This is a genomic window from Prosthecodimorpha staleyi (genome assembly GCF_018729455.1).
GTDB lineage: Bacteria > Pseudomonadota > Alphaproteobacteria > Rhizobiales > Ancalomicrobiaceae > Prosthecodimorpha > Prosthecodimorpha staleyi.
In genome coordinates this window covers 284,825-391,481 of sequence record NZ_JAHHZF010000002.1, presented here as the reverse complement: position 1 = coordinate 391,481, position 106,657 = coordinate 284,825, and the positions used below count along the sequence as shown (strand labels likewise).

Here is a 106,657-nt window from a genome sequence, read left to right as displayed (position 1 = left end):
CGCGGGGGCCGGCCCCCCGGCCCCCCCCCCCCCCCGGCGTCGCTGCTGGCGGCCGGGCCCCTGGGGCCGACCGCCAGGGACGATGCCGGCCGATCCCGTCACTGGCGGTTGGCATTTTCCGGCAGATGCGGGCTCCAGGGCTTCGGGGCGATGGGCGCGCTGCGGAAGACGATGTCGAACTGCCCCCTGGCATTGACCTCGCCGATCAGCACCGGCTTGGTCACGTGATGGTTGGCGTTCATGGTGACGGTGTTGCCCCCGGGCGAGACGACGCTTTCGCCGACGATCGCCTTGCTGACGGCCGCAACCTCCGTCGAGCCGGACTTTTTCACCGCCTGGGCCCAGAGGTTGAACAGGATATAGGCCGATTCGACCGGATCGTTGGTGACCTGCTTCGGATCCTTCTTGTAGGCTCGCCACCGGGCGATGAAATCCTTGTTCTGCGACGTGTCGATCGACTGGAAGTAGCTCCAGGCGGCCAGGTGGCCGACCAGCTGCGACGTGTCCAGGCCTTTCAGTTCCTCCTCGCCGACCGAGAAGGCGATGACCGGAATGTCGGTGGCCTTGACGCCCTGGTTGGACAGTTCCTTGTAGAACGGCACGTTGGCATCGCCGTTGACGGTCGAGATGACTGCGGTCTTCTTGCCAGAGGAGCCGAACTTGCGGATGGCGGCAACCTCCGTCTGCCAGTCGGAGAAACCGAACGGCGTATAATTCTCGCGGATGTCCTCGTCAGCGACGCCCTTGGACTTGAGGAAGGCGCGGATGATCTTGTTGGACGTGCGCGGATAGACGTAGTCGGTGCCTTCCAGAATGAAGCGGGTATGGCTGCCGCCGTCCTTGGACATGAGGTACTCGACCGCCGGGATCGCCTTGTTGTCCGGCACGGACGAGCCGTAGAAGATGTTCTTCGACGTTTCCTCGCCCTCATACTCGAGCGGATAGAAGAGCAGCCCGTTCAGCTCTTCGAACACCGGCAGTACGGACTTGCGGCTGACCGAAGTCCAGCATCCGAAGACGGCGACCACCTTCTGCCGTTCGATCAGATCGCGGGCCTTTTCGGCGAAGAGAGGCCAGTTCGAGGCCGGGTCGACCACGATCGGTTCGATCTTCTTGCCGAGCAGGCCGCCCTTGGCGTTGAGCTCGTCGACCTGCCAGAGGATCAGGTCCTTCAGGATCGTCTCCGAGATCGCCATCGTGCCGGAGAGCGAATGGAGGACGCCAATCTTGATCGTCTCCTCGGCGAGGGCTGGACCGGACAGCGTTGTCGCAAGCGTCAGCGCGGCAAGGCTCTTGCCGAAAGTGCGGCGTGTCAGGGTCATGTGTCACTCCTTCTGACCATTACCGAGACCGCGGCCATCCATGACGGCCGCCCGGCTCCCGGTTGCCTGAAGGATGGGAGGGAAGCGCCCGGCGCATCAGAGCCGACCGCGGAGGATCACAGGCGTCCAGATCCGGCCCGGCGTCGCGTGCCCGGGGACATCGTCCTTGCGCAAGCCTTGGTCATATCGCGCGCCGACAGCCCCGATTTGACGCGCCAAGCGGCAGCCGCGCCGGGACAGGGCCGGTCATGGTGCCAGTCGTCGACAAAGCTTGGGTGCCAACGGTTCGCCCCCCTGGACCGGCTGCGGGCAAACTGGTCCCATGGCGGCCTTCACGCAACGGATCATGGCCATGGATCTGCGTCCCATTTCCGCGCCGTCCGCCGCCGAGGGCCTGCGGGGATATGCCGCCCAGGTGACGATCCTGCTCGATCGCACCGGCGCGGAAACGCTCACCGTGCAGATCGTCGCGCAGATCAGAACCGGCATCCAGGATGGCCGCATCGCCGTCGGCTCGCGTCTGCCCTCGTCCCGGCGGCTCGCCGATCAGTTGCAGGTCGCCCGCAATACGGTGGTCCGTGCCTACGAGCAGCTTCACGATGAAGGCCTGGTGAGCATCCGGCCGGCCGCCGGGATCTTCGTTCTCGCCCCCCAGGCAAGACCCGCCCTGTCGCCGGCCCTTCCGGCGATGCGGATCGAAACGCCCATGACGGGGCGCGCGCGGCCGCGCGTGCCGCCGAGGGTGCAGCGGCTGAACGACGCCCAGAGCAGCCGGCTCAGCTTCGACTTCTATCCCGGCCGGCCGGCCGAGGCGCTTTTCCCGGTCAAGACCTGGCGGCGGCTGATGCAGAGTGCCGTTTCCGGCGGGCTCCGGCGGGGAATGACCCACTATGGCGATCCGGCGGGACTGTCCGCCTTGCGTGCGGCGATCGCCAACCATCTCGGCGCCTGGCGCGGCATCGCGACCGATCCCGGCCTGGTGGTGATCGTCTCCGGCGCCCAGGAGGGGCTCTCCATCGCGGCCCGGCTCTTCATCGAGCCCGGCACGCCGGTCGTGGTGGAGAATCCCTGCTACCAGGGGGCCACCTTCGCGTTCGAGGCGGCGGGTGCGGCGGTTCATCGCGTTCCTGTCGACGAGGACGGGCTGATCACGGCCCGCCTGCCGGAGGTCGGGGCCACGCTCGCCTATGTCACACCGGGCCACCAGTTTCCGACCGGCGCCACGCTCTCCATGGCCCGCCGGGAGGGCCTCATCGCCTGGGCGCGTCGGCAAGGCACCTATATTGTCGAGGACGACTACGATAGCGACTTCCAGTATGACGGGTCGCCGCTGCCGCCGATCGCCGCGATGGCGCCGGATTGCACCATCCATGTCGGCACCTTCTCGAAATCGCTCGGTCCGGGTCTGCGGCTCGGCTACCTGGTGGTGCCGCCGGCCTTGGCGGATGCGGCCGTGGCCGTGAAGGCGCTCCTCGACAACGGCAACGGCTGGTTGGACCAGCACGTCCTGGCAGAGCTCGTCCGCTCGGGCAGTTTCGTCTCCCATCTGCTTCGTGCCCGCGGGCACTATCGCGAGGCGCGCGACACGGCCATCACGGCGTTGCGGCGCCATTTCGGCGATGTCGACCTGGCCGGAACCGGCGCCGGCCTGCATATGTGCTGGCAATTGCCGCCCGGCGTGCCCCCTGCCGCGACCCTCGAAGCCATGGCGCGCAAGGCGCGGCTCGGCGTTTATTCGCTGGCATCCGCCGGCGCCTATGACGGGCTCGATACCGCGCTGGCCCGCCGGGGGATCGTCTTCGGCTATGCGGCGATGGCGCCCCGGCAGATCGAGCAGGGCATCGCCCGCCTGTCCGACCTGGTCGACGACAAGCTCGACGGCAGCCCGGGCTTTCTGTCGGAACTCCTGGTCTCCGAGCCTCTGTCGCAGGTTCCCCGCAGCGAACCGGCTCCCCGCAATCGCTACAAGCCGGCCCTACGCGCCGCCCCGCCGGCTCGGGCAGTGTCGGCCCCGAACGCGCTGTCCGAGGATCCCATGCAGATCGTCCGCGGTATTTATCGCTATCCCATCAAGGGCATGAGCGCCCAGCCGGTGAACGGCATCACGCTCGAGGCGGGCAAGCCCTTTCCGTTCGACCGCATCTTCGCGCTCGCCCGGCCGAATGTCCCGATCGACCGATACGATCCGAAATGGGCCAAGAAGGGCCTGTTCGTCATGTTGATGATCGACGAGGCCCTGGCCGAGGTGCGCACCGAGTTGGACCCGGACAGTCTGGTGTTTCGCGCGTCGTCGGAGCGCGAGGAGGTCTTCCGCGCCGATCTGCGGATCGACGAGGGACGCCGCGCCCTCGAGCGCTTCGTCCAGGATCTGGTGCCAACGCTGGGCAACGCGCCGCATCTGGTCCAGAGCCGGCAGGGCCATTTCATGGACAAGCCCGACAGCGTGATCTCCCTGATCAATCTGGCGACGCTGCGCGCGTTGGAGGAGCTTTGGGGCCGCCCGCTCGACCCCTTGCGCTTCCGCGCCAATTTCTACGTGGACGGCCTGCGCCCCTGGCAGGAGTTCGACCTGGTCGGCAGCGACATCCGCCTCGGCGATGCGGTGTTCCGCGTCGACCGGCGCAACGGGCGGTGCGGCGCCACCAATGTCAACCCACGGACGGGCAAGCGCGACATGGACATTCCCGGCGCCCTGCGCGCCCGGTTCGGCCACAAGGATCTCGGTGTCTATCTGGTGACCCAGAAGAGCGGCAAGGTGGTGGTCGGCGATCCGCTCGCGGTGCCCGGCCTCGGTGGCAGCGCCGCTCCGGCCGAAGCCGCCGCCGTTCTCCCGCCCACGCCCTCGCCCGGGGGACGCTTCATATGCCGCGGCTGCTACTACATCTACGACGAGATTGCCGGCGCCGGCGTCCCCTTTGCCGAACTCGACGCCTCCTGGCTCTGCCCGGATTGCGGCAGTGAAAAGAGCGCGTTCCGGCCGTATGTCCCCGCCGGCTTCGAGCCTAGCCGAACGGGCTCCAGCCGCCGCCGCGATTGAGTGAGGGGGCCGCATTCCGCGGACCGTGTGGCGGCATTGCCGAGCTTGGTTCTTGTCTCCGTCCCGCCGCCAGTCTGATGGTGCCGAAGCCCCGGTGAATCGCCTCCGGCGCCGGCCTGCCATGCCGGGTGCGGTCCGGGACGGCGGTCAGCGCGACATGCAGGGATTGGCCGCCCGATACTCGATCACGCGCGTCAGGAGGCGGTCACTCTGCGCGGCGCGGATGCCCATCATGGTGATCTTCATCTCTTCGAAGAAGCGATGGAATGGTAGGATTGCTTGTTCGAGACGGCGTTGCGGCAAACCGTTGCAACCCGTGACCATGGCGGTGACCAGCACCGTAGCCGGCTCGCAACTGGTCTTTACGAGCGCCGCATAGCGCTGATCGAGGCACTGCACATATGCATCCATTGCGGCCTCGGCCTCGTCCGCACGGACAGAGACAGCGCCGACCGACAGCAACAAGGCCGCGGTGGCGAGGCACCGGGCTGTTGGCCGCCAAGACCCCATGGGATCGGTCGGTCGATCATTGGGCACGGAGCCATCGGACACGGAGCCATCCAACACGGAGCGACGCATCTCGGGCCTCCGCTCGGCGGGCCGCGCTTGCGTCAGCGCGGCATGTTCTTCGGATAGAGAGTCTTGTGAAGCATGCGCGTGATGTTGTCGATTTCGGATGTCCGGCGCACCACGCGCGGCGTGATCATCACCAGCATCTCGACGCGGCCGACGGTGTCGGACGTCTGCTTGAACAGCTCGCCCAAATAAGGAACGTTTTTCAAAACCGGGACACCGGACTCGGTCTTGTCGTGCCGTTCCTGGATCAGGCCACCGAGCAGCGCAGTATGACCGGATTGGACCAGGATGTCCGACTTCATCTGGCGGTTCGAGATGACCGGGGTGACGTTGCCGTTGAGGGTCGTATCCTGCGGTTTCGAAACCGATTGATTGATCGCCAACAGCACGCCGTTGTTGGAGCGGACCTTCGGGGTCACCTCCAGGATGATGCCGGTATCCTTGACCTCGATCTGCTGGGTGACCGTGACGTTGCCGACATTGTTCGACTGCTGCGTCCGCGTCGCAAACGGGATCTGGTCGCCGATCTGCAGCCGGGCCGAAGAACCGTCGACGACCGTCAGGTAGGGCGAGGACAGAACCTTGACGTTGGTCACGCCCTGCAGGGCGGTCATCACCACGCCGATATCGGATTGCCCGATGGTCGCCGTCGCGGTCGCGACGCCGCCGGAGCCGCCCGGATCGCGGGCGGTCGGGTCCGCGGAGGCGCGGATGTTGATGCCCGCCGCCTGCAGGAACCACTGAACGCCGTATTGCAGCTGGTCGTTGATGGTCACTTCCAGAACGGTCGCCTCGATCACCACCTGGGCCTGCGGCACGTCGAGGGCACGGACGACCTCCTTGACGCGTTTGAACATGGTGTAGTTCGAGTTGATCAGAAGCGTGTTGTTGCGCGTGTCGGCCGCGATGCGGATGGCTTCCGTGCCGCCGACGACCACGCTGCCCTGACCGGTCCCAGGCCGGCCGGCGGCATTGCCGCCACCGCCGTTGCCGCCGTTGGAATCGGGCTGGTCGAAGCCGTTGCCGCGTCGGCTGCCGCCGCCCCCGCCACCCCCGCCCATGGCGAAGCCGGGTGCCGTGACGTTGTTGCCGTCTTCGTCGAATTCCGGCGTCGACTGCTGGACGCGCGGCGCCATGGCGGCCGCAGCGGACCCCTGGCCCTGCCCACCGCCGCCGCGGTTCGAACCGTCCTGAACCTTGGAGCCCTGCCGATTGCCGCCCTGGCCGCTGCCGGCCAGGATGGCGATCAGCTGCTGCGCCACCTGATCGGCGGAGAGATATTCGAGCGGGATGATGCGAAGACTGACTTCGTCCGAAAGGTCGCGATCGAGTTCGGCGATCAGACGGCGCACACCTTCCATCAGGCGGGCATCGCGGGTGCCGACCAGCAGCGACTGCTGGTTCTCCAGCGGCACGATCGTGACCTGATCGACCTGGCTGGTGGTGCGGGTGCGATAGAATTCGATCAGCTTGGCGGCCACCACCTCGGGGGCGGACTGGCGCAACTGGATGATGGCGACCCGGTCGTCGCCGAGGCCGTTGGCGCCGAGCGTGCCGATCAACTCCTCCAGCTTCTGCAGATCCTGGGACGGACCGCGCAGCAACAGGGAATCGGGCGAACTGGTCGCCTCGATCTGCACGTAGTCGGGCAGCAGCGGGCGGATAAACTGGACATATTCCGGCGCCGAGCCGCGACGCAGCCGGACGACGCGGGTGGTCGTATCGCCGATCCGGCTGGCTGCGGTAGAGGCTTCGAAAGCCGCCATCTGGTCGCCGCGGCCGATCTGGAACACGCCGTTGGAGAGACGCATGACGAAGCCGTCGCGGGCCAGGATGTCGCGCACGATCTGCAGCACCTGCGCCTTGGGCACGGGCTGCTCGGTCCTGAAGGTGACGCTGCCGCCGAGGCCTTGCGGCGCCACATAGTTGACACCGAGCGCGCCGCCCAGCATCTGCTTCAGGAAGAAGTCGAGCGTCGCATTCTCGAAGGACACCGTTACGCGGTCGTCCGGATTCTGCAGGTTGGAGCCGGCCTTGCGCAGATCGAGCAGGTCGTTCTGGATACCGGCATCCGATTGGGCTGCCGCCAGTTCGACCCGGACGCTGCCCATATAGCCGACGATCGGGCGATACTTGTCGCTGCGCCGGGCATTGACCACGCTGGTGTCGACGATCGGTCCGCGCCGGGCGGCTTCGCCCGTATAGAGTTTCGGGTTGTCGTCGCCGCCGAAGAGCGTCGTGCGCTGATTGAGGGCGGACAGGAAGCCGCCGTTGCAGGCGCCGTCGTCGACCCGTTCGACGCCCTCGGTATGCCCGACCGCGCACGCATCGCCGCGAATGCTGGAACAGCCGGGCAGCGCCAGCGCGACGACGGCGAGAAGGCCCCAGGACGCCGCCGAAGGCCGGCCCGCAGCGCGGCTCCATCCGCCCGTCAATCCGGCAAGCCGCGACAACAGGGATCGAAGGCGGCCTCCCGCAGGCCGGTTGGCTGCAGGAGACGCAACAGATCGGCCGGATTCCTCCCGCTCGGGAGCGAATGCCGTATCGGTCCGAGCCGTGCCGTCCCCGACCCCCTCGGTCGGGACCCGAATCGGTCCGGCGCGCCTCAATTCCACACCCCATCCCGACATTCGGTCCAGGCCTCACCCCGATTCACATATTCGATACTAACAGATCGCACCTGCCCTTCTACGGCAGGCTACGGATTGCATACTAGATTTCGGGCAGCCATTGCCCGAACGACACACGGTCGCGCAATCGGCGGCAGCACGGCAGGGCCAGGAGCACGTCAAACCTCCGGGGGTGGTCCATCAAGACATTGAATTGGCGAAAGAAACCATCAGCCGAAGGCGCTGCGCAGATCGAGCAGGCGGCGCAGCCATTGGTCGAGTGTCGGAAGGTCGAGGTGGCGCTGATCGAGGTTGACGGCCACCACGAAGCTGCCGTCGGGGGCCATCCCGGTATGAAGATACCGTCCGGTCGCCGGATCGTGCGATGCGGCTGCCAGCAACTGCCGGGGGCCGGAGGCGTCGCGGCGCTCGGGCATCCAGGCAAGGCTCATGACCACCCGGTCGTCCGAGGCGGGCGTGATCGACAAGGTGCCGGATCGGGCGAAACGAAAGGCGTAGCTGCCGTCGGGGGAGGCCCGCGCCGGCAAGCCCATGGCGCCCGCGAAGGTTTCGACCGTGACGAGGGCTGCGCTGGAAAGGCTGGCCATCAGTTGCTGCGCTCCTGGTCACGCTTGCGCTTGTCGCGGACATCCTTGTCCCGATCCTTCTCTTCCATCTCCTCCTCGTAGGCGGCTTCCTCTTCCGCGACGAGATTGTTGAGAAGGGTCCCCAAGGTGCTGACCTGCTGAAGCCGTGCCTGCATCGACGGCATGAGGTCGTCCGGCAACTGGGCGTGCAGGAGCTTCAGCCCGTTGGCGAAAACGACCTGCGTCTGCGGGCCGGCCTTTTCGTAGCTGCCGAGCAACCCCCGCGCGTCGGTCAGGCTGGTCGCCATCTTCGCCGCGAAATTCAGAAGCTTGCTGGTGGTTTCCTCGGGCGAGCCGATGCCGCGGCCTGCGGCCGGCAACATGCGTTCGGTCTTGTCGACCAGTTCTCGACTCGACTCGAACACCGTCTGCAGCTTCTTGAGCTTGGAGATTTCGGTCAGCAGGCCGTGCAGGAAGGTCGGATCCGAGGACGGGCCGGTCATGTTCATGTCGCGGCCCGCAATCTCCCGGAAGACCTCGCAAATCTCGGCAAACTTCTTCGAGATGTCGAACTTGGCGATCTGGTCGAACAACTGGCCCATATTGCCGGATTCGCGCAGCATCTGGCGGTAGGTGTCGCGCACCTTGCCGGGATCCGTCTCCAGCGTCGCCGCCTCGCGTTCGGCGATTTCGGCGGCCGCGAAGCCGGCGCGCACGTCTCGGCCGAGATCGCCGCGCTCGAAATCGCCGCGCGCCTCCTCCAGGAGTGCCATGAAGGATTCGCCGACATCGGTGGTGCCGAAATATTCCAGCGCCATGTCGAGGGCGGCGTACTGGTGCGTCACGTCGCCGTCGAACTTCTGCAGCGCGGCGAGGATGTCCTCTTTGGAAACCGACCCTCCGCCTCCGCCGCCGGCCTCGCCCAGGAGATCCTCGAAGGTCTGCAACTGGTCGATCAGGGCCTTGAGCGCGTCCTCGCGCGGCATGTTGGGCAGTTTGTCGTAATAGTCGGCGATGCGCGCGAGGGCCTCCAGATTGGCGCCGCGCCCCTGCCGGACTTCGCGCTGGCCGAGCGACTTCTTGTCGGCGCGATGGGCCACCGACATGCCGATCTCCTCGGCGGCGTCGGAAAGCTTGGAGGCCTCGTCGGTGGTCGCGACCCGTTCGCCGCGATACTCTCCGCGCACCTCGCGCATGACTTCGACGCCGACCGGCGAGATCACGTTCTCGGTGGCGATCGTCTGTCTGATGGATTCGAGGGGACCGGCCACCAGAACCTTCTCCGCTGTCTCGGACGGGTGTTCGGGTCAAAATAGCCAGATCAGGCAAGTGCAGTGTGACGCACGTCACAGTGCCGGATCGCCGGCTGTCAGCCCACCGATAGGTTCCCGCACAGAACAAGGCCCGCCGGCACTGCCGACGGGCCTGACATTCTCATGACAGTCGACGCAATCACTTGAGAACCGGCATGATGTGCCGGTCGAGTGACGGCCCCGGCAACAGCGTCACGCGACGTTGCGGGCGATCGACTTCAGCGTATCGGAGACGCTCTTGAGCACATTGGTGCGCAGGTTCGAGATCGCCGACCAGGTGTTCATGGCCATCTGCATGGAGAACATCTTCTCGGTGTCCGAGAGGTTCGCGTTCTGCTCGATGGCGCGAATGTCGTCCTCGATCTTGGTCATCTGTTCGGACAGATAGCGCTGGCGCCAGACCAGGTCGAAGCCGTCGCGGTTCACATAGTCGCTGATCCACTGCGCGCCGTTGTTGCCGCCGTTGGTGAGCGTGTCGACCCAGAGGGCCGAGCCTGTGGTCTGCGTCATGAGGTTCCCCTCCCCGAGAGGTCAAGTTGAAGGAAAAGCTAACACGATCTCTTTTGCCGCCGCAAGCGCACGGGAAAGAGACGTGGCACGGGTGTAGTCGGCGGGAGGAAGTCCCGCCGACAGATCTTCCTCGACCGCCATCGCCGCGCGGTCGAGCAGTTCCAGGAGTTCCTCTCGGAACGCCGAGGCTTCCGGGCCGCGCAACCGTTCCTCGATCTCCGTCATGCCGAACGGGAGATCGGGGAGAACGGCCTGTGCGGGCTGGTGGGTCGGGCTCATTCGTCCTCCTGCAGGGCAAGCAGTTCCAGCTTGTTGCGATCGACGATGATGATGGAACGGTTCTGGGTGACGATCCAGCCGGACCGCTCCCAGCTCTTCAACGCGCGATTGACGTTGCCGCGGGCACCGCGCGCCATCAGGCCGAGATCGGTCTGGTTGACGACTGAGCCGATGCAGGCGCAGTCCCGACCCTTGTAGGGCATTCGCGTGCCCAGCCCGTCGGCGAGCCGCAGCACCGCCTGGGCGAGCCGCGCCGACAGGCTGCGCAGGCTGAGATTGCGGGTCAGTTCGATATAGGAGCGGTAGCGACGCGCCACGAGGCGCGCGAGGGCCTGATCGAGCTCCGGATGGCGCTGGCCGAGGCTGCGAAATGTGCGTGCCGAAACGCTCGCCACCGTCGCACTGCCGACCGCGGTCGCCATGTCGCAGTGCAGGCCGCGTTCGAAGACGCCCAATTCGCCGAAGGCTTCCCCCGGCGGCAGGATGGCGAACAGGATCGCAGAGCCGTCTTCCAGGAGCTGCGACAGGCGGACATGGCCGGCGCGTACGAAGTACAGCTGCTCGGCGTCGTCTTCCTGCAAATATATGAATTCGTTGTTGCCGTAGTTGCGCAACGTCAGAGCCGACTGCAAGGCCGCCTTCGCTTCGTTGCCGATCGATGCGAACTCGGTATCCGCTCGAGACATCCATGCCCTCCGGCGGCCCGTCGGCGACCTGCCCCCTCACGTCGCATAGCCACCCCGGGCGGCTGCAGCCTCCCGGAGCGGTCTCGGCATTGTATACGACGCTTGCATGCATCAGCGCAATCTCATGCAGCACAAAGCCGTTCGGGTGATACCGATGGGCAACGGAGCGGGGTGCCGGCAACGCCCGGCGTTTCGGTCCGGCGTCACCGCGTGGGATGACCCGGTCGGTCAGCGCGGGGGCTGACGGATCGGACGTTAGCCGATCCCGGTCGGACGATTGTGCCGAACGGCACATCTGTCATTGGAAATGCCGATAAGTGTTGCGTACAATTGGACCGGTCGCCCTTTGCGGCGCGGGGCCGGGGCTGTAGTCTCGCCCGCGCTGCGCAGCCAACCGATCGGGACGGCGACTTTGTGACCTGAGCGCCGCCCCGGCGGGGCGGCGACGGCGCGGCGGATTGGCACGGCGGAGCGTCATGGCGGACGGTACGGAGTCGGAACGGACGATCCTCAAGATCCTTAACGGGCAGCAATCCGGCGCCGAGGTATCGCTGACGCCGGGGGATTATGCGCTCGGATCCGGTCCGGACGACGATATCCAGCTGGTCGATGTCAGTCTCAGACCGGGGCACCTGAAGCTTCGCGTCGCGGTCGGCAAGATCCAGATCGCCGGTGGCGCCGGCTCGTTCCGGACCGCCAACGGCCTGATCGTCGCGGCCGGGAACCAGGACTGGCAGGAGGTCGAGCCGCTCGACGTGATCACCGCCGGCACGACCCGATTCGCGCTCGGGCCGCCGACGGCCAAGTGGTCGACGATCGCCGAGGATGATTCCGAAAAGGGCATGGACCCGCTCGCCCGCGCCAAGGCGGCCGGCCAGGCGCGGCCGCGCAACGAGGGCGGCGGCCGCTCGGCCCTGCCGTGGGTCGCGGTCATCGCGGCCCTCGGTTTCGGCGGTTGGTATGTCTGGGAGCACTACGGCAAGGTCGGCAAGCAGGTGGCGGTCGACCAGCGCTCGGATGTCGAGATTCTGCGCGATGCGCTGAATCAATTCCCCTTCGGCCGCCCGATCGAAATCCGGCGGGAAGTCGACGGCACCATCTACGTCAACGGCTATGTCGAGACCCAGGTCGAACGCCGGGCCCTGGCCAACGCCATCGAGAAGACCAACGTTGCGGCCTATCCGCGCATCTGGGTGCTCGCCTCGCTGCGCAACGAGATCGACAATCTGATCAAGTCGCGCCAGCTTGCGCTGACCAGTTCGGTCACCGGCAACGGCGAGGTCGCCATCGAGGGCGTGGTGCTCGACGCCGAGACGGCGGACAAGTTCGTGGCGCTGCTGCGCGACAACGTGCTCGGCATTCGCGCCCTCGACAACCGCATCCGCACGGCGCGGATTCTGCTACGCGACGTGGAGCGGCTCGGACGCCAGAACCAGATCGATCCGTTCGTGTTGTTCCGTCTCGACAAGGATCTGATCGAGGCGAGCGGCATCGTTCCGACCACCCGGCTCGACGCCTGGCTGGCCTTCATGCAGTCCTATTCGGCGCGCTTCGCCAAGGATATCGGCCTGCGCTCGCTGGTCCAGGTGCAGGCCGAGAACGGCGAACGCGGTCCGGTGGTGCCGTTCGTGATCGGCGGCAAGGCCGGTGAGGGTGAACTGCTGATCGATCCGGAGCAGATCAAGTCCGGCCGCTACGATTTCAACACGCTCTACGGCAATGGCGGACTGGCGCGCCCCGGCGGTCAGGCCGGTGGACCCGGTCGGCCTGGCGACGGCCGGCCCGGCACCGGTCCGCGCGTCGGCGGGGCCGGCGGCCTCGGCAGCCTGGGCGGCGGGACGGCGCCGGTTCCGGAGGCGATTACCGCGGCGGCGGCCCTCGACGGCGCACGCCTGCGCGATCAGGCGCGCACGCTGATCGAGCGTTGGCGCGAAGGCGGCACCTTGCCGGAACGCAATGGCTTCAGCCCCGGCACGCTCGCCGCGGCGCTCAATGCGCTGTCCAAGGTCGGCTGGGCCGGCCCGGGCGGCACCACGGCGCCGACCGAAGGCGGCCGGGTCTCCGCCGTCTATCTGGCGGCCCTACGCGAGCAGCGGGCCGGGCCGGAGCAGCTCTGCTGGCCGGGAGCGCGCGTGACCACCGCGAGCCTGACGGCTTCGCTGTTTTGGCTCGATCTCCTCAGCGTCTCGACCGATCTGTCGCTGGCGAGCTTCGATCAGGCCGAACAGCGCGTGCTGATCGATACCGCGATGAATCCGCGCGGTGTCGCGGCCTGTGCGGCGTTCGGCAAGGCGCCGGCGGCGGCGACCACCGCTGCACCGGCGTCGAACGGCGGCAGCGGCGCGTCCGGCAATGGCCCGTCGGGCAATGGGGCGTCCGGAAACGGCGCCTCGGGCAACGGCGCGGCAAGCGCGAAGCCGGTTGCCGGCAAGACGGCGGGCGACAAGCCGGCCTCGGTGATCGACAATTCGCTCTACATGGACGAGGTCCGGCGCAATCCGGAATTCGTGCGCTTCGTGGTGCGCGATCTGGCGGCCTTCCCGCTCGACATCACCGGTGTCAGCATCGGGCCGGAGCGCTACGTGCAGACCCGCGACGGGCGCAAACTGCCGGAGGGCACCTCGCTCGACACGGCCTCCCGCATCGCCTCGGTCTCGGAACTCGGTGCGCTGGTCCAGATCAAGGACGGCAATGCCGTGGTGGTGTTCGATCCGGCCATCAACTGGGTCGCTTCGAGCCGGTTCTGAGCGCCGGTTCCGACCGTCGAGGACGCGTCCCCGGCGGTTCACGCCGCGACCGCCTCCCGATGAGGCGCGCCGCGCCGCCGGGCCGGTCCGCCGGCGCTTCGGTCCCCATCGGAACCGTGACCGGCGTCACATCCGGTGTGCGACGCCTTCGGTGACGCGGTGGTCGCCGGCTTCCATGTCGATGACGCCGTGGGGCAAAGGCCCCTTGTAGAGCGTCTCCTTGTTGCGCTCGACCCAGGCCAGCACCTCGGCGATGGCGTCGAACAGTTCGTCCGGCACGAACTCGCCCGGATCGCAATCGGCAAACAGCGCGCGCGCCAGCGGCACGTTGCGGAAGATCGGCACGCCGGCCTGCTCGGCCTCGGTGCGCAGATAGTGGGCCTGCAGGTTGCGGCCCTTGGCGACGATCATCGGCAGCGGCAGGTCGTCCGGCCGATAGGCGATGCAGACCGCGAAATGGGTCGGGTTGATCACGACGGCGCTCGACTTGCGCGCCTGGTGGCCGCCGTCGCCCATGATCAGTTCCATGGCGAGCTGCTTGCGGTGGCCCTTGATGTGGGGATCGCCTTCGCTTTCCTTGTATTCGCGCTTCACCTCGTCCTTCGACATCATCAGGCTTTTTGTATAGGTGTGGCGCTGATAGGCGAAGTCGATCAGGGCGACCACGATCAGGGCGAAGGCCGTGTAGGCCAACAGTTTGCCCATGTAGAGACTGGCGACGGAAGCGAGGCAGGTCAGGCCGCAGGGCAGGGCGGTCAGGTAGGCGCCGATCGAATCGCGCACGACGAAATAGAGCAGGATCGAGAGGAAGATGATCTTGGCGACCGACTTCAGGTTCTCGATCAGGTTCTTCATCGAGAAGATTTTCTTGAATCCCTGGGCGGGACTGATCTTGTCCAGCTTGGGCGTCAGGTTCTCGAGCGCGAAGATGCTGCCGAACTGCATGTAGTTGGCTGCGATTGCGGAGAAGATGGCGACGCCGAGCACCGGCATCATGATGCCGACGCTTTCCGAGAAGGCGATCGAAATGCCGTTATAGGCGTTGGTGCGGAAGTCGCCCGTGGACAGCTGCGCGATGTCGTTCATCAAGGCGATCAGGCGCATGTTGGTTGACTGCGAGGTCGCCCACAGATAGGCGATCACCGACAGCAGCGAGATGGTCGTGACCACCTCCTGGCTGCGGGCGACCTGACCCTTGGCGCGCGCGTCGCGCACCTTTTTGGGTGTCGGCAGTTCGGTTTTTTCGCCGCCTTCGCTCATGGCCGTACCGTGCCTCCCGGAGGCTGCAGCTGGCGGATCTTCTCGCCAACCTTCAGCATATTGTAGAACGTATCGGCCATTCCCGGAATGGTCAGCATCTGCTTGGCCGAATAAGGCATCAAGATGCTGAAGTAGAAGATCAGGACGAAGATCGCCAGGGCACTCTTGATCGGCATGGCCAGGATGAAGACCTGGATCTGCGGTGCGAAGCGACTGACCATGGCGAGCGCGAATTCGGCCATGAACATGATCGCGATGATCGGCGCCGCCAGCACGAACATCAGCCGGAAGGCGTGATCGAACATCAGCAGCAGCATCTTCGGGAACTGGTCGGAGATCAGCGGGACCGCGCGGTCGGCCGGCCAGGCGCCGTAGGAGGCATAGAGCAGTCCGAAGATCGGCAGCACGGCTCCGGTGATGAATAGATAGGTCAGGAAGACCTGGCTGAACATGTTACCGATCGGGCTGGTCTCGTGCCCGTGCAGCGGGTCCACGCTGGAGGCGATGGCGGCGCCGCGCTGGTTGTCGATGAAGGCGCCGGCCGACTGGACCACCCAGAAGATCCAGCCGACCAGATAGCCGAGCAGGAAGCCGATGACGTATTCCTTGGCAAAATGCATCGCAAAGACCGGCGGTGTTCGCTCGATGGTCAGCGCGTAGTCGAAATTCACCGGCAGGACCGGCAGGGCAAGCACGAAGACGGTCGCGGTGCGCGACAGGCGCGGCACCGAGGTGGCGGTGAAGATCTGCGACGTCGCCAGGAAGCCGTGGATGCGCGGCCAGGTCAGCAGGAGCGCGATGATCTCCTGATCGTAGATCGACCAGAGCGAGCGGAGCACATCCATCGGGGCGTCAGGTCAGGTTCGGGAAGTCGTTGAAGAGCTTCAGCGTGAAGTTCAGGATCTCGGCGCCAAGAAAACCGGACATGCCCGCAATGGTGATTGCGACCGCGATCAGCTTGATGGCGAAGGAGAGGGTCTGTTCCTGGATCTGGGTGAGGGCCTGGATCAGGCTGACCAGGATGCCGACGAAGGAGGCGACCGCGATCGGCGGCATCGAGAGGAGCATGACCAGCATCATGGCCTCGGTGACTTCATGCAGGGCCGTGGCAGGGGTCATGGTCCGTCCCTCAGATGTAGGTCTTCACGAGGCCGAGGATCAGCCGCGACCAGCCGTCCACCATCACAAACAGGAACAGCTTGAAGGGCAGCGAGATGGTCAGCGGCGACACCATCATCATGCCCATGGCGAGCAGGATGTTGGAGACGATCAGGTCGATGGCGATGAAGGGTAGGTAGAGCAGAAAGCCGATTTCGAAGGCTTCGCGCAACTGGCTGACCGTGAAGGCCGGCAGCACGATAACCAGCGAATCCTGATCGATCCGGTCGACCAGCTTCTGCGGCCAGAGCGACTTGGCCGCCTCCATGAAGAACAGCTTCTCGCGCTCGGCCGCATGCTTCTTGAGGAAGCCGACCAGCGGACCCTTGCCGTCTTCGTAGGCGCGGCGCATGCCTTCGGCCGAATTGACCGAATACTGGCCGGCCGAAAGGATGTCGTAGGTCTCGACGATGACCGGCGTCATGATATAGCCGGCCAGGATAATCGCCAGCGCATTCATCGCCATGTTGGGCGGGATCGACTGCACGCCGAGCGCGTTGCGCACGAGCAGGAACACGACCGAAAGCTTGATGAACGCGGTCGCCACCACGGCCAGGAAAGGCACCAGCGCGGCCAGCGCCAGCACGATGATCAGATTCAGCGGATCCGTCACGAACGGCCTCGTCGCGGGTGGTCTCGGGAGCGGAGTGCCGTCCGAGGGACCGCACGGCGCTTAAAGGGGTGTCGGATGCGCGGCCGGTCCGGCCTATCGGGAGAGATTGAGCCGGGTCAGGCGAACGGCGACGCGGTCGTCGAGACGGACCAGATCGCCCGTGCCGATCACCTCGCCGTTGGCCCGGACGGTGATCTCCAGCCCCTCCTTGGGGGCCGGCAGATCGAGGGCGACGATGGCGCCGGGCTGCCAGGATTCCAGATCGGCGATCGGAACCGTGGTGCGGCCGAGGTCGAAATCGAGCGCGACGGTCAATCCGCCGGCGGAGGGGTTGTCGGACATGCGCGAGGCTCCGGAACGGGTTTCGGCGCGCCAGCGGCGCTCGGTGCGACGAGCGGTCACCGTCCAGCGGCCGTTCTCGGCCTTGAGGTCGATGGCCAGATCGCCGGCATGCAGGACGGCGGTGCGGCCGACGGATTCGGCCAGCACGACGAAATCGCCGGGACGCAGGGCCCGGGCCTCGGCGACCGGCAGGTCGATGGCGCCGAGAGCCAGCGAGACCTCGGCTGTCAGTCGCGTCTTCAGATCGGACCAGACCGGACGCGCTGCGAAGGTGCCGGAACCAAGGGCGCGGCCCAGAACGACCGGATCGACCCCGAAATCGAAGGTGATCGGCTCGGGCGCGAGGCCGCGCAGGCTGACGGCGAACCAGCGCAGCCGCTTCATCTCCGGTCGGTCGGACAGGCCGCCGACGGATCCGGTCCCGGCCAGCCGCAGGGCTCCGGCGCGATGCGCCGGCAGGGCGCCGGCGATCATCGCCACGATGCCTTCGAGGATGGCGCCGCGCAGCCCGTCGGGCAGGTCGAACAGTTCGGCCGGCTGCAGGTCGGAATTGAACAGCGCCTTGAACGGGAAGCTGGTCAGCGAGATCAGCGCCTTGGCGCCTTCGGCCCCCTCGACGATCAGCGCCGCGCCGGCCGGTGCCGGGCGTTCGGCCAGTTCGAAGGTCAGCGCCGCATTGGCCGTGCCGAGGCGGATCGGCTCGCCGGCATAGCTCAGGATGGCGGTCCAGAGCTTGGCCTCGTCGAGCTTCATGCCGAGTTCGGGTGGCAGGAAGGCCTGGGTCATGCGCGCGCGCTCCCGCCGGCGAAAAGGCTCGAGAAGGCGGAGAGGCCGCTGCCGTCCGCCACGGCGTCGTCCCGGTCGGCGACGACGCTTTCTCGGATGGTCACCCGGCGGCCCTCGAAGCGGCGGGCCAGCGCGGCGGCCAGTTCGGCCGCGGCCGGGGCGAGGTCGATCTCGTGGCCGGCGCGGACGAGCAGGATGTCGAGGCTCGACGGCGTGATCGATACCTGCAGTTCGCGCAGGCCCGCCGGCGCCACGGCGGCCCAGCCGGCATCGGCCATCTGCAGCCGCAGCGCGATCGGATCGCCCGGCCGGCGCCCCAGATCGGCGGCGAGCGCCGATTCGATGCGTGCCGACACGGTCTCCGCCATGGCGCCGGCCTCGGCGGCGCGGCGACCGGCCTGGGACTGGAATTCGGGCATCGCCTGCGCCAGCGGATCGGGCGGCGGACCGGCCAGGCCGCCGGACCATTGTGCCGTCGCCAGCACGCGCGCGGCGTCGTCGGTCTTCTGCGCCGGATCGCGCGTCTCGGCCTCCGCATCGCCGGGCCGCCGGGTTGCGGCCATGCGGGCGCCGAAGGCCTTGGCGCGATCGGCCATGGCGAGGCGGTCCGACAGGCGGCGATCGCCGCCCGTGTTCATGCGCGCATTGGCGTCCGCGCCGGCGCGGGTGCGGGAGTCGAGACCCTGCTGCAGGCCTTCGCGGGCCTGGTCGAAGGGACCCCGTCCGGAATTGGCGATCTCGCTCATGCCGGTTGCTCCCTCTTGCGGGAGAACAGATCCTCGATCTCGTTCTCCTCGGCCAGTCCCAGTTCCGCCGCGATGGTTGCGCCGACCTCGGTCGTCAGGATCTGGTACTTGTCACGGTCCTTGACGCATTTGTTGTAGATGTAGGTCGCTTCCTGCAATTCCTTCTCGATCCGCAGCATGACGTGGCGGGCGCGCTCGACGTCGTCGACCAGGATCTGGTGGTCGGCCTCGAGCCGCAGAACCTTGCCTTTGGTCTCCTCGATGCCGTCGACATTGGTGCGGGTGCCGATGATCTCCTGATAGATGGCGTCTTCGCGGGCGCGCAGGGTGCGCCGGCTTTCCTCCATCACGCCGCGGCGCTCGTCGACGGCGGTCTGCGCGTCGCGCAGGTCCTGGCGCTTCTTCTGCATCGTGCGCAGCGCCTGGTCCTCCTTGAGCTGCTTGACGCGCAGGAGCGTCTTGAGCTGGCCGATCATCGGGTCAGAGCCTTCAGCTTGTCGAGCGTGGTCTGGAAGGCGTCGAACTCGTCGGTGCGCTGCTGCAGGAATTGGTTGATCGGCTTGTACTTGGCGATCGCCATGTCGGAATCGGGGTCGCTGCCCTTCTTGTATTCGCCGACCTTCACGAGCAGTTCCACGTCCGCATATGTGGCGAGCCAGGACAGCACCTTGCGGGCCATCAGCACGTGCTCCTTAGGCACCACCTTGTCCATCACGCGGCTCTTCGAGGTCAGCACGTCGATGGCCGGATAGTGGCCGCCGGCAGCGAGCTTGCGCGACAGGATGATGTGGCCATCCAGGATCGAGCGCGTCTCGTCGGCGACCGGCTCGTTCATGTCGTCGCCCTCGACCAGCACCGTGTACATGGCGGTGATCGAGCCCTTGTCGTTCATGCCGACCCGCTCCATCAGCTTGGGCAGGTTGGCGAAGACCGACGGCGGGAAGCCGCGCCGGGTCGGCGGCTCGCCCGCGGCCAAGCCGATCTCGCGCAGCGCACGGGCGAAGCGGGTCACCGAGTCCATCAGGAACAGGACGCGCTGGTTCTTGTCGCGGAAATATTCGGCGATCGCTGTGGCGATGAAGGCCGCCTTGGCGCGCTCCATCGAACTCTTGTCGGAGGTCGCCACCACGATGATCGACTTGGCCATGCCTTCCGGGCCGAGATCGTGCTCGATGAACTCGCGCACCTCGCGGCCGCGTTCGCCGATCAGCGCCATCACGGTTACGTCGACGGCGGCGCCCTTGACCAGCATGGAGAGGAGCGTCGACTTGCCGCCGCCAGCCGCCGCGAAGATGCCGAGGCGCTGGCCTTCGCCGACCGTCAGCATGGCGTCGATCGCGCGCACGCCCATCGAGATCGGCTCGTCGATCACCCGTCGCTTCATCGGGTCCGGCGGGTTCTGGTAGACCGGATAGTGGGTCTCGGGTTCGAAGGGGCGGTCGAGCCCGTCGACGAAATTGCCGAGCCCGTCGATGACGCGGCCCATCAGGCCGGGCCCGACCGCGACCGACTGGACGCGGCCGGTCAGGCGCACCTCGGTCTTGGGCGACACGCCCTGGGTCTCGCCGATCGGCGACAGCAGGGCCTGGTCGTCGAGGAAGCCGACGCATTCGGCCATTAGCCGGCCGCCGGTCTGGCGGGTATAGAGCTCGACGATCTCGCCGACCTGGATCTCCGGCACCGAGGCATGGATGATCGTGCCGACCACCTTGCGTACCCGGCCGGTCAGGCCGAACGGGCGGAACTCGCCGACGCGCTCGTCCAGCACGGCCGGCATGCGCTTCAGCGCCGCGCGGATGCGGTTCTTGCGCTCGCGCTCGGGGCCGCGACCGGGGGGGCGGGGCAGGTCGTTCATCGCGGCATCCCCTCCGCGGCATCCTCCTCGGCGATCACGACTGCGCTGCGGCGCAGGATCGCCTCGAGTTCGTCGAGCCGCTGGGCGAAATGACCGTCGACGCGGCCGACCGGCGATTCCACGATGATGCGCGGCGGATCGAGCGAGGGATCCTCGACCACATCGACCAGGTCGATCTCCGGGAAGCTCGCCTTGATGTCGCCGATCGAGCGGCGAAAATGCTCGATCTGGCTGGGGGCAACCGAGAGCTGGATGCGCTTCTCGCGCCGCATCTGCTTCAGCGCCGCCCGCACCATGGCCTCCGCCTTGTCCTGGTCGGAGAAGCCGTCGACCAGCTTGCGCACCGCATGGATGACGAGATTGGTCAGATCGCGGTCGATGTCGCGCAGCGCGTCGTCAAGGACGCGGCTTTCCTCCACGATGCGGCCGACCGCCTGCATGCGGGCCTGTTCGAGGCCTTCCTCGAAGCCGCGGATCTTTTCCGCCGCATAGGCGTCGCGCGCCTCCTGGCGGATGCGCTCGGCTTCCTGCTCGGCGGCCTTCAGGAGTGCGGTGGCGGCATCAAGCGGCTCGACATCGCCGCCGCGCAGCACATGGGCGCCGGCGGAGAGACGAAAGCCGAGTTCTTTCAGCCGATAATAGCCGACCATGACGGCAGCCTCCGGCGCATGAGTTTCACGATGTGGTCGACATGACCGGGCTGCAGCGCGGCAACGGCGTCGCGCCGGCCGGCCGGTGCGGCGTCGGCATGCAGCCGGGCCAGCACGAAGGGCAGGATCTCGGGCTCGACGGCCTCGACATAGTTCAGCGCCACATGCAGGCCGAAGCGGTTGACCGCATCGATCCGCCCCTGTGCGGCATCCGGCGCCGTGGTCAGAATGTCGGACTCCGCCGGCAGCCGGTCGAGTTCGGCGAGACTCGCATGCATGAACGGCGCCTCGTGAACCGCGACCGCGAAGGCGTCGCTGCCGAGCGCCTTCTGGGCCGCGATCCGGTCGCTTTTCAGGAGCATGCCGGCGATCCGCTTGTGCAGCACGGTCGCTGCCAAGATCAGGGACGCCCTGTCGACCTCGATCGCGCGCTCGGTGGCAAAGAGCAGGGCGAGCCGGCTCTTCGGCTGGGTCAGAAGGCGATCGACGGTCGCCCGTGAGACCGGATTGTCGGTCAGCCGCAAGCGCTGGCGGATCGCCCGGTTGATCGGCGCGGCGAAGGCCGGATGAGATGACAGGGCGCGGATGTCCGAGCCGGGCAACGGGGCGATCGCCAACGCGTCGACGTCCATGCGGCCGATCGGGCGCAGAATCGCATCGGCGAACCGGATCGCCGGGCCGAGCGCCTTGATGTCGGTTGCGGCGGCCGTCACCGGTCGGTCCTCGGTTCGGCCGGGCGATGCCCGCCTGCCGGGCTCGGTTGCCGCCACGCATCGCTGCCGCCCTGCCTGCCGCGCCGGACTTTGGAGCGGCCGTTCGGCCGGCCGCTCATGACGGTTCGACCAGCGCGTTGGACCCGTCGCGGCGCGACCGGCCCTTGCGTGCATAGGCGACGAGGCTGGCGATCAGGGCGACCAAGAGGGCCGCGATAAGGGCTCCGGTGCCGGACACGATCTGCCAGAAGCGGGTCGCGTCTGCCGTCTTGATCGAAACGCCGGGCACGACCTCGGTGAACTGCGCCGCCTCCGGGCCGGGCGTGGCGACCTTGGTCGGCTGCGCGTCGGCGAGCACCACGGTCACGGCCGAATATTCGAGGCCTTCGATCGCGCTCGAAACCAGGCGTCGGATCTGGGGCACGAAGAAGTCGAGGTCGACGCCGGGCTGATGCTTGATGAACACCGCCGCCGAGGACGGCTTGACCGGCTGGCCGAGCTGCGGCGCGTCGGGCAGCACGATATGGACCCGCGCCGTCACCACGCCGTCGATATTGGACAGCGTCTGCGCCACGTCCTCGCCGAGCGCATAGATGTAGCGGACCCGCTCCTCGAACGGCGACGACATGATGCCGGATTTCTGGAACACCTTGCCGATCGATTCGCGCGAACTGCGCGGATAGCCGGTATCCTTCAGCAGCGCGATGGCGCGCAGCATGTCCTTGGATTCGACCGTGATCTTGAAGCCTTCCTTGCCGACGGAAACCTTCTCGGCCTGAACGCCGTTGGACATCAGGACGGCCAGGATCTGGTTGGCTTCCGGTTCCGTCAGGTTCGAATAGAGGTCGTTCTGGCAGCCGGCGAGAGCCAGCGCACCGATGAGGACACAGACGCGCAAGAGCAACTTGGACAGCAAGGCGGCACCACTTCGTCGGTCGGAACTGTCGGAGCCGGGCCGATCACTGGCCCTTCATCAGAGTATCGAAGGCTTGTGTCGATTTGCCCGTCAGCTTGGACGTGACCTCGACCAGGAGCGAAAAACGCACCAGTTCCATCTGCATGGCCATCATGGTGTTGACGTCCATGTGGCTGTGCGACATCAGCTTGCCGAGCTGCGCCTCGCGGGCGTCGAACACGCCGCGCAGCTTCTGCATGCCCTCGATGATCGCGTCGCCGCTGCCCTCGGCCGGCACCGTGGTCTTGGCCGCCGGAGCGTCGAGTTCGAGGGCGCGCCGGGCGCGCTCGCGATCCGTCGTTGCGGCGGTTCCCGATGTCGGCGTCGGGGTGGTCTGCGAAATCGCCGTCTGACCGTTGACCGTCTGGCCGGCAACCGGGCGGGCACCCGTGGTCGCCTGACCGTTCAGGGCCGGTGCGGCGCCGGGCTGGCCGGTGACCGGCCTTGCGCCGCCCGGTCCACCGAAAAGCTGGCTCAGCCGCATGCCGCCGGTGGCGGTCGATACGGAATCGGTCGCGACTGCGCCGGCGACGGGCTTCGGCGCATCGACGGCCGCAACCTTTGTGGTCTGGCTGCCGCTCACCGCTCGGTCGAGGGCCGCGTCGAAGAGGCCGGTGCTCTTCTTGTCGGGCGAGGCCGCCGTCGTCAGTACTTCGTAGCCGGAATGTTCGGAATGGCCGGCAGACGCTGCCAACTGGCCGCCCAGCGAGAAACCGATCGTGGTCATGTCAGCCGTCCCTCATGCCGTCCCGCTTCGTGCACCGCAAACCGCCGACGGCTCGCCAGTTCGAACCGCCCGAGGGGCGCTTCTCGCACGCATACAATTGGATACGAATTGCACCGCTACGGCAAGCGTTGCATACGTACGATTCATTAACCCGGAGCGAAATCACCGGGTGTGATGAACGTCACAGGCTGGTGCTCGGCCGCGAAATTGCGGCGGGCAGGGCCGATCCGGCAGCCGTCACAACGCACGGCCGGTCGGCCCGGCAACGGATGCCGGGATGCCGTCGAGAGCTGCACCTGCCGGTACTGCGCCGGCCAAGGCTCGGCCGGTGGTCCGATCAGATCGGGGTATTCTTGCCGGGGTCGTAGTAGACGCCGTTCTTGCTCAGTTCGGCGACCGGGTCGAACTTGCTCGATTCCTTGTTCTTTTCGAGGTTGAGAACGCTCTTGTCGTTCAGATAGTCCTCGAAGGAATCGGTCTTGGCGTCGTTCGACGGCTGCAGACGCTTGTCGTTCGACTTGTCGATCTGCAGCTTCGAATCGACCGGCAGCGGATCGCGGGTGGTCCGATCGCTCACCGGCTCCGGGATCGGGACGGTACTGGAGCGCTGGATGCTGTCGATACCCATGACGTGATCTCCTCCTGTTGGGCGGCCCGCTGCGACCGGAATGCCGAGCGGGCGGCACGATTGGGCTTTCCGAGTGGGTTTGCGGTTGTGTTTCCCCAGGTCGGATGGTCAGGTCTGCCGCCGAGCGGGGCGACGGGTTTCGGCGTAGATGACCAGGGCGAAACTCGCCGTCACGGCGAGAAGCGCCAGGATCATGCGTCCATACCGGCCGAGCCGTTCGGACAGAGTTTCCCCCTGAACCGGGCTGCCGTCCAGACCGCCGCCGCTCTGGCCTCCCGGCACCGGCCGGTCGGCGCGTTCGCCGCCCGATCCGGCGATGATTTCGGCGAGGCCGGCGCGGAAACGGCCGGGGTCCGCGGCGCGGGCGACGAGGGCCTCGAAGGCCGGCGCCCAGGCTGCACCGTTGGTCTGCCCGCCGACGCGCAGCGCGGCCGGGACCGACAATTCCCGCCAGGACCGGCCGTCGCGGACGAGGCGGGCCGTCACGGCGCCGTACCAGGCGGCATCGAAGACGTAGAGGCGGACGGCCCCCGGCTCGGCCAGCGTGGTCGCGGCCGCGATGCGGGCCGCGGCGGCGGCATGGTCGGTGCCGGCGAAGGCGAGCACGGCGCGGGTCCGACGGCCCGGCAGGCCAATCTCGATGCGCTCGGCGTGCAGGTCGACGGTCAATCCGGGAGCCGCGGGACCGCGCAGGCGCAGCAACTCGACCAGGCCTGCCGGCGCCTCCGGGCGGTGCGTCCGGGTGTCGAGATCGCGGCTGGCCTCGATCGGCGCCGGCCGGGTCGCCGGTTCCGGCGTGCCCGAACGGGCGAGCAGCACGATCAGGATCAGCAGGAAGGCGGCAAAGACGTTGGCCGACAGGTCGGCCGCCACGGTCATGCCGACGCGGTCGCCGATCATGGCCGGCCCTCCCGATCGCCGATCCGGCGGGTCCGACAGGCGGCGGCGAGATCGGGCCGCTCGGCGAAGCTGCAGGCGCGATCGAGCCGCACCTGTCGGATCTCCTGCGGACCGCGCGCGGCCAGCACCGGTTCCAGCGCGAAGGCTGTATCCTCGCCGCCCGGTTCGATCAGGAGCAGGACGGACCGCCCCTCCCGACGGGCACGGGCGAGCCGGTCGGCGAGACCGGCATGGTCGGCGATGGCATCCGCACCGATCCGCTCGACGGTCTCCGCGCCGCTCCCGGCCGGCGCAGGGTCGACCAGCGCGAGCCCGTCCGGGCCGGCCAGGATCGCGTCGGCGGCGGCACCGTCGACCCGGTATTCGGCGAGCGCCAGCACCTCGGCGAGCGATTTCAGCCGCGCGCGCTCCTGCACGGCTGCGACGCCGACGCTCGGCAGGATCATCAGCACGGCGAGCAGGCAGATCGCCCCCATGCCGAAGAACAGGTCGGTCAGCGGGTCGAAGCCGTCGCGCTCGGTCTCGTCGTCGGCGATCCGGTCAGCCATGGCGGACGGCCTCCGCGGCGACGAGCGCGCCGACCACCCGGCGCGCCTCGGCGGCGAGTTCGGTCTCCCGGCGTTCCATGACGGCGATCAGCAGCGAGGCGACGATCGAGCCGATCAGGCCGAGGAGCGTGGTTTCGAACTTGATGGCGAGGCCGGCGAGGCTCGCCGCGATGTCGGCGCCACCGCCGCCCGCGCCGAGGCCCTGCGGCAGTTCCGCCATGGCGGCGGCGAGGCCGACCACGGTGCCGAGAAAGCCGAGCAGCGGCAGGAAGGGGACCAGGCCGCGGGCGAATTGGCGGGCGGCGCGGTGGAAGCCGTCCTGGGCGGCGGCGGGCGACAGGGGACCCGCGTCGGAGTCCGGGCGGCCGCTGCGGACGACCCAGTCGGCGACCAGGCGCAGCAGTCGGCTCGACGGCCGCACGGCGATCTCGTCGGCCACCAGGTCGTTCAGATCGTTCGAGCCGCCGGCGCGCGTACGGCCGCGCCGGCGCAGGCTTGCCAGTGCGGCGGCATCGGCGAGATGCAGCCGCAGCGCATCGGCCAGATGCGCGAGAATGACGAAGAACAGCACGATGATCGCGCTATGCAGCGCCGTGCTGCCGGCCAGCGCGGTGACCAGGATGCCGGACGGCCCGGCGGGTGCGAGCGCCTTGAGCCAGGGCAGGGCGAGATGGAAGACGAGGCCGAGCGCGGCACCGAGGAACAGCGCGGCGAGGCTCGACTGCACGCCGACCGGCCCGGTCGTGCCGAGCGGATCGGCCCAGAAGGCCGCAAAGCGGGCTTCGGTCTCCGCAGCGAGCACGCGGCTGGCGAAGAACGCGACCAGGATCTGCGGCCAGAGCACCGCCTCCGATCCGGCAATCCCCGCGCCGCCACCCGACGACCCACCACCAAGCGGGCTACCACCAAGCGGGCCACCACCGGCCGGGGCGCCCGGGTCGAACAGCAGCGGCATCGCCAGGGCGAGGCCGCCGATCAGCAGCACGGAGGCGCGCAGGAGGTCTGGATGGCGTAGTGCCAGGGGCGGGAACTGGGCGAGCACGAGGCCAGCCACGCCGAGGGCCGCGATGCTCAGGACCGGGCCCGGCCAGCCCGCGCCATGGATCGCCAGATGCAGCGCGAAGGCACCCGCGAGACCGACGGCATAGATCGTGACCTTCTGGCGATCCACGAACCGGTCCCCCGCGCCGCCTCAACCCGATGCGATCTGGCTGACGAGCTTGACCCGCTCCAGCGGCTGCACATTCGCGTAGGGCGCGAGCTCCTGATAGGAGAGCACGGCCAGATCGGGGAAGTCGCGCTCGACGATCTTGCGCATGAAGCGCCGGATATCCATCGGCGCCAGGATCACCGGCGGCAGGGCGTGATGGCTGACATTGCCGATCACATTCTTCATCGAGGTGATCAACTGGCGGTGGATGTCGGGCGACAGGGCCAGATACGACGCGCCCGAGGTCTGGCGAACCGCACCGCGCACGGCATCCTCGATCTCCTTGGAGATCAGATAGGCCGGGATGAGGTTCTGGCCGCCGGAGAACTTATGCGTGATGTAGCGTGACAGCGCGCTGCGCACATGCTCGGCGAGGACGATCGGGTCCTTCTCGCGCTGACCCCACTCGACCAGCGCCTCCAGAACGGTGCGCATGTCGCGGATCGAGATCTCCTCGCCGACCAGCCGCTGCAGCACGTCGTTGATGGTGATCACCGGCAGGGTGCGGGTCACCTCCTTGACCAGTTCGCCGAAGTTCTTCTGCATCTGGTTGAGCAGATACATGGTCTCCTGGATGCCGATGAACTCGGAGGCGTTGCTCTTCAGCACATGCGCCAGATGGTAGGTCAGCATGCTGGACAGCGTCATGACCTGGACGCCGGCCTTCTCGACCAGTGCCAGATGCTTGTTGGAGACCCAGTAGCTCGGCGTATGCGGGAGGAAATCATCGCCGCGCTCGAACGGAATGTCGAACATCTTCAGGTTCGCTTCCGTCTCGCGGACGATGAAATAGCCCGGCCGCGCCGCGCCGGCGGCAACCGGGATCTCGTTGACCATGATCCGGTATTCGCCGTCCTTCAGATTGTCGTTGAGGCGAAGGTGGATGCCCGGGAACGGCACGCCGAGGTCGAAATAGAGCGCCCGGCGGACGCGGGCGACCTCGCGGTCGAGCTTCTCGGGACGGATCGAGTTGCGTACCGAGGAGGCGATGTCGACGATCAGCGGCACGGTCAGCGCGAAGGTGACGGCCTCGACCGGCTCCAGATCCTCGATGTCGTCGTCCTTCTTGGGGAAGGACGGCACCATGCCCTTCGGCGCGATGGCCGGCGCCAGCGCGGGCATCTCGGAGGAGCGCTGCTGGCTGGAGGAGCGCCGGCGCTTCCTCTGGGTCATCCAGCCGAGCGTCGCGAAGGCGATCGCCAGCGACGCGAAGACGACCGCCGGGAAGCCGGGCACCACGGCGAAGATGGCCAGGATCACCGAAGTGATGAGCAGAGCCTTCGGCTCGTTCATCAACTGCATGGCGATGTCGCTGCCGAGATCCTGGTTCTCGTCCGAGGACACGCGGGTGACGATGAAGCCGGCCGTGATCGAGATGAACAGCGCCGGGATCTGCTGGACGAGACCGTCGCCGATGGTCAGCAGCGCGTAACGGTTGAGTGCATCGCCGACCTCCAGGCCGCGCTGCAGGGTGCCGATCGTGATGCCGCCGATCAGGTTGACGGCGATGATGATCAGGCCCGCGATGGCGTCGCCCTTGACGAACTTCATGGCGCCGTCCATGGCGCCGTAGAGCTGACTTTCCTTCTCCAGCTTGGACCGCCGCCGCTTCGCCTCGTCGAGCTCGATCAGGCCGGCGCGCATGTCGGAATCGATCGACATCTGCTTGCCCGGCATGGAATCGAGCGAGAAGCGCGCGGACACTTCGGCGACGCGTTCCGAGCCCTTGGTGATGACCATGAAGTTGACGATGGTCAGGATCAGGAACACCACCATGCCGACGATCAGGTTGCCGCCGACGACGAAGTTGCCGAAGGTCTCGACGATATGGCCGGCATCGGCCTGGATCAGGATCAGGCGCGTGGTGGAAATGGCGAGCGCCAGCCGGAACAGCGTCGTGAGCAGCAGCAGGGACGGGAAGGCCGAAAGCTGGACCACGTCCTTCAGATACATCGCCGCCATGAGAAGTACGGCGGAGATCGACAGGTTCAGCGCGATGAGCGTGTCCACCAGCCAGATGGGCAGCGGCAGGATCATCATGAAGACGATGCAGATCAGCAGGAAGGCCAGGAACAGGTCGTTCCGCTTGGACAGCATCTGCAGGAATTTCATCATGGAGCCGTCGCCCTCGCCGTCGCTTGCCCTCGATCCGAGCGTTCCGCCCGGACCCGCCTCCCACGCAAAGTCAATCGCGTGTCGGGCAGACTACCGTGCGCGGCGCCCCTGCGGAAAGGGCGGCCGCGCTACGATTTCGAACTGATTGCATGCAGCATCGGCGCCACCGGACCCGGCATGACGGTCGGTTCGAGACCATCCGGCGACCGCCCCGGGACCTTGCGATCCCCCGTCAGACCGAGAGCCGCATCCGCGACCCGTTGGTCGTCGCCTCCTGGAACAGGTTCGTCTTCGGCGGCGGCTCCAGGGCGGCGAGCGTCTTCAGGACCGAGGTCAGCGCCTCGACCAGAGCCACCGCCTTCGCGCCGATTTCGGCTGCGAGCGACTTGGACCCGGCCGTCTGGCCGATCGGATTGGCATTGGCGCCGTTCGTCGTACCCGACGGAGGCAGCGTCCCGCCCGTCTGCTGCGGGAGGAGGTTGGTATCGCCGTCCTGGCCGAGCACCTTGCGCAGGATGTCGGTCTCCGTGTCCGTGTCCTGGTCGTTGAGCTTCTGCAGCTTCTCGAACGCCTTCACGTCGGCGAAGCGCGAATCGAAGGCGATCGCGGCGGCGACCAGTTCGTCGACCGGCAGATCGACGCCGGAGGTCGGCGTGGCCTTGGCGAGCAGGCGTTCGATCGCGGCCAGGGTCTGCGAGAGCTGGCTGGCGAGCGTGGTGATCTGCTGCTCGAGCGAGGCGATCGTGTTCTCGTTGGCCGTCTTCTCGGTCTGGGCGTCGTTGATCTTCTTGTCGGCCGCGGCGATCTTCGTGTCCACGGTGCCGATCTGCGCATTGACGGCATTGCGCTGCGTGACCAGGCCGTCGCGCTGCGCCACCAGTTGCGCCTTCGTGGTCGGATTGCTGGTGTTGGCGATCTGGTCGTTCAGGGTATTGATCTGGTTGGTCAGGCTCGTCTGCTGCGACACCAGATCGGAGCGCTGGCCCTGCAGGTCCGTCTTCTCCGCCTCACCGTCGGCGATGATCTGATCGAGTTCCGCGTTGCGCGCGGTCAGCGTGTCGATGCTACTCTTCAGCGACAGGATATCGGCCAGCGCGCCGCGCCGGATCGAGTTCTCGCCCTTGATCCGCTCCTTGTCGTTGTCCTCGAACAGCTTGTCGAGAGCCATGGCGACCTGGTCGAGCAGGACGCTGACATCCTGGAAGGTCGAACTCGGCGACAGACCGAGATTCTCCAGCGTCAGCCGCGCGAAGGGCAGGCTCAGATACTGAGAGTCCGCATCCGAGGTCGAGTAGGTCGCGCCGGTCGGGACGGCCGGCACCGACGATGTGCCGCCGGTCGGAGAGGACTGCGGAATCGTGGTCGTCGTGAATTGCGGGTCGGTGATCGACGTGCCGCTGGTGACTCCGATCGCCATGGGGTGGTCCCTCTCGATTTCGAATTGCTGCCCCATCCTAGTGCGGACGCGGCGCGGCACTGTGCTCAACGTCACTCTGGCGCGGGATTCGGCGCCTCCGGCCGTCGCATTCCTGGGCGGCCGGCGGCTTACATCGGCGGCGGCACGGACGTCGCCCGCCGGACGGGCGGCTACAATTGCAGCCGGCGCCGGCGGCCGCGGGGCAGCATGTCGGTGCCGGGATCCGGCTCGGGCGGTTCCTCCTGCTCCTCGCGCATGCGCTTCAGTTCCTCCTTCAGGCTCGCCATGATGCTTTTCAGCGCCTTCAGGATCCGTGCGAGGAAGAGCAGGAAGTTGCGCCGCCGGTTCTCGTCGACCAGCAGGGTGCGGATGCGTGCCAACATCGCCTCGCCGACGCCGAGGGCCGCCAGATAGGACAGGAGCAGGGCCTCGCCGACCAGGCTCGGTTCCTCGGCGCCGTCGGCGGCCGGACCGGCTGCGGCCCTGCGGCTGCGCACCGCCTCGTCTTCCGGCAGGGCACCGGTGAGCGGGCGCGGGCGCGGCCAGCCGGGGATCATCGCCGCGTTGAGAATCATGCTGTCGATGATGGTTCCGGCGCGACCGTCCGCGGCGGCGGCCGCAAGCGTCGCCGGGTCGGCCAGCGGCAGCCCCGCGGCGGCGAGGCCGGCGGTCCGGCCTTCGGTCGATGGCGCGCCACGGGCGCTGCGCTCCGTGCCCTGGGCGGTTACCCCCTCCGTATCGGTCGACGCTGCCGCCGCCCTGACGGCGGTTGCCGACCCGTCGGTGCCGCCGAGCCGCCGGGTCTGGGCCGCCGCCGCGGCGGTGCGGTCGGCGAGCGTCTCGCGGTCGCCTCCGATCAGGTTGAGGGTTTCTTCGAGTGCCCGATCGATCAGTTCGCGCGTCGTCAGCCCGCGCGCCGCATCCGCCGTGCGGGCGGCCTCGCCGGCTTCCGACACCATGCCGTCGTCGGGCCGCAGGGCACGCGCCGCCAGGCTGGTGGCCAGGATCGAGGCGGAAATCGGACCCGTCGCCGTCTGACCCGGCACGCTCGCGAATGTCGCCGGTGCGGGCGCGTCGCCGGCCTCGGCCGTATCGACTCCGGCCCATGGGGCCAAGGCCGCCGGACCCGAATCGGCGTTGGCTGCGGGCGACGTGGCCGTCGGGCTGGAGAGGCCGGCGAGGGTCAGGGCCGGGGATAGGGCCGGCCGGGCCCGGTAGGGATCGGCGGCTTCGGGCGGAAGCGCCTCCGGAGCATCGAATGTCTGCGCCGGCGGGGGAATCAGCTTCAGTTCGTTCTCGGTCACCAGATTCTTGGCGACCGTGATGGCTGTCGTCGTTTGCCCGATCTGCTCGACCATGCTGAGGATGCGCTCGAGCGTGATCATGGCGGTCAGCCTCGCGCGATTCGTTCGGTTCGCAGAGCGAGGGCGCTGCGGAAGCGTGCCACCTCGACCTTGAGTTCGCCCGGGAGCCGGTCTTCGCCGAGGGCGTCCAGGCGCTCGAGCGCGAGGCGGGCGCCGTTCCAGTCGCCGCGGCGGATCGCCAGTTCCGCCTGATGGACCGGCGGGATCGGCCATTGCGGCGCGAGGCTTGCCGCCGTCGCGAAGGCAAGGTCGGCCTGATCCAGGCGATCGGCGATGCGCAGACAGATGCCCCAGCCGACCCAGTTGTCCGGCTTGCCGCCTTCGATCAGGCACAGCGTGCGGAACAGGCTCTCGGCGCGGTCCGGCCGGCCGCCGGCGAACCATTGATGGGCGCGGGCATAGAGCAGGCGCGGCACCCCGGCCGGTACGGCAATGGCCTCGCCGAGCGAGGCGCCGCGCTTCAGCTTCTCGAAGATCGGTCCCGCCTCGATGCCGGACTTGCCAAGCACCTCGACGAAGATCTCGCCGAGCAGATCCACCTCCTCCGGTGCGAAGCCGAGCGCACGGCCGAGCGCGGTCTCGTCGCCCTGGGCGGGTGCAGCCATGCTGGGTCTCCGGTTGGCGGTGCTTCGGCGTCGGCCCCGGATCGGGGCGCCGCCGCGGCGTTCAGGGTGCGTTAGCTCCAGTCCGGATGCAACGGCCAGGATGCGGCCGGACGCACCGAAATGGTCGCGGCCGGGCTCCGGGCGCGGAACCGGCCGCCATCGGGGTCAGGACGGCTTGGCTTCGGCCGTCTTGAGCAGGCGCTCGGCCTCCGTCGCGACGAGGGTGTCGCCGCTTTCCTTGGCCAGCCGCAGCGCGTCGGCAAGATCTTCGCGGGCTTCGGCGAGCTCGCCGGCAGCCAGGCAGGCCCGCCCGGACAGGAAATAGCCGCGCGGATTGCGCGGCTCGAGCGCGATCACGGCCGAGGCGGCCTGCAGCGCCATGTAGTGCTCCTCAAGCTGCAGGGCGCAGTTGGCGAGGCCGATCTGGTAATCGGCGACCGTCGGGAAGCACAGCACCAGCGCGCAATAGATGCGCATCGCGCGGACCGGCTGCCCGCGCTCCAGGAGGCTTTTGGCGATATCCAGGCCGACGGCGAGATCGTCGGCGGCGAGGCCGAGATTCTTGCCGATCTCGGCTTCGACCAGAAGCCGGCCGAAGGCGTCGACGGCCGAGCCGGTCTGGGCAGAGTCGGTCTGCGCGGTCATGGTTTCCATTCCGGGTTCTCCATCCCAGACGGCGCCGCGCCGGGCGGCGGCCGTTGTCTCAATCTCACGGTGCCGATCCGGTCGGGGACTTGCCGTTTCGCGGCAGGGCATCCGATTCGGTGCGGTCGGCAGTCAGTCGGTTGACGGGCCGGACACCGGCGAGGCCGATGCGAGGTCGTGCGCCAGAGGGCACTGCATGGCCGGGCTTCGGTCGATCGGGGATCCCACCCCGTCGATGGCCCGGTTCGGCGCGTCCGGCCTCTGCGGCCGGGCTTGTGATCGGGCGGTCGTCGCTACGGCCTGAAGATCATGGCCTCCTCCAGGCCGCCCGTCCCGCCGCGATGGTCCGGCTCCCGCCGGGACCGCGTGGACAGTTCAGGCGACAGAATTTCGACCGCCTGGATGACATTCTCGATCACGCCGATCAACCGGTCGCCGCGGCCGTCGGCATAATCGAACCGCGCTTCGGCGAGCATGGTCGCCCCGGCCGGATCGTCGGGATCGACACCGACCCAACTGCAGTTGGAGGCCATCAGCCCGAGTCCGATCTGCAGAAGCCGTCGGGTCTGCCCGTCGCGTTCGCCGGGATCGGCGGAGAGCCGGCCGAGCCGCCCGGAGACGGTCAGGCCGCGACCGTCGGCGGTTTCCGCCAGCTTGAGATCGGTGCCGTCGATCGAGAGCGTCACTTCCGGCTTGTCGCGAAAGGTCGGCGCCGGGAGCCTGAGCCCCGACCACAGCCGTCTGATGGTGGTCTCGAAATTCGCGCTCATGACGCCCCGCCCGCTCCGAGCCAATCCGTCGCCGTCACATCTTGAAGGCGCGCATCAGCTCGGCCTTGGCGTCGCCCATCTCCTTGAGGAAGTTGATCACGGCCTTGAGGGTCTCTTCAACCCCCTGCTGCACTTCCTTGGCCAGGTCGGCGACGCCTTTTTCGGTTTCCGCGTAGGCGGCATGAACCGAGGCGTCGGCCTCCTGCTTCTTCGCCGCGCCCTGGCCGATGCCGCTGATCATGCCGGAGATCGCTTCGAAGACCTTCGAGATCGCCGCGTTCTTCTGCAGGTCGGCCGTCACCTGCTGCAGCAGCATGCCTTCCGAGATGGTCTTGTTCGAGCCGCTCAACGGATTGGAGCCGCCGGTGGTGTTCGGCTTCGGCGTCGTCGACGTGTCCGGCACGTCGGTCGTCGCGGTCGACATCTTGGCCTGGGCCTTGGCGGCGCCGGCAAAGGAGACCACCGAGCCGAGGATGCCGATCACGGCGCTGACGATCGCGGTGGCGATCATGGTGCTGCCGGCCTTGTTGAGGTCGGCGGCCTGGGCCAGCATCTGCCCCTTGGCGGCCTCGCGGGCCGCAAGCCGTTCGTCCAGGGCCGCCTTGCGCTGTTCGGCGGCCATCTCGATCATCGCCCGGCCGAGCAGGTTGAGGGCGCTGCTGTCCTTCAGGATCGTATCCAGCACGCTCATGCCGGACGAGATCACCTCCATGGCGCTGTTCAGGACGGACAAGACCTTGTCCGCCTTCACGTCCGACATGGTCTGGCCGGGGCCGTTCGGCGCCACATCGGCGCTCTGCAGCAGGGCCAGGAAAATCTGCTGCTCGAGGGCGGGCAGCTTGTCGAGCTTGGCCAGGACGCCGGACTGAACCTGCTCGGCGACTTCCGGCGGGACCGTCAGCTGACCCTGGGCATTGTAGAAGGAGGCGGGAACATATTGCGGATTGATCTCGACCATGGCGTCCGTCCTCCGGTCAGCCGGTGAATTTGGCGTTGGAAAGCATGTCACCCTTGTCCTTGATCATGTCGGTGATCATGTCCATCATCTCGTTGAACCGATTGCCGGCAGCGATCAGGCGCTGCAGCGACATATCGATCAGCTCTTCGAGGAGCTGGATATTGGCATCCTTCTCCATGGCCTTGGCCTGGAGCTTCTTGGCTTCGCCTTCGGTAACCGCGGCGTCGGCCTTGATACTCGTCGTGACGACTTCGTTCACGGCGCTCGCCATGGTGGTGATGTTCTGGATGGTCTGCGCGACCTTCTGGAACGACTGCACGGCGTTGCTCAACTGGGCGACCGAGCTGGCGAAGGAGGCGCCGCCGGTGACCACCGCGGTGGCGATGGCGAGGGCGATGCCGACGATCGCCATGGCGATGCGGAAGCCCATGTCGGCCTTGGCGCATTCCTCCGGCGAGGCGCCGGCCGCCTTGGCGATGTTGCCGGCGATGCCGAGGCCTGTCGCCATTTGGACCGCCGAGTCGATCATCATCACGATGCCGACCACGCCGGCCGCGATCAGCAGGGCACCGGCCACCGGGCAGACCGCGGACAAGAGGGCGCCGAGCACGATGGCCAGCGCGGCCGCGATAGCCTGGAAGATCAGGCCGATGATGTCGAAGATGTTGCCGCTGTTGCGCTTGTCGATCGACTCCTGGATCTTCTTTTCCGCTTCGTCGATCTTCGCCTTCTTGGCGCCGAGCTCGGTGCGCTTGGCCTCCTGGTCCGCCTTGTACTTGTCGGTGGACGCCTTGTCCTCGCTCTCCTTCATCTTCGCCGTGATCTCGGCGAGGAAGACCTCAACCATGTCGCCCGACATCTGCGGGAGAAGCGAGCCGAGTGCGGCCATCATCTCCGTATAGCCCTGGACATTGTTCAGGTCAGGAGTCGGGCCGTTCTGCCCGAGATTGCCCGATCCCGTGATGTCCTTGCCCTTGAGTTCGGTCTGGGAAATCTGCTGATTGCCACCGACCGTGCCGACGCCACCGATGCTAGCCATGACGGGTCTCCTCTCGCGGTTAGTTGCTGGCTTCGGCGCGGCGCTCGGCCAGGACGGCGAGCATCTTGGCCGCGTGTTCGGCGGCACCCTTGCTGCCGAGACCACGCTCGGCGAAACGGGCCGCACTTTCGAAGCTCTGCTGGGCGTTGTCGTATTCCTGCGCCGCCATGAAGCACTCGCCGAGACGCAGATAGCCGTCGGGGTTGGTGGCATCCATGGCCAGGAAGTTCAGGTAGAGCTTGGCGGCACCGTCGAAGACGCCGTCAAGCTGATAGGTGTTGGCGATCGCATAGACGGAGCGGTTCTCCTCCAGCGGATCGAACAGATAATTCTGAAGCAGGATGTCGCGCGCCTTCTGACGGTCGCCGGCCTGGATGGCCTGAACCGCAAAGGTGAACATCGCATCGCGATGCTGCTGCGTGATGCCCATGATCGATCCCAAAGGAATGCCTTCACGGACCAGATCGATGATCTCTTTCTGCTTCGGGGTGAATTCAGCCGTCCCGAAAAACTGCTCCAGCAGCTTCTCGCTGACCTGAAGCGCTCCGATCATCTGGCCTTCGGAGTTCATCATCCCATCGATGATCGACACAGCGTTCTCCTCGGGAATGTTGGACGACATCTGTCGTGATTGAGACTAGGCGATCGACGCCGGCGAAGTGTGTCAAAGGTTACAGTCAGAGAATTTTGCCGCCAAGCTGCTGCCGCAATCGCGGTATCGGCCTTCCCTGGCCCGTAGCAGGCCGGTGTTGCCGCCCTGTGTCGTCGCGGGGATCCGGTCGCACCGGCGGGCGGGCGGGCGGGCGGGCGGCTGGGGCTATTCGCCTTCGCCCTCGCCGGAGCCGTGCCGCAGGTAGCCTTCCACGGCATCCCGGGCGCGCGCCTTCTCGCCGAGTTCGTACAGGCAGCGCGCCTTGATGTAGCGACGCATGCGCTGGCGGTCGTCGAGCTTGTAGCGGCCGAAGCGCTCGAGCGGATCGATGCGGTCGAGATCGTCGAGGCAGGCCAGGGCGCCGGACCAGTCGGCCCGGAAGAAGCGCATGATCGAGCGTGCCAACAGCACCTCGGGCGAGGCATCGCCCAGTTCGTGCAGGGCTTCGACGAGCGTTGCCGCCCGGTCGATATAGCCGTGCTGGGCGAGCACGAAGACATTGAGCAGCAGGAAGTCCCGCTTCCGGTCGTCGACGGGGGATGTCACGAGGCCTCCGATCCGTCGCGGTCAGCCGCGCAGGAGGACGGCGAGCGATCGCCGGACCTCCTCGTCCATGGCGACGGAATCTTCCAGGTGGCTTGCCGCCAGTTCCAGCACCGCCTTGCGCCGCCCGCTCGAGCGCGCCGCCTCGGCGATGAACTGATCGCGCACGGCGATGCGCGTATCGGTCAGGGTCGCCGGATCGAGCAGGTCCGGATCGAGAAAATCCGGCTGCAGGAGGCGCGGCAGGCGTTCGTCCAGAGACGGGCGTCGCGTGATCTCGTCCAGCGCACGGTATTGCGGCAGAAAGGCCGGTGCCAACCCGCCTTCCTTGGGCAGGTGGACCTCGTCCTGTTCCTGCCAGACGGAGATCGATTCGACGCCGCGATCGAGATACCGGATGCGCATGCTGGTCGTTCCAATCCGCTGTGATCACGCCTGCGCAGACGTCGATGGCCCGGCCGCCCAAGGGCGCTCGGGCCAGGACGGCAGCGATGCTATCAGTTCCCGGTGGCGCGGGCGATGCTCTGGATGGTGTCGAACATCTTCGACAGTGCGCCGTTGGCCAGGTCGAAATGCCGGTCCTTCTGTTTCGACAGCGAGTTGATGTCGTTCATCTTGACCTGGTTTTCCTGGTTGATCAGGTTCACCGCGTTGGACAGGTTCGTATTGTAGCTGTCCCACTGGCCGCGCCGCCACTCCTTGAACTCGTCGGCACCGGTGCCGGGAAGAACCTGATTGTTCAGGATCGGGATGGTCTCGACCTCCTTCGGTTCAAGAATTTCATGCAGCGGCCGCTGGATGCCGCGCAGCTTTTCGATCGGATGCAGCGCGATCGTTCCGTTCGCTCCGACACCGTTGGTCGCCAGCGTCTGGTCGAACATCGAGATCAGCAGCTTGGTGTTCGAATTCGTCACCGCGCTGATCTTCTCGTCGCCGGAATCGGTGCCGTTGATCGTCCGGTCCTCCTCCTGCTCGGTCGCATCGAACAGCTTGATGGCATTGTTGACCAGCTGCTGCATCTGGCCGTAGACCTGCAGAAGCACGTTCTGCTGGTTGATCTCTTCGGTGTCCGCCGTGACCTTGGCTTCGTCCATGAGGTTGTAGTTGAGCTGGAGAAGGAAGATCAGGTTCGGCACGTCGAGCTTCTTGTTCTTCAGCTTGCCGTCCTTGACCAGTTCAAGCTTGGCATTGTCGAGCGCCAGGATGCGCCGCTCCTGCTCGACGAACTTGGCCAAGCCGCGCTGCACCGCTGCGCCGCTGTCGAGGCCGGAGACATTATAATAGTAGCCCGTGCTGGTCGCGATGACGTTGCCGTCATCATCCGCCTGCGTGTCGAGCATTTCGGTCGGGGTCACGGACTGCGCGAAGACCTGGACGCGCTTGAAGCGCGTCAGGATTTCGTCGAGCGCCTTCTTGAACTCCGTGAACGAGAAGATGCCGGAATTCTCCAGACGGCCCGTATAGGTCTTGGCCGGCGTCACCGTTGTGTCGGTGTGGCCCATCGCCCAATTGTCGATCTCGTCACGGAATACCTTGCAGATGTCGTCCGTCAGGGCCGTGCCCGAGGTCGCCTGCATGAAGCTCTTGTAGCTTTCCGCCATGTCGGCCAACGCCTGGCGGGCCTCCTCCGGCGTTTCGACATGCGGCGTGACGGTCGTGCCGGTCGGCCCCGTATAGCTGATCGTCGCGCCCACATAGGGGATCAGGCCGAGGCGAAAGGCGAGGCCGGCGGTGCCGTTGGCGGAGGTGGTGCCGGCAAAGGCCGGAAGGACGGCGATCGCCTCCTGGTCGGTCTTCGACAGCTTGGCGAAGTCGTTCTTCTGCATCTGCTCGACGACGCCGGCCTTGGTCTTGCCGTCGAGCAGGATCGCGGTGATCGTACCGTCGGTCGAATTGCCGATCGTCACCCAGGGATTGGCGGCCGATGCCAGCGAATCCTTGTTGGCAGCGATGTACTGCATCTGCCACCAGGAGTGCCAACTCAGGAAATCCTCCGGGTCGAGCGTGTCCGGGCTATCCGTAAAGCCGTCGGGCGGCGTCGAGATCGCCGCCGGCGGTGCGGTCACGCCGTCGAAGATCGGAAACAGTTCGTCGGTCTGCGCCACGAGCGCCGGCGAATCGATGCCGTCATCCGCCCCCGGCAGCAGGAAATAGGGCTGATTGTAGCCGTCGAGGACCGTCGTGTTGGTGTTGGAATCTGTATAGGCGGTCAGGTCCTGTCCGGGCGTGGACTGGATGATGCCGGCCTGCTCGACGACCGGATCGGCTTCCAGCGGCTGGTAGATGGCTCCGAAGGTCGAAGACCAGAACACGTCGGACATGTCTCACCTCGCTGGCCGCCGTCGCGGCGACCCGTTGCGGTTCGGCGCCGGTTCCGTTCGGACGATGCGCGCCGAGCGGACGGACACTTGGAATTCCAGTTTCCGGGGGGCACCGCGCAGGATGCGCCGCCCGGATCTAGAGTTTCAGTACGGTGCGCGCCTTGGACGAGTCCTCGGCGGCGAGCGACGGCATCAGTCCGGCCCGGGCCAGCTCTCCGCCCGGTCGGTTCGGCGTGGCGGGGGGCGGCGCCGCCAATTCCGGCGTTCCGGCCCGGCGCTGGCGGGCCGCGATCACGGAGGCCACGCGCCGCGCCAGCTGGTCCGCCATGAAGTCCAGGTCGGTCATGTCCCGGGCACCGACCATGGCCGCCAGGATCGCCATGGAGCCGGGATCCGATTGCACGATCTCGGTTTCGGCCAATTGCGTCAGCGCCTTGCGCATCTCGTCCAGGACCCGTTCCCAGTCGCGTTGGCGTTGGCGCGCACCGACCCGCGCCAGCAGGGCGGCGATCCGCTCGACGGCCTCGGCGGTCTGGTCATCGGTCGGACGGTTGTCGCCGGCCTCGGACATGCTGTTCCCTCGTCGCCCGCCGGGGCGCGGTCGGCAGAATGCCCGGAGGCCCTGCGCCCGAACCGGCATCGGCAGGCATGCTCGGCTCCGTCCGCCGACCTCCCGCACGGCCACCGCAAGGCAGCCGCGCGGAACTGGACGGCGCCGACGCCCATTCCCCAATCCGAGCTCCATGGTATCAGCGCGCTCTCGACAGTCTGTGCCGAAAGTGACACTCCCATGGCGAGGGGCATGTTAGCCCAAGAACCCGAGCGGTGATGCTGGAGTCTTCCTTGGCCGCCTATGTGAGCGAGATCATGCAGGGCATTCTGACCCTCGGGCCGGACTGGGCCCTTTCGGGGCCCGGCTTGGTCATCCTCTCCGACGAGACCCCCGCGGCGGTTGCCGATGCCGTGGAGGCGTTGCTGGTCCGTCTGACCGACCGTGCCGCCGCGGACGATGCCGTGGCGCGCGACGTGCTGACTTTGACCGGTCCGGCGGGAGAAGCCTGGCAGCCGGGCCCGATCGCGGGGTGCGACACGGGGGCGGTCCTCGCGGCGGCCGGCCGGGCCGCGGAAGCCGGCGATCGTCACGGGGCGGCGCGCCTTGCGGCATTGCTGACAACGGTCGAGGAATCCGCAGCCGACGGCTTCCTGGCTTTGGCCGCGCTGGCGGCCGAAGCGGCCGCCCACGACATCGCGATCGAACTCGGCACCCGCGCTCTGGAACTGTCGCCGGGCCATCCGCGCGCCCATGTCATCATCGGCTATGGGCAGTTCAAGAAGGGTCAGAGCAAGGCCGCGCAGAACAATCTCGCCTCCGCGACGCGGCTGGCGCGTCGGCGCCCCGAACTGCGCGCCGACCAGCGGGCCGCACAGCAGCTGCTGCTGTTGCTGCACCTGACCTGATCCTTTCATCACCCAACATGCCGGGCTGAATGCCGATGATCGAAACCGACGCCGTCCGAGCCCTCGTGGATATCGGCTTCATCGCCCTGTCGCGCGGGCTCGACCGCCATGCCGAGGCCATCTTCGACGGCGTCACCGCGGCGCGTCCGGACGGCGAGGCGGGGCCGCTCGGCATGGCCCTGGTGGCGCTGCTGCGTTCCGACGCCGACCGCGCCGTCAAGCTCCTGCGCACGCTCCCGCCCAGCGATCCCGTCCGCCTGTTTCTCGGAATGGCGCTGCTGCGCCGGGGCGATCGCACCGACGCGGCCCGCATCCTCACCGACGTGGCCGCGACCGCTGCCGATGCCGGCACCGCAGATCTGGCGCGGGCCACCCTCGCGGGGGCCTGACGCGATCCGCCCGGTGGCCCCGCAGGATCGCCGGGCCGAAGCCTCGCGACCCGACACGCCGCCCGAAGCGGCGTCCGGCTTGAGCGGGCGGCTGCATCCCTTATTCCGCTGGTCGCGGGCAGGGTCCCTTGCCGGACCGAGCGTTTCGGCAGGACGTGCACGGACGCTGCCTGCGCCGCGAGGCGGATCCGGTCGCGACGCCAGAATTTCGGGCGATCAGGAATTCGGGCCGAAGGCCTTCGGCGGCGGCGGGTCAGTGTCCGGCTTCGGGCAGACGTAGAAGCCGTGGCGCCAGTAGCAGCCCGAATAGAACCAGGGCCGATAGTTGCCGTAGCAAAGTTCTGTAAACGGAGGTTTCGAGCGCGTTCCGCACGGACCCGGATCGACATATTCGACCACATGCGGCGGCGGGACGACCTTGACGGGGGGCGTCAGGACAACCGCCGGGGGGCGCATTCCGGCTGGGTCGGCGGCGAAAGCGTACGGCGTGGCCAGGACGACAAGGCCCATGAAGGCCAGAATGACCGACGCTCTGCGCCCGACCGTCATGCTCGCCATCTTGCCGTCTCCTCCAAGGCTCGCGCCGGCCCGGCGCAGCCTCCGAGCCGGGACGAGCAGATGCGATTTTTCGAAAGAATGCAATCTGGCGAGCCGGCGTTCGAACGCATTCGGTGCCGGCGCGACTTGCATGCAACGTGCCGATGCCGGCGCGCTCCGAGGGGCACCGGCATCGGCCGGGGCGTCACGCCGGCATCAGGCGCGGCAGGGCGGCGTCGAGGCCCTTGCGGAACTTGGCCAGCAACTCGTCGATCTCGCCGGCCGAGATGACCAGCGGCGGCGTGAAGGCGATCCGGTCGCCGATGGCGCGGACGATCAGGCCGACCTTGTGGCACTCCTCCATCACCTGGATGCCGGCCTTCAGCTCCGGCGCGAAGGGGATGCGCTTGGCCTTGTCGGCCATCAGTTCGACGCCGGCGATAAGGCCGACGCCGCGGGCATTGCCGACCAGCGGATGGGCCTCCAGGTCCTTCAGGCCCTGCTGCAGCAGCGGGCCGACCTTGCGGACATGGCCGATGATATCGCGCTCCTCGTAGATCTTCAGCGTCTCGCTGGCGACCGCGCAGGCGACCGGATGGCCGCCATAGGTGAAGCCGTGGCCGAAGGTGCCGAGCTTCTTGGATTCCGAGACCATCGCCTCGTAGATCTTGTCGGAGATCATCAGGGCCGAGATCGGCTGGTAGGAGGCCGACAGCGCCTTGGCGCAGGAGACGAGATCCGGCCTCAGATCGTAGGTCTCTGAGCCCCACATGTTGCCGGTGCGACCGAAGCCGCAGATGACCTCGTCGGCCAGGAACAGCACGTCGTATTTCTTCAGGACCGCCTGGATCTTCTCGAAATAGCCGGCCGGCGGGGTGATCGCGCCGCCGCCGCCCTGAACCGGCTCGGCGAAGAAGGCCGCGACCGTGTCCGGACCCTCGGCCAGGATCAGCTTTTCGAGATTGTCGGCCATCCGGGTCGAGAAGGCTTCTTCGGTCTCGCCGTCCTCGTGGAAGCGATAGTAGTGCGGATTGTCGGTATGCTTGAACATCGCCAGCGGCGCGTCGAAATCGGCATGCATGTGCGGCTGGCCGGACACGCTGACCGAGGCGACCGTATTGCCGTGGTAGCCGCGGACGCGGCCGATGATCTTCTTCTTCTGCGGGCGGCCGAGTGCGTTGTTGTAGTACCAGATGATCTTGATGGCCGCGTCATTGGCCTCGGAACCCGAGCACTGGAACATGACCTTCGACATGCCCTTCGGGGCGATGGCCAGCAGCCGGTCGGCCAGTTCGACGCTCGGCACATGGCTCTTGGCGAAGAAGGTGTGGTAGTAGGGCAGCTCCAGCATCTGCTTGTAGGCGACCTCGGCCAGCCGCTTCTCCGAGAAGCCGAGCGAGGCGCACCACAGCCCGGCCATGGCCTCCAGATACTTGTTGCCGGCCTCGTCGAAGACATAGACGCCCTCGCCATGCTTCATGATCGTCCCGCCGGTGTCCTGATAGGCGGCGAGGTCGGTCTGCTGGTGGATCAGCGTGGCACGGTCGAGCAGGTCGTGGGAATTCGCGATCATGTTTTTCGGCCTCGGGGCAGGGGACGTCGACGCGGCGGAAGCCGGCAATCCTCTTTGTGGCATCGCACCCGGCTCCCCCGCAACGGGGGGCGGCGGTGGGCGGCTCTGCACTGGCGGAAGACCGCCGGGCGTCGGCGATCCGGCCGTGTGTCTCCAAGGAGATTGAGGGGCACTGCCCTTGCGAGAGGGTGCGCTCGACTTCAAGATCGGGTCGATGACGGGGATTGCGACCATGGGTCTTTCACGCCTGCTCGGTTATGGGCTCGTTGGCTTGATGGTGATGTTTGTGACCTGCGCTCCGGCCTTGGCCGAGAAGCGAGTGGCGCTGGTGATCGGCAACGACCGCTATGCCTCCGTGACGCCGCTGCGCAAGGCGGTGAACGATGCGCGGGCGGTGGCGGCGGTCCTGAAGGAGATCGGTTTCGAGGTCATCTCGGGCGAGAACCTGAGCCGCCGCGAGCTGAACCGGAAGCTTGGCGAGTTCGATCAGGCGATCGGCCCGGGCGACACGGCGCTGTTCTATTTTGCCGGCCACGGCGTCGCCCTTGAGGGCAACAACTATCTGCTCTCGACCGACATGGAGCAGTTGCAGCCAGGCAGTGAAAACACGGTCAAGGATGAAGGCTATTCGGTGAGCGGTCTGATCGAGCGGATCGCGCGGCGGGGCGCCGGCATTCAGATCGTGGTTCTGGACGCCTGCCGGGACAACCCGTTCGCTTCATCGGGCCGTCGATCTGTGGGTTTGGATCGCGGTCTCGGGCGCGTCGATACGCCGTCGGGCACATTCGTGCTGATGGCGGCGGGCGCCGGCCAGTCCGCGCTGGATCGGCTGTCGGACAGAGACCCGGATCCGAATTCGGTGTTTACGCGGCAGTTGATCCCGCTTCTGCGGACACCCGGGCTGAGCCATATCGAGATCGCCAAGCGGCTGCAGACCGGTGTCCGGACCCTGGCCGGGACGGTCGGGCACAGCCAGCAGCCGGCCTATTACGACGAGGTGCCGGGAACGATCGTGATCAATCGGGCGGCGGGAGCGCCGATACCGCCAGCGCCCGCCGCCGTCGATCCGGAAACTGCCATGCGGTCGGATTTTGCGATTGCCCAACAGACGAATTCACGGGCGGTGTGGCAAGCGTTTATCGACCGATACAAGTCCGGTTTTCTGGTTGAAGCGGCGCGCGAGCGTCTGGCGGCTCTTTCGGCACCGCTCCCAGCCGTCACGACGACGCCGGTCGTAACAGCGCCGGGGAAGATTGAGGTTGCGGGTCTGCCGCCAACGACGCGCCCGGATGGGGGGACATGCAACGGGGTTGCGCAGACGGTGTCGCTAGGCAGTCGGGCGCCAAGTGTCCTGACCTCGTCTGAGGAGCGTTGCCTGAAGGCGAAGGACGAGTTCCGGGAATGTGCGGACTGTCCCGAGATGGTGGTCGTGCCATTGGGTTCATTCACGATGGGCTCGCCGGTGAATGAGGAAAAGCGCGGAAGCAACGAGGGACCACAACGAACGGTTCGGATTGGGACATCGTTTGCGGTTGGCAAGTTCACGGTGAGCTTTGCTGAATGGGACGCGTGCGTTGCCGGAGGCGGCTGCAACGGCTACCGACCGGAGGATGAGGATTGGGGCCGGGGCAAGATGCCTGTGACCAAGGTGTCGTGGGAGGACGCAAAGGCTTATGTGGCATGGCTGTCGATGGTGACGGGCAAGAGCTATCGGCTTCTGACGGAGGCCGAATGGGAATATGCGGCTCGGGCGGGGACGACGACACCGTTCTGGTGGGGCCCTTCGATCTCGACGAGCCAAGCGAACTACGACGGCAACCTCACCTATGGAAACGGCAAGAAAGGCGAGTTCCGGAAGCGCACGGTTCCGGTGGACAGCTTTGTGCCGAACCCGTTCGGTCTCTATCAGATGCACGGCAACGTATGGCAATGGGTCGAGGATTGTTTTGTCGATGGCTATAAGAATGCGCCGACCGACGGTTCCGCTAATACAATTCATGATTGCAGTTCTCGTCTCTTGCGCGGCGGCTCCCGGAACAGCGATCCGGTGCTCCTCCGATCGGCCGCCCGTGACTGGAACTCCCCGGGCGCCCGCAACTACCTTTTCGGCTTTCGGGTTGCCAGAACGTTGACTCCTTGATCTTTAGCTATTTACCACTTTTTCTTGTCTTTCTTGACTTCACTTTCCTTCCCCAGGGTCCAGGGGCGTAGCCCCTGACGGCGGGGATTTTTGCGATGGTCAATTGGGGATCGACCGAAGCCGGCGCGCTTGCAGGGCCGGGTGAGGGTTCGGCCACGACATTTCCGAACGCGATCGGGTCGCGGCGATCTGCCGGAGCGGAGCCCCGGCGGCCCCACGACATCGACTTCCATCGGGATGGTTCCGACGCCGCTCTCTGGCGGCGTCGCGGTTCATCTTTGGGCGCGGCCCTCAGGCTGCCGCCGCGCCGGCGGCGTCTGCGGTCAGTTCGGCGTTGAACGCCCGCTCGGCGGTCGCCGCCCGGGCCTTGGCGCGTGCATCCTCGCGCCGCTTGACGATCTCGAACAGGATCGCCCCGACAATGGTGACCGCCACCACCGCGACCGCGAGCGCGCTGAGCGCCGGCGTGGTGCCCTGGCGCATGCGGCCGGCCAGCACGGTGGTCAGCGTCTTGTCGGCCAGGATCGCGAAGGTGGTCGTGTTGTAGTTCTCGAACGAGGACAGGAACGCGATCACCGCTGCCGAGCCGATCGCCGGCAGCATGAAGGGTAAGAGGACGTGGCGGAAGACCTGGGCGCGCGAGGCGCCGAGATCGAGCGCGGCCTCCTCCAGCGTGCGGTCGAAGCGCGCCAATCGGGCCAGGAAGATCAGCATCGTATAGGCCGAGATGAAGCTCGACTGGGCGAGCACGGTCAGCACCGTGCCGTCGTAGATGAACTTCAGCCCGGTCATCTGCGTCGCCTGGCGCCAGAAGACCACCGTCGAGATGCCGATGATCACGCCCGGCGTCAGGACGGGCGAGACCACGATCAGATAGTAGAAGGAGCGTGCCCGGTCGTAGACCTGGGTCATCACCAAGGCACCGGCCAAGCCGACCGGCACCGAGACCAGGACCACGAGGAAGCCGATCCACAGGCTCTTCTGCAGGCCGTAGATCATGTCCTTGTCGGCGGCAAGCACCGCGAACCAGTCGAGGGTGAAGCCCTCGAACGGCATGATCTGCGGATAGGCCGACTTGTTGAAGGCCGTGATCCCCATGATCAGGAGCGGCCCGAACAGATAGGCGAAGAAAATCACGATATAGACGCCCATCAGGGCGCGATGGATGGCGCGCGTGCTCACCGGGCGATCTCCCCGAGGCCGAGCCGGAACAGTTTCAGGACGCCGAGCACGAAGACCACGCAGGCGGCGAGCAGGATCAGCGCGTAGGCCGCGCCCTGCTGCCAGTTGAAGGCCTGGTAGAAGCGGTCATAGACGATCGGCGTGAACCACAGCGTCTTCGGGCCGCCGAGGATCAGCGGGGCGGCGATCGAGCCGGCGGTCAGCATGAAGACCAAGGTGGCGCCGGAACCGATGCCCGGCTTGGCATGCGGAATGACGATGAAGGTGTGGATGTGCCACCAGGGCGCGCCGAGGTCGCGTGCCGCCTCGATCAGGTTCCTGTCGAGCGTCTCGATCGCGTTGTAGAGCGCGAACATCATCATCAGGAGATAGGCGTAGGCGAGGCCCGAATAGAGCGCCACGTCGGCGGCGATGAAGTCGATCGGCTGGTCGATCGCCCCCATCGCCAGGAGCGCCTTGTTGATGACGCCCTGCTGGGTGAACAGGATGCGGAACGCGAAGGCGCGCAGGATCTCGTTGACCCAGTAAGGCGCGATCAGCATCAGCATCATCAGCCGGAGCCGGGCCGGCCCGGCGACCCGCGCCATGTAGAAGGCGATCGGGTAGCAGATCGCGAAATCCAGGATGGTGATCAGGATCGACACCCAGATGGTCAGCCCGAAGGCCTTCAGGTGGGTGACGTTCCAGTTGTCGGTCGAGGTCGTCGAGCCGAACAGGAAGTAGCGGTAGTTCTCCAGCGTGTAAAAGTCCTTCGGACCGCCCCATTGCGGTGGCGCAAGCTTCGGCCGGAACGACAGATCGACCATCGCCATCAGCGGCATGACGATCATGAATACCGTCCACAGGCCAACCGCGACGATCAGGAACAGCGCCACCGGCCAGCCGTTGCGGTCGATGAAGCCGAGCGGCGCGGCGGGCCCGAGCCGGCGGCGCTCCAGGACGGCGAGCAGCGCGAAGCCGGCGACGACCAGCGGCGGCAGCAGGTAGATGATCCACTGGCCGACGGAGCTATGCATGGTCGGCGCTTTCCGGCGGCAGCACGATCGCCTCGGCGCTCGGCCAGGTCAGCGTGACCGGGGCGCCTTCCTCCGGCACGTTGCGGGCAGCCGCGCCGGACAATGTCGCGATGAGGCGGATGCCGGCCTCGGTGACGAGCGTCAGATGCGTGACGGTGCCTTCGAAGGAGGCCTCCGCGATGTGCGCCGGGACGCCGTCGCCGCCGGCCGGGCCGATCAGGAGGCTTTCCGGCCGGACGAACAGGATCGCGTCGGAGCCGGCCATCAGCTTGCGCGCATTGACGCCGGCGAGCGGGCCGAGCGGAGTTTCGATACGGGCCAGGTCGCCGTCCATCTCCAGGACACGACCGGCCAGACGGTTGTTCTCGCCGACGAAGGCGGCCACGAAGGCGGTGCGCGGGTGGTTGTAGAGCGTGCGGCCGTCGGCGACCTGCTCGATCACGCCGCGATTCATCACGGCGATGCGGTCCGACATGGTCAGCGCCTCGCCCTGGTCGTGGGTGATGTAGATGAAGGTGATGCCGACGCGGCGCTGGATGGCGCGCAGTTCGTTGCGCATGTGCTGGCGGAGTTTCAGATCGAGTGCCGACAGCGGCTCGTCAAGCAGCAGCACCTGCGGTTCGACGGCGAGCGCGCGGGCGATGGCGACGCGCTGCTTCTGGCCGCCGGACAGTTCGTCGATGCGCTTGCCGCCTTGGCCGGGCAGGGCGATCAGGTCGAGCAGGCGCTCGACCGTCTCCGCCCGCTTGCGCTTGGCCACGCCGCGCACGCGCAGGCCGTAGCCGATATTGTCGGCGACCGACATCATCGGGAACAGGGCGAGATTCTGGAAGATCAGCGCGGTCGGCCGGGCATTCGGCCCGATGCCGCGCATGTCGCGGCCGTTGATCAGGATGCGGCCCTCGGACGGGTCGACGAAGCCCGAGATCGCACGCAGCAGCGTGGTCTTGCCGCAGCCCGAAGGACCGAGGAAGGAGAAGAATTCGCCGGGGCTGATTTCGAGATCGGCGGAATTGACTGCGGTGAAGTCGCCGAAGCGGACGCTGACGCGGTCGAGATGGACGGCGGCTGTCATGGAGGATCACGGTCTCCGGCGGACGACACGAACGTGCACAGGGAGTCCGCGCGGGCGGGACGCACCCGCGCGGGTATTCGGGGAGACGAAGCCGGCTTGCCGGGTCACACCGGGCCGGCCGGATCAGGCCGCCTTGAACTTCTCGGCATACTGCGTGCGCAGTTCGGCGAACCACGACGGTTCCGGCGGACGGTGCCACAGGCGCGACAGCGCGTCGTCCGGGAAGGCTTCCGTGAAGTTCTTCTTGGCGACCTCGGACAGCATGCCGTCGGAGCCCTTGCAGACCGGGTTGTAGCCCGAACCGTCCGCGACCTTGGCCGAAACCTCCGGCGAATGGACGTAGCTCAGCCACTCGTAGGCCTGTTCGATGTTCTTGGCGCCGGACGGCATGGCCCAGCCGTCGAGCCAGGCGATCGCGCCTTCCTGCGGTGCCATGTAGGAGACCGGCTTGCCCTGCTTCTTGAGCGACAGCGCCGGACCGTCCCAGGTCTGGCCGATGACCACGCCGTTCTCCATCAGGCCCGACTTGGTGTTGTCGGCCGAATCCCAGAACTGCTTGATCCAGGCCTTCTTGCTGATCGCGACCTTGAGGATTTCGTCGTAGATCTTCTTCATGGACGCTTCGTCCTTGAAGGCGTCCATCATGCGGTTGGACGGCACCTTGCCGGTGGCGTCGAGCCACAGGCCGATGCCGGCGAGCAGCGAATGCGGCCGGCCCTGGACCTTGCCCTTGAATTCCTCGTTCCACAGCGTGCCGTAGCTGAGCGTCTTGTACTCGATCTTGGCAAGGTCGGTGCGCCAGGAGATGGCTTCCGAGCCCCAGCAATGCGGCACGTGATAGAGCTTGCCGTCCCAGGTCCAGACGCTGGTCGAGCCCTCCAGCATCGCCGGCAGCAGATTGTCGAGCTTCATCTTCTTCGGATCGAGCGGCTGCAACAGTCCGAGATCCTTGAACTGCGGGGAGCGGTCGCGGGTCGGCTGGCAGAGGTCGAAACCCTCGCCGCCGGTCGCCTGCAACTTGTTGATCTGCTCTTCGTTCTGCGAGAAGGGCGTCGAGACGACCTTGATGCCGGTCTTCTTCTCGAATTCCGGGATGACCGGGTTGGGCAGTTCGTCATCCCAGTGCAGGAGGCTGAGGGTGCCGGAAGAGGACAGCGCATCCTTGACGTACCACGGGCCGATCGCCGACGCGGCGCCGGCGACCGCGGCAGCCTTCAGCACCGAGCGGCGGGAGAAGTTGCGCGCCGCGGCCAGCGTGGCGGCGGTGTCTTTGCGAGGATCCTGCGTCTTGCTCATCGATTGAGTTCCCTGCATTGGAGCGGCCATCTGGAAGCACGAAGCGGGCCATGCGGGCCGGCCTTCGCTTCGGCTTGCGCAAGGGTTTCGGGCGGTTGCGGTTCCCGCATCCTGATGCATACCGAAACGGCATCTGCCGTAAAGATAGGCAGACGGCCCGCGCCTGCCGGAGCGATCCGGGTCGGATACGCCGACAAGGCGGTCCGTCACGCCAGATGAGGACGTCATTCTTCGCGGTGCGCGCCGCGCAGTTTCTTTTCCGCTCGGCGCTTCCTTCCGGAGCCAAGGAGTGATAGGCAGGGCGCCGGAAAAAATTTTCAGTCCATCCGCGAAAAGACTGCCTTGGGCCTCCTCGCCGCCGCCTCCATCGTGTTCGTCGCCGGCATCCTGCGCGGCATGACGGGCTTCGGCTTCGCGCTCGTCGCTGCGATCGGTCTCGCCCATGTCTGGCCGCCCGCGATGGCGACGCCGGTCGTGCTGCTGCTCGAACTGGTCGTCGCCGTCGTGCTGCTCTACGGGTTGGACAGGGCCGCGATCGAGCCGCGTCGGCTGGTCCGGCTCTGCCTCGGCGGGGTGGCCGGAACCGCGATCGGCACCCTTCTGGTCTCGGGACTGCCGGCCGCCTGGGCCAAGCCGGCGCTCGACACGGCGGTCTTCGCCTCCGCCCTGGCGGCGCTCGCCCATGTCAGCGCGCCGCGGCTCGATACGCCCGCCTGGGCGACGGCTGTCGGCTTCCTGGTCGGGCTGTTCGCCGGCGCCTTTGCGGTCGGCGGGCCCTTCGTGGTGGTCTGGTTCCTGGCCGTCGGGGCGCAGCCGGCCGCGATCCGGGCGAACCTGATCGTCTTCTTCGCGGTGGTCGATTTCGCCGCCGTCGCCTTCCGCTGGCCGACCATAGGCATCCCGGCCGAGGCCTGGGGCCATGCCGCCATGCTGCTGCCGCCGGCCTTTCTCGGCACCTGGGCGGGCGGGCTTCTGTTTCGGCGCGTCAATGCCGCATGGTGGCGTCGCATCGCCGCCTATTCCATCGCGGGCGGAGCTGTGCTCAGTCTGGCCCGATCCCTGCTCTCCTGAACAAACATCCGAGGAGAAACGCCTTGACCAAGACCGTGCTCATCACCGGCGCCTCTGCCGGCTTCGGTGCCGCCACCGCCCGCCGCTTCGTGGCCGGCGGCTGGCGCGTGATCATCACCGCCCGCCGGGCCGAGCGGCTCGCCGATCTCGCTGCCGAACTGGGCGGCCCCGAAGTCGCCCATGTCGCCGCCTTCGACATGCGCGACGAAGCCGCCATGGATGCCGCACTCGCCGCCCTGCCGCCGGCCTTCGCCGAGATCGACGCACTGGTCAACAATGCCGGCCTCGCGCTCGGCACCGGCCCGGCCCAGGCCTCGAGCCTCGACCAGTGGCGCCAGATGATCGACACCAACGTCACCGGCCTGGCCGCGATCACTCACAAGGTCCTGCCGAAGCTGATCGCCCGCAAGGGCAGCATCGTCAATCTCGGCTCGGTCGCGGCGCACTATCCCTATCCGGGCGGCAACGTCTATGGCGGCACCAAGGCTTTCGTCCACCAGTTCACGCTGAATCTGCGCTCCGACCTGTCCGGCACCGGCGTGCGCGTCACCTCGGTCGAACCGGGTCTGTGCGAGAGCGAGTTCACGCTGGTGCGCACCGGCGGCGACCAGGCCGCCTACGACAAGCTCTACAAGGGCGCCAACGCGCTGCAGCCCAAGGACATCGCCGAGACCATCTTCTGGATCGCGACCCTGCCGCCGCACATGAACATCAACATCATCGAGATGATGCCGGTCAGCCAGTCCTTCTCGCCCTTCACGGTCCATCGCGAAGGCGTCTGACCGCTTCAGCCGATCCCGCCCGGCCGTCCCGGCGGGATGGGCGGGCGGCCTGCCTGTCGATCCCGCCGAGCCGAGAGAGTCCGCGCGCCATGGTCAAACGCATCGAACGCTATCCGGAACTGGCCGACCCGCAATTGCGGCCGCGCTATACCGGCATCCCGACCTTCTTCCGGCGGCCCTACACGGAAGACCTCGCGACGGTCGATATCGGCGTCATCGGCGTGCCCTTCGACGGCGGCGTCACCCACCGCACCGGCACCCGGCACGGTCCGCGCGAGATGCGCGGCCAGTCCTCGCTGATCCGCCGCTTCAATCCGGCGACCGGGGTCGATCCCTTCGCGCTCGTCCGCGTCGCCGATCTCGGCGATGCCTGGGTCGAGAAGCCCTACGAGCTCGAAGGCGCCCATGCCGAGATCGCGGAGTTCTTCCATACGGTCTGCGGCGCCGGCGTGACGCCGCTCTCGGTCGGCGGCGACCATTCCATCTCGCTGCCGATCCTGCGCGCGGTCGCCCGCGGCGGCCCGGTCGGCATGGTCCATATCGACGCCCATTGCGATACCGGCGACGACTATCTCGGCTCGCGCTTCCATCACGGCGCGCCGTTCCGCCGGGCCGTCGAGGAGGGCCTGCTCGATCCGAAGCGGGTCATCCAGATCGGCATCCGCGGCAGCCTGAACGCGCCGACCATGTGGGACTTCTCCTACACGTCAGGCATGCGCGTGGTGCCGATCGAGGAGTTCGACGACAAGGGCTGGGCCTGGGCGGCCGAGGAGGCGCGCCGGATCGTCGGCGACGGCCCGACCTATTTCTCCTTCGATATCGACAGCATCGATCCGAGCCAGGCACCCGGCACCGGCACGCCCGAGGCCGGCGGCATCATGGTGCGCGAGGCGCAGCGCCTGATCCGGGCGCTGTCCGGCGTCGATTTCGTCGGCGGCGACCTGGTCGAGATCTCGCCGCCTTTCGATGTCGGTCAGATGACCACGCTCGCCGGTGTCACCGTCCTGTACGAGATGCTGTGCGTTATGGCCGAAGCACGGGCGAAGCGGTCGGCCTGAGCGGCCGGAAGCCTGGGGGATTGTCGTGGAAAGCTATGATCTTGCCGTCGTCGGGGCCGGTATCGTCGGCCTCGCCCATGCGCTGGCGGCCGCGAAGAAGGGCCTGAAGGTCGTGGTCATCGACCGCGACGCCCAGGCCAACGGCGCCTCGATCCGCAATTTCGGCTTCGTCACCGTCACCGGACAGGAGCGCGGCGCCTGCTGGCAGCGGGCGATGCGCTCGCGCGACATCTGGGCCGAGGTGGCGCCCGAGGCCGGCATCCGCGTCGAGCATCGCGGCCTCGTGGTCGCGGCACGCCGGCCGGAGGCGGCGACCGTGCTCGAAGCCTTCATGACGACCGAGATGGGCGCGGGCTGCCGGATGCTGTCGCCGGCCGAGGCGCGCGGCCTGGTACCGGCCTTGAAGGCGGACGGGCTGGTGGCGGCGCTGCACTCGTCCCATGAAATCCGGGTCGAGAGCCGGGATGCGATCCCGAAGCTCGCGCGCTGGCTGGAAGCCGCCCATGGCGTGACCTTCCGCCGCCAGACGGCCGTGCGCACCGTCGCCCCGCCGACGATCGAGACCACCACGGGCACGATCCACGCCACCCGTGCGGTGGTCTGTCCGGGCGACGACTTCCTGTCGCTCTTCCCCGAACGCATCGCCGCCTATGGCGTGACCAAGTGCAAGCTGCACATGATGCGCGTGACGCCGGCCGATCCGACCCCGCTCGGCGCGGCCGTGATGTCCGATCTCGGCCTCGTGCGCTATCTCGGCTATGCGGCGCTGCCCGAGGCGGCGGCGCTCAAGGTGCGGCTCCAGGCCGAACAGGCCGATGCGCTCGACAACGGCGTCCACCTGATCGTGGTCCAGTCGGCGGACGGCTCGCTGGTGGTCGGCGACAGCCACCACTACGGCCCGACGCCCGATCCCTTCGCGCCCGAGCATGTCGACCGGGTAATCCTCGACGAGTTCGATGCGGTGCTGGACATGCCCGGCCGCCATGTGACCGAACGCTGGACCGGCATCTACGCCTCCGCGTCCGACCGGCTGATGTTCGTCGACAAGCCGTCAGACGACGTGCGCATCGCGATGGTGACCAGCGGCACCGGGGCCTCGACAGCCTTCGGCATCGCCGAAGAGGTGATCGGGGAGTGGATCGGATGAGCCAGCTGAAAGCCGTCGTGTTCGACTGGGCCGGGACCATTGTCGACCACGGCTCGCGCGCCCCGATGGGCGCCTTTGTCGAGGTGTTCCGCCAGTTCGGCGTCGCCATTTCGATCGCCGAGGCGCGCGGCCCCATGGGCCTGCCGAAATGGGACCATATCGACGCGCTCCTGAAAACGCCCGCGATCGCGGCGCGCTGGCAGGCGGCGCACGGCGTCGTGCCCGGGGCCGCCGAGGCCGACCGCATCTACGAGGTCTTCGTGCCGCTCAACGCGCAGGTGGTCACCGACTATGCCGACATGATCCCGGGCGCGGTCGAGACCGTCGCCGCCTGCCGGGCGCGCGGCCTGAAGATCGGCTCGACCACCGGCTATACCCGCGAGATCATGGCCAATCTGACGCCCGTGGCGGCCGCGTCCGGCTATGCGCCCGACAACCTGGTCTGCGCCGGCGATCTCGCCGCCGGCCGGCCGACGCCCCTGATGATGTACCGCACCTTCCTGGATCTCGGCGTCTTCCCGGCCCATGCGGTGGTCAAGGTCGACGATACCGAGCCGGGCATCGCCGAGGGGCTGGCGGCCGGGACCTGGACGGTCGGCGTCGCCGTCTCCGGCAACGCCATGGGGCTGTCGCGCGAGGAGGTCGCCGCGCTCGCCCCGGCCGAGTTCGCCGCCCGCCGCGACGCCGCCGCTGCGACGCTGGTCCGCGCCGGCGCCCATGTGGTGATCGACAGCGTCGCCGACCTCCTGCCGGTGCTCGACGAGATCGAGGGCCGCCTGATGCGCGGCGAGCGGCCGTAGCGACCGGTCGATATGCTCCGCGCACTGCGGGGAGGGCGCCAGATGGCCGGGGAGGGCGATGGCGCGGGCGAGCCGGAAGCGGCCCGTCTGGCCGCTTGTCGGAGTCTTGAAACGGCGTATCATCGCCCGATCGACCGGACGGACGCGGGGCTGGCCCGCAGCGGCAGGAACGCTCGCCCATGCAGTCGCGCCAGGGCATGCCGGGATCACTGCAGGGGCTCGATCTGGCCCCGCTCTATCGCGACTGCCTGCTCGATTCGCGCGAGCGCCGCGAGACCTACGATGTCATTGCCGGCGAGCTGTGCGACTACGGCCTGCAATGGCGCGGCGGCACCGTCGATGCCAAGGCCTATCGCTGCCGGACCGGTCGCCTCGCCATCTATTCGATGCGCTACGGCGACGAGGTGACGATCACCCCGGACCTCTACCGCGATTTCCTGCTGGTCCATGTCTGCCTGCGCAACGGCATCGAACTCGACGGCGACGGCGAGCGCGCCCACGTCCCGCAGGGCGGGGTCTATTTCAGCGCGCCGCGCCGGCGTATCCGCCTGCGCTGGCAGGAGGGCTGCGAGCAGGTCATCATCCGGGTACCGTATGGGTTGGCCGGGATCGAGGCCGGCACGCCCCTGCGGCCCGGCGCGCCGCTGGCGGCCGGTCTGGCGCCGATCTTCTCCAGCCAGCTCAACATGCTGCTGTCGCTTGCCCGCCAACCTGAGGGGCTGCCGGGTCTGGCCGACTGGGCTCTCCATGCGGAGGAGGGCTTCGCGCGCTTCGCCGCCCTGCATCTGCGCCTCGATCCGGCGGACGCGGCCGCTGCTTTGCACGCCCGGGAGCCCGCGGTCGGCGAGGGGGCGGAGCACGACGGTCCGGAGCGGCATGCCGACCGGCGCGACCGGCTGGTCGCCTTCATCGAAAGCCGCCTCGCCCGTCCGATCCAGCTTGACGATCTGACAAGGGCGGTCGGAGTCGGGCGGTCGCAACTGAACGGTCTGACCCAGCAGGCCTTCGGCTGCGCGCCGATGGCGCTGGTGCGCCGGCTGCGCCTCCAGGCCGCCCGCCGCGACCTGGAAATCGACCCCGACCAGACCCTGACCCAGCTCTCGTTGCGCTACGGCTTCGAGCATCAAAGCCGTTTCTCCGCCTATTATCGCCGCCTATTCGGCGAGGCGCCGCGCGAGACGCGCGGACGGCTCCACGGCGCCCCCGCGGCAGCCGGTTCCGGAAAAAGCGGATAGCCGGCGGCGACGCCGCCGCAAGAGATGGATATTTCAAGCCTGAAAGAGACGCCATCCTGTCGGGGATTGGAGCCGGGCGTGCAGAAATCCGGCCGCGAAAGGGGAGCGTCATGAAAGACCTCGGTGCAGACCTCCGGTCCACTCTTCTGGACAAGCTCGAAACGTCCCTGCTGCGCGGAACGATCCGGCGCCGGCAATTCCTGCAATGGTCGCTCGCGCTCGGCCTCGCCATGCCGGCCGCCTCCGCCCTCGCCGACACGCTCGATGCCGCGCGGACCAACCAGGACGCCCGCGCCAAGGCCCTGTCGGGCGAATTCGACATCATCGTCTGCGGCGCCGGCACGTCGGGATGCACCCTGGCCGGCCGCCTCGCCGAGGCGGGGCTGAAGGTCGCGCTGATCGAGGCCGGCGATTGGGATACCGCGCCGAGCATCCTCGATCCCGGCCAGTGGTTCATGAATCTCGGCACCGAGCGGGATTGGGGCGATGTCGCCGTGCCGACGCCGAGCGTGAATGGCCGCGCCATCGCATCCCATATGGGACGCGCCGTCGGCGGCGGCTCCTCGATCAACGCGACCATCTGGGTCCGGCCGCCGCGGGCCGATCTCGACGGCTGGGCCGAGATCGCCGGCGACAAGGCGTGGGGCTACGACGCCGCGCTGAAGCTCTTCACCGGCCGGATCGAGAACTGGCAGGGGCCGGCGAGCCCCTATCGCGGTAAGGGCGGCAAGGTCTGGTCGCAAGTCGCCGCCGACCCGCCGCCGATCGCTCCGGCCATGCTGGCGGCGGCCCGCAATCTCGGTCTGCCGGTCGCCGACGATCTCAACGGCGCGCGCGAGGAAGGCCCCGGCGGCTTCGCGCTGATGAACCAGATCATCCGGGACGGCCGGCGCATGAACATGGCGCAGGCCTATCTCTATCCGGTGATCGACCGGACCAATCTGACCGTGCTGACCCGAACCCGGGTGACAGGGCTGGTGGTTGAGAACGGCAAGGCGGTCGGCATCAAGGCCCAGCGCGACGGGGCCGAGATCACGCTTCGGGCCGCGCGTGAGGTGGTGCTCTCGCTCGGCGCGATCCGCACGCCGCAGATCCTCATGCTGTCGGGCATCGGCGACCGCGCCCACTTGGCGCAACACGGCATCGCCTCACTTCTGCATGCCCCGGAGGTCGGCCGCAATTTCCACGACCACATCCTGCATGGCGGCTGCATCTGGGAGAGCCCGGAGCCGGTCAAGATGAAGAACTCGGCCGCCAACGCTTCCGGCTTCTGGAAGTCCGACCCGTCCTTCGACCGGCCGGACATGAACATCGTGCAGATCGAACTGCCCTATGCGTCGGATGCGATCGGCAAGGAATACAATCCGCCGGCCAGCGCCTGGGCGCTCTGCGCCGGTCTGGTCGATCCGAAGAGCCGCGGCGAGGTGCGCCTCGCCTCCGCCGATCCGACCGCCAAGCCCGTGGTCACGGCGAACTTCCTGTCCGATCCGCGCGACGTGAAATCCCAGATGGCCGCGATCGATCTCTGCCGCCAGATCGGCAACGATCCCGCGATGAAGGCCTACGCCAAGCGGGAGGCGGTGCCCGGCAAGGCGCTGGACCCGGATGCCAAGGCGCAGTTCGTGCGCAACGGCGCCACGACCTTCTTCCACCAAGTCGGCACGGCCCGCATGGGCAAGGACGACGGCGCCGTCGTCGGCGCCGACCTGAAGGTCAAGGGGCTCGCCGGCCTGCGCATCGTCGACGGCTCGATCATGCCGCGCATCGTCACCTGCGCCACCATGGCGACCTGCGTGCTGATCGGCGAACGGGGGGCGGATCTGGTGCTGGCGGGGAAATAGGAGGGGAAGGGGCAGTGGGCGGTAGGTATTAGGCCGTCGGCAGCCGGGAAGCGCCCCACGGGTTGGCATCCCCGGACAAGGCCCGAAAGGCCGCCGATCCGGGGCCTACTCGCCTTGCAGCGGCACCAAGATCGGTAATCCGCACAAGCACTTGTCGCGTGCGGCGAGCATAGTGGGTCCCGGCTCTCCGCTTTCGCTCCGGCCGGGAATGCGCTGAGAGATCGTGCGGTAGGTCCCTGGATCTTGCGGTGCAGCCGGCTTTGCCGGCGCGTCCCGCGCGCCCTGCACTCGAATATCTATGCCCCAATCCCGATGGCCAACCTTCCTGCCGCCGACTGCCTTCCCGGCCTTGTCCGGCGATGCGGCGCGGAGATCGGTGGGCCGTTGGAAGCCTTGGGAATGGAAACGCCATCTCGCAACGCATTCCCGGCCGGAGCGAAAGCGGAGAGCCGGGACCCACTCTGCTGCCGACTTGCCTCAAGTGTATGATTATCCTAACGATCTTGTTGCCGCCGCGAGGCGAGTGGGCCCCGGATCGGCGGCCCTTCGGGCCTTGTCCGGGGATGCCAACCGTGCGTCGCTTGCCGACTGCCGACTGCCGACTGCCGACTGCCGACTGCCCACCCGCCTTCACGCCGCCCGGGCCTCGCCCGGGGGCGCCATGGCGCCGGTCATGATGGCGACGGCGTCCGACATGGTGATCGCGCGCGGGTCGACGACGGCGTGGCGGCGGCCGAGGCGGTGGATGTGGATGCGGTCGGCGACCTCGAAGACATGCGGCATGTTGTGGCTGATCAGCACGATCGGCAGGCCCTTGGCGCGCACGTCGAGGATCAGTTCCAGCACCTTGCGGCTTTCCTTGACGCCGAGCGCGGCGGTCGGCTCGTCCATGATCACCACGCGGCTGCCGAAGGCCGCGGCGCGCGCGATGGCGACGCCCTGGCGCTGGCCGCCCGACAGGGTCTCGACCGGCTGGTCGATATTCTGGATGGTCATCAGGCCGAGCGAGGACAGTGCCGCGCGTGCCTCCCGGCGCATGCGCGGCCGGTCGAGCATGCCGAGGAGCGAGCCGAGCGGGCCGGCGACGCGCGGCTCGCGGCCGAGGAACAGGTTGTCGGCGATCGACAGCGCCGGCGACAGGGCGAGGTTCTGGTAGACGGTCTCGATGCCGATGCGGCGGGCGTCGATCGGGCTGTCGAAGCTGACCGGCTGGCCGTCGAACAGGATGGTGCCGTGGTCGGGTCGGATGGCGCCGGTCAGCGCCTTGATGAGCGACGACTTGCCGGCGCCGTTGTCGCCGATCACGGCCAGGATCTCGCCCGGCATCAGGTCGAAATCGGCATGGTCCAGGGCGGTGACGCGGCCGTAGCGCTTGACGAGGCCGCGCGCTTCGAGAATGGGCGCTTGGGGAACGGGCGTGCTCACTGCGAGACCCTCCGGAGCCACTGGTCGAGTGCGACGGCGACGATGATCAGCGCGCCGACGGCGAAGTCCTGCCAGAGAACGTTGACGCCCGAGAGCGCCAAGCCGTTGCGGAACACGCCGACGATCAGGGCGCCGAGCAGCGTGCCGACGATCGAGCCGCGTCCGCCGAACAGCGAGGTGCCGCCGATCACCACCGCGGTGATGCTGTCGAGATTGGAGGTCTGGCCGGATTGCGGGCTGGCCGAACCGTAGCGGCTGATCATCATCCAGGCGGCGAAGGCGCAGACGATGCCGGCGACGATATAGACCGACATCAGCACGCGCTCGACCCGGATGCCGGCGAGGCGCGCCGCCTCGGGGTCGTCGCCGACCGCATGGACGTGGCGGCCCCAGGCGGTCATCGACAGGAGATACCAGAACAGCGCAATGGCGATCACCATGGCGATCGAGCCGTAGGTCAGCCGGGCGTCGCCGATCGGGATCGCGGTGGCGAAGAACTGCAGCAGCGGCGCGGTCTCGCCGATATCCTGCGAACGGATCGTCTCGCTGTCCGAGTACCAGAGGTTCAGCGCGAAGACCATGTACCAGGTGCCGAGCGTCACGATGAAGGGCGGCAGCCGGAAACGCGTCACCAGGATGCCGTTGACCGCCCCGCAGGCCGCCCCGACCGCCATACCGATCAGGATGGCGAGCGGCGTCGGGACGCCGGCGGTGACGGCGAGCTTGCCCATCACCATCGAGGCGAGCACCGCGATCGCGCCGACCGAGAGATCGATGCCGGCGGTCAGCACCACGATCGTCTGGGCGATGCCGATCACCGCGATGATCGTGACCTGCTGCAGGACGACCGAAAGATTGAAGGCGGTCAGGAAGCGCTGCCCGCCGGCCATCGCGAAGACCGCGACCGACAGGACCAGCACGAGGGCGGGAATCGCGGTCGGGTGGACGTGGAGCAGATGCTGCACCCGCCTCAGGAGCGACGGCGTCTCTTCGTTGAAGGTCGCGACGGTCGCCTGCGCGCCGACCGCCGCCTTCTCGAAGTCCGCCGGCGCGCGGGGAGTCGTCTCATTCGCGCTCATGGATTCGGTTCCTCGCTGGGCGGCGCTGCGACGGCCACCGCGTTGCCCGGTCCGGCACGGCGCCTCCGCCGGGGAGGCGCCGTCCCGCCGACGCGACCGTATGCGCGCATCGGAGGGACGCGCCGGGCTCGGTCGACGTTCTGGGGATGGAAGGGACCGGGCGCGACCGAATGGCCGTCCGCCCGGCCCGTCAGGGGTTCAGCCCCAGCACTTCTTCAGCGCGTCGGCCGAGGTGATCGACGGCTGGCCGGCCACGGGCTTGTCGGTGACGAGCTCGACGCCGGTGTTGAGGAAGTCGAGGCCCGGGCTCTTCTCGGGCTTCTTGCCGGTCTTGGCGAATTCGGCGACCGCCTCGACGCCCTTGGAGGCCATCAGCAGCGGGAACTGCATCGAAGTGGCGCCGATCACGCCGCCCTTGACGTTCTTCACGCCCGGGCAGCCGCCGTCGACCGAGACGATCAGCACCGACTTCTCCTTGCCGACCGCCTTCAGCGCCTCATAGGCGCCGGCCGCGGCCGGCTCGTTGATCGTGTAGACGACCGTGATCGAGGGATCGCGCTGCAGCAGGTTCTCCATGGCGCGGCGGCCGCCTTCCTCGGAGCCCTGGGTCACGTCGTTGCCGACGATGCGCGGGTCCTTCTCGTCGCCGTTCTTGCGCGGGTCGCCGAGATCGATGCCGAAGCCCTTCAGGAAGCCCTGGTCGCGCAGCACGTCGACCGAGATCTGGTTCTTGTTGAGATCGAGCAGCGCGATCTTGGCCGCGGCCGCCTTGTCGCCGAGCGAGGCCTTGGCCCACTGGCCGATCAACTCGCCGGCCTTGAAATTGTCGGTCGCGAAGGTCGCGTCGGCGGCCTCGGCGGGCTCCAGGGGGGTGTCGAGTGCGATCACCAGCAGGCCGGCCTTGCGCGCCTTCTCGACCGTCGGGACGATGGCGCGGCTGTCGGACGGGGTGATCAGGATACCCTTGGCGCCGGCCGAGATCAGGCTCTCGATCGCCTCGACCTGGCCCTGGTTGTCGCCGTCGACCTTGCCGGCGAAGGAGCGCAATTCGACGCCCATTTCCTTGGCCTTGGCCTCGGCGCCTTCGCGCATCTTCACGAAGAACGGGTTGGTGTTGGTCTTGGTGACCAGACCGACGATCGGCTTGTCGGCCGCGGCGGCCGGGACAAGCGCTGCGATCAGGCCGGCGGCGGTGCCGGCCACGAGCATGCTGGCGAATTTCCTCATCGCGTCCTCCCTGGAGCGCCGGCCTCCGCGCGGGATGCCGAAACGGCGCCTCATCCCTTTGAAACGACAGCAGTCCGTTCGCGACCGTCCGAAACCGGCCGGTCGCCGGATGCCCTGCCGGCGGCGGGGCGAGGGCCTGTCCGGCCATCGTGCCGGTCTCGAGCCTTCGCCTCGTCCGTCAGGCTTGTCCCGGTTGTGACATGAGGGTCTGGACCTGTCAATAAATAAATCCACTGGATGAACTTATTGACAGCCTGGTCGGCGACAGGCAGGATCGGGCTCTATCGAGGGGCAGGGTGCCGCGTCCCGCGGGTCGCGGCGCCTCGGTCGGCGCCGAAATCCGCTGTAGCGTCCCCGGCGCGGTGGCCCTGCCGATTCCTCCGGAAGCGTCCCGGGCATCCGGGGCGAAGGGTTACGGGTCTGGCGACCGGGCCGGCCGTCAGGGACGTGTCGACCGGGTCGGCATGTCGATTGAGTGAGACGCTGGAGAGCGGTGTGGAAGAGGCAGACGATCCTTCGCGGCGCGCCGCCCAGCGGCCGGAACCGTCCGGGCACGAGGGGTTGCCGGCGGCCGATCTTCGCCGCGGGACCGACCAGGCCGGCGTGCGCGCCTATAACGAGCGCCTGATCCTGTCGCTGATCCGGCGCGGCGACGGCCTGCCCAAGGCCGAGATCGCGCGCCTGACCGGACTGTCGCCGCAGACCACCACGGTGATCATGAACCGGCTCGAGGCCGATGGGCTGATCCGCCGGGGCGAGCCGCAGCGCGGGCGCGTCGGCCAGCCGTCGATCCCCTATCGGCTCGATCCCGACGGTGCGCTCGCCTTCGGCCTGAAGATCGGCCGCCGCTCGACCGATCTGGTGCTGGTCGATTTCGTCGGCCGGGTGATCGCCCGCCGCCATTGGACGCATGCCTATCCGCAGCCGGATCTGCTGCTGGCCCAGCTTGCCGCCGGTACGGCCGATCTGACCGCCGGGCTGTCTTCGGAGCGGCGGGGCCGGATTGTCGGCTTCGGCATCGCCACCCCGTTCGAGCTCTGGAACTGGGCGCCGCAGGTCGGCGCGCCGGCGGGCGTCATGGAGGCTTGGCGCGGCTTCGATGTGGCGGCCGAGATCGGCGCCCGGGTCGCCTGGCCGGTCCATGTCATGAACGACGGCACGGCCGCCTGCGCGGCGGAGAATTTCTTCGGCCGGGCGCCGGCCCCGCGCGATTTCGTCTATGCCTTCATCGGCTCCTTCATCGGCGGCGGCATCGTGATCAACGGCAATGTCGTGCCGGGCCGGACCGGCAATGCCGGCGCGATCGGCTCCATGCCGATCCCGCTCGCGCGCGCCGACGGTTCGGTGACCACGGCCCAACTGATCAGCAGCGCCTCGCTGGCCGAACTCGAAGCCCGCCTGCGCCTCGAGGGGGTCGATCCGTCCGGTCTCTATATCCAGCCGCACGACTGGCCGGACTATGGCGCGACGCTGGAGACCTGGATCGCCGAAGCCGGGCGCAGCCTGGCCGTGCTGACCGCCGCCGCAACGTCGATTCTCGATTTCGAGGCGGTGGTGATCGACGGCGCGGTGCCGAGCGCGATCCGCACCCGCCTCGTCGAGGCGACCCGGGCCGGGCTCGGCCATCTCGACCTGCAGGGTCTGACGCCCTGCGATATCCGCGAGGGCACCGTCGGGGCCGATGCGCGCGCCATGGGCGGCGCGGCCCTGCCGTTCCTCGCCAATTTCGCCCGCAACAGGGAGGTCCTGTTCAAGGACGCCAGCGATGCTCAAAGGGATTGACCCGGTTCTCGGACCGGACCTGATCATGACGCTCCGCGCCATGGGCCACGGAGACGAGATCGCCGTTGTCGACGGCAACTATCCGGCCGTCGCCCATGCCCGCCGGCTGGTGCGCATGGACGGCCACGACGCGACCCGGGTGGTCGACGCCATCCTGTCGGTGATGCCGCTCGACGACGACCAGGCGGCCGCCTTCCGGCCCGGCATCCGGGGCGACGAGGCCGCGGTCGAACCGATCATGGCCGACTTCGCGGCCATCGTCCGGCGCCACGAGCCGGCCAAGTCGGTCACGCCGCTGATGGGGCAGGCCTTCTACGACCGCGTGCGGGCCGCCTATGCGGTCGTGGCGACCGGAGAACGGCGGCTCTACGGCAATCTCGTCCTGCGCAAGGGCGTCGTCCGGCCGGCCTGATCGGCCCCGACCAAGAACAGAATGGGAGGAGGCAGCCATGCTGCTCGTCGCCGGCGAGGCGTTGTTCGACATGATGGGGCACCGGACCGAGGCCGGCGAGGCCTTCCTGCCGGTGGTCGGCGGGTCGCCGCTCAACGTCGCCATGGGGCTCGCCCGGCTCGGCCGGCGCACGGCCTTCCTGACCAAGCTCTCGACCGACTTCTTCGGCGACCGGCTCGACGCCTTCATGGCGGCGGAAGGGATCGACCGGCGCCTTGTCGTGCGCGCGCCCGGCCTGCAGACGACCCTTGCCTTCGTGGCGCTCGGGGCAGACGGCCAGCCGGTCTATTCGTTCTACGGAACCGGCGCGGCCGACCGCTCGATGACCGAGGCCGATCTGCCGTCGCGCCTCGATCCGGACATCACCACGATCCATTTCGGCTCGATCGCGCTCGCCCAGGAGCCGACCGCCGGCACGCTCGACCGCTTCATGGCGCGCATGGCGGACGACAAGGTCATCTCGCTCGATCCGAACATCCGGCCGAGCATCATTCCGGACCGCCGCGTCTGGCTCGACCGCTTCGCCTGCCAGCTCGCCCGCGTCGACATCGTCAAGGCTTCGGCCGAGGACGTCGCCTGGATCGAGGGCGAGGGCGCCGATCTGGAGACGGTCGCCCGTCGCTGGTCGCGCGCCGGCCCGGCCTTCGCGCTGATCACCGACGGCGGCCGCGGCGTCCATGTCGCGCGCGGCGGCCAGCACGTCTTCATGTCCGCCCTGCCGGTCGCGGTCGCCGACACGATCGGCGCCGGCGATACCTTCCAGGCGGCCCTGCTCGCGCGTCTCGACGAACAGGGGCTGCTGGCCAAAAGCGCCTTGCGCATGCTGTCCGACGATCGTCTCGCCGACGCCATCGGCTTCGCGATCGCCGCCGCCGCCATCACCTGCACCCGCCGCGGCGCCGACCTGCCGCGCCGCAGCGAGGTCGCGGCCATGCTGTTGGCGGCGTGACGGGCGAAGTGACGCATTGATACATAATCGGCGGGGAGGTGACGGACCGGCGAGGTGACGGGCGGGAGATAGGACGATCCGGGGAGTTGACCGGCTCGGATACCACGGCTGGGACGAAAAGGGACTGCGATGCGCCGGGCCGTGAGTTGAAGGAGCGGGATGTTCAGGGGCTGGGGGTAAGCCGGGCGGAAGCCGATCCCCTGCGGATCGCGCGCCGCCGCCCGGGTCCATCCGTGCTGCGACGGTTGCGGCCTCGCCGCGAACTGGATATGAGAGGCCTCCGCCGGAACCGACACCGGCCCGTTGGGGCGTCGCCAAGTGGTAAGGCAGCGGATTTTGATTCCGCCATCCGCAGGTTCGAATCCTGCCGCCCCATCCAGAATTCTGCCGGAGCTGGACATCCGCACGCGGGTTGCGGTTGCGGGCCTCTCAGAAGGCTCCCGCCGAGCGGCCGTCCTCGATCTGGCGGAGAAGCCGGGCATGGGCGGTCGACTGCGGCGAACGCGTTTCGGCGCGGGCTGGCCGGAGGGTGGGGCTCGGGCCGGCGCGGCGCAGCCATCCGGCAAGGCGGCCGATCATCGAGGCCGGATGCGCCGATTGGAACGGAAGATAGGCAGCAAACCAGGGCGTCATGAGCGGTCTCCGATCTCGCGGGATGCCTGTCGGCGATGAAGGTTCAACGCCCATCCGCGGCTCCGGTTCCCTCTCTGGGGAAGGCATGGGTTGATGGCGGCCGCCGGGTCGGGTTTAAGTCCGGCCATGCCATCGTCCTCCTTTCTCACCGCCCTCTCCTCCGACCTGACCGCCTTCCCGGATCCGGAGGCCCTGCGCGGGCCGATCGCCGTCCGTGTCGCGGGCTGGCCGCTCGGCGCCCGGCTCGGCACCGTCTCCGGTCTGATCGCCACCGAGGCCGGGCTGATCCTCGACGGGCCGGATGCCCATCTCGAACTGGTCTTCCAGACGCCTCGGCCGCCCGGCTGGTATGTGCTCTCCGCCGATATCGAAGCCGACCAGGCCATCAAGCCGCGTGCCTATCTGGAAGGGGCGGGCGGCTATTCGGAAGCGCTGTCCTTTCCGATGCGCCCCGAACCGGACGGAACGCTGGCGGCCTTCTTCCGGGCGCCGGCGGCCTTTGCGCGGTTGCGCCTGACGCCGACCGATCGCACCGCCGAGGTGACGCTGCGCGAAATGCGGCTGCGGCGGGTCCAGACCCGCGAGTTGATGGCGGCCGCGCTCGACGCCGCGCGCTCGGTGCATCGGCGCAACGGCGTGCGCGGCCTGCTGCATTTCCTGCGCTCAGCGCTGATCACCGTGATGTTCCCGAAGCGCTTCGACAGCTTCGACCGCGCCCCGCCGAAGCCGGCCGAGCCCGGGCGGGTGGCGGACCGATACGCGCGCTGGGCCGGGCTCGACGAGCGTCGCGCGGCGCGCCGGCTCGCCCTGGCGCTGGCGGCCGGTGTGAAGCCGCGCATCGCGGTCGTCTCGCTGCCGCCCGGTCCGGATGAGACGCCGGCCGATGCGGCCGACCTGATCGGGCGTCTGGCCGGCCAGCCCTTCCCGAACTGGCGCCTTCTGGTCGCCAACCCGCCGTCGGAGACCGATCGGCGCGTGCAACGGTTGGAAGCGGCGACGGCGATCGAAGCGCTGCGCGCGGGCGCAGCCACCGGGGCCGAATTCGTGCTGGCCCTGGCCCCCGATGCCCGGCTTGCCCCGCATGCGTTGGCGGTCCTGGCCGTCGGTTTCGCCGGCCCGACCCAGCCGGCGCTGGTCTTTGCCGACGACGACGATGTCGACGAGGTCGGGCACCGCCTGAACGGCCGATTCCGGCCGGGCTGGTCGGAGGCCCATTTTGAAGCACGCGACTATCTCGGGCCGCTCGTTGCTTTCCGCTGCTCGGCGCTGACCACGGAGCGGCTCGATCGCGCTGCCGGTGCCCCGGCCCCTTTCACCCGATTGGTGCTCGACATGGCGGATGCCGGCCTCGCCTTCCGCCGGCTCGCCGAAATGCCCGTGCACCGGCCGCTGCCGGCCGACGGAGCCGCCCATCCCGACCGCGAGCCGGTCGCCGCCCGGCTGGCGACGCTGCAGGCGCGGGCCGCCGCGCGCGGTGCCGCGACGGTCTATGAACCGGCCGCGGGCGGCCGCTCGATCCGCGCCCGGCATCCGATCCCGCAGCCCGCACCGCTGGTCTCGATCCTGATACCGACCCGGGACCGGCTCGATCTGATCAAGGTCGCGGTCGAATCGGTGCTCGCCAGGACGCGCTATCCGGCCTACGAGATCGTCATCATCGACAACGGTTCGATCGAGCCGGAAACGCTCGCCTGGTTCACCGGACTGACTGATCCGCGCATCCGCGTGCTGCGCGATCCTCGGCCGTTCAACTATTCGGCGCTCAACAATCTCGCCGTCCGGCAGGCGGAAGGCGAGATTCTGGTTCTCCTCAACAACGATACCGAGGTGATCCAGCCGGACTGGCTCGACGAGATGGTCGGCTGGGCGGTTCAGCCGCGCGTCGGGGCGGTCGGCGCCAAGCTGCATTTCCCCAACCGTACCATCCAGCATGGCGGCGTGGTCCTGCTGTCGCGCCACGGCATTGCCGGCCACCTGCATCTCGGCGATCCGTCCGATGCCCCCGGCGACATGGACCGTTTGCTGCTGGCGCAGGACCTGATGGCCGTGACGGGGGCCTGCCTTGCGCTGCGCCGGTCGGTCTATGACGAGGTCGGCGGGCTCGACGAGGCCAATCTGGCGGTGGCTTTCAACGATGTCGATCTGTGCCTGAAGATCGGCCGGGCCGGCTACCGCATCATCTGGACGCCTCATGCGGAACTGATCCATCACGAATCGGTCTCGCGCGGTGACGACATGAGCCCGGCCAAGCGCGCCCGCTTCCTGCGCGAGGTCGACTACATGGCCAAGAGCTGGGGAGCGGTCCTCGACGACGATCCGTTCTACTCGCCGCATTTCGAGCGCCACAATGGCAATTTCCGATTGGCGGTCGATTGAGGCGCGGCGATCTCAACTTGCCTCGGGATGTTCGGAGAGGAAATGGCGCAGGGCCATGAACAGACCGGCGGCATGGTCGCGGTCGCCGCGGTCGAGCGCCGCACGCAGATCCTCGACGATCATGTTACGGATACGGTCGGCGCCGTGGGGAGCGTGCAGCAGATAGCTGCCGAGCGCTGCCGCAGCCACGTCGGGCATGTGTTCGTGTTCGGCGATCGCATCGACCTCGTCGGCTTCGAGACCGCACAGACCCAGAATGTCGTCCTTGGATATCATGGCAGCCTCCATCCTGCCGCGATGCTGCGCCAAGGCAGGCGCCGACGCCTTGATTCCGCGCAAACCGGTCCAACGGGACCCGGGTCCGACGGGGCCCTGAAGGGAAAAGCGATATGCCGGTCGATCCGATTCTCGTCGAAGTCCTGCGCGGATCCCTGGTCGAAAGCGCCCATCGCGCCTCGCTGGTCGTGGCCGACGCGGACGGGAAGGTTCTGCTCGGCCTCGGCGACACCGCGCGGGCGGTGTTTCCGCGCTCGGCGGTGAAGATCGTCCAGGCGCTGCCGCTGGTCGAATCCGGCGCGGCCGACGCCTATGGTTTCGGCGCGCAGGAACTTGCGCTGGCCTCCGCCTCGCACAACGGCGAGGACTGGCATGTCGCCACCGCGGCGGCCATGCTGGCACGCGCCCACCGGTCCGAAGCCGATCTGGAATGCGGAGCCCAATGGCCGGCCCGCCAGGAAGATTGCGGCCGCCTGCACGTCGCCGGGCTGAAGCCGGGCGCGCTGCACAACAACTGCTCCGGCAAGCATGCCGGCTTCGTCTGCTACGCCTGCCATGCCGGGATCGACCCGAAGGGCTATACGGCCATCGACCACCCGGTTCAGCAGGCCGTCACGGCTGCGTTGGAGGATGTCTTCGGCACGGCGCTCGGCGCGGATGTCTGCGGCATCGACGGCTGTTCGATCCCGACCTGGGCGATCCCGCTCGACCGGTTGGCGACCGGGATGGCCCGGCTCGCGACCGGGCAGGGGCTGGAGCCGCGCCGCGCCGCCGCCGCCCGGCGCATCATGGACGCCTCGATCGCCGAGCCCTTCATGGTCGCGGGCACGAATCGCTTCTGCACCGATTTCATGACCGCGCTCGGCGGCGTCGCCTATGCGAAGACCGGCGCGGAGGGCGTCTTCTGCGCCGCGGTGCCGGCGCGCGGCCTCGGCATCGCCGTCAAGTGCGACGACGGCGCCAGCCGGGCCGCCGAGGTGGTGGTGGCGACCGTGATCGCGGCCCTGCTCGGCCGCGCCGACGCGCCCGAACTGGAGCGCTTCGTCCGGCCGGTCCTGACCAACTGGAACCGCATGACCGTCGGCGGCCTGCGCCCGAGCGCCGAACTGGTCGAGGCCGCGGCGACGCTGGCGGGCTGAGCGCAGACCGGTCCCGGGGAAGGAAGATCAATCCGCGGCCTCTCGCCGTGCCGATGCCGGACGCCGTCGTCCGCATCGGCGGCGTGAGCCTGTGACCGGGAGCCGTGAAGCCTGTGATTGTGCAGGCGCGCCATGGGCTTGGTCGCACCCGGCTCTCCTCCATGAAGTAGTATTTGGATACTACAGAGTATATCTTGTGCGCTGCAATATTGATTGTGGTTGAACCGGATACCGGATCTGTTCAATCATCCGGACAATGCCCTACAAGGCAGGTTAGCCGCCACTTTAATAAAAAGGCGGTCGTGGGAGAAACATACGGTCGAAAGACCAAGGAGGACAGGATGCGTCATGTACTGCTCGCGGCGACGACCGCAGGGGCCATGTTGGCTGCCGTAACGACCGGCGCCCAGGCTCAGAGCAACGCCGGCAATCTCGAAAAGCTCGGACAGTTCAAGTCGACCGGGGCCATGGCGGATATCCCGCTCATCCCGCAGACGGGCCCGAAGGCCGATGCGATCAAGAAGAATCTGGCCAAGATCAAGCTGCCGGCCGGCTTCAAGATCAATCTCTACGCGCTGGTGCCCGATGCCCGCCACATGGCGGTCGGCCCGCAGGGCGTGGTGACCTTCGTCGGCACGCGCAAGAACAAGGTCTATGCGGTCACCGATCGCGCCAAGTCGGGCACGGCCGAGGAGGTCAAGCCCTTCGCGCCGACCATCGACCTGACGCTGCCCAACGGCGTCTGCTTCTCCAAGGACGGGTTCCTCTACATCGCCGAGCAGAACCGCGTGATGGTCTACCCGGCGGCCGAGTTCTTCTATGAGAGCCCGGACGTGGTCGCGATCCCGATCGTTCAGCAGGGCGACCTGATCCCGAAGGACGAAGAGAGCTACAATCACACCGCCCGCGTCTGCCGCGTCGGACCGGACGACAAGCTCTACATCACGCTCGGCCAGCCCTTCAACGTGCCGGCGCCCGAGAAGGCCGAACTCTACAAGAAGTGGGGCATCGGCGGCATCGTGCGCATGGACCGCGACGGCAAGAACCGCGAGGTCTTCGCGCTCGGCATCCGCAACTCGGTCGGCATGGACATCAACCCGAAGGACAAGACGGTCTGGTTCACCGACAACCAGGTCGACGGCATGGGCGACAAGATCCCGCCGGGTGAACTGAACCGCGCCGCGCAGCCGGGCCTGCATTTCGGCTTCCCGTGGTATGGCGGCGGCAAGGTCCGCGTCACCGAACATGGCTACGACAAGGAGACCCCGCCGGCGAATGTCGTCTTCCCGCAGGTCGAGATGGACGCCCACGCGGCCGATCTCGGCATGACCTTCTATTCGGGCACCAAGTTCCCGAAGAAGTATCAGGGCGGCATCTTCTCGGCGCAGCACGGCTCCTGGAACCGGACCGATCCGGTCGGCGCCCGCGTGATGTTCACCTCGCTCAAGGAGGACGGCACCGCGGACAAGACCGAGGTCTTCGCCGAGGGCTGGCTGACCGCGGACGGCGAATATATCGGTCGCCCGGTCGACGTGGCGCAATTGCGTGACGGTTCGATCCTGGTCTCCGACGACTTCGCCGGCGCCATCTACCGCATCAGCTACGAGCGCTGACCGCGACGGCCGTCCCGCTGGCGGGGTGGCCTGCGCAAGCCGGGTTCGGTCCGTCGCGACCGGACCCGGCCTTCAACCCCGATCGGAGCGCTGCGCCCTCAGCCAACATTCCGGCGCGGGGCTGCGGCGCCATCCGGCCCCTGTGGCCGGCACCTGAGCATGATGCGTCTGGACGGATCGCGTCATGCTCCCATTCTCCCTCCGTGGCGCCGCGGCCGGTGGCATCCGCCGGATGTCCGACGCTTCCGCGGGATGCAGGCCATCCGCGGGTTTCACCGAATCCGCCGGATGCGAGGCATCTGCCGGATCGCCCGGCCGGCGGCGCGCCCGATCTCCAGTACGTATCGACAAGGGGCCGATCCGTTGATCACTTCCAAGACTCTGGCTTTCGTACTGCCCGGCCTTGCCGCCGCCTGCCTCGCCACCGCGCTGATCGGCGCGACCGCTGCTGAGGCCGCCGGGGACGCGGCCGCCGGGCGCAAGAAGGCGGCACAGTCCTGCGCGGCCTGCCACGGCATCGACGGGCTCGCCAAGCTGCCCAACGCGGCCAATCTCGCCGGCGAATCCGTCTATTATCTCGACCGCCAGCTGAAGGCCTTCCGCTCCGGCGACCGCAAGGACGAGAACATGTCGGTGGTCGCCAAGGCGCTGTCGGACGCCGACATCGCCGACCTCGTCGCTTGGTACTCCTCGATCGAGGTCACCGTGACGTTGCCGAAGAAGTGAAGGGCCATCGAACCGTGACCCTGCCGAAGAAATAGCGGCCCAGCGAACCGGGACCCTGCCGAAGACGTCGCGGTCGATCGAACCGTCACCCTGCCGAAGACGTCGAAGCCGGCTTCACCCCGCCACCCGATTGCCGGTGATCGTCAATCCGCGCCAGGCCTCGGCGCCGCCCTGGGCGAGATCGCCGGTCGCCGGCGTCGCCTGGCGGAAACCGACGATGGCGCCGCGGCGGGCGCCGCGGATCAGGTTCTGGGCGATGACGACCGGCCCCGTGCCGTCGACGACCGAGACTGCGATGCCGTAGTCGGTGTCGCGGATGACGTTCGCGCTCGCCACGATGTCGCGCAGATAGGCGCCGAAGCCGAGCCAAAGGCCGGCCAACGGCGCGCCCTCGACGACATTGCCGGTAATGGCCGCGTCCGCCTCCACGGCGATGCCGATGCCGAAGCCGGGCGGATCGGTGCGGTAGGGACCGGTCGGCTTGAGGTTGCGGACGATGTTGCCCGTGACGCTGGCCAGTCGGCCGCCCTGATTGAAATTGGTCACCGAGATGCCGTTGGCGGCGCCGTCGACGAGGTTGCCGGAGATGACCGCGCCCTGGAAGGCGAATTCGGCATAGATCGCGGTCTCGCCGGAGCGCAGGCACTGGTTCGACAGGATCTGCACGTCCGAGGCGCTGTTGGCGCGGATCGCCGAGAAGGCGCAGTCGACGATCGTGTTCTCGGCGACGATCACGTTGCCGGCCCGGTAGAGATTGATGCCGTTGCCGTTCTGGCCGGTACCGCCGGACTCGGCCCGGATGCGGAAGATGCGGTTGCCGCGCAGCTGCGCGCCATCCTCGCCGATCCGGCTGCGCCAGACCAGGATGCCGCCGTCGCCGCAATCGCTGACCACGGCGCCGGTCACCGCGAGAGTGTCGCAATCGAGCGCGAACAGCCCGACCCGGCCGGCGCCGTCGATCCGGCAGGATTCAATCCGTCCGCCGACATCGGTGAGCCTCACACCGAGGCCGGGCGCGCGGGCGAAAGTGCAGTCGCGGATATGCAGTCCGCGCACCGTTTCGGCCGCGAACAGGGCCCGGTCGTTGCCGGCCTTGCCGCCCGGCCCCTCGAACCACAAGTCGCGCAGCCGGATGCCATCGACCCGGTTGGCGCTGAGCGGCGGCTCGCTGCCGGCCGCGCGGATCACGGTCGCGCCCGGCGCGCCGCGGATGGTCGTGCCGGCCGGCAGCCGCAGGCTCTCGATCGTGTAGACGCCGGCCTCCAGATCGAGCGGCCGTCCGGTCTTCGCGGCCTCCGCAAGCACCCTCTCGAAGGCCTCTGTGACCGGTTCGGCGCCGCGCGGGCTCAAGCCGCCGCCGGGGCGGAGCCCCTTCTGGGCAAAGGTTTGTGCCGGCAGGCCGACAAGGCCCCCGGTGAGGGCGGCCGCGGCGTTGGCGATCAGGCTGCGGCGTGTCGGCATGGCCAGGACTCCTCGCAGGCGAGTGTGCGGCAATCGCCGTCGCCGGTAAACCGGAGCGGACCCCGGCGGGCCGGCCGGCGGCGACGTGGCCGATCAGAGCCCCATCAGGCCTGCAATCTCCTCGACCGCCAGGGCCGCCGAGACGGTGCCGCCGCGCACCCCGGATTCGAGGTCCGGCAGCCGGGCGCGCACCGCCGGATTGCGGTCGAGCGCCTGCATCAGCCGATCTTCCAGCATCGACCACATCCATTTGACCTGCTGGCTGCGCCGCCGCTCGGCGAATTCGCCGGTCGCCGAAAGCCGCTCCCGGTGCCGTTCGACCTCGGCCCACATGGCGTCGAGCCCCTCATTGGCGAGGCCTGAGACCAGCACCACGGGCGGCGACCAGTTCGGGCTCTTCGGGGCCAGGATATGCAGCGCATGGCGGTATTCCGCAGCCGCGGCCCGGGCCCGGACGGCATTGTCGCCGTCCGACTTGTTGACCGCGATCAGGTCGGCGATCTCCAGAACGCCCTTCTTGATGCCCTGCAATTCGTCGCCGGCGCCGGGCAGCATCAGGACCAGGAAGAAGTCGACCATGTCGGCGACGGTGGTCTCCGACTGGCCGACCCCGACGGTCTCGACCAGGATCACGTCGAAGCCGGCCGCCTCGCACAGCAACATGGTCTCGCGCGTCTTGGCGGCGACGCCGCCGAGCGTGCCGGAGGAGGGCGAGGGGCGGATGAAGGCATTCGCGTCGACCGCCAGCTGCGCCATGCGGGTCTTGTCGCCGAGGATCGAGCCGCCGGTGCGGGTCGAGGACGGGTCGACGGCCAGCACCGCGACGCGATGGCCGGCGGCGGTCAGGTTGGAGCCGAGCGTGTCGATGGTCGTCGACTTGCCGACGCCCGGCACCCCGGTGATTCCGACCCGGTGCGCCCGGCCGGTATGCGGCAGCAGCGCCTGCACGAGGCGGTGCGCCTTGGCCTGGTGCTCGGCCTTGCGCGATTCGACCAGCGTGATGGCACGCGCCAGCACCGCCCGGTCTCCGTCGAGAATGCGGGCGGCGAGATCGTCGACCGAAAGGTCGCGGGAGGCGGGGGCCGAGGCAATGGACATGTCTGGCATCAAGCCTATCGATGCGGTGCGATCAAGCGCAATGGCGCCGCAGCGCGTCACCCCGCCGGGGCCGTCCAGATGATTCGCTGCAACTCGCCGCTGTCGAGCACTGCGCGCGCCGGCAGCTTGACGGACGTCGCCGCCTCGCCCTTGAACGAGAAGGTCAGCACCACGTTGGGCGCGCCGCGCGACGTGCAGATCGCCATGCCGAGCCAGAGATTGGTGCCAGGCCGGCAGGATGCCGGATCGACGCCGGCCTCCCGAAAGGTCATGCCCGGCCGTTCACCGGCCGGCCCGATCACATGGTGGGTGACCCCATGGATCTGCCCGATTCGGCCGTTCGGCGCCGACAGGATGTGCAGGACCTGAATCTGGCCCTCGTAGATCTTGCGGAACAGGACGGTGGCGTTGGTGGTGCCGGTTTCCAGCCCGATCAGAACGGAGCCGGTCGTGTAGCCCGGCATCAGGCCCTCGATCGTCTTGGCGTCATAGGCCGTGGCCCCCGTCAACGGGCCCGCCCCTTCGGCGGTGATGCGCAGGAAGGTCTCGGTGATTTCCGGCTGCTTGTCGAGACCGTCCATCTGCGTCTCGCAAGCGGCGAGCATGAGCGGGCCTGCGACGGCCAGCGCTGCAGCGCCGATACGGCGTACCGTCATGTCCGTGCCATCCCTCCTGTCCGTCCCGACCCGAGCCCTACACCGGAAGCGAGCGGGAGGGAAGTTCGTCGGTGCGGGAGATTGGAGGCTCTCGTCCGCCGGCCCCGATGGCGGGGGAAAACGCTCGCCTCCGGTCAGCTCCGTGCGAACCGGCCGCGGCCGGGCCGGCAACCGGCCTGCCGGGCCGGCAACCGGCCTGCCTGGCCGGCAACCGGCCTGACGGGCGGCGGATGCCGACGGGATCCCTTGTCGGCGGGCCGGACCCGTCATAGGGTCCTGCCGTCGCATCTGACGCAACGACGATCCTGGGATGCCTGGACCAGCCGATGACCGGAACCGAGCCTTCGGAACTCGACCAGACCGTCCGCAAGGACCAAGACACCGCCGCCACGACCGCGCCGCCAGCCGAACCTGCCGAAGAGCATCACGGCGGGCTTCTCGCGCTGTCGCTCGGTTCGATCGGCGTCGTCTACGGCGATATCGGCACCAGTCCGCTCTATGCGCTGCGCGAATCGCTGGTGCATTCGGCCAAGGACGGCTTGACCCGTGCCGAGGTGCTCGGCGTCGTCTCCCTGCTGCTCTGGGCGCTGGTCATCATCGTGACCATCAAATACGTCATCCTGCTGATGCGGGCGGACAACAAGGGCGAAGGCGGCATCCTGTCGTTGCTGGCCCTCGCGCAGGGCGCCGTCGGACGCCAGTCCGTCATGCTGATGGTGCTCGCCGCGCTCGGCGCTTCGCTGTTCTACGGCGATTCCATCATCACGCCAGCGATTTCGGTGCTCTCGGCGGTCGAGGGCCTGAAGCTCGTGACGCCGGTCTTCGAACCCTATGTGGTGCCGATCACGGTCGTCATCCTGGTCGGCCTGTTCGCCATCCAGCCGCGCGGGACCGGGGCGGTCGCGGTCTTCTTCGGCCCGATCACGGCGGTCTGGTTCATCGCCATGGCGGCGTCCGGCCTGTCGCACATTTCCGACGATCCCGGCATCTTCCTGGCGTTCAATCCGGTCTACGCGATCGATTTCCTGCTGCATGAAGGCGTGATCGGCTTCGTCGTGCTCGGGTCGGTCTTCCTGGCGGTCACCGGGGCCGAAGCGCTCTATGCCGACATGGGCCATTTCGGGCGCAAGCCGATCCAGCTTGCCTGGATCAGCCTGGTGTTTCCGTCGCTGGCGTTGAACTATCTCGGCCAGGGCGCGCTGGTGCTCGCCCATCCGGAGGCGATCGAGAATCCCTTCTTCCTGCTGGTGCCGAGCTGGGCCTTGCTGCCCTATGTGCTGCTCGCCACGGTCGCCACGGTGATCGCCAGCCAGGCGGTCATCTCCGGCGCCTTCTCGGTCACCCGCCAGGCGGTGCTGCTCGGCCTGCTGCCGCGCTTCGAGGTGCGGCACACCTCGGAGACCCAGCGCGGACAGATCTACATGCCGCGCGTCAACTGGATGCAGCTGGCCGGCGTCCTGGTCCTGGTCCTGATGTTCCGGTCGTCTTCGGCGCTGGCCTCGGCCTACGGAATCGCGGTCACCGGCGACATGGTGATCACCAGCTGTCTCGCCTTCATCGTGCTGTGGCGGGTCTGGGGCTGGGGACTGCCGGCGGCGGCCCTGGTGGTGGCGCCGTTCCTGGCCGTGGAACTCACGTTCCTGGCCGCCAATCTCTTGAAACTCTTCGATGGCGCCTGGCTGCCGCTGTGCCTGTCGGCCTTCCTGGTCACCTCCATGTGGACCTGGGTGCGCGGCACGCAGATCGTGTTCGACAAGTCCCGGCGCGACAGCGTACCGCTTGCCACCGTGATGCGCTCGCTGGAGAAGTCGAAGCCGTTCCGGCCGCCGGGTACCGCGGTGTTCCTCACGTCCGACCCGGATACCGCGCCGCCGGCCCTGCTGCACAATCTGAAGCACAACCGCGTCCTGCACGGCAAGAACGTGATCCTGACGGTCAGGACGGCGACCACGCCGAAGGTCGCCGAGGAGAACCGGATCGCGCTGGAACCGGTCAACGAGGACTTCACGCGGCTGTTCGTGAACTACGGCTACATGGAAGAGCCGAACATCCCAAAGGCGCTCGGCCAGTGCCGCAAGCTCGGGCTGAAATTCGACATCATGTCGACGACCTTCTTCGTCGCCCGCCGCACCTTCCGCGTTTCGGCCAATTCCGGCATGCCGCTGTGGCAGGACCGGCTGTTCATCGCCATGTCCAAGGACGCCGCCAACGCGACCGACTTCTACTCGATCCCGACCGGCCGTGTCGTCGAACTCGGCCAGCAGATCACGGTTTAGCTGGCAGTGCACCACCGGAATCGACAGAGTTTTACTGGCGCTTTTGTCTGTGAGTATTAATTTATGTCCTAAAATTCAATCAGAAATATCCAGCTCCTCTATGATTGAATATTTCTATTTTCCAATTTCGACCAGTTGTCGATAATGTTTGTAATATTATCAGGAAAAGTACAATGACACATCTCATTTCCTGATGTAGTCGTTGTCAGCTTAAAATGTTCATTTGGATTTATATTGGATCTTGAAGCAATGAAATCATTGAGTTGTGTCCAGGCTGAGCGCTCGTAATTCTTTGCTGCCTTTATATGAGTAAATGATATCCAGATATCAGAAAGAGCGTCATGTCGAGCCTCAAAAATATAGCGCTTTAACGCAAAGGGTCGCCAACCGGATGTGTGGTTTACGCTGTGCCCTGCATTCAGGCCGAGCATCTTGACAACATGCGTATAAAGACGATTCTTTAGTCCATTTGTACTTTGACCAATGTAGTATACGGGGTATCTGTCGCTCAATATAATATAAAGCCCCTCGCCAGAAAATGCACTACGATCGACATTTTGCTTGAAACGAAATATTGGCTTTAGTATAGGGCGATCCGGAAGTGTAATTTGTGATATATATTTATCGGCCTCAAATTTATATTGTAAATTCCACGCATCGATTGGAGCGCACTGGATACTAAATATTCTTTCAATATTGGTAAAGCATGGAAATATGATGTTCATGATAGACCCTCGATCCTGATTTGCTATTGCAGGCATATCTTTGTAATTTGGAGATTATGTAGCTAAATATTTGAATATTTTTTCTAAAAATTCCATTGAAATATTTATTGTAATTATAGATTGTATTGGGTGCCGTTATCTCATGCAATTAAATTTTGCATGGCAATTTGAGTAAGATGTATGTCGGCCTCAGCCGCCCGCGGACGGATCCAGCGGCTTGCGGCGGAACCGGCCGAAGAGCCACTTCAGCCCGGCGATACCGCCGACGGCCAGCAGGATCCAGCCCTTCTTGAGGAAGGCGAGGGCAATGGCCAGGAAGCCGAGCTTCGCCGCGACCTTTGCGGCCGCAGCACCGCCGATCAGGCCGGCAAGTCCGTAGGCCGCCTCCGTGTCGCCGGGCACCCAGTCCGCGTAGCGCTTGCCCTCGTCGAAGGCGATCATCTTCATGACATCCGGGATCGCGGCCTTGATCGACGGCAGCTCGTCCATGCCGGCGATGAAGTTCATCTGCAGCACGCCCTCCCGGCCGAGCGCGCGGACGGCATAGTTTAGTGTGTTCTTTTCGCTGTCGCCGAATTTCAGTTCCTGGGCCCAGTGCAGCTTGCGTTCCGTCCGGTCGTAGAAGGGCGGCGAGGCCCAGCCGATCAGGGCAATGGATGTGTAGCCGGCCTTCTTGCGTTGCTCGCTTTCCTCCGCCGTATCCGACTTCATGCTGGCCAGGAGTTGGTCGTAGTCGATCGCCGCGGCATCGGCGTCGTCGACCCGCCCGCTGGCGTCGAAGGTCACCACGGCCCCCCAGATTCCGTCATCGAGCGGGGTGCTCTTCGCCGGAAAGACCATGCCGAGCTTGCCTTTCGAGCCGGCCGGCGGGTTGCCCCAGGCGTCGACCAGCACTTTTTCGGTATCGGCCGAATCGAGAAAGTAGAAGTCCTTCGGAACGGTCAGTGAGGCGCCCGCCCCCGGCAGAGCAATCTTGCCGCGCTTGTAGTCGAGCTTCTCGAGAAATGCCTGCGCGGTCGCGTTTTGCAGCGGCGGCCGGTCCGGGAAGACCGACTTGTAGGGCTCGGCCAAGGCCGGCGCGGCCAGGGCCAAGACGGCGGCGAGGGTGAGGGCCGGGTAATGCATGCTGAAATCCTCTGCGCGGACTGAAACCTTCGCGCAGAAGTTAGGATGCCGTCATTCGGGCGTGCAACCGGTGACGGCAGCAAACGTTTCGATCACCGAACACTGCGGCATTCCTGCACCGCATGGCGGCCCGCCGGGATCGCTTCCCCGGCACCGGCGCCGGTGCGGACCCGGTGCCGACGGACCTGTCCGATCGGTCGGCGGGGTCTACTCCGCCGCCTGCAGCGTCTGGTAGCCGAGGCGGGCGTTGAGCTCGTGGATCAGCTTCTGCGCGGCGTCCGCCACCACGGTGCCGGGCGGGAAGATCGCGCTGGCGCCGGCGGCGATCAGGGCGTCGTAGTCCTGCGGCGGGATGACGCCGCCGACCACGATCATGATATCGCCGCGCCCGCGCGCTTCCAGCGCCGCCTTCAGCGCCGGCACCAGCGTCAGATGGCCGGCGGCGAGCGAGGAGACGCCGACGATGTGCACGTCGTTCTCCACCGCCTGGCGGGCGGCCTCGTCCGGGGTGGCGAAGAGCGGGCCGATATCCACGTCGAAGCCGAGATCGGCGAAGGCCGAGGCGATCACCTTCTGGCCGCGGTCGTGGCCGTCCTGGCCCATCTTGGCGACCAGGATGCGCGGCCGGCGGCCGTCATTCTCCTCGAAGGCCTCGACGAGGCGCAGCACCCGGTCGACCGCATCGCCCATTTTGGCCACCTCCCGCTTGTAGACGCCCTGGATGGAGCGGATTTCCGCCTTGTGGCGCCCGAACACGGTCTCCATGGCAAGGCTGATCTCGCCGACGGTCGCCTTGGCGCGCGCCGCCTTGACGGACAGGTCGAGCAGGTTGCCGCCCTCCGCCGCCGCCCGGGTCAAGGCCGCGAGCGCGGCCTGGGTCTCGGACTCGTTGCGCTCGGCCTTGAGCCGTTCGAGCTTTTCGATCTGGGTCGCGCGCACGGCCGAATTGTCGACCTTGAGCACGTCGATCGCCTGCTCGGTCTCGGGCTTGAACTTGTTGACGCCGACCACCGTCTGGGCGCCGGAATCGATGCGCGCCTGGGTCTTGGCGGCGGCCTCCTCGATGCGCAGCTTCGGGATGCCGGCCTCGATGGCCTTGGCCATGCCGCCAAGCGCCTCGACCTCCTCGATATGCGTCATCGCTCGGGCGGCGAGTTCGGCGGTCAGCCGCTCGACATAGAAGGAGCCGCCCCAGGGATCGATCGTCGCCGTCGTCCCGCTCTCCTGCTGCAGCAGGATTTGCGTGTTGCGCGCGATCCGGGCCGAGAAGTCGGTCGGCAGGGCGAGAGCCTCGTCGAGCGCGTTGGTGTGCAGCGACTGGGTGTGGCCCTGCGTCGCCGCCATCGCCTCGACGCAGGTGCGAACGACGTTGTTGTAGACATCCTGCGCAGTCAGCGACCAGCCCGAGGTCTGCGAATGGGTCCGCAGCGACAGCGAGCGGTCGTCCTTGGGGTCGAAATGCTGCCGGACCAGCTTCGCCCAGAGGAGGCGCGCCGCGCGCAGCTTGGCGACCTCCATGAAGAAATTCATGCCGATCGCCCAGAAGAAGCTCAGGCGCGGCGCGAAGCTGTCGACCGGCATGCCGGCGGCGATGCCGGCGCGAATATATTCGATGCCGTCGGCGAGCGTGTAGGCGAGTTCCAGATCGGCGGTCGCCCCGGCCTCCTGCATGTGGTAGCCGGAAATCGAGATCGAGTTGAATTTCGGCATGTTCTTCGCCGTATAGGCAAAGATGTCCGAGATGATCCGCATCGAGGGCGACGGCGGATAGATATAGGTGTTGCGGACCATGAACTCCTTGAGGATGTCGTTCTGGATGGTCCCGCTCAGCTTGGACTGGTCGACGCCCTGTTCTTCAGCCGCGACGATGAACAGCGCCAGGACCGGCAGAACGGCGCCGTTCATGGTCATCGACACGCTCATCTGGTCGAGCGGAATGCCCGAGAACAGCGTGCGCATGTCGTAGATGGAATCGATCGCCACGCCGGCCATGCCGACATCACCGGTGACGCGCGGGTGGTCGGAATCGTAGCCGCGATGGGTGGCGAGATCGAAGGCGACCGACAGGCCCTTCTGGCCGGCGGCGAGGTTGCGCCGGTAGAAGGCGTTGGAATCCTCGGCGGTGGAGAAGCCCGCATATTGCCGGATCGTCCAGGGCTGGTTGACATACATGGTCGGGTAGGGGCCGCGCAGGAAGGGCGGCAGGCCCGGCCAGGTGTCCAGGAAGTCGAGCCCGGCCAGATCGGCGGCCGTGTAGGCGGGGGCGACCGCGATCTCCTCCGGGGTCGTCCAGGCCGCGCCCTTCGGTAACGCGCCGGTGACGGTGTCGCGCTTGAAGGCGACCTTGGTGAAATCCGGGATGCGGCTCATCGGGCCATCCTCGCTGTCGTCCACCCTCGGCCGCAGCCGGGGCGCGGCGGGTCGAGCCCGCCGATCGGTCCACTGTAGCATCCGGCGCGGCACCCCGCGACCGGTCGAAAGGATCAGGCCGTGACGCCGGCGCGCGCCAGCAGGCCCTTGAGGGTCGCCGCCACATCGATGCCGACATGAACGAAGAGATCGATGCCGGCATTGCGCCAGCGCATCTCGGTCTCGCCGTCGGCCGGCTTGCCGGCCAGGATTACCAGGGTCGCACCGGCCGCCTTGAGGGCGCCGGCGACGCGCTCGGCCCCGTCCGCATAGAGTGCGTCCGAGGAGCACAGGCAGGCGAGCCCGGTGCCCGAGGCCCGGAAGGCCTCGACCAGCGCCGCCTCGTCGGCGAAGCCGTCATTGCTGAGGGCCGCGATGCCGCCGGCCTCGAACAGGTTCTTCGACCAGGTGGCGCGGGCGTTGAAGTCCGGGATGCGGCCGAGATTGGCCAGGAAGACGGACGGCGTGGCCGCAGCCGCCGCGCTGCGCAACTGCTCGAAGGCGGCGCCGAGCCGGCGCGCCGGCGTGGCGACGGCGGTCTCGGCGGGGGCGAATTCGACCGCCTCGGCGACCGGGCGCTCGAGCACCGCGACCGGGCGCTCCGAAATGTCCGGGAATTCGCTGATCCCGGTCAGCGGCAGCTTGCGCCGCGCGATCGCCTTCTCGCGCTCGGTCGCGACCGCGGCGATGCGCTCCTGCCATTGCCCGTTGCGGATCAGCGCCAGGATGCCGCCCTCGGCTTCGATCTGCTGGAACAGGATCCAGGCCCTCTCGGCCAGTTCGTTGGTCTCGGTCTCGACAAGCCCCGATCCTGCGGCCGGGTCGGCGACGCGCCAGAGGTTGGATTCCTCCAGCAGGATCGTCTGCGTGTTGCGGGCGAGCCGGCGGGCGAAATCGTCCGGCAGGCCGACCGCGGCCGTAAAGGGCAGCACGGTGACGGAATCCGCGCCGCCGAGCCCTGCCGCGAAGGCCGCGATGGTGGTGCGTAAGAGGTTGGTCTGCGGTCCGACGCGGCTCATCATGCGCCAGGCCGTCTCGGCATGGATGCGCGCTGGGATGCCGCCGATGCCGGCCGCATCGAGCGCGCTGGCCCAGAGCCGGCGCAGCGCGCGCAGTTTGGCGATGGTGCGGAACTGGTCCTGGTCGGCCACGATGGTGAAGCCGATCAGGCGGGCGGCCGCGTCGGGCTCGAAGCCGGCGTCGACGAGCCCACGCCAATAGGCGACCGCTGTCGATATCAGTCCGGCCAGTTCCTGCAGGTCGTTGGCGCCGGCCGCATGGGCGATCCGGCCATCGGCTTCCAGGATCGTGCCGTTGCGGGCCTTCGAGGCGTCGCCGGCCGCAGCACGGATGGTCGCCTCCACGGTCTCCGGAAGCTGGCCGCGCGCGGCGAGCCGGCCGATCGGGTCGACGAGGCGGTCGATCGACAGGGCCGCGGGGGCGATCCCGCGCCGCTCGGCGGCCGCCTCAATCGCCGCGGCGGTTTCGCCGGTGCCGGCACCGGCATCGACGCGCAGACGGATCAGATCGAGCAGAACGCCCTCGAACAGCCGGTCGAAATCGCCCTCCGACCGGGCGCCGAGGCCGTGCGGGCGTGCCCCGGTCCCGTCCGCGAAGACCAGTTCGAGGCCGCCGGCGCCGCCTTCCAGGTCGGCCAGAATGATCCGGTTGGCTTCGGCCGGATCGGGGACTTCGATGCGCTGGGTCACCGTCCAGGGCTGCCCGGCATGGCCGCCGACCGTGATCCGGCCGTTGCGATCGCCGCGATAGAGCGGTTCCAGCGGAATGCCTTCCGCGGTCATTCGCCGCAAACGCTCGAAGGGGACCCCCTTCAGAGCCTTGGCGACCGCCGCGCGCCACTGCTCTTCCGTGACCGGCTGGAAATCTTCGAGCAGTGTTGCAGGTTGAACGGTCACGGCCAGGCTCCGAATGATCGTCGCTCCGAAGGGTCGTCATGCGACGGGGCTTTGGTAGTCCTCGCGAAAATTTCCTGTCAATCGGACATTCAGCCCAGCGGGCCATACTGCCACAGGCGGCGGTGCGCCCGGCCGATCCCTGATCGGCATGTCCATTCGTAGGATGTTACCCGCCAGGGTAAAACTGAACGAAGGTCGCAGCCCGGCCGGTCGGCCGGCCGTACCCGCCGGCGTCGATGCCCGGGTCCGTCGCGACCGGATCGGTTTCGCCGTCCCGCTTCGCCCGCATGACGGCACCGCCTGGAGTCGTTACGTCCGCAGCGATGGCATCCAACGCGGCCGTTGGCTGCCGGAGAGTGGCTTGGCCACTATCTCGGCGCCCAACACGACAACGCCGGCCGATGGCCCGGCCGGCGCCCTCGAAAATCGAATTCGGACGATCCGTGCCCGGTCAGTAGGTCATCATCGGCGGCAGGCCCTTGGCCTGCTCGACCCAGTCGGCGACCGACTTGGCGGCCGGCACCTGGCGGACCAGCTTCTTGGCCTCGTTCACCTCGACCATCTTGTTGTAGAGGTTTTCGGCGTTGCGGGTGCGCAGTTCCTTGACGGTGTCGACGCCGGCGGCCTCGAGCAACTCGGAATACTCTTCCGCGACGCCCTTGATCCGCATCAGGTCGCACATGTTCGCCCATTTCAGGACGCGGCTTTCCTCGATGCCGGTCTCCGCGGCGACCGCCTTGCGGCCGCGCGGATCCTTGGCGCGCTCCAGGAGCGTTGCGGTGTCCTTGATGCCGGCCGCCTTCAGCTTCTCCGCATAGGCGGGGCCGACGCCTTCGATGCTCGCGATCGGGTAGTTCGACATGTCGAAGTCCTCCCTCACAGAAGCGCAGGCCGGACCGGATGCCGGCGGCGCGGAATTCAGTCAGCCGGCGAAGCGCGCCAGACCGGGAATCGACCCGAGCACTTCGTCGACCAGAGTATCGCCAGCCTGCTCGCGTGAGAACTGGATGACCTCGCGCGTCACCTTCTGGACCTGATCCATGTCCAGTCCGGCCTCGCTCAACATCGTAAAGGCCGCCATGATGCCGCCCATGCCGCCGCCGAGCAGGCCGCCCAGCATGCCGGTGATGGACCCCATCAGCCCGCCGGGCTTCGGGGGCGCCTCGCCTTCGGCCATCAGTTCCCCGGCACCGGGGATCGAGGCGACGATGCGGTCGATCAGTTCCGGCGGCGCTTCGCTCTTCAGGAAATGCAGGATGATCGCGACGGCCCGCGATGCAGTCTCCTCGTCGATGCCGACTTTGTTCTGGATACGCCCGACGAGTTCCTCGACCAAACGCGACTCCCTAGACTTAGCCTTCGCCGTATGTGACACGGCCCCTTTGGATAACTCAAGGCGGTACGACGGGGCCGGGCTTCTGTCCAGAGGGCCGACCGACTCTCCGCAGTCCGAGCCGGTTCCATCGAGCGCAGCCGTCCCCTATAACCGGCGCAGGCGCGCCGGCGGGCATCCGACGCCGCCACCATGGGAGTGCCGCATGCAGGTCGATGGCAAGATCTACCTTGGTCAGAGCGTCAAGGCCGAGTATCTCGAACTGAAGCTCTCCAACCGGCACGGTCTGGTTACCGGGGCGACCGGCACCGGCAAGACGGTCTCGCTCCAGGTCATGGCCGAGGGCTTCTCGGCGGCCGGCGTCCCGGTCTTTGCCGCCGATATCAAGGGCGATCTCTCCGGCGTCGCGGCGGCCGGCGAGGAGAAGGACTGGGTCGTCAAGCGTTGCCAGGCGATCGGCCTGACCGACTGGGAGCCGACCAAATTTCCGGTCGTGTTCTGGGACCTGTTCGGCCAGCAGGGCCACCCGATCCGGGCGACCGTCACCGAGATGGGGCCGCTGCTGCTCGCCCGGCTGATGGGTCTCAACGACACCCAGGAGGGCGTGCTTAACATTGCCTTCAAGCTCGCCGACGACGAGGGGCTGCTGATCCTCGACCTGAAGGATCTGCGCGCGCTGCTGTCGCATGTCGCCGAGCGGGCCGGCGAACTGACCACCGATTATGGCAACGTCACCAAGGCGACCATCGGCACCATCCAGCGCCAGCTCTTGGTGCTCGAGCAGCAGGGAGGCGAGGCCTTCTTCGGCGAGCCCGCGCTCGCCATCGCCGACCTGATGCAGAAGGCGCCGGACGGTCGCGGCACGATCAACGTGCTGGCGGCCGACAAGCTGATGGCCAATCCGCGCCTCTACGCCACCTTCCTGCTCTGGCTCCTGTCCGAACTGTTCGAGGAACTGCCCGAGGTCGGCGATCTCGACAAGCCGAAGCTGGTCTTCTTCTTTGACGAGGCCCATCTTCTGTTCGACGAGGCGCCGGCGGTGCTGATCGACAAGGTCGAGCAGGTCGTGCGCCTGATTCGCTCCAAGGGCGTCGGCGTCTATTTCGTCACCCAGAACCCGCTCGACGTGCCCGACAAGGTCTCGGCCCAGCTCGGTAACCGCGTCCAGCATGCTCTGCGCGCCTTCACGCCGCGCGAGCAGAAGGCCGTGCGTGCGGCCGCCGAAACCTTCCGCCAGAACCCGGCCTTTAAGACCGAGACGGCGATCACCGAACTCGGTGTCGGCGAGGCCCTGGTCTCGGTCCTGGAGAACAAGGGCACGCCGACCATGGTCCAGAAGACGCTGATCCGGCCGCCCTCGGCCAAGGTCGGGCCGATCTCGCCGGCCGAACGGGCGACCGTGATCAATACCGGGCCGCTGGCGGGCAAGTACGAGGACGTGATCGACCGCGTTTCGGCTTACGAGAAGTTGCGCGGCCATGTCGCCGCCAATGTTCCGGCGGGAACGCCCGCCGGCGAGGCGGGCGGCGGCTCGTCGGGCGGCATCCTCGGCGGCATCCTGGACGGCATCTTCAATACCGGCGGCTCGGCACCCGCGCCGGGCGATCGCGGCACCGCCCGCGGCGGCCGCAAGACCACCGACAGCCTCGCCGAGGCGGTCGCCAAGTCGGCCGCCCGCACGGCCGCCTCGACGGTGACCCGCCAGGTCACCCAGGCACTCGTGCGCGGCGTGCTCGGCTCCCTGTTCAAGGGACGCTGATCGCAAAGTCGCGGGCGGGCGAAGGGCCTCGGTGGCGTTCGGCCGCGCCTGCGGATATCGTCCGCCGCCGTCAACCGCCCTTGCCCGTGAGCGCCAGATGACCATCGATTCCGTACTGACCCGCATCGACGCCGACCTCGACGCCTCCCTGGCGCGCCTGTTCGACCTTGTCCGCATCCCGTCCATCTCGACCGATCCGGCCTTTGCGGCCGAAGTCCGGCGCGGGGCGGAATGGTGCCGGGCGGCCTTGGCGGAGATCGGTTTCGAGGCCTCGGTGCGCGACACGCCCGGCCATCCGATGGTGGTGGCGCATTGGCGCGGCCCGGTGCGCAGCGAGAGCCCGCATGTCCTGTTCTACGGCCACTACGACGTCCAGCCGGTCGACCCGCTCTCGCTCTGGGAGACGCCGCCCTTCGAGCCGCGCCTTGCCGAGGCGGCGGGCGGCCGCAAGATCGTCGTCGGTCGCGGAGCCGCGGACGACAAGGGCCAGCTCCTGACCTTCGTCGAGGCGGCACGCGCCTATGTGGCCGAGACCGGGGCATTACCCTGCCGGGTCACGGTGCTGTTCGAGGGCGAGGAGGAATCCGGCTCGCCGTCGCTCGCCGCCTTCCTGGACGCCAACAAGGCCGAGCTGTCGCATGACCTCGCGCTGGTCTGCGACACCAACATGTGGGACCCGGCGACGCCGGCCATCACGGCGACGCTGCGCGGCCTCGTCGGCGAGGAGGTGACCATCACCTGCGCCGACCGCGACCTGCATTCCGGCCTGTTCGGCGGCCCGTCGCAGAACCCGATCCGCGTCCTGACGCATCTGCTTGCCGGGCTGCATGACGAGCAGACCCGCGTGACCCTGCCGGGCTTCTACGACGGCGTCGCCGATGTCCCGCCGGCGCTGCGCGCGCAGTGGGAGGGGCTCGGCATGACGCCTGAGAGCTTTCTCGGACCCTACGGCCTGTCGACCGCCGCCGGCGAGACCGGCCGCTCGGTGCTCGAACAGGTCTGGGCACGGCCGACCTGCGAATTCAACGGCATCGTCGGCGGCTATACCGGCGAGGGCTTCAAGACCGTGCTGCCCGCGCAGGCCTCCGCCAAGGTCTCGTTCCGGCTGGTCGTCGGCCAAGACCCGGCCAGGATCCGCGCCGCCTTCCGCGACTACATCACCACCAATCTGCCCGCCGACGCCAAGGCGAGCTTCCGCGCCCATGGCGGCAGCCCGGGACTGGCGCTGCCCTTCGACAGCCCGGCCCTGATCAAGGCGCGCGATGCGCTGACGCGCGAATGGGGCAAGCCGGCGGTGATCATCGGCGGCGGCGGCTCGATCCCGGTCGTCGGCGACTTCAAGAACCGGCTCGGCATGGAAAGCCTGATGATCGGCTTCGGTCTCGACGACGACCGCATCCACTCGCCGAACGAAAAATACGATCTGACGTCGTTCCACCACGGCATCCGCTCCTGGGCGCGCGTGCTGGATGCACTGGCGGCCTGAGCGTCTGCACAGGACGGCTCGGCTTCACTTCATGAGGCCGAGCCAGCGCAGGTAGAGATAGACGGCGGCACTGCCGAGGCCGCCGCACAGAAAGGCGAGCCAGAAGCCGCTCTGCGAGCTCTCGAATGGCAGGCCGTGCGTGTTCATGCCGAACAGGCCGGTGACCAGGGTGGCCGGCAGGAACAGGGCCGTCATGCCGGACAGCGCGCTGAGCTGGCGGTTGGTCTCGGCCGCCGCCTTGGCGGCGACTTCTTCCTGCAGGATGCGCGCCCGCTCCTGAATGGCCTCGATCTCCCGCCCGACCGTGTCGAGCCGCAGCGCCACCCGTTCGACCATGGCGGCGACGGCTTCGGGCACATGGTCCTCGCCGGCATTGTCGACGAAGGCCGAGAAGTGCAGCCGCAGGGCGCCGAGCTGGCGGTTCAGCTTGAGCGCCGTGCGCCGGATCGGTCCGAGTCGGACATCCTCGGCCGCGACCGTTTCGTCGACCACCCGATCCTCGATCTTCTCGATCTGGCCGGACAGTTCGCGGGCGACCGCCCCGACCTGGGCGGCGAAGCTCTCGAAGATGTTCTCCAACACGCCGAGGCCGCCGCCCTCGAAGCTGCGCCCCGACAGGAGGGCGCCGCGCACCTCCTCGACCGCGTGCAGCGCGTGCCGGCGGCAGGTGACCAGCAGCGGACCGCTCAGGACGAAGCGCAGCCGGGCCAGGTCCTGGGTGCCGTGATCGAACTCGCGCCGGAAATCGGCGAAGACCCCGACCAGCGCGCCCTCCTCGGCGACCAGCCTCAAATGATCGTCGTCGTCGAGCAGCAACGCGCGTGCGCCCTCGGGGAGAGGAGAGCGCTCGGCGATCCAGTCGCGCCCGCGCAGGTCGGCGAGATTGAAATGCAGCCAGACCGAGGCCTCCGGATCGGACAGGACAGCCTCGAGCGGCCTGCCACCGAGCGGCGTCGCCCGGCCTTCCGCGTCGAACACCCAGGCCCAGATGAGACCGGGCCAGCCGGCCTGCGAGACGGATGCGGATGCGGAAGGATCGGGCCGGGGTTGCAGCATCCTGGATCTCTTGGCTCGCGGACTTGAGCGAGTTGTGCGCCAGTCCCTGCGAAGCTGCAATGACGACCATGCCGTAGTGTCACTGCGAGCACGGAGTATCTGGAATAACAACACATACAATAAAAATAACTTGATGGGCAGAAAATATAGATAAAGTGTGTCTCACTGTATGTAAAGAATGCTTGATTTTGCAATCAATGCATTCAAATGCAAATAACGGGGGCTACAATGAAGAAATACATCGCAGTTGTTGCATTCATTCTTGGGGTGTCCGGTCACGGCGTGCCCGCGCATGCGGTCGTAGAGTATGTCAAAGTCTGCGATACTTATGGGGCGGGCTATTACTATGTGCCGGGTTCGTCGATGTGCCTCAATCCCCTGACGGGGGAAACGCGCCTGACGACCGTCGACGGCGTGGTCAAGGGTCGGTCGGAATTGGCCAAGATGGTCGACCGGGCCAACAGCCGCGCCGATCTGGCCATGCAGGGCACGGCGCTCGCCATGGCGCTGCCGAACCCGTTCGTGCAGCCCGGCCACAACTTTGCGATCGCGGGCAATTTCGCCAGCTTCGAACAGACCGGTGCCCTGGGCTTTGGGGCGGCCTACAAGATGAACGAGAACCTGACCCTGACGGCCGGTGGTGCCTTCAGCACCGGAACGGTGGCCGGTTCCGGTCGCGGCGCCGCCTTGCGCGCCGGCTTCAACCTGTCCTGGTGACCGGCGGCTCCCCGGCCGTGGCCGGGGAGACCATCGCGCGGCGATTCGGCCTCCGAAGCGCCGTGCGCTCCGGGCCCCGGCGGTTCTTGCCAGGGCCAGCGATCAAGGCCGGGGCTTTGCCGGCTCAGGCCAGGGTGAGCAGGCCGCTCAGATCCGGCAGGACGGCGGCCGGCTGCATGTCCTGGTATTCTTCCGGCAGTTTGTTGCGGTTGATCCAGACCGTGCGGAAGCCGAAGGCGGTGGCGCCGGCGGCATCCCACCGATTCGAGGACTGGAATGAGACCGCCTCCGGGAACAGGCGGTAGCGCGTCGTGATCAGGTCGTAGACGCGCGGGTCGGGCTTGTAGATCTTGATCTCGTCGACCGAGACGACATCGTCGAACAGGTCGCCGATGCCGGCCGAGGTGCAGGCGGCGGCGAGCATCTTGGGCGAGCCGTTCGACAGGATGGCCAGGCGCGCGCCGCGCAGCTTCAACTGGCGCAGCAGTTCCGGCACCTCCGGATAGGCGTCGCAGGTCCAATAGGCGTCGAGCAGGGAGGCGCGCATCTGCCGGTTTGCGCTCGGCACCCGGTCGAGCGCGTAGTCGAGGGCCTCCTCGGTCAGCGACCAAAAATCCCGGTAGCGGCCCATCATGGTCAGCATCCAGGAATATTCGAGCTGTTTTGCCCGCCACACCTCCGACAGGAACTGCGCCTCCGGTCCGACCGACGCGGCGTGGCGGCGAACCGCGGCGTGCACATCGAACAGGGTTCCGTAGGCGTCGAACACATAGGTGGAGAGGGTCATAGGGTCCTCGGATCTCCGGAAGGGCGGCCCGATCGCGTCGTTTGCGCGCGAGCGGGCGCGGAGGCGGCGCATTAATGACCGGATCCGCGGCGGAAAGAAACCCGTTCCCGCGGGGCAGCCCGTCACGATTTCCTCTTTTCGCAGCCGTCCGACTGCGATCGAATGCCGGCCCCGAACGAAAAGCAGCGATGAGGACCGTCATGAGCGCCACCACCGGCTTCTCCCGCACCTGGAACTGGATCGACGGCCAGTGGATCGAGGGCAACCCGGCCGTCATCGGTCCGCGCACCCATGCCGCCTGGCTCGGCTCCTCGGTCTTCGACGGCGCCCGCGCCTTCGAGGGCGTCGCCCCCGACCTCGACCGGCATTGCGAGCGCGTCAACCGCTCCGCCCTCGCGCTCGGCCTCAAGCCGACCATGGCGGCCGACGCCATCGAGGCTCTGGCGCGCGACGGTATCCGGCTCTTCGACGACGAGACCGCACTCTATATCCGGCCGATGTACTGGGCCGAACAGGGCGGCTACATGTCGGTGCCCGCCGATCCGGACTCGACGCGCTTCTGCCTGTGCATCTACGAGACGCCGATGCCCGAGCCGACCGGCTTCTCGGTCACGTTGAGCCCGTTCCGCCGCCCGACCCGCGAGACCATGCCGCTCGACGCCAAGGCCGGCTGCCTCTATCCGAACAATGCGCGCGCCGCCTTGGAGGCCCGCGCGCGCGGATTCGACAATGCGGTCGTCTGCGACATGCTCGGCAACGTTGCCGAACTGGCCACGGCAAACTTCTTCTATGCCAAGGACGGCGTCGTGTTCACGCCGGCGCCGAACGGAACCTTCCTGAACGGCATCACCCGCCAGCGGACGATCGATCTGCTGCGGCACGCGGGAACCGAAGTGGTCGAGACCACGGTCCGCTATGACGATCTGAAGAAGGCCGACGAGCTCTTCTCCACCGGCAACTATTCCAAGGTCGTCCCGATCACCCGCATCGAGGAGCGCGACCTGCAGCCCGGCCCGTTCTACGCCAAGGCGCGCCGGCTCTACTGGGAATTTGCGCACGCCTGATTGGCGTTCACGAACCGGCGGTGTTCTTCTGCGAGCCGAAGAAGAACCCGCCGGCAGCGCCCGCAATGCTGCCGATGATCGCGAGGATCTCCTTGTTGGTCGGATTGGCGTAGAAACTCACGAAGAGGCTGACGACCACGAGCAGGAAAACAGCACCCGAGATCACGTTCTTGCTGAAAATCCTTTCCAGGAGTGTCGGTTCCTGGATCTGGCGAATGAGTATATCCAGTAAGTGTCGATCTGAATCGGCGATCTCCGGCTCCAGATCCTGGCGTACAAAACAAATTTCTTCAAATTGCTCTTCGGGAGCTTCCCATTTCACGAGCGCGAAATGCCCGCCGATCTTATCCAGAATAACCGAAGGAATGGAGATCGCGGTGAGTTTTGGATACTTAAGCTTGTATTCCCGCTCAACATTCTCGCGGATTTTCTGGCGCAATGTGTCATTGGGGGCCTGGGCCATGTCGTTGCCTCTCGGAAACATACGGGCTCATAGACCGTCCGATTAGTAATGACATTTCGCATGTGATCAAGGGCTGTGGCCGAGTCTAAAGCCCGTCCCGCTTGTCGTCGGGCAGATCCATCAGGTTCCAGCCGCCGTTCCAGGCGCCGGCGCGGGCCTCCTGGGCGGCCGCCAAGGCGGTGCCGAAGCGGCCGATGGTCTCCGCGGTCGGCCGGGCGAGGCCGGCACGGATCTGGCGCTCGGCGAGATCGGTGGCGCCGAGATAGCAATCCGCCAGGACCGTTTCGCCCTCCGGTTCCGGCCGATCGATGGCCGGAAAGCAGACGACGCGATTGGAGCGCAGGAAGTTCGACATCACGGCGCGACCCATCAGGCCGCAAGGGAATTTCAATCCATCCTCACCAAAGCAGACATCGCCGCGGCGGATGCCTTCGACGCCGGCCAGCCGCACGCGCTGGCGCGGCGTGCGGAAGGTGATCGCGTCGATCACGTCGTAGGGCGGTGCCAGGACGATCGGCGAACGGAAGCTGCCGGGTTCGTCCTCGGTGGGGCCGAGAATGTCGAACGACTTGCCGTCGATGAGGCCGGCGGCCAGGCCGCCCGACCGGGTGCGGCCGCGGGCGGTCGCCTCGGGCGGACGACGCGGCGGGGCCGGATCGCTCGCCGGATCGACAATATGGAGGCGGGGCAGGGCACTCTCGCCGCGCAACGCGAAGATGACCCCACCGACGATCAGGATGGCCGCCACCGTGCCGCCGGCCGCCATGCGCGCGATCCTGCGCTGCCGGTCCGCGGCGATGTCCGCCGGTGATCCGCCGCCCCCGTCGTCGGACGGATCGGCCGTCTCCGCGGGATGCGAACCGTCCCCGCGAAGCGCGTCGGGCGACGGCCGGCTCCCGGGGGGCGGGGATCGGCGGATAGGGAGATCGGGAAGCTGTCGCTCGGTCGGGATGGTCATGCTGGAGACGTGTCGGGGTCGGATCGGGGACAACGGCGCGGGCAGGGCTGAAACGCGGCGGTCAGTGTTGCCGCTGACCCGTGTCCGACCTATGTTCCCCCGTCGAAACGGCTTTCTCGGGGCGGGACGGATCGTCCCGCTTCCCCTCATGAGGAGTATAGCGATGGCGTTCGAACTTCCCCCGCTGCCCTATGCCTACGATGCGCTCGGTCCGTACATGTCGGCTGAGACCCTAGAGTATCACCACGACAAGCACCACCTCGCCTATGTGAACAACGGCAATAACCTTCTCAAGGACTCCGGCCTGGAAGGCAAGTCGCTCGAGGAGATCGTCAAGGAGAGCTACGGCAAGAATGCCGGCCTCTTCAACAATGCCGGCCAGCACTTCAACCATATCCATTTCTGGAAGTGGATGAAGCCGAATGGCGGCGGCAAGAGCCTGCCGGGCAAGATCCAGGCGAAGATCGATTCCGATCTCGGTGGCTACGACAAGTTCCGGACTGATTTCGTCCAGGCCGGCGTGACGCAGTTCGGCTCCGGCTGGGCCTGGCTGACGCTGAAGGACGGCAAGTTCGTCATCACCAAGACCCCGAACGGCGAGAATCCGCTGGTCCACGGCGGCGTGCCGCTGCTCGGCGTCGACGTGTGGGAGCACTCCTACTATATCGACTACCGCAACCTGCGCCCGAAGTATCTCGAGGCCTTTGTCGATAGCCTGATCAACTGGGACTATGTCCTGGAACTCTACGAAGCGGCGGTCTGACATCTCCGGGTCCCACGGGGCCGAGCGTGCGGCGATCGGGCCAACCCGGTCGCCGACCCTTGTTCGGAGCCCGCCGCGGCTCCGAAGTCGTTCGCATTGTTGACGTAATGGAAAGGCTTTGTTCAGGTCCGCGCGCCATGCTGGCGCCGCCATGAACACCGTGCCTGAAGACTTCGCCGAGCGACGTGTGGTTGTCGTCGACGATAATCGAAACTTTCAGCAAGTGATGCGCGTCATGCTGCGAAGCTTCGGCTTTCGCCGTATCGACGTGATCGCCGAGGCCGACCATTTCCTCGGCCATCTCGAACACCATCATGTCGATTTCGCCTTCGTCGATCTGGTCATGACCGGAACCGGCGGCTCCCGTCAGGCAGGGCTGTCGCTGATCCGCGCGGTGCGGCGTTCGCCGGTCGTCGTCAACCGGGCGATGCCGATGGTGCTGGTGACCGGCCACGCCAGCCGGGGCGTGATCGTCGCGTCGGTCGAAGCCGGGGCCGACCATGTTCTGGCCAAGCCGGTCAGCCCGCACACGGTGCTTGCGTGTCTCAAGGCTCTGAAGGGCAGCGAACGCAGCTACGGCCGCGGTGCGGACGGCTACTTCGGGCCTGATATCACGGAGGCCCGCCAGCGGCTTGAACGGCGCCTGCGCCTGTCGGAGGGGCGCCGCCCGGATGCTCCGCGGGCGGCCGCGCTGCCCGCTCTGGCGGCGGGTGCGGGTCGGCCCTATCCGGTCCCCGGTCTCAACGTGCCGCTTCGCGACGACGCGTCCCATTTCCTGGACTGATCGATCCCGAGGCGTCCGGACTTGACCGCCGGCGCGCGGGCCGGACATGGTGTCGCCGGGACCCGACATGACCGCTGCCGATTGGATCGAGCATTTTCCGCCGCTGGCCGCCCTCGGCCAGGATCATCGCGATGCCGTTCTGGCGTCGGCGCATCCGGTGCGGCTGCCGGCGGAGACGCGTGTTTTCGACCCCGGCTCGCCGTGCTCCCACTTCCTGCTCGTCGTCGATGGCTGCGTCCGCGTCCAGATGATCGCCGATACGGGGCGCGAGCTGGTGCTCTACCGGGTCCGGCGCGGCGAGACCTGCGTGCTGACCACCTCGTGCCTGTTCGGCGGAGAGGTCTATCCGGCGGAAGGCATCGTCGAGACCGAGACCCGCGCCGTCGCCATCCCGCTTGCCCGCTTCCTCGCCCTGATTTCGGCGTCGGAGGGTTTTCGCCGCTTCGTCTTTGCCGGTTTCGGGCAGCGCCTCGCCGCCCTGCTGGCGACCGTGCAGGACACCGTGTTTCACAATCTCGACGGCCGGCTCGCGCGCGCCCTGATCGCCCGCGCCGACGGCGGGCCGGTCGCCCTGACCCATCAGGCGCTGGCCGCCGAGATCGGGACGGCGCGCGAGGTCGTCAGCCGGCACCTGAAGCAATTCGAGAAGGCCGGTCTGGTCCGGTTGGCGCGCGGCCGGATCGAGATCGCCGATCCGGATCGCCTCGCCCTGCGGGCCGCCCGTACGGAATGATCCGGAGCCGGGTTCGGTGACTGCGTCACGGACCCGGCCGCGGCTTTGGCGCATGGTGGCCGGGTCGGCGGTTGCGGCGCATTCGCGGCCGCAGCAGTGGCAGGGTCGGGGCGGCCGGAAAGCCGTCATCCCGCATCGTCACGTCGCCTTGTGCCAGCCCCCGAGGAGGGAAGTCATGAATGCCAATGTCGGCGGTATCGACCGCATCCTGCGCATCGTCGTCGGACTCGCGCTGCTCGCCTTCGCCTTGTTCGGACCGGCGGACCTGTCCTGGAAATGGGTCGGCTATATCGGCGTCGTCCCGCTTCTGACCGCCCTGATGGGCTGGTGTCCGGCCTACACGCTGATCGGCGTCAGCACCTGCCCGGCCAAGCGGGCCTGACCGGGAGCGGTCTCGGGCGGCAGGTCGGGGCGCGGCCGTCGCGCCGCGCCCCGCCGCCTTGCCTCACGCCCCTGCCAGACCGACGCACAGCAGGGCGAAGGCTTGGACCAGCGCGACTTCCTTCAGCCGCTCGAAGCGGCCGGCGGCGCCGCCATGGCCGGCATCCATGTTGGTCTTCAGGAGCAGCAGGTTGTCGTCGGTCTTGGTCGCCCGCAGCCGTGCGACCCACTTGGCCGGCTCCCAATAGGTGACGCGCGGGTCGGTCAGGCCCGCGAGCGCCAGGATCGCCGGATAGGGCTGGGCGGCGACATTGTCGTAGGGCGAATAGCCGAGGATGCGGTCATAGGCCTGCGGATCGGCGATCGGGTTGCCCCATTCGGGCCATTCCGGCGGCGTCAGCGGCAGCGTCTCGTCGAGCATGGTGGCGAGCACGTCGACGAAGGGCACCTCCGCGACGATGGCCCCGAAGCGATCGCCCGCCCGGTTGGCGATCGCGCCCATCAGCATGCCGCCGGCCGAGCCGCCCTGCGCGACGATCCGGCCGCGGCTCGTGAACCGGCCGGCGACCAGCGCGTCGGCGGCCGCGACGAAGTCGTCGAAGGTGTTGGTCTTGAACTCGCGCCGGCCCTGAGCGTACCAGCGGAAGCCCTTGTCCTTGCCGCCGCGGACATGGGCGATGGCATAGACGAAGCCGCGGTCGACCAGCGACAGCGCGTTGGTCGAAAAGGCCGCCGGAATGGTGATGCCATAGGCGCCATAGCCGTAGAGCAAGAGCGGCGCGGAGCCGTCGAGCGGCGTGTCCTTCAGATAGAGCAGAGAGACCGGCACCGTCTCGCCGTCGGCGGCCGGCGCCTGGATGCGCCGGGTCACGTAGCGCGCCGGATCGTGACCGCTCGGGACCTCCTGCTCCTTGCGCAGCATGCGCCGGCCGGTTGCCATGTCGTAGTCGTAGACCCGGGCGGGCGTGGTCATCGACGAGTAGGTGAAGCGGATCTCGTCGGTGTCGAATTCGTAGCCTCCGGCCAGGCCGAGCGAGTAGGCCTCCTCGTCGAAGGCGATCGGCGCCTCGGTCCCGGTGGCGAGCGTTTGGACGATGATCCGCGGCAGCCCCTCGACCCGCTCCAGGCGGACGAGATGGCGGGCCAGGATCTGGTGGGAGATCACGAGACGCCCGGGAACATGGGCGACGAGATCGCGCCAATGGGTCCGATCCGGCGTCGCTTCGGGCGCGGTGACGATCTTGAAGTCCTCCGCGCCGTCGGCATTGGTGCGGATGTAGAAACGTCCGTCGCCATGGTCGACATCGTATTCGACCGCGGTTTCGCGCGCGGCGACCAGCCGTGGCGGCTCCAGAGGCGCGTCGGCGTCGATCAGCCAAACTTCGGACGTCTCGTGGTCGTGCACGTCGATGACCAGATAGCGCCCCGATTGGGTGCGGCCGACGCCGATGAAGAAGCCCGGATCGCGCTCCTCGTAGACGACCACGTCCTCGCTCGCCGGCCGCCCGACCTTATGCCGGAACACCTTGGCGGGACGATGGTTCTCGTCGAGCCAGACATAGAACAGCGTCTGCCCGTCATTGGCCCAGGCCATGCCGCCGGTCTCGGGGATGGCGTCGGGGAGGTCGCTGCCGGTGGCCAGGTCGCGCAGCCTCAGCGTGAAATATTCCGAGCCCTTGTCGTCGGCCGACCAGGCCAGCCAGGCGTGATCCGGCGAATGGCTGGCGGCGCCGAGCCGGAAATAGGCCTTGCCTTCGGCGAGCGCATTCGCGTCGAGCAGGACCTGCTCCTCGCCGCCGTCGCGCGGTACGCGCACCACACGCGGGTGCTGCGCACCTTCAACATAGCGGGTGCCGTAGGCCCAGGGGCCGTCCTTGGTCGGAACCGAGGAATCGTCCTGCTTGATGCGGCCCTTGAGTTCGGCGAACAGCGTCGCCTGCAGCGCCTCGGTCTCCTTCAGGACCGCTTCCGTGTAGGCATTCTCGGCGTCCAGATAGGCGCGGATATCCGCCGGCAGGGCGCTCGGCGTCCGCATCACGTCCTGCCAGTTGTCGGCCCGCAGCCATTGATAGTCGTCGACCCGTTCCCGGCCATGCCAGACGCTGACCGACGGTCGCTTCTCTGCCGGTCGCGGCGGCGTGACGGAACGGCCGGTATCTTTCATCTCGGGCATCTCCTTCGGCCGCCTGCCCGGCGGCCCTGTGGCGCCTCACATAGGCGTCCGGTGACTTCACGGCAATCCGGGTGCTGCGCGACCGTCCCGCCCAGGTGGAGCCGCGGCGCACGGCCGGGACGCCGAAACGTGATGGCGCGGATCGGCAGAAGAGACTTTCGGAGCCCGATTCCGCTCTGGATTCCTCGTGATTCCAGCACGCCCCGGGAATGGGCTTGTCATGTATATATGCTTGCCGAGACGAAGGCAGTGACTCCCGGGTAACCAGCATCGACGCTCGCAGAAGCGGACAATTGGCTTCATTTGCCGCGAAGAGGGTGATTGACATCTTGTTTTTCTAGCGTAGAGGTCATATACGGAGTTCGAAACAGTTCGGGTGATCGATTCACTTGAACCTTCTGCTCGGTTCCATGGTTGAATGCCCTAGTCGTGCGACGCAGGGGTGACTCAATCCAATCTACGGCGAATTGGCTTGGCCAATGATCCGCTCTCGACAGGTGAAAAATGAGCGAGACTTCTACCAGCGCAAATCTGATCGACTTGGCTGCCGACATTGTTTCGGCCTATGTCAGCAACAATACCGTTTCCTCGTCTGACCTGCCGGGGCTGATCGGAGAAGTCTACGCAGCCCTCCAGCGGACCTCCTCGGGCGTTGCTCCCGAGCCGATGCCGGAACCGCTGAAGCCGGCCGTTCCGGTCAAGAAGTCGGTCACGCCCGACTACATCGTCTGCCTTGAGGACGGCAAGAAGTTCAAGTCGCTGAAGCGCCACCTGCGCACTCAGTACAACATGACGCCGGAAGAGTACCGCGAGAAGTGGAGCCTTGCCGCCGACTATCCGATGGTGGCTCCGAACTACGCCCAGGCCCGTTCGGACCTGGCCAAGAAGATGGGCCTCGGCCAGCAGCGTCGCCGTTCGCGCTGACCGCAACGCCGGCCCCGGGCTGAGATGAAGGACCGCCGCGGACTCAAGTCCCGGCGGTCTTTTTCTTGCCTGGAATGGCACGCCATGCGGCTCAGGCCGCGGTTCGTTCGGTGCAGGGACGCGCCCGCAGCTGCGGCCGGGGCGATTGTGTCGGCCCGACCGGCCGAGGCGGTCGGATCGGCCCGGTGCTGCCGGCTGCCGGTCGGACTTCCGGCGGTGCCCGATCGATGGTCTCCGGGCGCGATCTTCCGAAGACAGAATGTTCCCCAGGGAACTGGCGGCGACGCGGTGCTGCGGCATCCTCACTCCATCGCCTGAGCGCCCCGCGCGTCACGCCTTGGAGGACACCATGAACCGGATGCTTTCGACAGCACTTCTCGCGGCCTGTGCGGCTCTGGCTCTGATGGGCGCCTCGGTCACCCACAGTGTCGCGGCCTCGGATGTCGCCTGGAGCATTCCGGCAGCCGGCTGCTCCATCGCGGAAGGTCGGGAACTGGTCGAGATCGCGGGGCCGACGGTGCGCTTCGCTCCGGGCAAGACGGGCTCCATCCGCCTGGTCTGCCCGATCTCCCATGTCCGCTTCGGCAATACGGCGAGCGATGCGGCACAACTCGGCGGGATGACCATCCGCTTTCAGGATTCGTCCGGGACCGATCCGTCGGCGGTGTTGGCGGTGGAATTGGTGCGAACTGCGGTCGCAACAGGGGTGTCGACCGCGATCGGCGGGTTCAAGTCCGACCAGATCGCCGTGACACTTCCGGCCGGGGTCGATCAGAACATCGCCACATCAAGCTTCCAGCTCGACTTTGCCGCGAATTTCTATCACGTCGACGTGATCCTGAAGCGCGGCACGACGGACAAGGTGGTGGCCGTGACCGGTCTTGCCCTGACCTCGCCCTTCCTGCGGTTCACCCGCACGTTCTGACATCGCCTCGATGCCGGCGATGCGCCCCGATTGCCCGCAATGCGCCGCACGATCGCGCATAGGGCGCACCGGTCCGTCGCGCGGCCTTCGCGTCCGCGATCGGGGCCCGCGGCCTGCATTTCGCCGAAGACGGAGCTGCGATCCGGCGTCGGAATCATCGCGGCGTCGGTCCGCTTGCCGGGGAGCGAGGACCGATGCCGCCCGGACCGTCCGGCGCGGCCTTGGGCGTGTCGGTGGCTGTCGTCATCGTCGCCGACAGGGCGGCCTTCTCCGCACGGTAGGCCGTGATCAGGGCGAGATGTCGGTCGAGGCTGTAGGTCCAATGACCGGCGCGGCCGCGGCTGCGTTCGCCGCGCAGGGCGCGGGCGAGCAATTTCAGAACATGCAGTCGTGCTGCCCGGCCCTGATCGGCGAGAAGATCCGGTCCGATCGGCAGCAGGCGCGGCAGGGCATGCTCGCGCTTGTATCGGCTGGCTTCGATCGCAACAACCTTCGCAAGTGCCGCGCCGACCGATCCGCGCAACCTGGCGTCCAATCCCGTAGCCATCATGAACTCCCGTTCTGGTGGCGGGATCGTTTCATGGCGGACGAGCGCCGAGGATAATATTCCTCGATATCCCCGCCCTTGCGATGGAGGCTGGGTTGGCCAAGAGCCCGGCGATGTTAAACAAAATGCGAGGTAGTTATCCCCGTTTGCCCCCACGCTTGCATAATTGACAGGTAAATATTCCTACAGTCAGAGGGTGTGGGGTGGCAGGATGATGCGGCATTCTCAACAGCGGGACAGGCGTGAGAGGGGATACCGGCGGCTCCCGGCCGATGGCTCGTGTCCGGTGCTTGTCGCATCCGTGGTTGCAGCCTTCGGGCTGACCCCGGCCGATCTGCGCCGGCCCAGCCGCGGCACGCCGCGTGCGGCCTTCGCCCGGCAGGTCGCCATGTATTGCGCCCATGTCTGGCTCGGACTGTCGATGACCGAGGTCGGACGGTTGTTCGAGAGGGATCGGACCACCGTCGCGCATGCCTGTCGGGTGGTCGAAGAGGCACGCGAGGATCCGCGTGTCGATCGGGTGGTCGATGCCGTCGAATCGGCGCTCGCCAATTGGCGAGAGAGTCAGGGCCGTCCGGTCGGGGAGGCGGCGTGATGGAGAAGCCGGAGAAGATTGCGCGTCTGCTGGCCTTCCTGGCCGCCGGCCCGGCCGAACAGGAAGCCTCGGGCAGCTTGCGCCGGATCGGGGTGGCCGGGCTTGCCCGCTTGCGCGTCGACGCCGCGGATCTCGAACGGTCGCTCCGGGACGGCCTGACCGCCCGCGTCGCCGACGGCTCGGTCGCATTGACCGCTCGGGGGCGGGACCGTGTGGCGGCGTCCGGCGGGCCTGCGGGCCGGGTGGTCGCACGCCGTCTCGACGACGGCGCAACGGATACGGCGGCGGTGCTGGTCAACGATGCCGAAAGCCCGCTGGCCTGGCTTTTCCGGCGCCGCGGTGCGGACGGCGCACCCTTGGTCCCCGAGGCGGAGTTCCGCGCCGGCGAGCGCCTGCGCATCGAGTTCACCCGCGCCGGTCTGATGCCGTCGGTGACATCGAACTGGCGAACCGGGCTGGCATCGGCGCGCGGCGCCCGCGGCGGGCCGGCCGAAGCCACGGACGCGGCCCTCGCGGCGCGGGATAGGGTCCGCGCGGCGCTCGACGCCGTCGGGCCGGAACTGTCCGGCATACTCGTCGACGTCTGCTGCTTCCTGAAAGGCCTGGAGGCGGTGGAAGCCGAGCGGCGCTGGCCGGCGCGTTCGGCCAAGGTGGTGCTGCGGCTTGCGCTCGCGCGGCTCGCCAGCCACTACGACGGCCCGCACCCGGATGCCAGGCGATCGGCGCCGATGCGGCATTGGGGGGCTGCGGACTATCGGCCGGCGGTCAATGGCGGCACGGCAGCCTGAGGGGCGGGCCGTATCGCCGGATTCAGGCGGCCGCCGCCGCGGCGCGTGCATCGCGGCGGATGCGCTCGACCATCGAATTGACGCCGTTCGAGCGCTGCGGCGTCAGATGCTCGCGCAGCGACAGGGATTTGAAGGTCGCCTCCGGATCGAGGCTCAGGATCTCGGCCGCGGTCCGGCCCGAGAACAGAGCCAGGATCACGGCGACCAGCCCCTTCACGATATGGGCATCGGAATCGCCGCGGAAGGTCAGGATCGGCGCGCCGCCGTCGGGACGTTCGATCGATGTCTCCAGCCAGACCTGACTGGCGCAGCCGCGAACCTTGTTGGCCTCGTCATGGCCGGCCGCGGACATGGGCTGCAGCGCGCGGCCGAGTTCGATCAGGTAGCGGTAGCGCTCCTCCCAGTCGTCGATCGTCTCGAAGTCGAGGAGAATGTCGTCGATCGTCGCCAAGGCCGGCCTCACGCAGGGGGTGGAAGTCCCCGCCACCATATAGGGCCTTGCCGGCCGTCGGGGAACCGTAGTCACCGGGCGAAAGTCAGGAGGCGGCGAAGTGCGGCTGCAGATCGGTCGGCTTGCGCCGCGGTACCGGTTGGGGCGGCGGAAGGGAGCCCGTCGCGGTCGCGTCCACGGCCGGGAACGGCCGGGCGGAGGCGGGCGTCGGCGAAGACGGGCCGAGGAAGCCGTAGATCCATTTCGCGCCCGTGCGCGCCTTGGCCTGGAACAGATCGCCGAACTGTCCCGCCGTCGTGCAGGCCTCCGCGTTGCGGTCACAGAAGCTGCGCGCATCGTCCCAGGCGGTCTTCATGAAGACCAGCGTGCCGAGGGTCGACACCTCGCTGGCCTTGCCGGTCCTGGCCAGTTCTGCCGGATCGGCGGGAATCAGCATGATGCCGATCGAAACGACGATCGCCGTGCGGATCAGGAAACCCATGGTCCTCGTCCCTGGGGCCGGAAGAGCGGCGCCGGCCGCCGGTCGTCGCGTGACGCGAGTCCCGGAGCGGTTGGCGGCCCGCCCGTCTGGTTGGCGGCCGGATCGCTGACCGGACGGCGACGTCCGGCCTGATCGAGCCTGTGATGGGCGAGGCGTGAGCGGTTCGGTTGGCCGGTCCGGATGAGGCCATCCGGTCCGGCCGAGCCTCCGGCGTCCTCGACCGTCGGCGACCATAGCGCGGTCGGTTGAAGCCCAGGTTCAGATGGTCCGGCGAAATCGAATAGAATTGTAGCGATCGGCCGGATACCCGCCGGGCGCCGGCCGGTCACCTGCCGTTAACCGTGACGGGCGAAAGGCCTTGTTGTGTTTTCACGCTTTCCCGGCTTCCGGCTGCGCGGAGCCAACACCACCGGACGCATTTAGGCGTTCCTTAAACGTGGCCTGCGAGGATTCCCCCTGTCGGCGATCCTCCCGTCGGCAAGCGTATCTGGTGACTGTGTTGCGCAAGCTCGACCTCATGCCGGCTCTCCGTCGCTTCGTCGATGGGCTCGTCCATGCCTCGGTGCAGGGCGATCCGACCGATCTGCACCGGCACCGGTCCTTCATCGCAGTCAATCTGTTCGGCGGGATGGCGGCACTGCTGGCCCTGCCGGTCCATCTGGTCGTCGCCGGACCGGTCGGGGTGGTCCCGGCCGTGGCCCTGATCGGCCTTGCGGCGCCGGCCCCGATCGCTCTGGCGGTCTCCCATACCGGCCGCCTGGAACTCGGCCATGTGCTGCTCGCCCTGACGACGGCCGCGCTGGTCGGCTGGATCGCGCTGTTCACCGGCGGGCTCGCCTCGATCGCATTGATCTGGCTGGCCGTGCTGCCGGTCGAGGCGGCCCTGTCCGGTTCGCGCCGGGTGGTGCATGCCGCGCTCGGCATCGGTTTCGCCGTGATCGCCCTGCTGGCTCTGGCCGGCGCGACCGATTCGCTGCCGCAGAGCGTGATCGCCGCCCATGGCGACCGGCTGCTGTTCGGCGTAACCGCTGCCGGTCTCGCCTATATGGCGATCCTGGCCTTCCGGCTCGATGCGCTCTATCGCAATGCCGACGTGGTCTCCCGCCAGCGCGAGGCGCAATACCGGTTGATGGCCGACAATATCGGCGACATCGTCACGGGTCATGGCGCCAACGGCGATGTGGTCTTTGCGTCGCCGGCTGTGGAGCGCTCGCTCGGCCTGTCGGTTGCCGATGCGCTCGGCGACGGCCTGTTCCGCCGCGTCCATGTCGCCGACCGCCCCGCCTTCCTGACCGCGATCGCCGACGCCGCCGGCGGCCTCGCCTCGACGGTCGAATTCCGCGCCCGCGCCGACGGCCCGGACGGCCAGAGCCGGCATGTCTGGCTGGAGATGCGCTGCCGGTCCGCGCAGTCGGGCGACGGCCTGCCGAGCCGGTTGCTGGTGGTCGGGGTGATGCGCGACGTGACCGAGCGCAAGAATCAGGAGGCCGAACTGCTGCGCGCCCGCGAGCAGGCCGAGAAGGCGTCCGAGGCCAAGACCCGGTTCCTGGCCAATGTCAGCCACGAATTGCGCACGCCGCTCAATGCGATCATCGGCTTCTCGGACCTGCTCGGCTCGGAAACCTTCGGCAAGCTGCCGGATCCGCGCCAGCGCGACTATGTCCGGCTGATCAACGAATCGGGCGCGCATCTCCTGCAGGTGGTCAACGACATCCTGGATATGTCCAAGATCGAATCGGGTGCCTTCGACGTGGTGCCGGAGCCCTTCGACGTGCCCCTGCTGATCGAGGGCACCCGCCAGATGATGAGCCACCAGGCCGCCGCGCGCGGGCTGCGCATCGTCACCGCCATCGGGCTCGGCCTGCCCGAATTGCAAGCCGACCGGCGTGCCTGCAAGCAGATCCTGATCAATTTGCTGTCCAATGCAGTGAAGTTCACCAATGCCGGCGGCACGATCACGGTCGGCGCGCGGCGCGAGGGCGATCTCGTCGCCCTGTTCGTCCGCGACACCGGCATCGGCATCGCCGACTGCGATCTCGGCCGGCTCGGGACCCCCTTCGTGCAGGCCGACTGCGGCTACGACCGTCGCCACGAGGGGACCGGGCTCGGCCTGTCGGTGGTCAAGGGGCTGGCCAGCCTGCATGGCGGTTCGATGCATATCCAGAGCCGGCTGGGCGAGGGCACCTGCGTCACCGTGCGCCTGCCGGTGACCTCCGAGATCGCCGCCGGGGATCGTCGGACCGCCGCCGTCGTCGTGCCGCTTTCGGCCGACAAGGATCAGGCTCAAGAACCGAGGCAGATGCGCGCATGAGCCGGGTCCAACTCGCCACCACTCCGCGCGGTCCCGTCGTCCACGGCCGCAGCCCCGCCCGACCTGCCGGCGCCCGTCCGGGGCCGGCGCGCGGCGGCGATGTCGAGGCGCGCCGTCGCTATGCCGACGACGATCGCGACGATGTCCCGCAGGGACGGGACGGCGCCGATGCGGGCGGCTGGGACGACGGACGCCCGCGCCCGGGCGGGCTGCCCTACCGGCTTGCCATCGCGGCGATGGCCAATCCCGTGCTGACCGGCGGAACGATCCTGTCGCTGGTCGCCGCGGTCGCCATCGTCACCAACGCCCTGTCCAACCAGACGCGCCGCCATCCGGCGCCGCTGTTCGAAACCCGCCCCTTCGCCGCCGCCCCGGCCATACCGGCCCGCACGGCCGGCCACGCCGGTGCCGGCCAGCTTCCGGTTCCGGTCCCGGCACCGACACCTGCGGCAGCGCCGGCCCCGGCCGCCGCCCAGATCCCGGCGCCCTCGCACGGCACGGGCATGGTCGATACCATGGCCACGGCCGCGGTGCCGCGCGCCAAGCCGCGGCTCGACGGCACGCAGTTGATCCGCGACGTTCAGGTCGCCCTGCGCGAACGCAATTTCTACAACGGCCCGATCGACGGCATTCCGGGACCGGCCACGGCCGACGCCATCCGCGTGTTCGAGCGGCTGGCCGGCCTGCCGGTGACCGGCGAGGCCAACGAGCGGGTGCTCAACGCCGCCATGATGGGGGCGCAAGGCCAGGGCGGCCCTGCCGGCGCCGTGTCGGTCGCGAACAATCAGGGCCAGCGGACGGCACCGATCCCGGTGCGGACGACGGCGGTGACCCCGCCCGCTCCGCTCGGCCGCTCGTCCGGTCCGGAGCCGCTGGCGTCCGGCGGCGACGAGAAGCTGCAGCGGGTCCAGCGCGCCCTGAATGCGGCCGGCTACGGCCCCCTGCGCGGCGACGGCCGCATGGACGAGCGGACCCAGGACGCCATCCGCCGTTACGAACTCGAACGCGGTTGGCCGGTGACGGGCCGCGCCTCCGACCGCCTGGCGCTCGATGTCATGATGCAGCCGACCCGCTGAGCTGCGGTCCGCAGGACCGGGTGCGGCGGGTCCGTCGACAGACCCGCGGGTGCGGGGTCCGCACGGCGCGCGGCGGTGTAAGGCCGCGCCGCGCTCGTCGCCCCGGGGGCGCCCACTCGAAAGGACCTCGACGGTCGCTCCGCAGCTCGCCATGGAGAACCGTGCCCGGGCTGCGGCGCATGCGCAAATAACAAGAATCCAGATGCTCTTGCGAGGCTTGCGCCCCGCGGCTGCGGCGGCGCAATCCGGCGGCATTGTCGGACAGGATCGGCGGCGCTGCGCCGCCGGCGACCCGGGGAGCGTCGGCGGACCCGACGCCGGCGCCTGGGCCTTCGTCCGCGCTTGGGGTCAGGCCGCGCGGATGTCGGCGAGGAAGCGGCCCAATGCGGCTTCCAGCACGGCCGACTGGCGGTCGAGATCGGCGGAGGCGGCGGACAGCGCTTCGGCGCGGCCGGCGGTTTCTTTGGAGGCTTCGGTCACGGTCGAGATGCTGCCGGCGATCGCCTGGGCGCCGCGCGCCGTCGCGCAGATCGACTCGACGATCGATCCGGTCGCGGCCTGCTGGGCATGGGTGGCCTCGGAGATGCGCTGCGACAGGCTGTCGATGTCGCGGATCGACTGCGCCACGGTTGCGATGGAGCCGACCACGTCGTCGGTGGCGGCCTGCACTTCGGCGATCTGGCGGGTGATGTCCTGCGTCGCCCGGGCGGTCTGGCCGGCCAGCGCCTTGACCTCGTTGGCCACCACGGCAAAGCCGCGCCCGGCCTCGCCGGCACGGGCGGCCTCGATGGTCGCATTCAGGGCAAGCAGGTTGGTCTGGCCGGCGATGGCCTGGATCAGCGTGACCACGTCGCTGATCCGTTGGGCGGCCGTGCCGAGCGTGCCGGCCTGATCGGCCATATGGCCGACCTCGTCGACCGCGCGCGCCGACATGGCCGAGGACTCGGCGGTAAATCCGGAAATCTCGCCGAGCG

The 106,657-nt window shown here is 67.7% G+C and carries 100 protein-coding genes and 1 tRNA gene (1 of these 101 only partly in view); 35 read left to right on the top strand and 66 right to left on the bottom strand.

The window, feature by feature from the left end; translation table 11 throughout:
- Positions 1-98: 98 nt before the first annotated feature.
- Positions 99-1,322, bottom strand: a complete 1,224-nt coding sequence (gene urtA / locus KL771_RS04800) for an urea ABC transporter substrate-binding protein (protein ID WP_261967407.1) — start codon at positions 1,320-1,322, stop codon at positions 99-101.
- Between the two features lie 352 nt (positions 1,323-1,674).
- Here urtA and pdxR point away from each other — a divergent pair, with 352 nt between their 5' ends.
- Positions 1,675-4,359: a MocR-like pyridoxine biosynthesis transcription factor PdxR gene (gene pdxR, locus KL771_RS04795; protein WP_261967406.1), complete on the top strand. Its 2,685-nt coding sequence runs from the start codon at positions 1,675-1,677 to the stop codon at positions 4,357-4,359.
- Between the two features lie 147 nt (positions 4,360-4,506).
- Here the strand turns inward: pdxR and KL771_RS04790 are convergent, their stop codons facing one another.
- The 7 genes from KL771_RS04790 to KL771_RS04760 all read right to left on the bottom strand — a co-directional run bounded on the left by KL771_RS04790 (position 4,507) and on the right by KL771_RS04760 (position 10,919).
- Positions 4,507-4,938: a hypothetical protein gene (locus KL771_RS04790; protein WP_261967405.1), complete on the bottom strand. Its 432-nt coding sequence runs from the start codon at positions 4,936-4,938 to the stop codon at positions 4,507-4,509.
- 32 nt (positions 4,939-4,970) lie between these two features.
- Positions 4,971-7,388, bottom strand: a complete 2,418-nt coding sequence (gene gspD, locus KL771_RS04785; protein ID WP_261967404.1) for a type II secretion system secretin GspD — start codon at positions 7,386-7,388, stop codon at positions 4,971-4,973.
- Positions 7,389-7,774: 386 nt separating this feature from the next.
- A complete protein-coding gene (locus tag KL771_RS04780; protein ID WP_261967403.1) occupies positions 7,775-8,152 on the bottom strand; it encodes a hypothetical protein in 378 nt (125 codons plus the stop codon).
- The gene (locus KL771_RS04775; protein WP_054358299.1) at positions 8,152-9,402 is read right to left on the bottom strand and encodes an HrpJ domain-containing protein; all 1,251 of its coding nucleotides are present in this window, start codon (positions 9,400-9,402) and stop codon (positions 8,152-8,154) included. Before KL771_RS04775 ends, KL771_RS04780 begins: the two co-directional genes overlap by 1 nt.
- A gap of 234 nt (positions 9,403-9,636) precedes the next feature.
- Positions 9,637-9,954 (bottom strand): EscF/YscF/HrpA family type III secretion system needle major subunit, encoded by a 318-nt coding sequence (locus tag KL771_RS04770; protein WP_083463442.1) that lies wholly within the window; start codon positions 9,952-9,954, stop codon positions 9,637-9,639.
- A gap of 21 nt (positions 9,955-9,975) precedes the next feature.
- Positions 9,976-10,233, bottom strand: a complete 258-nt coding sequence (locus KL771_RS04765; protein WP_261967402.1) for an EscE/YscE/SsaE family type III secretion system needle protein co-chaperone — start codon at positions 10,231-10,233, stop codon at positions 9,976-9,978.
- Positions 10,230-10,919, bottom strand: coding sequence for a Crp/Fnr family transcriptional regulator (locus tag KL771_RS04760; RefSeq protein ID WP_054358297.1), 690 nt, complete (start codon positions 10,917-10,919; stop codon positions 10,230-10,232). Before KL771_RS04760 ends, KL771_RS04765 begins: the two co-directional genes overlap by 4 nt.
- Before the next feature lie 476 nt (positions 10,920-11,395).
- On the opposite strand from KL771_RS04760, the gene KL771_RS04755 reads away from it, so the two are divergent.
- Positions 11,396-13,666 (top strand): FHA domain-containing protein, encoded by a 2,271-nt coding sequence (locus tag KL771_RS04755; RefSeq protein ID WP_261967401.1) that lies wholly within the window; start codon positions 11,396-11,398, stop codon positions 13,664-13,666.
- A 126-nt stretch (positions 13,667-13,792) separates the two neighbouring features.
- Here the strand turns inward: KL771_RS04755 and sctU are convergent, their stop codons facing one another.
- The 29 genes from sctU to KL771_RS04610 all read right to left on the bottom strand — a co-directional run bounded on the left by sctU (position 13,793) and on the right by KL771_RS04610 (position 39,757).
- Positions 13,793-14,926, bottom strand: a complete 1,134-nt coding sequence (gene sctU, locus KL771_RS04750; RefSeq protein ID WP_261967400.1) for a type III secretion system export apparatus subunit SctU — start codon at positions 14,924-14,926, stop codon at positions 13,793-13,795.
- Positions 14,923-15,771, bottom strand: coding sequence for a type III secretion system export apparatus subunit SctT (sctT, locus tag KL771_RS04745; RefSeq protein WP_261967399.1), 849 nt, complete (start codon positions 15,769-15,771; stop codon positions 14,923-14,925). Before sctT ends, sctU begins: the two co-directional genes overlap by 4 nt.
- A gap of 7 nt (positions 15,772-15,778) precedes the next feature.
- On the bottom strand, positions 15,779-16,045 hold the full coding sequence (gene sctS / locus KL771_RS04740; RefSeq protein WP_054358293.1) for a type III secretion system export apparatus subunit SctS: 267 nt from the start codon (positions 16,043-16,045) through the stop codon (positions 15,779-15,781).
- A 10-nt stretch (positions 16,046-16,055) separates the two neighbouring features.
- A complete protein-coding gene (gene sctR / locus KL771_RS04735; RefSeq protein WP_261967398.1) occupies positions 16,056-16,697 on the bottom strand; it encodes a type III secretion system export apparatus subunit SctR in 642 nt (213 codons plus the stop codon).
- A gap of 93 nt (positions 16,698-16,790) precedes the next feature.
- Positions 16,791-17,825 (bottom strand): FliM/FliN family flagellar motor switch protein, encoded by a 1,035-nt coding sequence (locus tag KL771_RS04730; protein ID WP_261967397.1) that lies wholly within the window; start codon positions 17,823-17,825, stop codon positions 16,791-16,793.
- Complete coding sequence (locus tag KL771_RS04725; protein WP_261967396.1) at positions 17,822-18,571, bottom strand: hypothetical protein; 750 nt, start codon at positions 18,569-18,571, stop codon at positions 17,822-17,824. Before KL771_RS04725 ends, KL771_RS04730 begins: the two co-directional genes overlap by 4 nt.
- A complete protein-coding gene (gene sctO, locus KL771_RS04720; RefSeq protein WP_261967395.1) occupies positions 18,568-19,047 on the bottom strand; it encodes a type III secretion protein in 480 nt (159 codons plus the stop codon). The genes KL771_RS04725 and sctO overlap by 4 nt, the downstream gene beginning before the upstream one ends.
- Positions 19,044-20,426: a type III secretion system ATPase SctN gene (gene sctN, locus KL771_RS04715; protein ID WP_315901477.1), complete on the bottom strand. Its 1,383-nt coding sequence runs from the start codon at positions 20,424-20,426 to the stop codon at positions 19,044-19,046. The genes sctO and sctN overlap by 4 nt, the downstream gene beginning before the upstream one ends.
- Entirely contained in the window at positions 20,423-21,076 is a 654-nt protein-coding gene (sctL, locus tag KL771_RS04710) for a type III secretion system stator protein SctL (RefSeq protein ID WP_261967394.1), read from the bottom strand. The genes sctN and sctL overlap by 4 nt, the downstream gene beginning before the upstream one ends.
- Positions 21,055-21,789, bottom strand: coding sequence for a hypothetical protein (locus KL771_RS04705; protein ID WP_261967393.1), 735 nt, complete (start codon positions 21,787-21,789; stop codon positions 21,055-21,057). The genes sctL and KL771_RS04705 overlap by 22 nt, the downstream gene beginning before the upstream one ends.
- 115 nt (positions 21,790-21,904) lie before the next feature.
- On the bottom strand, positions 21,905-22,705 hold the full coding sequence (gene sctJ / locus KL771_RS04700; protein WP_261967392.1) for a type III secretion system inner membrane ring lipoprotein SctJ: 801 nt from the start codon (positions 22,703-22,705) through the stop codon (positions 21,905-21,907).
- A 43-nt stretch (positions 22,706-22,748) separates the two neighbouring features.
- The gene (gene sctI, locus KL771_RS04695) at positions 22,749-23,471 is read right to left on the bottom strand and encodes a type III secretion system inner rod subunit SctI (protein ID WP_261967391.1); all 723 of its coding nucleotides are present in this window, start codon (positions 23,469-23,471) and stop codon (positions 22,749-22,751) included.
- A gap of 337 nt (positions 23,472-23,808) precedes the next feature.
- Positions 23,809-24,099 (bottom strand): hypothetical protein, encoded by a 291-nt coding sequence (locus KL771_RS04690; protein WP_054358284.1) that lies wholly within the window; start codon positions 24,097-24,099, stop codon positions 23,809-23,811.
- A 108-nt stretch (positions 24,100-24,207) separates the two neighbouring features.
- Positions 24,208-24,999: a hypothetical protein gene (locus tag KL771_RS04685; protein WP_261967390.1), complete on the bottom strand. Its 792-nt coding sequence runs from the start codon at positions 24,997-24,999 to the stop codon at positions 24,208-24,210.
- Positions 24,996-25,547 (bottom strand): hypothetical protein, encoded by a 552-nt coding sequence (locus tag KL771_RS04680; protein WP_261967389.1) that lies wholly within the window; start codon positions 25,545-25,547, stop codon positions 24,996-24,998. Before KL771_RS04680 ends, KL771_RS04685 begins: the two co-directional genes overlap by 4 nt.
- Positions 25,540-26,718: a MotA/TolQ/ExbB proton channel family protein gene (locus tag KL771_RS04675; RefSeq protein ID WP_261967388.1), complete on the bottom strand. Its 1,179-nt coding sequence runs from the start codon at positions 26,716-26,718 to the stop codon at positions 25,540-25,542. Before KL771_RS04675 ends, KL771_RS04680 begins: the two co-directional genes overlap by 8 nt.
- 21 nt (positions 26,719-26,739) lie before the next feature.
- On the bottom strand, positions 26,740-28,872 hold the full coding sequence (sctV, locus tag KL771_RS04670) for a type III secretion system export apparatus subunit SctV (protein WP_261967387.1): 2,133 nt from the start codon (positions 28,870-28,872) through the stop codon (positions 26,740-26,742).
- Between the two features lie 232 nt (positions 28,873-29,104).
- On the bottom strand, positions 29,105-30,289 hold the full coding sequence (locus KL771_RS04665; protein ID WP_261967386.1) for a hypothetical protein: 1,185 nt from the start codon (positions 30,287-30,289) through the stop codon (positions 29,105-29,107).
- Positions 30,290-30,459: 170 nt separating this feature from the next.
- On the bottom strand, positions 30,460-31,674 hold the full coding sequence (locus tag KL771_RS04660; RefSeq protein WP_261967385.1) for a hypothetical protein: 1,215 nt from the start codon (positions 31,672-31,674) through the stop codon (positions 30,460-30,462).
- Positions 31,675-31,679: 5 nt separating this feature from the next.
- On the bottom strand, positions 31,680-32,258 hold the full coding sequence (locus tag KL771_RS04655) for a hypothetical protein (protein ID WP_261967384.1): 579 nt from the start codon (positions 32,256-32,258) through the stop codon (positions 31,680-31,682).
- A gap of 165 nt (positions 32,259-32,423) precedes the next feature.
- Positions 32,424-32,912, bottom strand: coding sequence for a tetratricopeptide repeat protein (locus KL771_RS04650; RefSeq protein WP_054358276.1), 489 nt, complete (start codon positions 32,910-32,912; stop codon positions 32,424-32,426).
- A 284-nt stretch (positions 32,913-33,196) separates the two neighbouring features.
- Positions 33,197-33,673, bottom strand: coding sequence for a type III secretion system chaperone (locus KL771_RS04645; protein WP_261967383.1), 477 nt, complete (start codon positions 33,671-33,673; stop codon positions 33,197-33,199).
- A gap of 34 nt (positions 33,674-33,707) precedes the next feature.
- Complete coding sequence (locus KL771_RS04640) at positions 33,708-34,631, bottom strand: hypothetical protein (RefSeq protein ID WP_261967382.1); 924 nt, start codon at positions 34,629-34,631, stop codon at positions 33,708-33,710.
- A gap of 16 nt (positions 34,632-34,647) precedes the next feature.
- Complete coding sequence (gene sctE, locus KL771_RS04635) at positions 34,648-35,670, bottom strand: type III secretion system translocon subunit SctE (RefSeq protein WP_261967381.1); 1,023 nt, start codon at positions 35,668-35,670, stop codon at positions 34,648-34,650.
- 19 nt (positions 35,671-35,689) lie between these two features.
- On the bottom strand, positions 35,690-36,262 hold the full coding sequence (locus KL771_RS04630; RefSeq protein WP_261967380.1) for a tetratricopeptide repeat protein: 573 nt from the start codon (positions 36,260-36,262) through the stop codon (positions 35,690-35,692).
- Positions 36,263-36,487: 225 nt separating this feature from the next.
- Positions 36,488-36,868 carry a hypothetical protein gene (locus KL771_RS04625; RefSeq protein WP_054358271.1) on the bottom strand — a complete coding sequence of 127 codons (381 nt, stop codon included), beginning with the start codon at positions 36,866-36,868 and terminating at the stop codon, positions 36,488-36,490.
- A 21-nt stretch (positions 36,869-36,889) separates the two neighbouring features.
- Positions 36,890-37,270, bottom strand: coding sequence for a type III secretion apparatus assembly protein SctX (gene sctX / locus KL771_RS04620; protein WP_054358270.1), 381 nt, complete (start codon positions 37,268-37,270; stop codon positions 36,890-36,892).
- A gap of 92 nt (positions 37,271-37,362) precedes the next feature.
- Positions 37,363-39,186, bottom strand: a complete 1,824-nt coding sequence (locus tag KL771_RS04615) for a hypothetical protein (protein WP_261967379.1) — start codon at positions 39,184-39,186, stop codon at positions 37,363-37,365.
- Between the two features lie 136 nt (positions 39,187-39,322).
- On the bottom strand, positions 39,323-39,757 hold the full coding sequence (locus KL771_RS04610; protein WP_261967378.1) for a hypothetical protein: 435 nt from the start codon (positions 39,755-39,757) through the stop codon (positions 39,323-39,325).
- Between the two features lie 257 nt (positions 39,758-40,014).
- On the opposite strand from KL771_RS04610, the gene KL771_RS04605 reads away from it, so the two are divergent.
- Both KL771_RS04605 and KL771_RS04600 read left to right on the top strand, forming a co-directional pair.
- The gene (locus KL771_RS04605; protein ID WP_261967377.1) at positions 40,015-40,644 is read left to right on the top strand and encodes a hypothetical protein; all 630 of its coding nucleotides are present in this window, start codon (positions 40,015-40,017) and stop codon (positions 40,642-40,644) included.
- 35 nt (positions 40,645-40,679) lie between these two features.
- A complete protein-coding gene (locus KL771_RS04600; protein ID WP_261967376.1) occupies positions 40,680-41,033 on the top strand; it encodes a hypothetical protein in 354 nt (117 codons plus the stop codon).
- Positions 41,034-41,249: 216 nt separating this feature from the next.
- On the opposite strand, the gene KL771_RS04595 is transcribed toward KL771_RS04600, so the two are convergent.
- Positions 41,250-41,591: a hypothetical protein gene (locus KL771_RS04595; protein ID WP_261967375.1), complete on the bottom strand. Its 342-nt coding sequence runs from the start codon at positions 41,589-41,591 to the stop codon at positions 41,250-41,252.
- A 184-nt stretch (positions 41,592-41,775) separates the two neighbouring features.
- Positions 41,776-43,143, bottom strand: coding sequence for an aminotransferase (locus KL771_RS04590; RefSeq protein WP_261967374.1), 1,368 nt, complete (start codon positions 43,141-43,143; stop codon positions 41,776-41,778).
- Between the two features lie 232 nt (positions 43,144-43,375).
- Here KL771_RS04590 and KL771_RS04585 point away from each other — a divergent pair, with 232 nt between their 5' ends.
- Positions 43,376-45,283 (top strand): SUMF1/EgtB/PvdO family nonheme iron enzyme, encoded by a 1,908-nt coding sequence (locus KL771_RS04585; protein ID WP_261967373.1) that lies wholly within the window; start codon positions 43,376-43,378, stop codon positions 45,281-45,283.
- Positions 45,284-45,574: 291 nt separating this feature from the next.
- On the opposite strand, the gene KL771_RS04580 is transcribed toward KL771_RS04585, so the two are convergent.
- From KL771_RS04580 to KL771_RS04565, 4 genes are all read right to left on the bottom strand, one after another.
- Positions 45,575-46,465 carry an ABC transporter permease gene (locus KL771_RS04580; protein WP_315901476.1) on the bottom strand — a complete coding sequence of 297 codons (891 nt, stop codon included), beginning with the start codon at positions 46,463-46,465 and terminating at the stop codon, positions 45,575-45,577.
- Positions 46,462-47,481, bottom strand: a complete 1,020-nt coding sequence (locus KL771_RS04575; RefSeq protein WP_261967372.1) for an ABC transporter permease — start codon at positions 47,479-47,481, stop codon at positions 46,462-46,464. The genes KL771_RS04580 and KL771_RS04575 overlap by 4 nt, the downstream gene beginning before the upstream one ends.
- Positions 47,474-48,556, bottom strand: coding sequence for an ABC transporter ATP-binding protein (locus KL771_RS04570; protein WP_261967371.1), 1,083 nt, complete (start codon positions 48,554-48,556; stop codon positions 47,474-47,476). The genes KL771_RS04575 and KL771_RS04570 overlap by 8 nt, the downstream gene beginning before the upstream one ends.
- 123 nt (positions 48,557-48,679) lie before the next feature.
- Positions 48,680-49,852, bottom strand: coding sequence for an extracellular solute-binding protein (locus KL771_RS04565; RefSeq protein WP_261967370.1), 1,173 nt, complete (start codon positions 49,850-49,852; stop codon positions 48,680-48,682).
- Between the two features lie 342 nt (positions 49,853-50,194).
- On the opposite strand from KL771_RS04565, the gene KL771_RS04560 reads away from it, so the two are divergent.
- From KL771_RS04560 to KL771_RS04530, 7 genes are all read left to right on the top strand, one after another.
- Entirely contained in the window at positions 50,195-50,923 is a 729-nt protein-coding gene (locus tag KL771_RS04560) for a sulfite exporter TauE/SafE family protein (protein WP_261967369.1), read from the top strand.
- A gap of 23 nt (positions 50,924-50,946) precedes the next feature.
- Positions 50,947-51,705, top strand: coding sequence for an SDR family NAD(P)-dependent oxidoreductase (locus tag KL771_RS04555; protein ID WP_140939822.1), 759 nt, complete (start codon positions 50,947-50,949; stop codon positions 51,703-51,705).
- A gap of 89 nt (positions 51,706-51,794) precedes the next feature.
- Entirely contained in the window at positions 51,795-52,763 is a 969-nt protein-coding gene (locus KL771_RS04550) for an agmatinase (RefSeq protein ID WP_261967368.1), read from the top strand.
- Positions 52,764-52,788: 25 nt separating this feature from the next.
- Positions 52,789-53,910, top strand: a complete 1,122-nt coding sequence (locus KL771_RS04545) for a TIGR03364 family FAD-dependent oxidoreductase (protein WP_261967367.1) — start codon at positions 52,789-52,791, stop codon at positions 53,908-53,910.
- On the top strand, positions 53,907-54,710 hold the full coding sequence (phnX, locus tag KL771_RS04540; protein ID WP_261967366.1) for a phosphonoacetaldehyde hydrolase: 804 nt from the start codon (positions 53,907-53,909) through the stop codon (positions 54,708-54,710). Before KL771_RS04545 ends, phnX begins: the two co-directional genes overlap by 4 nt.
- 179 nt (positions 54,711-54,889) lie before the next feature.
- The gene (locus tag KL771_RS04535) at positions 54,890-55,945 is read left to right on the top strand and encodes an AraC family transcriptional regulator (protein ID WP_261967365.1); all 1,056 of its coding nucleotides are present in this window, start codon (positions 54,890-54,892) and stop codon (positions 55,943-55,945) included.
- A 110-nt stretch (positions 55,946-56,055) separates the two neighbouring features.
- The gene (locus KL771_RS04530) at positions 56,056-57,786 is read left to right on the top strand and encodes a GMC family oxidoreductase (RefSeq protein WP_261967364.1); all 1,731 of its coding nucleotides are present in this window, start codon (positions 56,056-56,058) and stop codon (positions 57,784-57,786) included.
- A 630-nt stretch (positions 57,787-58,416) separates the two neighbouring features.
- On the opposite strand, the gene KL771_RS04525 is transcribed toward KL771_RS04530, so the two are convergent.
- The 3 genes from KL771_RS04525 to KL771_RS04515 all read right to left on the bottom strand — a co-directional run bounded on the left by KL771_RS04525 (position 58,417) and on the right by KL771_RS04515 (position 61,517).
- On the bottom strand, positions 58,417-59,211 hold the full coding sequence (locus KL771_RS04525; protein WP_261967363.1) for an ATP-binding cassette domain-containing protein: 795 nt from the start codon (positions 59,209-59,211) through the stop codon (positions 58,417-58,419).
- Complete coding sequence (locus KL771_RS04520; protein ID WP_261967362.1) at positions 59,208-60,290, bottom strand: ABC transporter permease; 1,083 nt, start codon at positions 60,288-60,290, stop codon at positions 59,208-59,210. Before KL771_RS04520 ends, KL771_RS04525 begins: the two co-directional genes overlap by 4 nt.
- 198 nt (positions 60,291-60,488) lie before the next feature.
- Positions 60,489-61,517: a sugar ABC transporter substrate-binding protein gene (locus tag KL771_RS04515; protein WP_261967361.1), complete on the bottom strand. Its 1,029-nt coding sequence runs from the start codon at positions 61,515-61,517 to the stop codon at positions 60,489-60,491.
- Between the two features lie 495 nt (positions 61,518-62,012).
- Between KL771_RS04515 and KL771_RS04510 the strand changes: the two genes are divergently transcribed.
- The 4 genes from KL771_RS04510 to KL771_RS04495 all read left to right on the top strand — a co-directional run bounded on the left by KL771_RS04510 (position 62,013) and on the right by KL771_RS04495 (position 65,078).
- Positions 62,013-63,299: an ROK family transcriptional regulator gene (locus KL771_RS04510; protein ID WP_261967360.1), complete on the top strand. Its 1,287-nt coding sequence runs from the start codon at positions 62,013-62,015 to the stop codon at positions 63,297-63,299.
- Positions 63,283-63,711, top strand: a complete 429-nt coding sequence (locus KL771_RS04505; protein ID WP_261967359.1) for an RbsD/FucU family protein — start codon at positions 63,283-63,285, stop codon at positions 63,709-63,711. The genes KL771_RS04510 and KL771_RS04505 overlap by 17 nt, the downstream gene beginning before the upstream one ends.
- Positions 63,712-63,748: 37 nt before the next feature.
- Positions 63,749-64,699 carry a carbohydrate kinase family protein gene (locus tag KL771_RS04500; protein ID WP_261967358.1) on the top strand — a complete coding sequence of 317 codons (951 nt, stop codon included), beginning with the start codon at positions 63,749-63,751 and terminating at the stop codon, positions 64,697-64,699.
- A gap of 304 nt (positions 64,700-65,003) precedes the next feature.
- Positions 65,004-65,078 (top strand) — tRNA-Gln (locus tag KL771_RS04495).
- A gap of 50 nt (positions 65,079-65,128) precedes the next feature.
- On the opposite strand, the gene KL771_RS04490 is transcribed toward KL771_RS04495, so the two are convergent.
- Complete coding sequence (locus tag KL771_RS04490; protein WP_261967357.1) at positions 65,129-65,332, bottom strand: hypothetical protein; 204 nt, start codon at positions 65,330-65,332, stop codon at positions 65,129-65,131.
- Between the two features lie 126 nt (positions 65,333-65,458).
- Between KL771_RS04490 and KL771_RS04485 the strand changes: the two genes are divergently transcribed.
- Entirely contained in the window at positions 65,459-67,708 is a 2,250-nt protein-coding gene (locus KL771_RS04485; RefSeq protein WP_261967356.1) for a glycosyltransferase family 2 protein, read from the top strand.
- Between the two features lie 12 nt (positions 67,709-67,720).
- Here the strand turns inward: KL771_RS04485 and KL771_RS04480 are convergent, their stop codons facing one another.
- Positions 67,721-67,984: a hypothetical protein gene (locus KL771_RS04480; protein WP_261967355.1), complete on the bottom strand. Its 264-nt coding sequence runs from the start codon at positions 67,982-67,984 to the stop codon at positions 67,721-67,723.
- Between the two features lie 113 nt (positions 67,985-68,097).
- Here KL771_RS04480 and KL771_RS04475 point away from each other — a divergent pair, with 113 nt between their 5' ends.
- The 3 genes from KL771_RS04475 to KL771_RS04465 all read left to right on the top strand — a co-directional run bounded on the left by KL771_RS04475 (position 68,098) and on the right by KL771_RS04465 (position 71,462).
- A complete protein-coding gene (locus KL771_RS04475; RefSeq protein WP_261967354.1) occupies positions 68,098-69,123 on the top strand; it encodes an asparaginase in 1,026 nt (341 codons plus the stop codon).
- Positions 69,124-69,503: 380 nt separating this feature from the next.
- Positions 69,504-70,736 (top strand): PQQ-dependent sugar dehydrogenase, encoded by a 1,233-nt coding sequence (locus KL771_RS04470; protein WP_261967633.1) that lies wholly within the window; start codon positions 69,504-69,506, stop codon positions 70,734-70,736.
- Between the two features lie 363 nt (positions 70,737-71,099).
- Positions 71,100-71,462 carry a c-type cytochrome gene (locus KL771_RS04465; RefSeq protein WP_390866525.1) on the top strand — a complete coding sequence of 121 codons (363 nt, stop codon included), beginning with the start codon at positions 71,100-71,102 and terminating at the stop codon, positions 71,460-71,462.
- A 114-nt stretch (positions 71,463-71,576) separates the two neighbouring features.
- Here KL771_RS04465 and KL771_RS04460 read toward each other — a convergent pair whose 3' ends face one another.
- The 3 genes from KL771_RS04460 to KL771_RS04450 form a co-directional block, all read right to left on the bottom strand.
- Positions 71,577-72,923, bottom strand: coding sequence for a TIGR03808 family TAT-translocated repetitive protein (locus tag KL771_RS04460; protein WP_261967353.1), 1,347 nt, complete (start codon positions 72,921-72,923; stop codon positions 71,577-71,579).
- Positions 72,924-73,016: 93 nt separating this feature from the next.
- Positions 73,017-74,021, bottom strand: a complete 1,005-nt coding sequence (gene meaB / locus KL771_RS04455; RefSeq protein WP_261967352.1) for a methylmalonyl Co-A mutase-associated GTPase MeaB — start codon at positions 74,019-74,021, stop codon at positions 73,017-73,019.
- A 56-nt stretch (positions 74,022-74,077) separates the two neighbouring features.
- Positions 74,078-74,677 (bottom strand): DUF1131 family protein, encoded by a 600-nt coding sequence (locus KL771_RS04450; RefSeq protein ID WP_261967351.1) that lies wholly within the window; start codon positions 74,675-74,677, stop codon positions 74,078-74,080.
- Between the two features lie 326 nt (positions 74,678-75,003).
- On the opposite strand from KL771_RS04450, the gene KL771_RS04445 reads away from it, so the two are divergent.
- Positions 75,004-76,953, top strand: a complete 1,950-nt coding sequence (locus tag KL771_RS04445; RefSeq protein WP_261967350.1) for a potassium transporter Kup — start codon at positions 75,004-75,006, stop codon at positions 76,951-76,953.
- 98 nt (positions 76,954-77,051) lie between these two features.
- Here the strand turns inward: KL771_RS04445 and KL771_RS04440 are convergent, their stop codons facing one another.
- From KL771_RS04440 to KL771_RS04415, 6 genes are all read right to left on the bottom strand, one after another.
- Positions 77,052-77,678, bottom strand: coding sequence for a hypothetical protein (locus KL771_RS04440; protein WP_261967349.1), 627 nt, complete (start codon positions 77,676-77,678; stop codon positions 77,052-77,054).
- A 189-nt stretch (positions 77,679-77,867) separates the two neighbouring features.
- Positions 77,868-78,803 carry a DUF2167 domain-containing protein gene (locus KL771_RS04435; RefSeq protein ID WP_261967348.1) on the bottom strand — a complete coding sequence of 312 codons (936 nt, stop codon included), beginning with the start codon at positions 78,801-78,803 and terminating at the stop codon, positions 77,868-77,870.
- A gap of 207 nt (positions 78,804-79,010) precedes the next feature.
- Complete coding sequence (gene scpA, locus KL771_RS04430) at positions 79,011-81,173, bottom strand: methylmalonyl-CoA mutase (RefSeq protein WP_261967347.1); 2,163 nt, start codon at positions 81,171-81,173, stop codon at positions 79,011-79,013.
- A 113-nt stretch (positions 81,174-81,286) separates the two neighbouring features.
- Positions 81,287-83,128, bottom strand: coding sequence for a methylmalonyl-CoA mutase family protein (locus KL771_RS04425; RefSeq protein ID WP_261967346.1), 1,842 nt, complete (start codon positions 83,126-83,128; stop codon positions 81,287-81,289).
- Positions 83,129-83,579: 451 nt separating this feature from the next.
- Complete coding sequence (locus tag KL771_RS04420; protein WP_261967345.1) at positions 83,580-83,990, bottom strand: DUF4332 domain-containing protein; 411 nt, start codon at positions 83,988-83,990, stop codon at positions 83,580-83,582.
- 60 nt (positions 83,991-84,050) lie between these two features.
- Positions 84,051-84,503 carry a DUF2780 domain-containing protein gene (locus tag KL771_RS04415; RefSeq protein ID WP_181184300.1) on the bottom strand — a complete coding sequence of 151 codons (453 nt, stop codon included), beginning with the start codon at positions 84,501-84,503 and terminating at the stop codon, positions 84,051-84,053.
- Between the two features lie 163 nt (positions 84,504-84,666).
- Between KL771_RS04415 and KL771_RS04410 the strand changes: the two genes are divergently transcribed.
- Both KL771_RS04410 and KL771_RS04405 read left to right on the top strand, forming a co-directional pair.
- On the top strand, positions 84,667-86,220 hold the full coding sequence (locus tag KL771_RS04410; protein WP_261967344.1) for a DUF853 domain-containing protein: 1,554 nt from the start codon (positions 84,667-84,669) through the stop codon (positions 86,218-86,220).
- Positions 86,221-86,317: 97 nt separating this feature from the next.
- Positions 86,318-87,706 (top strand): M20/M25/M40 family metallo-hydrolase, encoded by a 1,389-nt coding sequence (locus tag KL771_RS04405; RefSeq protein ID WP_261967343.1) that lies wholly within the window; start codon positions 86,318-86,320, stop codon positions 87,704-87,706.
- A 24-nt stretch (positions 87,707-87,730) separates the two neighbouring features.
- Here KL771_RS04405 and KL771_RS04400 read toward each other — a convergent pair whose 3' ends face one another.
- Positions 87,731-88,762 (bottom strand): CorA family divalent cation transporter, encoded by a 1,032-nt coding sequence (locus KL771_RS04400; RefSeq protein ID WP_261967342.1) that lies wholly within the window; start codon positions 88,760-88,762, stop codon positions 87,731-87,733.
- Positions 88,763-88,990: 228 nt separating this feature from the next.
- Between KL771_RS04400 and KL771_RS04395 the strand changes: the two genes are divergently transcribed.
- Entirely contained in the window at positions 88,991-89,479 is a 489-nt protein-coding gene (locus tag KL771_RS04395; RefSeq protein ID WP_261967341.1) for a porin, read from the top strand.
- Between the two features lie 124 nt (positions 89,480-89,603).
- Here KL771_RS04395 and KL771_RS04390 read toward each other — a convergent pair whose 3' ends face one another.
- Positions 89,604-90,266 carry a haloacid dehalogenase type II gene (locus KL771_RS04390; protein ID WP_140942127.1) on the bottom strand — a complete coding sequence of 221 codons (663 nt, stop codon included), beginning with the start codon at positions 90,264-90,266 and terminating at the stop codon, positions 89,604-89,606.
- Between the two features lie 200 nt (positions 90,267-90,466).
- Here KL771_RS04390 and KL771_RS04385 point away from each other — a divergent pair, with 200 nt between their 5' ends.
- Positions 90,467-91,330, top strand: coding sequence for a branched-chain amino acid aminotransferase (locus KL771_RS04385; RefSeq protein ID WP_315901475.1), 864 nt, complete (start codon positions 90,467-90,469; stop codon positions 91,328-91,330).
- Between the two features lie 7 nt (positions 91,331-91,337).
- Here KL771_RS04385 and KL771_RS04380 read toward each other — a convergent pair whose 3' ends face one another.
- Positions 91,338-91,793: a hypothetical protein gene (locus KL771_RS04380; RefSeq protein WP_261967339.1), complete on the bottom strand. Its 456-nt coding sequence runs from the start codon at positions 91,791-91,793 to the stop codon at positions 91,338-91,340.
- An 85-nt stretch (positions 91,794-91,878) separates the two neighbouring features.
- Positions 91,879-92,559, bottom strand: a complete 681-nt coding sequence (locus KL771_RS04375; protein ID WP_261967338.1) for a thermonuclease family protein — start codon at positions 92,557-92,559, stop codon at positions 91,879-91,881.
- A gap of 355 nt (positions 92,560-92,914) precedes the next feature.
- Between KL771_RS04375 and KL771_RS04370 the strand changes: the two genes are divergently transcribed.
- The 4 genes from KL771_RS04370 (at position 92,915) to KL771_RS04355 (ending at position 95,413) form a co-directional block, all read left to right on the top strand.
- The gene (locus tag KL771_RS04370) at positions 92,915-93,514 is read left to right on the top strand and encodes a superoxide dismutase (protein ID WP_261967337.1); all 600 of its coding nucleotides are present in this window, start codon (positions 92,915-92,917) and stop codon (positions 93,512-93,514) included.
- A gap of 151 nt (positions 93,515-93,665) precedes the next feature.
- Positions 93,666-94,298, top strand: coding sequence for a response regulator (locus tag KL771_RS04365; RefSeq protein ID WP_261967336.1), 633 nt, complete (start codon positions 93,666-93,668; stop codon positions 94,296-94,298).
- A 67-nt stretch (positions 94,299-94,365) separates the two neighbouring features.
- Positions 94,366-95,031 (top strand): Crp/Fnr family transcriptional regulator, encoded by a 666-nt coding sequence (locus KL771_RS04360; protein ID WP_261967335.1) that lies wholly within the window; start codon positions 94,366-94,368, stop codon positions 95,029-95,031.
- A 175-nt stretch (positions 95,032-95,206) separates the two neighbouring features.
- Positions 95,207-95,413 (top strand): YgaP family membrane protein, encoded by a 207-nt coding sequence (locus KL771_RS04355; protein ID WP_261967334.1) that lies wholly within the window; start codon positions 95,207-95,209, stop codon positions 95,411-95,413.
- 63 nt (positions 95,414-95,476) lie between these two features.
- On the opposite strand, the gene KL771_RS04350 is transcribed toward KL771_RS04355, so the two are convergent.
- Complete coding sequence (locus KL771_RS04350) at positions 95,477-97,576, bottom strand: S9 family peptidase (protein WP_261967333.1); 2,100 nt, start codon at positions 97,574-97,576, stop codon at positions 95,477-95,479.
- Between the two features lie 513 nt (positions 97,577-98,089).
- Between KL771_RS04350 and KL771_RS04345 the strand changes: the two genes are divergently transcribed.
- Together KL771_RS04345 and KL771_RS04340 are read left to right on the top strand one after the other, a co-directional pair.
- A complete protein-coding gene (locus KL771_RS04345) occupies positions 98,090-98,509 on the top strand; it encodes a MucR family transcriptional regulator (protein WP_261967332.1) in 420 nt (139 codons plus the stop codon).
- A 349-nt stretch (positions 98,510-98,858) separates the two neighbouring features.
- Positions 98,859-99,434, top strand: coding sequence for a hypothetical protein (locus KL771_RS04340; RefSeq protein ID WP_261967331.1), 576 nt, complete (start codon positions 98,859-98,861; stop codon positions 99,432-99,434).
- A gap of 154 nt (positions 99,435-99,588) precedes the next feature.
- Here the strand turns inward: KL771_RS04340 and KL771_RS04335 are convergent, their stop codons facing one another.
- Complete coding sequence (locus tag KL771_RS04335; protein ID WP_261967330.1) at positions 99,589-99,981, bottom strand: DUF6477 family protein; 393 nt, start codon at positions 99,979-99,981, stop codon at positions 99,589-99,591.
- 286 nt (positions 99,982-100,267) lie between these two features.
- Here KL771_RS04335 and KL771_RS04330 point away from each other — a divergent pair, with 286 nt between their 5' ends.
- Together KL771_RS04330 and KL771_RS04325 are read left to right on the top strand one after the other, a co-directional pair.
- Positions 100,268-100,576: a helix-turn-helix domain-containing protein gene (locus tag KL771_RS04330; RefSeq protein WP_261967329.1), complete on the top strand. Its 309-nt coding sequence runs from the start codon at positions 100,268-100,270 to the stop codon at positions 100,574-100,576.
- Complete coding sequence (locus KL771_RS04325) at positions 100,576-101,364, top strand: DUF6456 domain-containing protein (RefSeq protein WP_261967328.1); 789 nt, start codon at positions 100,576-100,578, stop codon at positions 101,362-101,364. Before KL771_RS04330 ends, KL771_RS04325 begins: the two co-directional genes overlap by 1 nt.
- A 22-nt stretch (positions 101,365-101,386) precedes the next feature.
- On the opposite strand, the gene KL771_RS04320 is transcribed toward KL771_RS04325, so the two are convergent.
- Together KL771_RS04320 and KL771_RS04315 are read right to left on the bottom strand one after the other, a co-directional pair.
- Positions 101,387-101,815 carry a SufE family protein gene (locus KL771_RS04320; RefSeq protein ID WP_261967327.1) on the bottom strand — a complete coding sequence of 143 codons (429 nt, stop codon included), beginning with the start codon at positions 101,813-101,815 and terminating at the stop codon, positions 101,387-101,389.
- A gap of 85 nt (positions 101,816-101,900) precedes the next feature.
- Positions 101,901-102,296, bottom strand: a complete 396-nt coding sequence (locus KL771_RS04315; RefSeq protein ID WP_261967326.1) for a DUF5330 domain-containing protein — start codon at positions 102,294-102,296, stop codon at positions 101,901-101,903.
- 517 nt (positions 102,297-102,813) lie between these two features.
- Between KL771_RS04315 and KL771_RS04310 the strand changes: the two genes are divergently transcribed.
- Together KL771_RS04310 and KL771_RS04305 are read left to right on the top strand one after the other, a co-directional pair.
- Entirely contained in the window at positions 102,814-104,607 is a 1,794-nt protein-coding gene (locus KL771_RS04310; RefSeq protein ID WP_261967325.1) for a sensor histidine kinase, read from the top strand.
- Complete coding sequence (locus KL771_RS04305) at positions 104,604-105,683, top strand: peptidoglycan-binding domain-containing protein (protein WP_261967324.1); 1,080 nt, start codon at positions 104,604-104,606, stop codon at positions 105,681-105,683. Before KL771_RS04310 ends, KL771_RS04305 begins: the two co-directional genes overlap by 4 nt.
- 348 nt (positions 105,684-106,031) lie before the next feature.
- Here the strand turns inward: KL771_RS04305 and KL771_RS04300 are convergent, their stop codons facing one another.
- Positions 106,032-106,657 carry the final stretch of a methyl-accepting chemotaxis protein gene (locus tag KL771_RS04300; protein ID WP_261967323.1) on the bottom strand. 1,036 nt of this gene lie beyond the right edge of the window, so the window shows 626 of its 1,662 coding nt (coding positions 1,037-1,662); its start codon lies off the right edge, out of view; the stop codon is at positions 106,032-106,034.

Coding starts and splice junctions, on each gene's coding strand:
- KL771_RS04400 (WP_261967342.1), bottom strand. CDS start 88,762: ATGCTGCAACCCCGGCCCGATCCTTCCGCATCCGCATCCGTCTCGCAG.
- KL771_RS04325 (WP_261967328.1), top strand. CDS start 100,576: ATGGAGAAGCCGGAGAAGATTGCGCGTCTGCTGGCCTTCCTGGCCGCC.
- KL771_RS04460 (WP_261967353.1), bottom strand. CDS start 72,923: ATGCCGACACGCCGCAGCCTGATCGCCAACGCCGCGGCCGCCCTCACC.
- KL771_RS04375 (WP_261967338.1), bottom strand. CDS start 92,559: ATGGCGGCCGGCGGCACGGTGGCGGCCATCCTGATCGTCGGTGGGGTC.
- KL771_RS04590 (WP_261967374.1), bottom strand. CDS start 43,143: ATGATCGCGAATTCCCACGACCTGCTCGACCGTGCCACGCTGATCCAC.
- sctX (WP_054358270.1), bottom strand. CDS start 37,270: ATGCGCATCCGGTATCTCGATCGCGGCGTCGAATCGATCTCCGTCTGG.
- sctN (WP_315901477.1), bottom strand. CDS start 20,426: ATGAACGACCTGCCCCGCCCCCCCGGTCGCGGCCCCGAGCGCGAGCGC.
- KL771_RS04335 (WP_261967330.1), bottom strand. CDS start 99,981: ATGGCTACGGGATTGGACGCCAGGTTGCGCGGATCGGTCGGCGCGGCA.
- KL771_RS04780 (WP_261967403.1), bottom strand. CDS start 8,152: ATGGCCAGCCTTTCCAGCGCAGCCCTCGTCACGGTCGAAACCTTCGCG.
- KL771_RS04645 (WP_261967383.1), bottom strand. CDS start 33,673: ATGAGCGCGAATTTCGAGACCACCATCAGACGGCTGTGGTCGGGGCTC.
- KL771_RS04655 (WP_261967384.1), bottom strand. CDS start 32,258: ATGGCTGCACCCGCCCAGGGCGACGAGACCGCGCTCGGCCGTGCGCTC.
- scpA (WP_261967347.1), bottom strand. CDS start 81,173: ATGAGCCGCATCCCGGATTTCACCAAGGTCGCCTTCAAGCGCGACACC.
- sctU (WP_261967400.1), bottom strand. CDS start 14,926: ATGAGCGAAGGCGGCGAAAAAACCGAACTGCCGACACCCAAAAAGGTG.
- KL771_RS04480 (WP_261967355.1), bottom strand. CDS start 67,984: ATGATATCCAAGGACGACATTCTGGGTCTGTGCGGTCTCGAAGCCGAC.
- meaB (WP_261967352.1), bottom strand. CDS start 74,021: ATGTCCATTGCCTCGGCCCCCGCCTCCCGCGACCTTTCGGTCGACGAT.
- sctL (WP_261967394.1), bottom strand. CDS start 21,076: ATGGTCGGCTATTATCGGCTGAAAGAACTCGGCTTTCGTCTCTCCGCC.
- KL771_RS04650 (WP_054358276.1), bottom strand. CDS start 32,912: ATGGAAACCATGACCGCGCAGACCGACTCTGCCCAGACCGGCTCGGCC.
- KL771_RS04610 (WP_261967378.1), bottom strand. CDS start 39,757: ATGTCCGAGGCCGGCGACAACCGTCCGACCGATGACCAGACCGCCGAG.
- KL771_RS04730 (WP_261967397.1), bottom strand. CDS start 17,825: ATGACCCAGGCCTTCCTGCCACCCGAACTCGGCATGAAGCTCGACGAG.
- KL771_RS04305 (WP_261967324.1), top strand. CDS start 104,604: ATGAGCCGGGTCCAACTCGCCACCACTCCGCGCGGTCCCGTCGTCCAC.
- KL771_RS04520 (WP_261967362.1), bottom strand. CDS start 60,290: ATGAGCGCGAATGAGACGACTCCCCGCGCGCCGGCGGACTTCGAGAAG.
- KL771_RS04755 (WP_261967401.1), top strand. CDS start 11,396: ATGGCGGACGGTACGGAGTCGGAACGGACGATCCTCAAGATCCTTAAC.
- KL771_RS04725 (WP_261967396.1), bottom strand. CDS start 18,571: ATGAGCGAGATCGCCAATTCCGGACGGGGTCCCTTCGACCAGGCCCGC.
- KL771_RS04380 (WP_261967339.1), bottom strand. CDS start 91,793: ATGGCCCAGGCCCCCAATGACACATTGCGCCAGAAAATCCGCGAGAAT.
- KL771_RS04615 (WP_261967379.1), bottom strand. CDS start 39,186: ATGTCCGACGTGTTCTGGTCTTCGACCTTCGGAGCCATCTACCAGCCG.
- KL771_RS04640 (WP_261967382.1), bottom strand. CDS start 34,631: ATGGTCGAGATCAATCCGCAATATGTTCCCGCCTCCTTCTACAATGCC.
- KL771_RS04470 (WP_261967633.1), top strand. CDS start 69,504: ATGTTGGCTGCCGTAACGACCGGCGCCCAGGCTCAGAGCAACGCCGGC.
- KL771_RS04405 (WP_261967343.1), top strand. CDS start 86,318: ATGACCATCGATTCCGTACTGACCCGCATCGACGCCGACCTCGACGCC.
- KL771_RS04570 (WP_261967371.1), bottom strand. CDS start 48,556: ATGACAGCCGCCGTCCATCTCGACCGCGTCAGCGTCCGCTTCGGCGAC.
- KL771_RS04490 (WP_261967357.1), bottom strand. CDS start 65,332: ATGACGCCCTGGTTTGCTGCCTATCTTCCGTTCCAATCGGCGCATCCG.
- KL771_RS04565 (WP_261967370.1), bottom strand. CDS start 49,852: ATGAGCAAGACGCAGGATCCTCGCAAAGACACCGCCGCCACGCTGGCC.
- KL771_RS04485 (WP_261967356.1), top strand. CDS start 65,459: ATGCCATCGTCCTCCTTTCTCACCGCCCTCTCCTCCGACCTGACCGCC.
- KL771_RS04550 (WP_261967368.1), top strand. CDS start 51,795: ATGGTCAAACGCATCGAACGCTATCCGGAACTGGCCGACCCGCAATTG.
- KL771_RS04450 (WP_261967351.1), bottom strand. CDS start 74,677: ATGACGGTACGCCGTATCGGCGCTGCAGCGCTGGCCGTCGCAGGCCCG.
- KL771_RS04475 (WP_261967354.1), top strand. CDS start 68,098: ATGCCGGTCGATCCGATTCTCGTCGAAGTCCTGCGCGGATCCCTGGTC.
- KL771_RS04600 (WP_261967376.1), top strand. CDS start 40,680: ATGATCGAAACCGACGCCGTCCGAGCCCTCGTGGATATCGGCTTCATC.
- KL771_RS04505 (WP_261967359.1), top strand. CDS start 63,283: ATGCTCAAAGGGATTGACCCGGTTCTCGGACCGGACCTGATCATGACG.
- sctS (WP_054358293.1), bottom strand. CDS start 16,045: ATGACCCCTGCCACGGCCCTGCATGAAGTCACCGAGGCCATGATGCTG.
- KL771_RS04690 (WP_054358284.1), bottom strand. CDS start 24,099: ATGGGTATCGACAGCATCCAGCGCTCCAGTACCGTCCCGATCCCGGAG.
- KL771_RS04445 (WP_261967350.1), top strand. CDS start 75,004: ATGACCGGAACCGAGCCTTCGGAACTCGACCAGACCGTCCGCAAGGAC.
- KL771_RS04760 (WP_054358297.1), bottom strand. CDS start 10,919: ATGTCTCGAGCGGATACCGAGTTCGCATCGATCGGCAACGAAGCGAAG.
- KL771_RS04310 (WP_261967325.1), top strand. CDS start 102,814: ATGCCGGCTCTCCGTCGCTTCGTCGATGGGCTCGTCCATGCCTCGGTG.
- KL771_RS04530 (WP_261967364.1), top strand. CDS start 56,056: ATGAAAGACCTCGGTGCAGACCTCCGGTCCACTCTTCTGGACAAGCTC.
- KL771_RS04595 (WP_261967375.1), bottom strand. CDS start 41,591: ATGGCGAGCATGACGGTCGGGCGCAGAGCGTCGGTCATTCTGGCCTTC.
- KL771_RS04685 (WP_261967390.1), bottom strand. CDS start 24,999: ATGATCGGCGACCGCGTCGGCATGACCGTGGCGGCCGACCTGTCGGCC.
- KL771_RS04440 (WP_261967349.1), bottom strand. CDS start 77,678: ATGAACATCATATTTCCATGCTTTACCAATATTGAAAGAATATTTAGT.
- KL771_RS04390 (WP_140942127.1), bottom strand. CDS start 90,266: ATGACCCTCTCCACCTATGTGTTCGACGCCTACGGAACCCTGTTCGAT.
- KL771_RS04360 (WP_261967335.1), top strand. CDS start 94,366: ATGACCGCTGCCGATTGGATCGAGCATTTTCCGCCGCTGGCCGCCCTC.
- KL771_RS04500 (WP_261967358.1), top strand. CDS start 63,749: ATGCTGCTCGTCGCCGGCGAGGCGTTGTTCGACATGATGGGGCACCGG.
- KL771_RS04365 (WP_261967336.1), top strand. CDS start 93,666: ATGAACACCGTGCCTGAAGACTTCGCCGAGCGACGTGTGGTTGTCGTC.
- KL771_RS04660 (WP_261967385.1), bottom strand. CDS start 31,674: ATGATCACGCTCGAGCGCATCCTCAGCATGGTCGAGCAGATCGGGCAA.
- KL771_RS04765 (WP_261967402.1), bottom strand. CDS start 10,233: ATGAGCCCGACCCACCAGCCCGCACAGGCCGTTCTCCCCGATCTCCCG.
- KL771_RS04370 (WP_261967337.1), top strand. CDS start 92,915: ATGGCGTTCGAACTTCCCCCGCTGCCCTATGCCTACGATGCGCTCGGT.
- sctO (WP_261967395.1), bottom strand. CDS start 19,047: ATGATCGGCCAGCTCAAGACGCTCCTGCGCGTCAAGCAGCTCAAGGAG.
- sctV (WP_261967387.1), bottom strand. CDS start 28,872: ATGATGAAATTCCTGCAGATGCTGTCCAAGCGGAACGACCTGTTCCTG.
- KL771_RS04770 (WP_083463442.1), bottom strand. CDS start 9,954: ATGACGCAGACCACAGGCTCGGCCCTCTGGGTCGACACGCTCACCAAC.
- KL771_RS04315 (WP_261967326.1), bottom strand. CDS start 102,296: ATGGGTTTCCTGATCCGCACGGCGATCGTCGTTTCGATCGGCATCATG.
- KL771_RS04435 (WP_261967348.1), bottom strand. CDS start 78,803: ATGCATTACCCGGCCCTCACCCTCGCCGCCGTCTTGGCCCTGGCCGCG.
- KL771_RS04350 (WP_261967333.1), bottom strand. CDS start 97,576: ATGAAAGATACCGGCCGTTCCGTCACGCCGCCGCGACCGGCAGAGAAG.
- sctI (WP_261967391.1), bottom strand. CDS start 23,471: ATGACCACGATCGGTTTCTCGCTGGGCGGCCAGTTGGCAGCGTCTGCC.
- pdxR (WP_261967406.1), top strand. CDS start 1,675: ATGGATCTGCGTCCCATTTCCGCGCCGTCCGCCGCCGAGGGCCTGCGG.
- KL771_RS04355 (WP_261967334.1), top strand. CDS start 95,207: ATGAATGCCAATGTCGGCGGTATCGACCGCATCCTGCGCATCGTCGTC.
- KL771_RS04680 (WP_261967389.1), bottom strand. CDS start 25,547: ATGGCTGACCGGATCGCCGACGACGAGACCGAGCGCGACGGCTTCGAC.
- KL771_RS04515 (WP_261967361.1), bottom strand. CDS start 61,517: ATGAGGAAATTCGCCAGCATGCTCGTGGCCGGCACCGCCGCCGGCCTG.
- sctT (WP_261967399.1), bottom strand. CDS start 15,771: ATGGATGTGCTCCGCTCGCTCTGGTCGATCTACGATCAGGAGATCATC.
- phnX (WP_261967366.1), top strand. CDS start 53,907: ATGAGCCAGCTGAAAGCCGTCGTGTTCGACTGGGCCGGGACCATTGTC.
- sctE (WP_261967381.1), bottom strand. CDS start 35,670: ATGGCTAGCATCGGTGGCGTCGGCACGGTCGGTGGCAATCAGCAGATT.
- KL771_RS04345 (WP_261967332.1), top strand. CDS start 98,090: ATGAGCGAGACTTCTACCAGCGCAAATCTGATCGACTTGGCTGCCGAC.
- urtA (WP_261967407.1), bottom strand. CDS start 1,322: ATGACCCTGACACGCCGCACTTTCGGCAAGAGCCTTGCCGCGCTGACG.
- KL771_RS04665 (WP_261967386.1), bottom strand. CDS start 30,289: ATGGCGATCGGAGTCACCAGCGGCACGTCGATCACCGACCCGCAATTC.
- KL771_RS04790 (WP_261967405.1), bottom strand. CDS start 4,938: ATGCGTCGCTCCGTGTTGGATGGCTCCGTGTCCGATGGCTCCGTGCCC.
- KL771_RS04605 (WP_261967377.1), top strand. CDS start 40,015: ATGCTGGAGTCTTCCTTGGCCGCCTATGTGAGCGAGATCATGCAGGGC.
- KL771_RS04420 (WP_261967345.1), bottom strand. CDS start 83,990: ATGTCGAACTACCCGATCGCGAGCATCGAAGGCGTCGGCCCCGCCTAT.
- KL771_RS04585 (WP_261967373.1), top strand. CDS start 43,376: ATGGGTCTTTCACGCCTGCTCGGTTATGGGCTCGTTGGCTTGATGGTG.
- KL771_RS04410 (WP_261967344.1), top strand. CDS start 84,667: ATGCAGGTCGATGGCAAGATCTACCTTGGTCAGAGCGTCAAGGCCGAG.
- KL771_RS04340 (WP_261967331.1), top strand. CDS start 98,859: ATGAACCGGATGCTTTCGACAGCACTTCTCGCGGCCTGTGCGGCTCTG.
- KL771_RS04395 (WP_261967341.1), top strand. CDS start 88,991: ATGAAGAAATACATCGCAGTTGTTGCATTCATTCTTGGGGTGTCCGGT.
- KL771_RS04385 (WP_315901475.1), top strand. CDS start 90,467: ATGAGCGCCACCACCGGCTTCTCCCGCACCTGGAACTGGATCGACGGC.
- KL771_RS04575 (WP_261967372.1), bottom strand. CDS start 47,481: ATGCATAGCTCCGTCGGCCAGTGGATCATCTACCTGCTGCCGCCGCTG.
- KL771_RS04535 (WP_261967365.1), top strand. CDS start 54,890: ATGCAGTCGCGCCAGGGCATGCCGGGATCACTGCAGGGGCTCGATCTG.